We start from the raw sequence: 113456 nt of genomic DNA, 5'->3' as shown, positions 1-113456 counted from the left end.
TTCGGAGCCGGCGACGCCGGCGTTCGACTCCGCCCGCGATGCGAGGGCTCCGATGCTGACCGACGCTTCGTCGAGGACGGCGTCGGTGAGACCGGCGACGCTGAGCTGGTCGAAGAGATCGGTGAGTTCGAGGGTGGCGGGGTTGACGCTTCCGTCGATCGCCCCCGCATCAATCGCACCACCGGAGGTGATCGCGCCGGAGGACGCGATCGACTGGGTCTGCGTGGGTGAGGAGCTGAAGCTCTGCGCGCCCCCCAGATCGCCCAGCTGCAGCAGACCGGGCGACGTGCCGTCGGTCAGCAGCGGCACGTTGAGCGTGCCCACGTCGATGCTGAGCGCCTCGAGCACGTCGAGGTCGAGACCGCCGAGCTCAGGGCCGACCGCGGCCGGGTTGCTCGTCAGCGTGTGCCCGAGTGCGGCGACGTCCAATCCGCCGAGCAGGTCGGCCGGCAACTGGATGATCTGTCCCTGCGCGACCGACGGATCGTTCGGATTCGCGTCATCGAGCGCATTCGCCGCCGTCGGTACCAGTGCACCCGCAAGGATCATCGCGCCGACGGTCACGCCGGCGATGCCTCCCCCGATGGCTCTGCGTCGCCGCAGAGTCTTCCCCTCCAAGAATTCCATTCGCCTCTCCCGTGATGCAGATGTTCCGCGTCACAAGGCCCTCCCCAGGCGTCGACAGGTGCCGACCGAGCGCATGTCCAGACAGTATTGCCGGATCGGGAATGTTAAGTCCAGCGATTGTCCAGTGATCTTTCAGGAAACGTCATCAGGTGAGACATTTCGTCATCGGTCATTGAGACCTGCCCACAGGTCTGTTGGCGAGGACGCTTTTGCCAGGACGAATAGGAGGGGTCCAGCGCACTCCGCGCAGGCGCGACACGCACTCCGGCCACACGACGAAACCGCCCTGCAGACCGAGGTCTGCGGGGCGGTTCAGGGCGTGAAGCGAGGGCTACAGAGCGAGCCCGTCGCCGAATCGGAAGAGCGGATCAGCGGTGTCGAACGGCACATCGGGTCGCGAGGCGACGACCGCGGCCATCGACCTCGGCAGGTCGAACGGGAGCCTGCCCTGCGCGCTCGCGACGCCGCTCAGCACATCGAGCAGCGCCGCCCCTGAGACCCCCCAGTTGACGGTGACGGCCGCCGCACCGGCCACGATCGGTTCGAGAATAGGCGGTCGATCGGCGAGCACATCGACCACGGTCGGCACGGCTCCGGCGATGGCGCCGACATGCGCGAGCACCTCGTCGGAGAACTCGAGCGACCCCGCATGGAAGAAGTTCTCGAAGGTCGTGTCGCGCTGCTCGAACGGCGCCTGGAGACGGAGGATCGCCAGGTCGGCCTCGTCGACGGTCGCCACGACGTCGCCGTACGCGGCTGCGACGGATGGTTCGATCCCCTCGACGTAGAGCTTGATCCCGGGGGCGAAGGGCAGCGAGCCATCGTTCGTCAGCACGGTCACGGAGGCGCGCTGGGCCGCCTCTCCCGCGGCGCGGAACTCCGCGCTGCCGACGATCTCGTCCGCCGCGTCCTCGTCGACGAACGGGTTCTCGAAGAGCCCGAGCTCGAACTTCTCCCGCAGGATCCGTCGCGCGGAGAGGTCGAGCCTCTCCTCCGAGACCGAGCCCTCGGCGACCAGCCCGAGCAGCAGTTCGGGGCAGTCCTCGCCACCGAACTGATCGACACCCGCATCGAGCACCTTGAGCATCCGCTCTCGCGGCGTCAGATCCTCCACGCCCCAGGCGCGGGCAGGGAACGGCTGGCCGAAGATCTCCGCATCGTTGATCAGACCCCAATCGGTGCACACCAGGCCGTCGAACCCGAATCGCTCGCGCAGCAGCCCGGTGATCACCGACCTGTTGAAGCCGAACCCGACCTCCTCGTACTCGGTGCCGACGGGCATGCCGTAGTACGGCATCATCTGACGCGTGCCGGCGGCCAGTGCATCCTCGAAGGGCTTGAGGTGCAGGTCGAACGCATCCCCGGGATACACCTGCTCCCGCCCGTACGGGAAGTGCGGGTCCTCGCCGTCGAGCTGCGGCCCGCCGCCGGGGAAGTGCTTGGTCATGGTCGAGACCGATCCGGGACCGAACGAGTCGCCCTGGAACCCGCGGATATATGCCGCTCCCAGAATGCCCGTCAATTCGGGGTCTTCGCCGAACGTCGCCGTCTGCCGCGCCCACCTCGGTTCTGTGGCGAGGTCGACCTGCGGGTGAAGGGCGACCCGCAGGCCGACAGCCGTATATTCCTGACGAGCGATATCTGCGAACCGTTCGACCAGCTCGGGGTCACGGGTGGCTGCGAGACCCAGGGTCTCCGGCCACTGCGAGAACGGTCCGGCGAGGATCGACGCCCCGGGATTCTCGCTGAACGAATGCCGCGGGTCGGTCGACAGCGTGACCGGGATGCCGAGCCGGGTCGAGGCCGCCAGCCGCTGCAGCTCGTTCTGCCAGGCGGCTATCTCTCGCCCGGTGGGCGCCGCCCCGAGCAGGTTGAAGTGCGTCATGTTCTTGAGGTCGATGAACTCGCGAGCGCTCGGTGTGCCGAAGATCGGGTTCGCCTCATCGAGGTCTCCGATCGCGATCATCGTGTGGAAGAACAGTCCGGCCTTCTCCTCGACGGTCATCTCGTCGAGGAGGAGCTGCACTCTCTCATCGACGGGCAGGGCCGCGTCGAGCCACGGTCGGGCAGTGGTCACGTCGGTGTCGGTCATGGTCACTTGACTCCGTTGATGCGGTAGACGAGAACGGCGCCGGCGAGTGCGACGAGCGCTCCGAAGAGGTACCAGGTCGTGTAGCCGCCCAGCGGCGTCGCGGCGCCGAGAGCGATGATGCTCGGCGCGATGGCCGGGGCGATCGACTGGGGAAGGGCGTTGGCGATGTTGAGCACGCCGAGGTCCTTCGCCACGTCGTCGGGGTTGGGCAGCACTTCGGTCGCCAGCGCGAGATCGACCGACAGGAACGACCCCGCACCGAGTCCGATGATGGCCTGAGCGACGATGACGACGGCGATCGACGGAGCGATCGCGAGGATGACGAGGCCCACGACCATGATGACGCCGGCGATCGCGACGAACGGCCGGCGCTTGCCGATCTTGTCGGAGAGGAATCCGCCGAGCGGCGCGGAGATAGCCATCGCGGCCATGGAGGCGAGGTTGGCGATCAGGATCGTGCCGACTGCGCCCTGCTCGTCGAGCTGGAACTTGGTCACCAGGTAGAGCGGCAGGAAGGTGGCGATGCCCGCGTAGCCGAACATCACGAAGAACTTCGTGAGCCAGGTCCATCCGAAGTCGGGGTGCTTGCGGGGGTTGAACACGAACGAGCCGAAGAACGTGCCGACCGTGAAGCGCGTGGCGGGCTTCTCGGTGAGACGACGGTCCTTGAGGGTGAGCACGAACACGATGACGAGGATCAGCGCGATGGCACCGGGGACGAAGAAGCGCTCGAAGTCGCCGGGGAGGAAGTTGACGATGAAGCTGCCGGCGAGGATGCCGATGGGGGTCGTGATGCCGATGATGCCCGACACCTTGCCACGGCTCGAGACCGGCACCTGATCGGGCAGGGTCGCGTTGGCCGCCGCGAGCACGGCGTTCATGGATGCCTGCACGAGGCACCACGCGAGGAGAACGACGAGCACCGAGGTCGCGGCGCCGATGATCGCGAAGCCGCCGAGGCCGACGATCGCACCGCCGAGGATCCAGGGGCGACGCATGCCCCACCGCGAGGTCGTGCGGTCGGAGAGGCGACCGACGAGGGGATTCGCGACGAGCGCGAAGGCCGCACCGACACCCATCACCAGTCCGAGGCTCGCCTCGGTGTTGGTGGGGTCGAGCCGCTGGATCTTGAAGGCCATCGACACCATCACCGGGGTGAGTAGGGCGAGGTAGACGCCGAAGTTCACGGCGGCGAGTCCGGGGGTGTAGCCACGGGGCGTCTTCAGCGGGGTGGTGCCGGGAACTTTGAAACCGGTCGTTCCTACGGCGGCCGCGGTGGCGGCCGATGACAGCTCTGTCACGGGTGGATCCTTTCGGGCAAGGTGCGCCGGTCATCTGCGACACGACGTGAGGATGACATTACCGGAATGTCGACCGATTGGTAAGTGAATGTCTACCGATTGGTAATGAGAGAGAATGAGAGGGAAGGGTGGACGGGATGACGACAGCAGCCACGACGGGCTCGCGCCAGGCGCGCGCCGCGGCCACGCGTCAGCGGATCGTGGACGCGGCCCGAGAGCTCTTCGTCTCGAACGGATACCGTTCGACGTCCCTGCGCGACATCGCCGCCGCGGCATCCGTGAGCCATCCGGGGCTGCTCGGACACTTCGCGTCGAAGGACGACCTGCTCGCCGAGGTCGTCGCCGGTTTCGAGGACGACAACGAACGGGCATTCGACCTGCTCGCTGCGGCATCCGATTCCGGTGAACTGATCTTCGCGGACGTGGCTCGACGCAACGCGCGCACCCCCGGCTACCTCGAGCTCTTCGCCGCACTCACCGGGGAAGCATCCGCCTCCGGACACCCGGCGCACGAGCGGATGCGCCAGCGGTATGCACGCCTGCACCGCCTCAGCACGGATGTCCTCGAAGATGCGGCGCTGCATGGGACGATCGGCGCCGACCGCGACGTCGCGGACGAGTCCGTGCGTCACAGCGCGGGCTGGGACGGGCTGCAGCTGATCTCTCAGTATCTGCCTGACCGGGTCGACGTCGTGCAGATGCTCGAGGAGCGCGAATCCCTGTGGGCACTGCCCTACGGGTGGCGGGATGCCGACAGCCCCGACCCTTCTCCGACCGCTGCCGGCCCCTTGCCGCCTGTGTTCGGAGAGCCCGCCGTCGACGACTCCCCGGGATACGAGGTGGGACGGCGCCGCCGCGCGCAGATCCTCGCCGACGCCTCACGCCTGTTCTCCCAGGACGGCTACGGGGACACCAGTCTTCGGGACATCGCTCAGGCTGTCGGCGTCTCGAAGTCCACTCTGCTCCACCACTACCCGTCGAAGGAACTGCTGCTCAGCGCGGTGCTCTCCGAGCGCGACAGCGCGATCCGTGTGCGCAGCGAGTCCACCCATGCCGAGCGAGCCGCCGACGCGCTGCGCGCGATCCCACTCGGAGCACGGGTGAGCGCACTCGACGAGCCCGGCCTCATCGAGGTCTACGCGGTGCTCTCCTGCGAAGCGGTGCCGGCCATGCACCCTGCGCACGACTACTTCGCCACGCGGTTCTCCCAGGCGATCGACTACTTCACCGAGCTGTTCCGTCTCGCCCGCATCGACGGCGATCTGCCCGAGCACCGCGACCCCGAGCACGAGGCGATCTGGCTGATCGCCCTGTGGGACGGCCTGCAGTACCAGTGGCTCTACGACCGCGGGGCCGTCGACGTCGGCGCCCACCTGCGCGCGCATCTCGAAGACGTGCTGCCGAGCTGAACGGCGCCCTGCGTCAGCCGGCCGCGATGACGGCGAGCACGCCCTCTCCGTAGGCATCCCGCTTCTTGGCGCCGATCCCCGTGATCCCGTCGAGGTCGGCCAGCGAAGCCGGACGATGCTCGGCGAGCGCACGCAGCGTCGCATCGCCGAAGACGATGTACGCCGGAACGCCCTGCTCGCGCGCCGTCTCGGCGCGCCACGCCCGCAGCGCCTCGAAGAGCGGGCGGTCGGACTGATCGAGCGCGTCCGCCGCACTCGCCTTGCGTGCCCGCGGCGACGAAGCGGGGCGTCCGATCGTGTCCTTGCGCAACGGCACCGGGGTCTCGCCCTTCAGCACGCCGGCCGACTGCTCGCCCGGAGCGAGCGTGCCGTAGTCGCCCTGCGCCACGATGATCCCCCGTGCGAGCAGCTGGCGGACGACGCTGCGCCAGTCCTGGTCGGAGAGGTCGGCGCCGATTCCATAGGTCGCGAGCTTCTCGTGCCCCTGCTGACGGATGCGCTCGGTCGAGGCTCCGCGGAGGATGTCGATCAGATGCCCGGCTCCGAAGGCCTGATTGCGCTCGCGCTTGAGCCGCACGATCGTCGAGAGCAGCTTCTGTGCCGGGATCAGGCCGTCGAAGGTCTCGGTCTCGTCGAGGCACGTGTCGCAGTTGCCGCACGGCTGCGAGTCCTGCCCGAAGTAGCCGAGAAGGTTCTGGCGGCGGCACTCGACCGTCTCGCACAGCGCGAGCATCGCGTCGAGGTGCTGCCCCAGGCGCATCTTGAACGTGCGATCGCCCGGGCTCTGGTCGATCATGCGGCGCTGCTGCACCACGTCGCCCAGGCCGTACGCCATCCAGGCGATCGACGGCTCGCCGTCACGGCCCGCGCGACCGGTCTCCTGGTAGTAGCCCTCGACGGACTTCGGCAGGTCGATGTGAGCGACGAAGCGCACATCGGGCTTGTCGATTCCCATGCCGAAGGCGATCGTCGCGACCATCACGACGCCGTCCTCGCGCAGGAACCGGGACTGGTTCTTCGCCCGCACCTCGGCCGGAAGACCGGCGTGATACGGCAGGGCGTCGAAGCCCTGAGCGGCGAGATAGGTCGCGGTCTGCTCGACGGACTTCCGGCTCAGCGCGTAGACGATGCCGACCGAGCCCTCCGGCTGCGCACGGATGAACGAGACGAGCTGCTTGCGCGGATCGACCTTGGGCACGATCCGATACTGGATGTTGGGCCGGTCGAAGCTGGCCACGTAGTGCTGCGCGGCGTCGAGACGCAGTCGCTCGGTGAGCTCCTTGTGCGTCGCCCGGGTGGCGGTGGCCGTGAGCGCCATGCGCGGAACACCGGGGAACCGCTCGCCCAGATCGCCGAGTGCGAGGTAGTCGGGGCGGAAGTCATGACCCCACTGCGACACGCAGTGCGCCTCGTCGATCGCGATGACGCTGAGCGTGCCGCGCTGCAGCAGGGCGGTCGTCTGCGGCGAGGACAGCCGCTCGGGGGCGACGTAGATGAGGTCGAGCTCGCCGGCGACGTACGCCCGTTCGACCTCGCGCCGCTCTTCGATCGCCTGGGTCGAGTTGAGATAGGCGGCGTTGACGCCGTTGGCCCGGAGCGCGTCGACCTGGTCGTGCATGAGAGCGATGAGCGGGCTGATCACGAGGCCGGTGCCCTCGCGCACGAGTGCGGGCACCTGATAGGTGACGCTCTTGCCGCCGCCGGTGGGCATGAGCACGACAGCGTCACCGCCCGAGATGACCTGATCGACGATCGCGGCCTGATCGCCGCGGAACTCGTCGTAGCCGAAGACCGTGTGCAGCGCCTCGGCCGCGGTCGCGTATCGGCTGGGGGCGGCCTGTCGCGCGGCCGTCGCCGTCACCCCGGGAGCAGACGAGCGTGCGGATGAGCGCGCGGACGCCGATCCGACCGGCGTCACGGGACCCTGGCCCCAGTCGAGCGGCGGCTCGTACCCGGCGCCCTGCGGCTCCCAGTCCATCGGCTCGGGCGGCTCGGAGGGCTCCCACCCTGCGCCGTCCCACGGCTCGTCGGCGTAGGGCAGATCCTCGTACGGGTCACGGGGAGTCTGCGGCATCCCTCCAGCGTAACGACCCCCGCCGACGTCGGCCGCGCCTGTGGACGCTCAGCGGGCGTAGGTTTGTGGCAGACGCCCGAAGGAGCCCCGATGACCGACATCACCGTCACCCGCAACGACGACGCCTCCCGTTACGAGATCCACTCGGATGAGACGCTCGCCGGCTTCGCCGAGTTCGAGCTGCGTCCGAGCGCGATCCGCTTCATCCACACCGAGATCGACCCCGCGTTCCAGGGTCAGGGACTCGCGGGGATCCTCGCTGAGCGCGCCCTGACGGATGCCGCGGCATCCGGCGACGCGATCGTGCCGCTCTGCCCGTACATCGCGAAGTACCTGACGACGCATGAGATCCCGGGCGCCGAGATCCGCTGGCCCAAGCGGCCCGGCGCTGCTCCGACGGAGGCGTGATGATCGGCGAACGACGCATCGTCCTCGAGCCACGCGAGGTGCCGCTCGGCGGGGTGCGCGGGATGAACGTGCTGCGCGTGCTGCCGCATCGCAACCTCCCGACCATCGGGGCGTGGTGCTTCCTCGACCGGTTCGGCCCCGCCGACACCAGGATGCGGGTCGAACCGCATCCGCACATCGGTCTGCAGACCGTGACCTGGCCGCTGGTCGGAGAGATCCGTCACCGGGATTCGGTCGGCAGCGACGCCGACCTCCGCAGGGGCCAGCTGAACCTCATGACCGCCGGCAACGGCATCTCGCATTCGGAGTACTCGATCGGCGATGATCCGATCCCCCTCGACGCCCTGCAGTTCTGGGTGGTGCTGCCCGAGAGCGCACGGCACGGCGCTGCCGGTTTCGAACGGCACACCGAGCTGCCACAGCTGCCGCTCCCTGCCGACGAGGGTCAGGACGCCACCGCCACCGTCGTCCTCGGCGAGTTCGCCGGCACCTCATCGCCCGCCACCGTGCACACCCCGATCGTCGGCGCGGAGATCCGGATCCCCGCGGGCGCTCGTCTGCACCTGCCCTTGCGTTCAGGATGGGAGCACGGCCTCATGCTCGTCGAGGGCGATGCCGTCGTCGCCACGCACGGGATGTCGTCGAACGACATGCTGTACCTCGGCGACTCGAGGGACTCGGTCGAGGTGTCCAGCGCACAGGGAGCGCTGCTGTTCCTCATCGGCGGCGAGCCCTTCGAGGACGAGATCGTGATGTGGTGGAACTTCGCCGGACGCACGCACGAGGAGATCGTCGAGGCTCGCACCGAGTGGGAGGCGGCCTCCGCGCGGTTCGGTGTCGTCGAAGGGCACGACGTCCGCATCCCCGCTCCGCCTCTTCCCGACGTGCGGCTGATGCCGCGCGGCCGCAAGATCTGACGGCTCTGACTGCGACACCGCGCCCTGCGCGCGACGCGACGCGGCCTCGACGCGGCCTCGACGATGCGGCGACCGCACGCGACGGCGCCCCGCGCTCCGAAGAGCACGGGGCGCCGGCGCTGATCGCTACTGCGCGTCGACCGTCACGATCGTGCGCACGGCGGACTCGCCGTACTGCACGAGGCCGAGGTACCGGGTGCCGGCGGTGAGGCCGGTCCAGCTCAGTTCGTAGCTCGTCGCCTGGCCGCGGACGGCCTCGATCGGGTTCGGGGTCGCGGTGAACGCCCCTTCGCCCTCGGGCTGCACGTTGGCGTAGGTCATGTCCCACGTCATCGGGGCCGAGGTCGAGTAGACGTTCGCGACCACCAGGTAGGTGCCCGCCGTCGGAGCCGGGAGTGTGACCTGCTCATCCGCCGAACCGGTCGCCGACTGCCAGCGCTCGTAGTAGCGCAGGTCGTCGGCGCTCACGACCCGGTAGACGGTCAGGTCGAGGTCGCTGCCCGCGTCATCCAACGAGTCGAGGTCGAAGCGCGAGAGCGTCGTGCCCTCCGGCACGTCGACGATCCACGACACGTCCTTGTTCTCATCGCCCGACGCCTCATCGCCCGAGTGTCCGACGACACGGCCGTCGGGGTCCTCCAGCAGGCTGAACGGCGTGAGTCCCGAGAGCCCGAGCGCCAGAGCGCCGTCGACGCCGGGGGTGATCTCGACCGTGGTCGCCCCCTCGACTCCGGTGCCCTCGACCTCGGCCGGCGCGTCGGCCGTCACGGGGAAGACCGCGATCGGCGAGCGCACCGAGTTGCTCTTGCTCGTCCAGGTGAGCGACCCGGTCGCCCACTGCTCGACGGGAGCGCTCTGGTTGTCGAACGTGACCGTGTAGGTCGCGGTCTGGCCGGGCTTGGTGAACTTCAGCGTCGAGGGCTCGACGGTCACGTCGACGCCGGGCAGATCGACGGATGCCGTGAACGTGCCCTTCTCGGTCGCCGTCACCGTGCGGGTGACGCTCTGCGCGCTCGCGAGCGATCCGATCGAGAACGATGCGATGTTCAGGTCGCTGCCGTCGATCGGCTCGACGCCGTCGAACTCCGCCAGACCCTTGCCCTCGAGGAACGCGGCCCAGTCGGGCACGTCGTTCAGGTAGAGCAGGCCCGGGTTGAAGTAGCGCTTCGGGTCGACCTGGCCCGCGCCCTGCTGGAACGGGTCCTTGTTGGCCGAGCCGTCGGGGTTCACCGTGTCGTAGGCGGTCGTCATCATGGCCGACTTGACCTCAGCCGGCTTCGCGTTGGGACGCTCGCCGAGATACAGCGCCGCGAGACCGGCGATGTGCGGTGACGCCATCGACGTGCCCGACAGGATGCCGAAGGTCGGCGCCTCTCCGGGCCCGTTCTGCGTGGCCGCGAGGATCGCGACGCCGGGGGCTGCGATGTCGGGCTTCATGATGTCGCTGCCGTCGGCGAGCATCGGGCCACGGCTCGAGAAGCCGGCGATCTGGGGCACCGGGGTCACGACACCGGTCGTGTTCTCACCGACGAGCGTGATCGGGCGATCGGCGCCGCCCTGCACATAGGTGAGCACGGCTGCGCGATGCACGGACGAGAGGTGCACGGTGGGCACCGCGTGGAAGTCGTTGTCGAGCGAGTCCGCACCACCGGGCACGTTCACGAGCACGACGCCCATGCCGCCGGCATCCTTCACGACCTGCGACTTCTCGGCGCGGGCGTTGCCCCCGCGGTCGCAGACCACGATGTGACCCGTGACCTTCGCCGCATCCAGCGTGCCCGGAAGGCACAGCGCGGCATCGGCGGCAGCCTGTCCGGCAGCCGGCGCGTCACCCGCGTAGATCGACGGCCCGGTGACGGTCGTGCCGAACGGCACGCTCACCGATGCGCCGGCCTGGGCGAAGCCGTCGAACTGCACGGTGCCCTCCCACGTCGGGATCGTCGATGCCGCGACCGTGGTGTACCAGGGGGAGGCGTGGTCGGCGGTGACGGAGTCGGGACCGTCGTTGCCGGCGCTCGTGGCGACGAAGACGCCGGCTGCCGCCGCGTTGAAGAACGCGATGTCCTCGGGGGCGAGCACGGTGGATGCCGCTCCGCCGCCGATCGAGTAGTTGATCACGTCGACGCCGTCGGCGACCGCCTGGTCGATGGCGGCGATCAGGTCGCTGCCCGCGCAGATGTCGTCGGTGGTGACGGCCTCATCGGGCCCGACGTAGCAGGCCTTGTAGGCGGCGACCTTGGCTCCGGGGGCGACCCCCGAGATCTTGCCGAAGTCGACGTCCTCGATCGAGGCCTTCACGCCGAAGTTGCCGGCCGCCGTGCTCGCGGTGTGCGAACCGTGGCCGTCGCCGTCGCGCGGCGAGAGGTAGTCGTACTGGAAGTCGAATCCGGCCGCCTCGGCGCCGGTGTAGAAGTACTGGGCTCCGATGAGCTTCGACGAGTAGTCGCCCTTGTCCCACTCCTGAGCCTCGACCATCGTGCTCTGGAACTGGCCGCCGTCGGACTTGTCGAAGTAGACGAAGGTGCCGTCGGTGTACGGCTGACCGCCCTTGTGGCGCTTGTCGTTCTTCGGCTGCTTCTTGAGCTTCTTGCCCTCGAAGGAGGGGTGCTCGGGAGCGATGCCCGTGTCGATGACACCCACGACTACGCCCTCGCCGGCCTTGTCGACGCCGCCGGTCTGCTGCCAGACGCCGCCACGCCCCTTCTTGTCATCGCCGAGGCCGAGGAAGTCCGTCGACGTCTGCGCGTCGGGGTGACGGATGAAGTCGGGGTAGACGTCGTACACGTCCTTCGACGCCCGCAGCTTGTCGACCTGCGCGCCCGTGAGCTCGGCACTGAAGCCGTTGAGCACGACCTGGTAGCTGATCTCGGGAGTGACTCCCGCCTCCTGCGCGACCGTCTGCTGCTCGGCCTCGAGGTGCTGCACGTAGCGCTGCGAATCCTGCGACTGCGTCTCGAGCTGCTCGCCTTCGGCGGGCTTGGTGGCCTTGAGCCCGTTGACGTCGCCGGTGTAGCTCGCGAGCGGATCGGACTTCAGCACGACGATGTAGTGACCGGGCGTGCCGTCGACCGGAGTGGGGTTTGTCACCTCCTCCGTGCCTGCGTAGCCTGCGGTTGCCGTCGATGCGATGAACAGCGTTGCCAGGGTGGTGGCCGCTGCCATCCGGAGGGGTGTTCGACCCATGTGCTTCTCCCGATGATCACGGTGCGACTGCGGTGCCGCACCGCCGTTCAAGCTACGCCCGGCTTCCGTCCACACACCAGGGTCGGGGATTATTCCTGGACGAACGGCCAGCCGTGTCGACAATGGTCGACAGTAGGCTGGAGGGGTGGCCCCCTCCCCCGTTCTGACGACCCGCGTGCTGCTGGTCTGCGCCGCGATCGGCGTCGCCACGGGCATCCTCGGGGGGATCGCCGGGCTCATCACGCCGATCGTCATCGTGGGCGCTCCGTATCTCTACGGACTCGTGCTCGGCTCGCACGTGCTGCCGGGGATCATCGCTCAGGAGGTGCTGCGCCGCCCCTTCGTGGCCCTCGTCACGCACGTGTTCGCCGCCCTCATCTCGAGCGCGTTCAATCCCGCCTGGACGCTGCGCTTCATCGGCACCGCGCTGCTGTTCGGGGCGATCCAGGAGGGCATCGCCGCGCTCACCCGCTACCGCTCCTGGGGCCCTTGGCGCTTCTTCATCTCCGCAGCGATCATCGGGGTCATCGTGGCCGTCGTGGTGTTCTTCGCCGTCGACCTCGCGACCTTCCCGCTGTGGGCGGAGATCTCCTACCTCGTGATCGCGGTGCTCGGTCCGATCGCGTGGACCGCAGCAGGACTCGCGATCGGATCGTCTCTCAGCCGCGCAGGCGTCGCTCGGCGCTGATCACGGCGTCCGACCCTTCCGAGCCGTCCGGCCTGTGCAGATCAGGTAAGGCTCAGCTAAGTTAGTACGGTACCGATCCGCTGAAACCGGGGTTATGCCGTGCGCTCATCTGCGCCTCTCCTCCGCGTGCGTGACCTCTCGATCACCCACGCCGATGCTGTGCACCCCTCGCCGCGGGACGTCACCTTCGACATCGATGCCGGCGAGGTGGTGCTGCTGCTCGGCCCTTCGGGTTCGGGCAAGTCGACGCTCACGCTCGCGCTCAACGGGCTGATCCCGCACGCCGTGCCCGCGACCATGACGGGATCGGTCGAGGCCGGCGGAGTCAGCACGGCGGATGCCGACACCGCATCGCTGAGCACCCACGTCGCGATGGTCTTCCAGGACCCGGACGCCCAGATCGTCACCGGCACGGTCTACGACGAGGTCGCCTTCGGCCCCGAGAACCTGCTGCTGTCGCTCGACGAGGTGCGCACGAGGACCGAAGACGCACTGCGCCGTGTCGGCCTGTGGGAGCGGCGCGATGAGAACCCCGATCGCCTGTCCGGCGGCGGGCGTCAGCGTCTCGCGATCGCGTGCGCGCTGGCGATGGGGTCGCCCCTGATCGTGCTCGACGAACCGACCGCGAACCTCGATCCGCAGGGCATCGACGACGTCTACGCCGCACTGACCGACGTCATCGCAGCGGGCGACCGCGGCATCCTGCTCGTCGAGCACAATCTCGACGCCGCGATGGGGTTCCTGACCCGCACGATCGTGCTCGACCGCGCAGGGCGGGTCGTCTTCGACGGCCCGCCGGCCCGGATCATCCGGGAGCACGCGGCGGAGCTCGTCGAGATGGGTGTCTGGCTGCCTGCGGCGACACTCGCGGCGCTGCGGATGCGGGATGCCGGAACACTGCATCTCGACGACCTTCCATTGACACCCGAGGAGCTCGCCGCGGCACTGGCGGCGGCATCCGCCACTCCTGACCCGTCCGGTGTGCAGGACCACGGCACGGATGCAGGACCGGATACCGCTGTCTCCTCCGGCATCCGTGCGTCGGTCCTGCAGACGCACGAGGGAATGACGGATGCGGCAGACCGTGCAGCCACTCCGATCGTTCGCGCCCGCGGGCTGACGGTTCGTCGTCACCGCACGGAGATCCTGCACGGCATCGACCTCGACATCGAGGCGGGAACCCTGACGGCGATCGTCGGGACCAACGGCGCCGGAAAGACCACCCTTCTGCAGGCGCTCGCCGGTGTCGTCCCGCCGCCCCGGCGGCAGGTCACGGTCGACGGCATGGACCCCGGGTCGGCCTCGCCGCGCGAGCTCTCGAGCCGCATCGGGTTCGTGTTCCAGAACCCGGAGCACCAGTTCATCGCGCACACCGTGTTCGACGAGCTCGCGCACGGACTTCGGCTGCGGCACACCCCGGATGCCGAGACGCGCGAGCGCGTCGACGCCATGCTGATGCGCTTCGGCCTCGAGGCGAAGGCCGATGTGCATCCGTTCCTGCTCTCGGGCGGCGAGAAGCGCCGCCTCTCGGTCGGCACGGCCCTGATCACCCGCCCGCGGGTGCTCGCCCTCGACGAACCGACCTTCGGCCAGGATCGTGCACGGGCGTCCGAGCTCCTCACTCTGCTGCACGACCTGCGTGACGAGGGGACGACGATCGTCATAGTGACCCATGACCTGCAGCTCGTCGCCGAGCACACGTCGCACACGGTGATCTTGAAAGACGGTCGCGTGCACGCCGCCGATCGCACCGACGCGCTCTTCGCCGACGAGACGCCGTTCGTCGAGGCAGGGCTCCGCCTTCCGGCGCTGCAGCGCGTGCTCGCCGCAGCGGGACGGGCGATCGCATGACCGCCCACGCCTTCGACCCGTATGCCGCGATGTCGGCATCGTCTCGGCGCCAGTTCCTGTATGCGCTCAATCCGCTGGCGAAGGTCGCGGGAGTCGCCCCGGCCATGGTGCTGCTGATCTTCGTGCGCGACCTCGCCACGCCCGCCGCCTTCCTGGCGCTGTCCCTCGCGGTGATCGTCATCGGATCGCGGGTGACCTGGCGCATCGCCGCGGTGCTGTTCCTCGCACTCCCGATCGGCATGATCGCCATCGGGCTCGGGTTCTCGCTGTGGGTCGACGCCGAGATCGTGCGCGACACCGCTGCCGTGGTGCAGCTCGGCGACTGGACGCTGCGCCAGGGCGCCCTCGCGATCGGCTTCGCCACGGCTCTGCGGCTCGGCGCGATCGTCTCCCTCGCACTCATCGGCGGCCTGACCACCACCGGCCCCGACCTCGTGCGCGCCAGCGTGCAGCAGCTGCGGGTGCCCTACCGCATCGGCTACACGGCCCTGGCCGCGTTCCGCTTCGTGCCGCGCTTCGGGCACGAGCTCGCGGTGATCAGAGCCGCGCATCGCGTGCGAGGGCACCATGGGGGCAGCAGTCCCTTCGCGCGCATCGCTCGCGGCTGGGGATACATCGTTCCGCTGCTCGCGGGTGCGATCCGCCACGCCGAGCGCGTGGCCCTGGCCATGGACTCGCGGGCCTTCGGCGCGCACTCGACGCGCACCGAGAGGCACCTCGTGCCGTTCCGCATCCGAGACACCGTCTTCATCGTCGCCTCGATCGCCGCATCCGCCGCGATCTTCATGCTCTTCTTCCCCTGGCAGCTGCCCTGAAAGGCGCCCGCATGGCATACAGCAGACTGGTCAAGCCCGAGACCGCCGAACTCCTCCATCTCAGCGTGCTGCGCACCGAGCGCCTCTCCGAGCACTGGATGAGGGTCACGCTCGGAGGCGGTGAGATCGAGAAGTTCCGCCCGATGGGCTTCGACCAGTGGTTCCGCCTGTTCCTGCCGATCGGCGGCGATGCGGGGCTCGACCGCGTTCCCGCGAAGGCGAACAAGATGTTCGGATACCTCAGGTTCCTGCGGATCCCCGACGGCGAGCGCCCGGTCATGCGCAACTACAGCGTGCGCGCGTACCGGGCGGCCACCGCCGAGTCGGGCGCCGAGATCGACGTCGACTTCGTGCTGCACGGGTCTGCGGCCGACGGCACGGCCGGCCCCGCGTCACGCTGGGCGGAGACCTGCGAACCCGGCGAGCACGTGCTCATCATCGACGAGGGCCTCACGTTCAACCCGCAGCGCGGAACGGATCGCGTGGTGCTGGTCGGCGATGAGACGGCGCTCCCCGCGATCGCCTCGATCTGCGCGTCACTGCCTGCGGACGCGACGGGAACGGCGATCATCGAGGTGCCGTCCGAGGCCGACGCTCTGGAGTTCCCGCACCCCACCGGCGTCGAGATCATCTGGCTCGCGCGGCCGCACGAGTTCGACCCCGGGTCGTTCGCCCTCGCCCGGCTGCGCGAGCTGACACTGCCGGCAGCGCCGTTCCACGCGTACGCCGCGGGCGAGCAGTCGCTGGCCTCGGGTGCACGCAAGCATCTCGTCGGCGAGCGCGGTGTCGACAAGAACGACGTGAGCTTCTGCGGCTACTGGAAGATCGGCGCGGCCTCGCCCACCTCGAAGGCGGCCCGCGAGGCTGCGGCGGAGCCCCTCGCATGAACGGCGCGGACGCATCGGGCTCGAACCCCTACGCGGAAGCGTCGGCCGCTGCGGGGTCGGAAACGCACCGCGAATCGGGCTCCGAGGTGCAGAATCGACCCCGCACCGGCGGCGGACGCTCGCGATTCCGCATCCCGACGGCGATCCTGCTGACGTGCGCGGCACTCGGAGTCGCCGGTGGCGCGCTCCTCGCCCCGGCGAACTGGATCTCGACGATCCTCTTCCCCGGCCTGCCCTTCGTGAGCGTGGCGCTGGCCGGCCTCTGGCTGCTCCCCTCGGTGATCGCCCTCCGCCTGCTGCGGCGCCCACTCGTCGGCCTGCTGGTGGGCCTGCTGGCCGGTCTCGTGATCGTGCCGTTCTCGGGCTACGGCTTCAGCAGCGTGGCCACCAACCTCTGGTGGGCGGCGTTCACCGAGCTGCCGTTCCTGTTCGTCCTCTGGCGCTACTGGGGAACCTGGCTGCACTACCTCGGGGCACTGATCGTCGGCATCGTCTACCCGATCCTCGCCTGGGCCTCGTTCGATCTCGGTAGCTTCGGGCTTCCCCTTCAGATCACCTTCTTCGCCGTGACCCTCGGCAGCTGCCTCGGCGCCACCGCACTCGGCATCCTCATCGCCGATCGGCTGCGCAAGGCCGGCGTCGGTGGCCGACTGCCCCGCTGACCCGCGCTGGCTCGTGTCCGCCTGCGCGCCTGCAGGCCCGTTTCCTGCGGTCAGCCGTGCCATCGACAGGAGAAGGGCCCCGGATGCCGGCATCCGGGGCCCTTCTCTGAGAGGTTCGTCAGCGCTTGCCGACGATCTGGCGGCCGACGAGGTCGCGCATGATCTCGTTCGTGCCGCCGTAGATGCGGTGCACGCGGGCGTCGGTGAAGGCGCGGGCGATCGGGTACTCCATGATGTAGCCGTAGCCGCCGTGCAGCTGCACACCCGTGTCGAGCACCTCCCACTCGCGCTCGGTCGCCCAGAACTTGACCTTCGCAGCGTCCTCGGCGGTGAGGGTGCTGTTCTTGTAGGCGAGCAGCGCACGGTCGATGTACGCCCACATCGCGTCGGTGGTCGCCGCCATGTCGGCGAGCCGGAAGCGGGTGTTCTGGAAGTCGGCGATGCGCTCGCCGAACGCCTCACGATCCTTCGTGTAGGCGACGGTCCAGTCGAGGGCGGCCTGGGCGGCAGCGGCCGCGGCCACGCCGATCGACAGCCGCTCGAGCGGCAGGTTCAGCATCAGCTGGATGAAGCCCTGCCCCTCCTTGCCGCTGATGAGGTTCTCGTCGGGGATGAACACGTCGGTGAAGCTGAGCTCGGCCGTGTCCCAGCCGTGGAAGCCCATCTTGCTGAGCTTCTTGCCTTGATCGAAGCCCTCCATGCCCTTCTCGACGAGCAGCAGGCTGAACGCGTCGGGACGGTTGCCCTCACCGGTCTTGACGAAGGTCACCACGACGTCGGCCGTCGAGCCCGACGAGATGAACGTCTTGGCGCCGTTGAGGATGTAGCCCCCGTCGACCTTCTTCGCGTTGGTCTTGATGCCGCGCAGGTCAGAGCCCGCGCCGGGGTCGGTCATGGCGAGCGCACCGAGCACCTCGCCCGTGGCCATGCGGGGCAGCCACTTCTCCTTCTGCTCCTGCGTGCCCATGTGCACGAGGTAGGGCACGGCGAGGTCGTCCTGGATGCCGAAGGCACCCGCGAGCGACCCTGCTCCGGAAGCGATGACCTCCTCCATGACGATGGTGCGGAAGCGGTAGTCCTGCAGCATGCCGGCACCGCCGAACTCCTCGGGGACGGACAGTCCGATCAGACCGGCCTCGCCCGCGGCCAGCATCGTCGCCCGGTCGATCTCACCCGCGGCATCCCACCGCTCGATGGCCTCGTTGTTCACGTGGCGCTTGACGAAGTCCTTGACGAGGTCGCGGAAGGCCTCGTGATCCTCTTCGTAGATGTCGCGTTCCATTGCGTCCTCCCGAACGTTCGTGCGTCATTGCTCCGGCGATTCTATGCCGGGTCGCCGACACCGCGACAGCTCGTTGTGAGAATGCATCCCACAATCCGTGAGACTCGGTACCGCGATTGTCGGATGCCGCAATGCGGTCGCACACGCGCCGCTGTCACTGCGCTCAGTGGGCGTAATCAGGGGCCGCGGGGAGCCCGAAGAACTCCTCCAGCGTGTGATACCCGCCGTGGTGATACGCCGCCGCGAGCTCGCGGCCGAGATATCGCAGGTGCCAGGGCTCGGGCTTGTATCCGGTGATGCCGGAGCCGACCTGCTCGTAGCGCACGATGAAGCCGTACTCCCAGGCGTTCGCCGCGATCCACTGCCCCTGCACCGTCGCGCCGAACGACTCGATGGCTCCGCACGACGAATCGCACGCCACGAGATCGAGCGCCAGACCCGTCTGATGCTCGCTGTGACCGGCACGCGCCGACGAGGCGTCCGCTCCCGCCTGCCCGCTGTTGCGCACATGCGAGGCGTGGGTCACGACCTGCAGCTCATACGATCGGTAGCCGTTGTTCGCTCCGATGCGCCCCGCACCCTCGGCGGCCGCCGCATCCGCCATCTCTCCGACCGCCGCGGCGACGTCCGTCCGCGCCTGACCGGAGCGGGTGGTCATCTGCAGCGGAAGGTCGGCGAGCGACGACGGCGCGAAGGAGACCGGAGCGAGCGGACGCGCCTTGTTGACGACGACCCAGACGTGAGCCGGGTCGTCGAGCGCGATGCAGGGTGCGTTGCCCGCCACGACAGCGGAACGGAAGCTCTCGCCACCCCCGAAGCCGGCGATGATCGCCGCATCGTCGGCGACGGCTATCGCCTCGAGCACGCTCGGCTCCGAACACGGATCGGCAGCGGTGGTCGCACCGACCTCGACCGCCGGCACCTCCTGCACGACGGACGGCTGCGGCATCGCCAGCTCGTCGGTCGTCTCGGCCACCGGCGCACCGGCCAGCGACAGCAGGACGCCGATCGCCGTCGCCGCGAGACCGATGGGCAGTGCGGGTCCGCGGATCGGGGAGCGCGGCGCCGCATGCTGAGGCTGCGGCGGGAAGAACATGCTTCCATTGTCCCTCATGTCCATTCGAACAGAATTCACACGCTCGGTTGACGGAGTATCGTCTTTATGTTCGAATGGATGACATGCGGTGGCAAGGACAGAAACTCGGTGACGTCGACGCCGCTGCGCTGCCCGGCCTCGAAGATCGCTCCAGCGTGCTCCGCACGGTGACCACGCCGGAGTTCGCAGGCATGACGTTCCATGAGGTGCTGTCGAAGTCGGCCCTCAACCATGTGCCCGGTGCATCGCGCATGCCGTTCGCCTGGACCATCAATCCATACCGCGGGTGCAGCCATGCCTGCGTCTACTGCTTCGCGCGGGGAACGCACGAGTATCTCGATCTCGACGGCGGATCGGACTTCGATTCGCAGATCGTCGTGAAGGTCAACGTCGTCGAGGTGCTGCAGAAGGAGCTGCGTCGCGGCAGCTGGGAGCACGAGACGGTCGCTCTGGGCACGAACACCGATCCGTATCAGCGCGCCGAGGGTCGGTACAAGCTGATGCCGGGGATCATCGATGCCCTCGCGACGTCGGGCACACCGATGTCGATCCTCACCAAAGGCACCCTGATCAGGCGCGACATCCCGCTGCTGGTGCGGGCGGCGCAGCGCGTTCCCGTCGACATCCAGATGTCCATCGCGATGTACGACGACGATCTGCAGAAGGCGATCGAACCCGGGACTCCGACGACCCAGGCACGGCTCGACACGGTACGCGCACTGCGGGATGCCGGCTTCCGCGTCACCGTCTTCCTGATGCCGATCATGCCCCACATGACCGACTCGGTCGAGGCGATCGACACCGCCCTGCGGCGCATCAAGGAGGCCGGAGCGAGCCGCGTGATCTACGGCGCCCTGCACCTGCGCGCCGGAGTGAAGCCCTGGTTCATGCAGTGGCTCGAGGGTTTCCGCCCCGACCTCGTGTCGTCGTATCGCGGGTTGTACCCCGGAGTCTCCGCCGAGGCGCCGAAGGGCTACCGCCAATGGCTCGCGAAGCGCGCACGGCCGCTGATCAGACTGCACGGACTCGATGGGCAGCACGAGGACGACTACCCCGTGCGCGGCATCCGGGCTTCTGCACCGCACGGGAGGCCGGCGCCCGCATTCACGCCAGCGCCCGCCCCCGCACAGCCGATGCTGTTCTGAACGCCGGTCCGGTGGAGCGTCGGAGGTCAGGAAGCCACCCCCGGGGCGCGTAGGCTCGAGCGTTATGGCTACCGGCTCCACGATGCACACGTTCGACGTCCAGTTGGCCGACATGGATCGCGGTGTCTACGACGACTACTCGCTGCGCGTGGCGCGGCATCCGTCCGAGACCGACGCCTACATGCTGACCCGCGTGCTCGCCTATGGACTCGAGTTCACCGAGGGCATCGCATTCGGCGGCGGCATCTCGCAGACCGATGAGCCCGCCGTGCTGGTGCGCGACCTCACCGGGAAGACGACGGCGTGGATCGAAGTCGGCGCCCCCGATGCAGAGCGCCTCCACTACGGCAGCCGCCTCGCCGAGCGCACCGTCGTCTATACGCACCGCGACCCCGCGAAGGTCATGGCGCCGTGGGCTGACAAGCGCATCCACCGCTCCGAGGACCTCCGGGTCTACAGCTTCGACCCCGGCTTCATCGACTCCGCGGCACCGCTCATCGCACGCCGCAACACGATGACGCTCACCGTGACCGAGCAGGTGCTCTACCTCGACCTCAACGGCACGACACTGACCACGGCCATCCACGAGCACCAGCTCGGCTGAGCCGCCGCTCGGAAGGAGATCACGCGCTCCGTAGGAGCGATCCGACGCGTCAGCCCTTCGGAGTGAGAGATCTCCTTCGCTGGACGCGCACCCGACCGCACCGCATCCCTGTGCCGCAGATCGGCCGAGCAAACGACGAAGGCCCCGCCGCCGCGAATGCGGGAGCGGGGCCTTCGAACGTGACGGATCAGGCCGTGAGGTCGGCGGCGGTCGGCACGCGACCGGCGATCTCCTCGATCAGGTCGTCGTCGATGCGCGCGTTCTCGAACGGCGCGTCGATCTCCGCACGCTCCAGCAGCTCGGTCATGCGACGCTGGCGCTGACGCGTGATGAGCGTGACGACGCGTCCCGAGCGACCGGCGCGGCCGGTGCGGCCTGAACGGTGCAGGTACGTCTTGTACTCGTCAGGAGCGTCGGCCTGCACGACCAGGTCGATGTCGTCGACGTGGATTCCGCGGGCGGCGACGTCGGTGGCGACGAGCACGTTCACGCGACCCGACGTCAGGCGCTCCAGGTTGCGCGTGCGCTTGGCCTGGTTGAGGTCACCGTGCAGCGAGACCGCGGGGATGCCGGCGTCGTCGAACTGCTCGGCGAGCATGTCGGCGTAGGCGCGGGTGCGGGCGAACACCAGGGTCTTGCCGTCGCGGTCGACGAGCGAGGTGAGGATCTCGGCCTTGTCGCGGTGCTCGATCACGAGCACACGGTGCTCGATGGTGCTCGAGTCCTGATCTTCACCGGCGACCTCGTAGACGGCCGGGTCGACGAGGAACTCGTCGACGAGTGCCGCGACCTCACGGTCGAGCGTGGCCGAGAAGAGGAGCTTCTGGCTGCCGTCGGCCGTGTGACGCAGGATGCGCTGCACGGGCTCGACGAATCCGAGCTCGCACATGTGGTCAGCCTCGTCAAGCACCGCGATGCGGCAGTCGGAGAGGTCGAGCTTGCCCTGGTTGATGAGGTCCTCGACACGACCGGGGGTGCCGATGACGATGTCGACGCCCTTCTTCAGCGCACCCACCTGACGGCCCTGCGGGACGCCACCGTAGATCTGCGTGGTGAACAGGCCGACGCTGCGGGCGATCGGCTGGATGGTCCGGTCGATCTGCAGTGCGAGCTCGCGCGTGGGAGCGAGGATGATCGCGCGCGGCGAGCGGCCGAACTCACGGCGCTTGCCCGCCTGCGACTGCAGCACGCGCTCGACGAGCGGTGCGCCGAAGGCGATGGTCTTGCCTGAGCCGGTGCGGCCACGGGCGAGGACGTCGCGCCCCTCGAGCACGGCCGGGATGCTGGCCGCCTGGATGGGGAACGGAGTCGCCGCACCCATGCCGACGAGGGTCTCGACGATGTTGGATCCGAGACCCAGGTCGCCGAAGGTCACACCGTCGACCTCGACCGCCGCGACGGACTTGGCCTCGAGGCGCTCGTGCACGACGTCGTCCGTCGGCTCGAACTTCTTGGCGGGTGCCGCGCTCGATGTGGCGTTCCAGTCGTTACGGCTGGGTCGCTCATTGCGCGACGGCCGCCCGCGGGTGTCCGACGTCAGCGGGCGGGGACGATCGGTGCGGTACGCGCCACCGGTCGAGGGACGCGAACGCTCGTCACGCCCACCCTCGATCGACCGCTGCGTGCGGTCGCGGTCGAAGGCACGGCGTGCGCGGTCGGCGTCGTAGGAACGCTCGGCGCCGCGGTCATCGCGACGCGGGCCCGCGCCATGGTCGTCACGACGCGGGCGGTCGTCACGGTCGAAGCGGGGACGCTCGGATGCCGCGCGGTCGAAGCGCGGACGCTCGGTGCGGTCGCCCGAACGCGGCGAGCGGTCGTCGCGGTTGAAGCGCGGACGCTCGGATGCGCCGCGGTCGTCGCGCTGCGGGCGCTCGTCACGGGAGAAGCGCTGACCACCGCGGTCGTCGCGGAAGCCGCCGGAGCGCTGGTCACGGCCCGGACGTCCGCCATCGCGGTGATCGTTGTCGCGGAAGCCCTGGCGCTGCGTGCCCGCGCCGCGGTCGTCACGGCGCGGACGCTCGTCGCGCTGGCCGCCGCGGTCATCGCGACGCGGACGGTCGAAGCCCGAGGAGGAACGGTCGTTGTAGCGGGGGCGCTCGGCACGATCGTCGAAGCGCGGACGCTCGGAACCGCCGCGGTGCGGTGCCTCGCGGCGACCCGACTCCGCACGGTTGCGGATGCCACGGGCCTCATCGCGACCCGCGCGCTCCTGCGAGGACCAGCGCTGCTTGGGTGCGCCCTCTTCTGCGGGACGGTAGCCGCGGTGGCTGGCGCTGCGGCTGCCGGGACGACGGTCGACGCCGGCCGCCGGGGTGCGCCGCTCGCCGGCATCCGCTCGTCCGCCCCGCACGTCGCGGGAATCGCGGGTGTCGCGAGCGCTGTCGCGCCCACCGGCGTGGCGGTCGTGGAACGAGGTCTTGTTCGCGCCGTAGCGCGGCTCGAAGTTGGCGGAGGGGCGTCCGCCGCGGGGCTTCTTGTTCTTGGGCATGGGTGTGTCCTTCTGAGTTCTCGCACGAGAACAGCGCCGCGCACACGCGCGAGCACCCAGCGCCGGATCGGATGCGATCGGACGGGGTTCCGGACTGTCAGCGGCCGGGGCCATTCATGTGATGGTTGATTAGCGTCGAGCGACGCTCACCATCGGCCCCTGGACTCACACTTCTTACACAAAAACGTCCGCGCCATGCGCGGGTGTCCGAAGCCGACCCATCAAGTGTAGCGGTCGCACCTGAAAAACCGCCCAGCCCCATCGCGGATGCTGCTCGCCATACGATTGCGGAGTGAACTCCGCATCCCCCACCGGCACACAGGTGCACCTCCAGCTCGGCGACGTCAGCGCTCAGATCGCGCAGGTCGGCGCATCCCTCCGCTCGCTCCGCATCGGATCCGTCGATCTGATCGCCCCGTATCCACTCGACTCGCCGACCCCTTCCTGCTCGGGCGTCGTGCTCACGCCCTGGCCGAATCGCGTCAGGGATGGAGTCTGGAACGACGAGGGCACCGAGCGGCAGCTCGCGATCACCGAGCCGAAGTTCATGAACGCCAGCCACGGGCTGCTGCGATTCACGGCCTACGCGATCGAGGAGACGGCGTCGGCGACGACGCTGAGCGCCACGATCGTGCCGCAGACGGGCTACCCCTATCTCGTCGAGACCAGTGTCACCTACGTGCTGCGTGCCGACGGGATCGACGTCACGCACGCGCTGACCAACCGTTCCGCCACTGCGGCACCGGTGGCACTCGGCACGCATCCGTTCGTGACGATCGGCGACGTCGACCCGCACGAGCTCGTGCTGCGGGTGCCGGCGCAGACCGCGTTCGACACCGACGAGCGCATGCTCCCCACGGGCACGCACCCGGCGGATGCCGCGCTGCGCGACGGAGTGCGCATCGGCGATGTGAGCCTCGACACCGGATTCACCGACCTCCACCGTGATGCCGACGGGCAGGTCCGGCACTCGCTGACCGCCCCCGACGGTCGGCGACTCACCCTCTGGCAGGGCGCCGGGTTCGACTTCGTGCAGGTCTACACGACCGACAAGTACCCGGGCCAGCCCCTCGCGGTGGCGATCGAGCCCATGACCGCGCCCGCCGATGCACTGAACAGCGGTGTCGGCCTGCGCCGCCTCGCCCCCGGTGAGACCTGGACCCTCGACTGGGGCATCACGCTCGACTGAGCTCGGCGGCGCCCGCTCCACACTCCGCCGGAAACGGCTGACGCCCGCCCGGAATGAAGTTCCGGGCGGGCGTCAGACTCCGTCGTGCGGAGGACGGGACGGCGAGGGCGACTACTCGCCGCGCTCGCGCAGCTCCCGGCGCGTCAGCTGATTCGCGTGCGGCAGCGACGAACCCGATTCCGCCGAGCCCGATTCCGACATGCCCGCGCCGGCCAGCGCCAGATCGCCCGAAGGACGAGGGCCGTCCGAGGGGTCCGAGTCGCCGTTCGGTGCAGAGCCGTCGTCGCCCGACCCCGCCTTGCGGGCGCGTCGACGCTCCTTCGCACCCTCGACCAGGTTGTAGAGCGTCGGCAGAACGATCAGCGTCAGAACGGTCGATGAGATGAGTCCACCGATCACGACGATGGCGAGCGGCTGCGAGATGAACCCGCCGTGCCCGGTGATGCCGAGTGCCATCGGGGTGAGCGCGAAGATCGTCGCCAGCGCCGTCATGAGGATCGGACGCAGACGCTTCTCGCCACCGGCCTTCACCGCATCGATCGTCGACAGCCCCTTCTCGCGATACTGGTTGACGAGGTCGATGAGCACGATCGCGTTCGTCACCACGATGCCGATGAGCATCAGCACACCGATCAGCGAGGCGACGCCGAGCGGCACACCCGTGACGATCTGCAGCAGGATCGCGCCCGTGGCCGCGAACGGCACAGAGACGAGCAGCAGCAGCGGCTGACGCAGCGACTTGAACGTCGCGACCATCACGACGTAGACGATCAGGATCGCGGCGAGCATGGCGAGCCCGAGCTGCGAGAACGAGTCGGCCTGCTGCGAGGCGACACCGCCCACCTCGGCCGACGCGCCGTCAGGCAGCTCGACCGCGGCCAGCGCCTCGGTGACCGACTGGGTCGCCACGGCGAGGTTGTCGGATGCCGGGGGCACCGTGATCGTGGCGGTGCGGCGTCCCTGCTCGGTGGTGATGGAGGTCGGGCCGTTGCGCTCCTCGACGGTCGCGATGTCCTGCAGCTGCACCACACCGGTGGCACTCGGGATGGTGAGCTCACGAAGCGCCTGCGCGGTGGCGGGCGGCTCGGATGCGGCGAGGTAGATCGTCAGCGCGGTGTCGTCGATCTCGACCGTGCCCACCTGCTGGGGGCGCATCGTGTTCGAGACGATGGATCCGACGGCGACCTCCGACAGTCCACGCTGCGCGGCGGCGTCGCGGTCGACGACCACGGCCAGGTACGGCAGAGCCGCGGCGAGGTTGTCGGTGACCTGTCCGATGCCGTCCCGACCGTCGAGCTCGTCCACCACGGCGGTGGTGGCGGTCTGCAGGTCTTCGGAGTCGGATGCCGAGACGGTGATCTCGATGTCGCTCGAGCCGAGTCCGGCGGAGGCGGCGACCGACACCTCGCCGACATCGGTCAGCCCCTCGATCGCGTCCTGGACGTCGGCTCGGAGCTTCTCCTGGTCGGCATCCGCGTCGGTGAGCACCGAGTAGGTCACGCCCGCTCCGCCCGAGAACGCGTCACGCAGGGCGGATCCGCTCGAGCCGATCGAGGCCTGCACGTGGGTGATGCCGTCGATGTCGAGCAGTGCGTCCTCGACGGCGATCGCCGCCTCCGACTTGGTCTCCAGGCTCGCGGTCGGGCCGAGGTCCTGCGTCACCGTCATGGTGTTCTGACCGGAGTCGCTGAGGAAGTTGATCTTCATGAGCGGTGCGGCGGCGAGCGTCGCACCGAGCACCACGACGGCGAGCACGACGGTCAGGCCGGAGTGCTTCAGCGTCCAGCCGAGGATCGGACGGTAGCCCTTCTGCAATCGCGTCGGCGGAGCGTCCGGGTCCTCCGGGTCGATCTGCACGCCGTTCTCATCGAGCAGCGGCTTGCCCGGGCGGAGGAACCAGTACGCGAGCACCGGCACGATGGTCAGCGAGACCAGCAGCGACGCGACCATCGCGATCGACACGGTCATGGCGAACGGCCGGAACAGCTCGCCGACCATGTCGCCGACGAACACGATGGGCAGGAAGACGGCGACCGTCGTGATGGTCGAGGATGTGACCGCCATCGCCACCTCGCGCACCGCCAGACGGATGGCGTCTCCCTTGTCGGCGTCCCCCACATAGTGCCGTTTGATGTTCTCGATCACGACGATCGAGTCGTCGACCACACGGCCGATCGCGATCGTGAGCGCGCCGAGGGTGAGGATGTTCAGCGAGTAGCCGAACGCCTGCAGCCCGATGAAGGTGATGAGCACGCTGGTGGGGATCGAGATCGCCGTGACGAGCGTCGAGCGGATCGACAGCAGGAACACGAGGATGACGATCACGGCGAAGACGAGTCCGAGCAGGCCCTCGGTGGCGAGCGTCTCGATGGACTGCTGGATGAACGGAGCCTGGTCGAAGATGATCGTGAACTCGGCGTCGGGGAAGGCCTCGCCGATCGTGTCGAGGGCGGCGATGACACCCTGCGACACCTCGACGGTGTTCGCGGCCGGCAGCTTGGTGATCGAGATCGAGAGGGCGTCCTTGCCGTCGACGCGCGAGATCGACGAGATGGGGTCGCTCTCCTGCACCACCGTGGCGACGTCGCCGATGCTCTCGGTGGTGCCGACGAGCGGCAGCGCCGCGAGTTCATCGACCGAGGTGATCTTCGCGCCGGTCTGGACGGTGAGCGTCTGGCCGTTCTCGGTGATGTCGCCGCCGGGGAACAGCGTGCCGTTCTGCTGCAGCGCCGTGGTGATGGCCTGCGTGCTCTGACCGATCGCCGCCAGCTTCGCGACGTCGGGTGTGATCGTGATGCGCTGGCCGACGCCGCCGATGATCTCCGCGGCATTGACCCCGTCGACGTCTTCGAGTTCGGGGATCGCGACGCTCTGCAGCTCGGCCTGCGCGTTCTCGGCGTCCTCGAAGCCGGTCACGGCGACCTGGATCACCGGGAAGTCATCGATCGACACCGTCAGCACCTGCGGACTCACGTCTTCCGGCAGCTGCCCCGAGATGCGGTTGATCGCCTGCTGGATCTTCTGCTCGGCGGTCGCGAGGTTGGTGCCGTAGGCGAAGGTGGCCTGCACGATCGAGGCGTTCGTCGTGCTCGTGGCGGTCGTGCCCTCGAGGCCGGGGACACCCTGGATCGCCGACTCGATGGGGGTCGAGACGTCATTCTCGACGACCTCGGGCGAGGCGCCGGGGTAGGTCGTCATGACCATCAGGTTGGGCAGCTCGAGGGACGGGATGAGCTCCTGCTTGAGGTTCGTCAGAGCGAGCCCGCCGAACACGGCGGCGACGATCGTGATCAACGCGATCAGTGCGCGGTTCTTCAGACTCAGGACGGCGAGGTTCGACAAGGCGGATTCTCTCTCTGCGGGTCAGGCGGATGCTGCGGCGGTGGTGCGGAGGTGGACGCCTGAGGAGTGAGGATCCCGGCGAGGGCGTCGCGGATGAGCTCTTCGTCGAGCGGCTCGTCGTGGATCTGAGAGTGCCAGAGTACGCCGTCGATGAAGACGGCTGCGGCCCTCGCTCTGTCGACCCCGTGAACGGGCGCGATGAAGCCGACGATCTCGTCGGACCACAGTCGCGCGAACTGCCGGACGCGCGGGTCATGCACCGCGGCGGTCACGACGGCGCGGTCGGCCTGGACGGCGCGTGCGTCCTCGAGCCCGCGGCGCACGAGGCGCGCGAGCCCTTCTGGCGTCACTCCCTCGATCACGACGGCCTGTCGTGTCGCGTCGATGCGCGCCTCGATCTCGGCGGCCAGCGCTCCGATCGCCGCTTCACGCAGATCGTCGAGCGTGGCGAAGTACTGCGTCGTCGATCCCAGCGGCACTCCGGCCCGGGCTGCGACCTTGCGGTGGGTGAGTGCGTCGACGCCGATTTCGACGATCAGCTCGGCTGCCGCGGTGATGATCTCGCGACGGCGCGCTTCAGGATCGCGGCGGCGGCGCGTGCCATCGCTCATCCTGACCCCCAGCGCGATCACCCCTGTACGGGCGTACATGTACGTTTGTACATTCTGCATCGCGAAGCTGTGGGTTCGCCCGGATCCCGGCGTCGACGGTCAGAGCGTCGACCCGAGCGCCAGCCCGAGACCAGCGGCGATCAGCCCGAGCAGAAGCATCCCGATGGCGTTGACAGCGGATGCTCTGCGCTGACCGTCTCGCCACAGCACGACGGTGTCGAGCATGGCGGTGCTGAACGTCGTGTATCCACCGAGAAGACCGGCCCCGACCACGAACGACTCGGACGGCAGTGCCGTGGTCAGCAGGCCCAACGCGAACGATCCGGTGAGATTGACGACGAGGATGCCCCAAGGGAGGCGGCGTCCGAGGGCCTTCGAGACACCGAGGTCGATGACGTACCGGAGGAGGGCTCCCACCCCTCCGGCGAGCGCGGCCGCGACGAACAGCAGCGGAGTCATGCCCTCCCTCCCGCAGGGAGCGTCGGTCGACGCGGCCGTCCGAGTCGCAGGCCCGCCGCGGCGGCGGCGAGTCCCAGGACCAGACTGGCGGCCGCATACGCGAATGCGAGCACCGGGGCGTCGCCCCAGAGCGCGACCGTTCCGGTCATGAACGCGCTGTAGGTCGTGAAGCCGCCGAGCACGCCCGTGCCGAGCAGCAGTCTGAGCTCCGTGGCGCCGGGCAGGCGCGCGGCGAGAAGGCCGATCAGCAGCGATCCGAGCACGTTCACGACGATCGTCGCGAGAGGCACGCCCCCGACATCCGGTATCAGCAGACCGATCGCGAGCCGAGCGGCGGTGCCGATGCTGCCGCCGACGAAGACGAGGAGCAGGCGGCGAAAGGTCACCCGGCAACTCTATCCGCGCCGTTGCAACGCATCCCTCGAATGTCAACCCGTTGGGCGAAGGTGGTCGGCAGGCGAAGACTGAGGCCATGAAGCCACTGTGGAAGCTCGACCGGACCCCGCCCATCGGCACACCGTTCGACCCCGGCGCACGACACGACGTGATCATCGTGGGAGCGGGCCTCACCGGCCTCAGCACGGCGGTCATGCTCACGCGCGCCGGTCTCGACGTCGCGGTGATCGAGGCGGGATCCGTCGCCGAGCTCGCGACCGGCGGCAACACCGGCAAGCTCACCCTGCTGCAGGGGAAGCGTCTCGCCGAGATCCGCAAGCACCACTCCGCGGCGCTCGTGCAGGCCTACGTCGAGGGAAATCGCGAGGGCATGGACTGGCTGGTCGGCTTCGCCGATCACGCGGGAGTCAGCTACGAGCGGCGGATAGACCACTCGTACGCGCAGGACGCCGGCGGCATCGACTCGGTGCGCGAAGTGCACGAGGCGGCGCGGGAGGCGGGCCTCGAGACCAGGATGCTCACGCGAGGAGAGCTGGCCGGTGCGGCCTTCCCTGCGGCGGGAGCCGTGGCGCTCGACGACCAGGTGACCATCGATCCGGCACTCGTCACCCACGCGCTCGCGGACGAGCTTCTCTCCGCCGGAGGAACCCTGCACACCGGCGTCCGGGTCACGGCGACGCATGCGCTGCCCGACCCGCGAGTCGAGACGCTGCTGGGCCCGATGTTCGCCGATCACATCGTGATCGCGACCGGGTACCCGATCCTCGACCGGGGACTCTACTTCGCGAAGATGCGCGCCTTCCGCTCGTACTGCGTCTCGTTCCGCCTCCCCGGCGGCGTGCCGGACAGCACGTTCATCTCGGTCGACAGCCCCACGCGCTCGATCCGCCCGGTGTCGGATGCGGACGGCCCCGGCGGTCCTGCGCGACTGGTGGTCGGCGGAAACGGCCACTCCGTCGGCCGCTCGGACGGCGAGACCGCCGCGATCGACGATCTGGTCGAGTGGACGAGGCGGTACTTCCCGGATGCCGAGGAGACCCACCGCTGGTCTGCCCAGGACTATCAGTCGAACAACCAGATCCCGTTCGTCGGCGCCATGCCCCGGGGTCTCGGCCGCATCCGCTTCGCGACCGGGTACGCCAAGTGGGGCCTGTCGAACGCCCCCGCCGCCGCCCTGCGTCTCACCGCGGAGATCCTCGGTGCGAATTGGCACGACCGACCGTCGTGGATGGTCAAGATCGGCACGAGGCTCACCGTGCCGGCCGATCTGGCCCGCGGGGCCATCGAGGGCGCCAAGGTCGCCGCCGCAGCGACGACGGGGTGGGTCGACGCCGAGCGTCGGCCCGTGCCGGTCCCGCAGCCGGCAGAGGGCGAGGGCGTGGTCGCGAACCGCAGCGGCCGACCCGTGGGCATCTCGACGGTCGACGGCGTCACTCGGGCCGTCTCGGCCGTGTGCCCGCACCTCGGAGGCGTGCTCGACTGGAACGACGCCGAGTGCACGTGGGACTGCCCGCTGCACGCCTCGCGCTTCACGGCGGACGGCACGCGCATCGAGGGGCCGGCGCTGCAGGACCTCAAGCCCCTGCCCCGCAAGGTCGGCGGCTGAGGCTCAGCCCGCCGTCGGCGCTCCGGCGCCCGGCGGCGGCGCGTCCCATCCCTGCTGCGGCTGGTCGCAGTTCTCGCGGAACACGTACTGCGAGGCGAGCTTGCGCTGATGGCTCGACCAGTCGATGGCCGGGCGGCGCTGCTCGGGCGGCAGATAGCCGAGGCGGTACACCGCCATGAGCTCGAGGTCGTCCGGCACGCGCAGCAGCTTCACGATCTCGTCCCACTGCCCAGGGACCTCCATCGGGAACGAGATGAACTGGATGCCCATGCCGAGCTCGACCGTGGTGAGCCAGACGTTCTCCATCGCCGCGCCCATGCTGAACACCGAGTAGAACGACGACAGCTGGCCCGGTCGGTACTCGCTGCGATCGAGCATCACGCCCAGCAGCAGCGGCGATCCCGCGACGAGCTTGTGATTCTCCTCCCCGAGGGTCTTCGGCACCCCGAACGTGTTCATCAGCTTCTGCCCGCGCTTGGTGAACACCTGACTCGTGAACGGGCGGAGGGCCGCGGGGAGCTTGTCGAACAGCATCCCGCTGCGCTTCTCCTCCATCTCGGCCTGGCTGAAGCGGAAGTACGGCTTGTAGCGTTCGAAGAATGTGCCGTTCGACATCGCCTCGGTCATGCTGTCGCCCGAGATGCGGGCGATCTTGTCGATCGTGTCGCGGTTCTCGACGACCACGAACCGCCACGGCTGGCTGTTCAGCTGCGACGGCGCCCGACCTGCCGCCTCCAGCAGGATGCGCTGATGCTCCTCCGATACCGGGTCGGGCAGGAAGGGCCCGTTCGTGGTCTTGCGGCGGCGGATGGCGTCGAGCAGTTCCATGCGTTCACTTCCGGTCGGTGGCGAGGCGCGAGCAGACGAGGCCCGCGACGATGAAAGGGGCTGCGGCGAGCGCGACGAGCGGATGCCGTCGGCTGTGCGTGCCGAGATACGGGATGGCGGCGAGCGGTGCGGCGGCGGGCGCGAGCGCCAGGGCCGCGCGACGGCTCGCGTGCTTCGGCCGGCCCCAGAGGATCGCCGAGAACGCGGCGGCCGAAGTGGCGCACGTCGCGATGTAGATCGCATGGTGCAGCCAGCGGAAGCTGCTCGTGTCGATGAGTCTCGCGGCGACGGCCGAACCGAGGGCGACGTTCGCGGTGTAGGCGACGGCCGCCGCCGCGAACAGCGGCGCGGCATCCGTGCGTCTGCGTCGGTGACCCATGCCTTGACCCTACGCCCACCTCCGGCATCCGCTCCCGGCCTTGATCCGGTGTCCGCACCTGTGCAATGCCGTGACTCCCGTGCGGGGTCGAGAACGCATCGGAATCGGGTGATTCGGATGCGCTCTCGACCCCGCGGCGACCGGCGAAGGCGGTGCAGCGGGTCACAGGTTGCCGTCCGCGTAGATGCGGAGCGCGTCGCGGACGAACTCGGCGCCCTGCGTTCCGCCGGCGGACGTGGCGTAGTTCGCGCCGAAGCGCGGGTCGGCGATGTACATCTCACCGAGGCCGATGACGTACGCCTTGACGTCGCCGCCGGGCACGGCCGCGGGAGTGCCCGGGATACCGGTCAGCCACTCGACGTGACGGCGGGCGATGTCCTGAGCCTCGGCGGATGCCGGATCGATGCCGCTCTCGGCGGCAGCTGTCCAGTCCCGGCCGAGGTCGGAGACGCGCTGCTGCCAGTCGGCGCGGTCGGCGTCGGTCATCCCGCGCCACCAGCGGTCGCTGTCGGCGTAGGTCTTCCGACCCCAGCGCTGCTCGACCTCCTCCTTGTAGCGGGTGTGGTCGAAACCGTCGAACATGTTCTCTGCCATGAGTTCTTCACCTCCTCTCAATGCGTTGATGGTGTTCTCGACCGACGCGATCTGCCGCGCCAGTCGGTTCTGTTCCTCGCGCAGCAGCTCGAGGTGCGTCTCCAGCGCGGATTCCTCGCTCTGCCGTGCGTTCACCGGGTCGAGCACCTCGGCGATCTGCGGCAGACCGAGTCCGAGCTCGCGCAGCAGCAGAATGCGCTGCAGGCGCACGAGCGCCGCCTCGTCGTAGTGCCGGTAGCCGTTGTGCGCGATGCGCGAGGGCGGCAGCAGGCCCACGTCGTCGTAGTGACGCAGGGTTCTGCTCGTGGTGCCCGCGAGACGGGCGATGTCCTGGATCGACCATTCGCGACCGGCCATCTCGTCCTCCTTCCCTGGAACCGATGATGACTCCACGGTAGAAGTTGACGCTGCGTCAATGTCAAGTGAATCCACGCATGTCAGCATTCTGCACTCGAATGACTAGCTTTCGTGACGCAGCGATGACAGCCTCCGTGTGTAACGACAAAACGGAGGTGGACAGATGTCCCTAATGGCGGCAATGGAGCCGACGCTGATGAAGCGCCGCGCACAGGACGCACTGGATGAGGCGATCATGCGTCTCGATGCCTGGTGGCTGGTGGTGATCGCGGCGATTCTCGTGTTCGGCGTCGCGTTCCTGGCAGCGCTGGCGCTGTGGTGCTTCTTCAAGGCGGGTGGCAGGCGCTTCACCGGCAACTGGCAGTGGGGCAAGAGCGGCGTCTCAGTGTGGATCGAATGCGTCTAACCCCTCGTCGCTTCCGGACATCGACCCCGATGTCCGGAAGCGGCGGCTTCGCACCGGACCCGCGCGTCCTCCTCGACGTCTCATCGGTCTCGTTCGCCTACTCGAAGCGCGCTCCGGCGCTCCGTGATGTGTCGTTCGCGATCGAGCGCGGCGAGAAAGTGGGTCTCGTCGGACCCAACGGATCGGGCAAGTCGACGCTCATCCGCCTCACCGCCGATCTGCTGCAGCTCGGCCAGGGGAGCATCCGCATCACCGGGCGCCCTCATCAGGACCGCGCATCGCGCGAGCAGCTGGCTTTCATCGCGAGCAACGACTACCTGCCGCAGTTCCTGACGGGGCGCGAGTACCTCGATCTGATGCTCCGCCTCTATCGCCACCGTGCCGACCCGACCAGGGCCGACGAACTCCTCAGCCGCTATCAGATGGAGGCGCGTCAGTTCGACCTCATCGAGGACTACTCGCACGGCATGCGCAAGAAGATCCAGCTCATCTCGACGCTTCTGCTCGAGCGCCCGCTCACGATCATCGACGAGACGCTCAACGGCGTCGACGTCGATGCGCTCTTCGAATTCGAGACGGATGCATCCCGGATCGGAGGGGCGAAGGGGCTGCTGCTGTGCAGCCATGACTTCCGTCTTCTCGAGGCCGTGTGCGACCGCATCATCGTGCTGCGTCGCGGAGAGATCGCCTTCGACCTCCCGCTCCCCCGCATCCTGCGCGAATTCGGCTCGGTCGACTCCCTCGTCAAGACCGCGATCGCGCAGCCGTCGAGGGCGGTGGAATGACCCCCGCCCTGCAGCTCGCCGGCTTCCTCTCGGTGTTCCTCGTCAGGCGCATCGCTCGTCGGGGCGTGCTGCGCCTGCCGTCGGTGCGCTGGACGATCGCTCTCGCCGGTCTTGCCGCTTTCGTCGGCTTCTGCGCGTTCGGGGTGGTGATCCTCCGCCAACTGATCAGCGAGCCCGAGCAGCTCTCCCCGCTTCTGCGCGTCGTCGGCGTGTCGACCCCGCTGTGGGTCCTGACGGTCTTCACGGTCGTGCGCGTGCTCTTCATGAAGGCGAGCGATCTGGTCGAGCTCACGTTCTCTTTCCCCCTGACCAATCGGGCGCGAACGCTGGGATTCATGCTCTTCGAGTCGCTGGTCGTGGGCCTCGGCGTGGTGCTCATGCTCGGCGCGTTGGTCACCGGCACGATCTCGATCGGCGGATTCGGGATCCTCGATCAGGTCATCACCTGCCTGGTCATGCCCTCGACCGTCGCCTATCTCGTCGCGAGCGTCTACTACCTGGGCCTCGAGCGACTGCTGCTGCGTCTGCGGCTGGCGAGGCTCCGGGCGTTCCTCGTGCCGGTGGTGCTGGCGGCGACCCTCGTCGCCCTCTACCTCGGCGTGTCGACGCAGTCGGATTCCGTGCTCTTCGCGGCGGTCGGCCAGGGCGACGACTACTTCGCGGTGCAGCTGCTCTTCGCCGACATCGCCGCGAGTCACGGGACCATGGCGGCCACGGGCATCTGGCTGGCCATGCTGGCGCTGCTGGTCTGCGCCGTCTTCGCGATCGCGCCGCGACAGTTCGATCCGACCCGTCGCTTCGCGATCGTGCCCCGCCTGTTCGGCCCCACGGAGTTCGGCGCGTACTTCGCCGCCCACATCAGGGGAATCGAGACGGTGACGGTCTGCGGCATCTCCCTCGCAGGCTCCTATGCGCTCTTCCTCGCCGACATCCGACTCCCGCCGATCCTGCTGCTGGCCGTCACCGTGCAGTCCGTGTACGCCTACGTCTCGACGGAGCCCCTGCGGGCGTGCGGTCCGCGCCGTCATGGTCCAGGCACGCGGTACGTGCTCGTGATCGGACCCCAGCTGGCGACCCTCGCGATCATCGCACCGCCGATCAGCATCCTGTCCGCTCTCACCGGGGCGAGGCTCGACGAGATCCTCTCCGTCGTCGGCTTCGCGGTGTCGAACGTCATCGTACTCACCCTCGCCGGCATCGCCTTCCCGCCCGAGAAGGGCAACCCCTTCTCGGTCATCGCGGGAGCCGCCGTCGCCGGCCTCGTGACGGGCACGATCATGCTCGGCACCAACCTCCTGGGTCTTCCCCCACTGTTCACGGTCGGAGTGATGCTCGCGCTCACCCTGATCGCCGCCGCACTCTCCATCGCAGGGATGGACAGGATAGAAAGGACCTCTCGTCATGAAGTGGTTGTTTAGGGCCGCCATCAGCGTCGTCGGAGCGCTCGTCGTCATCGCAGGATCCGCCGTCACGGCCGCGATCTGGCTGATGTTCACCGGAGGATCCACCGAGGGCCGACGCCTGGGATTCTTCGACTCGGTCTTCGTCGACGTCCGGCAGAGCGCCGAGGGCGCGGTCCAGCTCGGCACCGGCGTCAACGATCCCCTTCCGCTGATCCTCGGCGTGATCGTGGTCGCCGTGTTCATCCTCGCCGTGTTCGTCGTGCACGACGGCCTTCTCGAACGGAAGAGGCAGCTCCTCGCCGAGGCCGACTGACATGTGGTCGGTCAGTGCGTCGCGCATCGATGGGGTTCTGGTCTGCCGATGGCTGCTGCTCGCCGCCTGGCCGATGAACACCGTGTTCGCGGTTCTGCTGACCGCGACCGTCGCTCTGGGCGCGATCACCGGGCAGCCCGCGATCGTCGAGGCCGCACTGATGATCGCAGTCCACTACGCCGCCGGCCTCGGCGGGTCGTTCGCGCTGCATGAACTCGGGCACCTCGCCGTGCTGTCCCGGGCGACCGGCGTCACGGCGATCACGCTCGAGCGCTCGCTGTGGAGGACGTCGATCAGTCCGCACGGCCGAGTCGGCGACCGGGACGCCGTGCTCGCCGCCCTCGCGGGTCCTGGCGCGTGCGTCGTCGTCGGAGCCGCCCTGTGGCTGCTCGCGCCGGGACTCCAGCTGCACGGGTGGTACCTGGCGCATGCCGTGTTCCTCATTCCGGTCTTCAACGACGGCCGGATCCTGTGGTCCGTCAGTCGGGCTCGCCGCACCGCCACCTCGCGGGCGGTCGAGTGACGCCAACCGATATTCTTCATCCGCTCGTCACACGTTGTGGCCCCACCATCGCTACGGTCGACACGTGCCCGAATCACACTCCGCCATGCATCCGCTCGCCCTCGCTCCGGTGATCGCTCCCCCGAGCACCGTCGACGAGTTCGTGAAGCGATTTCTGCACAACCTCAATCTCGAGCGCGGCGTCGCACTGTCGGCATCGAGCGCGAACGACCGCTATCTCGCGCTCGCGCACACGGTGCGCGACTACCTGATGGCTCGCTGGCTCGAGGATCTGCGTCACCAGAAGGAGACGCAGGCGAAGGGCGTCTGCTATCTCTCGGCGGAGTACCTGCTCGGTCGCCAGCTCGACAACAATCTGCTCGCGGCCGGCCTCACCGACATCGCCGACGAGGCCCTCGCCGCGTGCGGCGTCTCGCTCGACGACCTGCGCGCGCACGAGGTCGAGCCCGGTCTCGGCAACGGTGGGCTCGGGCGCCTCGCGGCCTGCTTCGTCGACTCGCTTGCCACGATGGGCGTGCCCAGCATCGGATACGGCATCCGCTACGAGTACGGGATCTTCCGACAGACGTTCGTCGACGGCCAGCAGGTCGAACAGCCCGACTCCTGGCTCACGCTCGGTTCGCCGTGGGAGTTCGCCCGTCCCGAAGACGCACAGACCATCGCGTTCGGCGGCCACACTGAGAAGTACGACGACGACGGCATCACGCGCAGCCGCTGGGTGCCGGCGTGGAACGTGCAGGCGGTGCCGTACAACTACATGGTCCCTGGGTTCCTCAACGGGCGGGTCAACACCCTGCGCCTGTGGAGCGCCGTCGCCACCAGCGCGTTCGACCTGCGCATCTTCAACTCCGGCGACTACGAAGAGGCGGTGCGCGCGCAGACCTACGCCGAGACCATCTCGAAGGTGCTCTACCCCGAGGACTCCACGCCGCAGGGCAAGGAACTGCGTCTGCAGCAGCAGTACTTCTTCGTCGCCGCGTCGATCCACGACTTCCTCGACAACATGCTCGCCGACGGCTTCGAGCTCGCGAACCTCCCCGACCGCGTGATCTTCCAGCTCAACGACACGCACCCGGTGATCGCTGTGCCCGAGTTCATGCGGGTGCTCGTCGACGAGAGGCATCTCGAGTGGGATGCCGCGTGGGCCATCACGCAGCAGTGCTTCGCCTACACGTGCCACACACTGCTTCCGGAGGCGCTGGAGGTGTGGCCGGTCGAGCTGCTCGGACGCCTGCTGCCTCGCCACCTCGAGATCATCTATCGCATCAACGACGAGTTCCTCGTCGCGGTGCGCGAGCGGTTCGGCGATGACGAGATGCTCGTGCGCAACATGTCGATCATCGCGGAGCACCCGGTCCGCTCGGTGCGCATGGCATACCTCGCGACCGTCGCGGGCGCCAAGGTCAACGGCGTCGCCGAACTGCACTCGCAGCTGCTGCGCGACAAGGTGCTGAGCGACTTCGATGCGTTCTTCCCCGACAAGTTCACGAACGTGACCAACGGCGTGACGCCGCGGCGCTTCCTCCGCCTCGCCAATCCCGAGCTCTCGTCGCTCATCACCGCGGCGATCGGCGAGGGCTGGACCACCGATCTGGAACGCCTGCGCGAACTCGAGCCCTTCGCCGATGATGCCGAGTTCCGCGCCGCGTTCGCCTCGGTGAAGGCCGCCAACAAGCGCCGCCTGAGCGACGCGCTGCGCGAACGCGACGGTGTCGAGATCAGCGACGGCCACATGTTGGATGTGATGGTCAAGCGCCTGCACGAGTACAAGCGTCAGCTGCTCAAGGTGCTGCACATCGTCACCACCTACGAGGGGGTGATCTCCGGACGCCTCGCAGTGTCGGATGTCGTGCCGCGCACCGCGATCTTCGGGGCGAAGGCGGCTCCCGGCTACGCGATGGCGAAGCGCATCATCCACCTCATCAACGCGGTCGGCGAGGTCGTGAACACCGACCCTCGGCTGGAAGGCCGCCTCACGGTCGTCTTCCCTCCGAACTACAACGTGACGCTGGCCGAGCGGGTCATCCCCGCCGCCGACCTGTCGGAGCAGATCTCGCTCGCCGGCAAGGAGGCGTCGGGCACCGGCAACATGAAGTTCGCGCTGAACGGCGCGCTCACGATCGGGACGGACGACGGGGCGAACGTCGAGATCCGCGAGCTCGTCGGCGACGACCATTTCTATCTGTTCGGCATGAGCGAGCCCGAGGTCGAGGCGCTCAGCATCCGCGGTTACCGGCCGCAGGAGTTCTACCAGCACGACGAGGGACTCCGCCGGGCGATCGACCTGATCGCATCCGGGGCCTTCTCCCGCGGCGACCGCTCGGTGTTCGAGCCCATCGTCTCGAATCTCCTCTACGAAGACCGCTTCATGGTGCTCGCCGACTATGCGTCGTACATCGAGGCACAGAGCAGAGTGGATGCCGCGTACGCCGACCAGGACGCGTGGAACCGCTCAGCGATCCTCAACGTCGCCCGCACCGGTTTCTTCTCGTCCGACCGTTCGATCCGCGATTACATCGACCGGATCTGGCACACCCCGCCTCTCGTCTGAGGCGTCCTCCTGGGCTGTTTCCTGTGTTTCAGGCCCGGTCGTCCAGACCGTGTGGAGGCCGGATCGTCGAGACCGTGTGCAGGCCGGATCGTCCAGACCGTGTGCAGGACCGAAGCACGTCTGCAGGAACCTCCCAGGCGGATTCTCCTGCAGACGTGCCGCGATCCTGCAGACGGGATGCTCCGGCCACACCCCCCCCCCCCTTGACAGAGTCGAGATATATCGTGTTACTCTGTGCAGACACGATATATCGTGATCCCTCGAACCAGGAGAAGCAGACATGACCGAGAAGTGGCTCATCGCCCCCGGCGAAGAACGCGTCATCGACATCGAGAACGTCACCCGACTGAAGATCGGCCTGGTCGGCGGTCAGGTCGATGTCATCGCACACGACGAACCCGGCATCCGCATCGAGGTGCACGGCGTCACGACCAAGGACCTCCGCATCGAGGCGAACAACGGCGAGGTCGAGATCGACCACCCGCAGCTCGGCTGGGACAACTTCCTCGAGGTGTTCCGCAACTTCGGATCGGGCGGCCCCAAGGCCGAGGTGAGCGTCGCCGTCCCCCGCTCGATCGCCCTCAACCTCGGCGTCGTGAGCGCCGGAGCGCTCGTCTCGGGCATCCGCAACGACGCCCGCCTCAACACCGTCTCGGGCGACCTCATCGTCGACACCCTCATCGGCGACCTGACCGTCAACTCGGTCTCCGGCGACGTGCAGGTGCGCGGACTCACGGGATCGATCAGCGCGAACAGCGTCTCGGGCGATGTCGCAGTCACGGGCACCATCCGTCGCGCGACCGTCGACATCGTCTCGGGCTCGACACTGGTCGACGCCGCAGGCGATGTGAACACGATCAACGTCAACTCGGTCTCGGGCGGCACCACGGTGCGCCTCGACGAGTCGCTCGCTGCGAACTACGTCATCCGCTCGCTGAGCGGGCGACTGCTGATCGACGGCGTCGAACGCGGCTCCTCCGGCATCAACAACTACACCGGCTCGACGGGCGAGCTCGCAGGACGCTTCGTCGATCTGCGCGCCAACTCGGTCTCCGGCGGCGTGACCGTGCTGCGGCGCACGCCCGAGTCGATCACCGACGATGCGGAGTGGGAAGCATGAGCCCCGCAGTCTTCTCGCACGGCGACCTCAGGCTCTACCTGCTCTCGCTGCTCGCCGAGGCGCCGCAGCACGGCTACGGGATCATCCAGGCACTGACCGATCGCACGGGCGGCACCTACACGCCGAGCGCCGGCACCATCTACCCTCGGCTGGCCAAGCTCGAGGAAGAGGGGCTGGTCACCAAGACGGTCGACGGTCGCACCACGATCTACGCGATCACGGATGCGGGACGCGCCGAGCTGACATCTCGCGAGGGCGACCTCGCCGGAATCGAGGCCGGCCTGACCGACTCGGTGCGACTGATCGCCAACGAGGTGCGGCAGAGCGTCAAGGAGGCCATGAAGAGCCTCCGGGCCGACCTCGCCACGGCGGAGAAGGACGACCGCGCCGCATCCAAGTCCCGTCCGCGGACGGCAGGCGACGACGAGCGCATCGTCACCCGTGAGGAGCTGCACCGAGCGGATGCCGTCATCAACGCCTTCCGCGCACGCGTGCGCACCGACCTCCGCACGCATGTTGCGAAGGGCGGCACGCTGCCGGCATCCGTCGTCTCGCAGCTGGAGGACGGCCTGGACGCCGCGGCGCGAGGCATCACCACCGCGCTGGCGTCACTCGGCCGCTGAGCTCAGCGGCCGACGCCTGCCGAGACGCTCGAAGCCCCTCCCGTCACACGACGAGAGGGGCTTCGGCCGTTCGCATCCCCAGGAACTCAGCGAGGGATGCCGAGACCTACTCGGTCCAGATCTCGGGCTGCTCGTCGGGCACGGGCTCCTGCAGCGGCACGACGAGCACCGACCGGTGCTGGCGGTGCGCGAGGCGGGCAGCGACGGACCCCGTGAAGAACTCGCGGATCGACTCTCCGATGCCGCGCTTGCGTGTGCCGACCACGATCAGCTGGGCGTCGAGCTTGTTCGCCAGCTGTTTGATGGCGAGCGCCGGATCGCCCACGAGCTGCCGGGCCGTCCATGTCAGGCCCGTTCCGTCGAGGGCCGCAGCCGCCTCGGCCTGCACGGCCTCGAACTCGGCCGTGCCGGCATCGAAGTTGATGTCGATGGGCGCCGAGTGCACGTAGCCGTCGGGGTCCTCATAGGTGACGAAGCGCGTGACGTCGACGTGTGCGACCACCAGCGGCACGCGGAGGAGCCGTGCGAATCGCGCCGCCTCTTCGATCACCCGTTTCGGCTGACCCGGCTGCATCCCGACGATCACGGCCTTCTGCAGTGTCGCGTTCTGCGCGGCCTCGTCGGAGGGCGTCGAGGTGTTGTCGGTCATGAGGATCGCTCCCTTCACCAGCTGCCAACGGGCCAGTGCGGTCTGGCCGCGTGCTATTCTGAATGCTACTCTTACCGGCCCTCAGCCGGTGTCGTGAATGACTCGGGCCAGTCGTTGCCCGCAGCTTAACTCGTGAGGGGGTCTCAGGCATGGGCCGTGGCCGTCAAAAGGCGAAACACACCAAGATCGCCCGCGAACTGAAGTCGTTCAGTCCGTCGGTGAACTACTCGGCGCTCGAACGCGAACTCGCGCACCCGAGCGACGCTGAAGACGCATACGTCGACAAGTGGGCCGACGAGTATGCAGACGAAGACGAGGACGAACTCGAAAAGGCCTGACCGCCTCTTCGCTCGTCATCGATTCCCCCGTGCACCGCACGGGGGTTTCGTCGTGTCCGAAATCCCGGAACTCTCGGCATCCACGCCGGGCTCGTGACGGACGGACACCGCGTGCCCTGAGAGGATCGACCCATGGCCCGCGTCGTCTCCCTCTTCCGTCATCCGATCAAGGGCTTCACGCCCGAGTCGGTCGAGTCCCTCACCGTGCAGCCTGATGGGCGCATCGCCGGCGATCGGGTGCTGGCGTTCCGCTTCGCCGACGCGATCGCGCCGGAGTCTCGTGACGGACTCGACCACTGGCCGAAGGCGAAGGGACTCTCCCTGCAGGACTTCCCGGGCCTCGCGGCGTTGCGCACCGACTATGACGACGATCGGCAGCGCGTGCGGATAGAGCACGAGGGTTCCGTGCTCGTCGAGGCGGGACTCGATGACTCCGGTCGTGGCGAGCTCGCGGACGCGGTGACCGAGTTCGTGCTCGCGAGCCCGGAGGGCCGGCGGATCCGGCGCCCCGGACGACTGCCGCTCGTACTCGTCGGCGACGGTGTGACGCCGAGGTTCCAGGATCGTGAGCGCGGCTACGTCTCCGTGCACAGTCGTGGCAGTGTCGACGCACTGAGCGACTCTCTCGGCTTCGGCATCGATGACCGCCGGTTCCGCTCCAACGTCGTCATCGACGACGTCGCCCCCTGGTCGGAGCTCGACTGGGCCGGCGAGCTGAGCATCGGCGAGGTGACGTTCCGCACCGCGGGGCCGATCGTGCGCTGCCTCGCGACACACGCCAACCCCGACACGGGCGTTCGCGACGCGAAGGTGCTCACGACCCTCACGAGCGACCACGGTCAGGACGAGCCGACTCTCGGCCGACTCCTTCTGCCGCCGCAGGACCCGGCCGATGCGTCAGCGCCGTGGGTCGGCGGCACGATCAGCGTCGGCGACCAGGTGCGAGCGCACTGACGGACCTCGGGCCCACGCCGATCCACCGGCGCCCCTTCACCGCCGCGAGTCACCAGCGACCGTGGCGACGCTCCCAGTCCTCTTCGATGGTGCGACGTCGACCGGCGATCCATCCGGCGGGGATCACCGCGATCAGAACCCCCACGAGCACCCACAGGGGAATCTCCCAGCTGTCGGTCATGTCGTGCAGCAGGCCGATCAGCAGCGGGAACACCGCGGCGACCGCGTAGCCGATGCTCTGCACGAAACCGCTGAGGGCCACCGCGCTCTCGGGCGTGCGGGCCCGGATGCTGAGCAGCACGAGGGCGAGCGGGAAGAGCCCGGGTGCGAGGCCGTAGAAGACCACCCACAGCGGCAGCGCCACCGTGGGCAGGAACAGGAATCCGAACAGCCCGATGAGCCCGCACGCGATCGAGATGAAGAACACAGGACGGGTCGCCTGGAACCGGACGATGAGAATGGGCACGAGCAGAGAGCACGGCAGGCCCATCAGACCGAACAGCGAGAGCAGCAGCCCCGCATTCGCCGGTGAGACCCCGCCCACGTCGATCATGATCGACGGCAGCCATGCGAAGGAGACGTAGGCCAGCGTCGACGACGACGCGAACACCAACGCGATCGACCAGGCCATCGGCAGCCGCCACAGCCGACCGAAGACCCGCGGGTTGGCGGGCGTCGTCGCGATCGGTCCGGTCGCCACGGATGCTGCGTCGTAGCCGTCGCGCTCGATCTCGGTCGCGGCGGACTCCGTACGCGCGGGGGCCGAGGCGACGGCATCCGCCCGGCTCGTGACGAGCATCGCCACCCAGGGCACGAGCGCGATCACGGCGAACACGCCCCACAGCCCCAGCGACACCCGCCACCCGGCCGAGTCGGCGAGCGGCACTGCGACCAGCGGCGGCACGAACGTCGACACCGCCATGGTGGTCGAGTAGACCGTCATCATCAGGCCGAGGCGATCGGGGAAGTACTTCTTCACCAGCGGCGGCAGCAGCACGTTCCCCGAGCCGACGCCCGCGAACACCACTGCCGTCGCGGCGAGCAGCGATGTCGAGTCGACGGCGAGGCTGCGCAGCAGCAGCCCGGCGGCGATCAGGGCGATCGCCACGACGGCCACGCGCTCGAGTCCGAATCTCCGCTCGAACAGCGGCGTCAACAGCCCGAACACCGCGAAGCACACCGGCGGCGCGGCTCCGATCAGGCCGACGACGACCGACGAGACCGGGAAGTCGTCGGCGACGTGGTCGAGCACGGGCGACAGCGACGCCACGGCCGAGCGCAACGAGAACGCGACCAGCACGATGCCGACCAGCGCGAGCGCACGGCCACGCCAGAGCGGCTGCGCACCCGAGGTCACGAGGTCTGCGACCCCTCCACCCAGGCCAGGTACTCGTCGGAGACCGTGCCGGTGACGTACCGGCCGTCGAAGCAGCTCATGTCGAGGTCGCTCAGCACGGATCCCTCGGTGATCGCAGCCTTGAGGTCCTCGACCTCCTGATAGACCAGGTGATCACAGCCCAGCTCGGCGGCGATCTCGGGGATCGTCCGGCCGTGGGCGATGAGCTCGTGACGCGACGGCATGTTGATGCCGTAGACATGCGGGTGACGCACCGGCGGAGCCGCGGAGGCGAACGTCACAGAGGTGGCACCGGCATCCCGGGCCATCTGGATGATCTCCTTCGACGTGGTCCCGCGCACGATCGAGTCGTCGATCAGCAGCACGTTCTTGCCCTGGAACTCGGTCGACATCGCGTTCAGCTTCTGACGCACGCTCTTCTTGCGCACGGCCTGCCCGGGCATGATGAAGGTGCGGCCGACGTAGCGGTTCTTGTAGAAGCCCTCGCGGTACTCGATGCCCAGCTTGCGGGCGACCTCCATGGCGGCGGGCCGGGAAGAGTCGGGGATCGGCATGACGACGTCGATCTTGTCCATCGGCACGTGCTTCGCGATCGTGTCGGCGAGACGGTCGCCCATGCGCAGGCGCGACTCGTAGACCGAGACGCCGTTCATGACCGAGTCGGGTCGGGCGAGGTAGACGTACTCGAACGCGCAGGGCGCGAGAGTGGTCTCCTTCGCACACTGCCGGCTGTGCAGCTCGCCCTCGTTGGTGATGAAGATCGCCTCACCGGGCTCGACCTCGCGCACGACCTCGTAGTCGGCGTTCTCGAGCACCAGCGACTCGCTCGCCACCACCCATTCGTCGCGGCCCTCTGCGCCGGGGACGGTCGAAGGACGACGGCCGAGGATCAGGGGACGGATGCCGAACGGGTCGCGGAACGCGAGCAGACCGTAGCCCGCGATCACCGCGATCACGGCGTACGCGCCCTCGATGCGCTCGTGCGTGCGCTCGACGGCCTCGAAGACGCGCTCGGCGTCGAGGTCGACCGTCGACGTCGTGTTCTGCAGCTCGCCGGCGAGGACGTTGAGCAGCAGCTCGGTGTCGCTCGACGAGTTGAGGTGACGGCGGTCGCGCTTGGCCATGTCGGCCGTGAGCTCGCGCGTGTTCGTCAGGTTGCCGTTGTGGATGAGGATGATGCCGTAGGGCGCGTTCACGTAGAACGGCTGCATCTCCTCTTCGTTCGACGCGGTGCCCTTGGTCGCGTAGCGCACATGACCGAGGCCGACGTTGCCGAGGAGTCCGCGCATGTCACGAGTGCGGAACGCCTCGCGGACCATGCCCTGCGCCTTGGCGTTGTGCATCACGCCGTTCGCCTCGGCGGTCGCGATTCCCGTTGCATCCTGACCGCGGTGCTGCAACAGCAGGAGTGCGTCGTAGATGTCCTGATTGACCGGGGCAGAGCCCACCATTCCGACGATGCCGCACATGGACTCTTACTTCGCTCCGTCCGCGTAGGCGCCGATCAGGCGCACCGCTCCACCGTCGACGCCCTTGGCGCCCTGTTCGAACTCTCCTGCCGGCCGCGCGCCGAAGCCCACGGTTCCGACCTGCCACGCGGGCATGCCGTCGGCCGCGAGCGCTGCGATCGCGGCATCCTTCTTGTCGGCTGCGACGATCGCGAGGAACCCGATTCCGAGGTTCCAGGTGCCCTCGGCGGACTCCAGCGTGGACCCGGCGATGTCACTGAGCACGCGGAAGACCGGGCTCGGCGACCAGGTGCTGCGGTCGACCTCGACCCAGCTGCCCTGCGGGAGCACGCGCGCGAGGTTCGCCGCGATGCCGCCGCCGGTGACGTGGCTGAGCGAGTGGACCCCGCCGGAGCCTGTGCCGCCGCCGAGCTGCTCGATGAGGCGCAGCAGCGGGAGCGTGTAGAGACGAGTCGGCTCGAGCAGCGCCTCGCCCCACGTCTTGCCGAAGTCGGCGGCGTTGTCGCCGTAGCCGATGCCCGCGTTCGTGACGATGTGGCGCACGAGGGAATAGCCGTTGGAGTGCAGTCCGCTGGACTCGACGGCGATGACGACGTCGCCGTCCTGCACGCGGTCGGCCCCGAGGATGCCGTCGGCCTCGACGACTCCGGTCGCGGCTCCTGCGACGTCGTAGTCGCGCGGGCCGAGAAGACCGGGGTGCTCGGCGGTCTCGCCGCCGATCAGCGCGGTGCCCGTCGCGGTGCACGCCTCGGCGATGCCGCGCACGATGTCGGCGATGCGCTGCGGGAAGACCTTGCCGCACGCGATGTAGTCGGTCATGAAGAGCGGCTTGGCGCCCACCACGACGATGTCGTCGACGACCATGCCGACCAGGTCCTGGCCGATCGTGTCGTGCTTGTCGATGGCCTGCGCGATGGCGACCTTCGTGCCGACGCCGTCTGTGCTGGTGGCGAGCAGCGGACGACGGAAGTCGCGCAGCGCACTCGCGTCGAACAGTCCGGCGAATCCGCCGACACCGCCGAGCACTTCAGGGCCGTGCGTCGCGCGCACGGAAGACTTCATCAGCTCGACGGCGAGATCGCCTGCAGCGGTATCGACGCCGGCTTCGGAATAGGGATTGGTGGGGGAGGCAGCCACACCTCCAGCCTACCGCCCGCGGAGACCTCCTCTCCCCTCCCTCCATCTCCTACGATGGGGCCATGGCCGACAAGCCGCAGTGGTTGATCCGCGAGGACGCGAGCGTTCCGGTGCTCGTCGCGCTCGCGCTGCGGCAATCGCTCGGCATCCGCGCCCCGGAAGATCTTCCGAGCCTGCGCGATCTGCCCGTCCGGGCACCGGATGCCGCCGAGGTGACGCCCGAGCTCGAGAAGCAGTGGCGCGCCTACTGGGACATGACCGTCGAGCCCCGAGCGCATCCGTCCGGCGTGCCGCTCGAGCTCGTCGACGGGTTCGACACGCTGGTGGCGCTGCCGGCGACCGGTGCCGAACAGCTCGCCGAGGCGATCGCGCCGCATGCCGCATCGGCGATGCACTACGCCCGCGTCGCGCACGATCGCTACGTGTCGTCGATCCACAGCTCGATCGCCAACCGGTCGGGCGGCGGGACGATCGGGGGCGAGTCGTATCGCGCCTATGCCAGCGCGATCGCCGAGTTCGAGCGCGAGATCGGTCGCCGTGCGCACTCGTTCGAGCTCAACGTGCAGGTGCTGCCGTTCTCGCAGCGGGGGATCTGGTGGATCGGCGCGCTCACTGTCGCGGTGACCGACGGCCTGCGCCGCGACGTGGTCTCGTTCGACGCGGCGATCCGGCCCATCATCGCCGAACTGGCGTGACGCCCCGGGCGTGATCAGTCGTTCGTGATGATCGTCTCGTGCTCGACCCTGACGACGTGGTCGTGGCGACGCGCGACGCGTTCCAGGATCAGCGCGACGACGCTCGCGAGGGCGAAGCCGATCGGCACCGTCCACAGCAGCAGGAATCCGAACACCTGCCCTGGCGGGTAGACGACGTTGACCGCTTCGGACGGCTCGTAGCTGCCCATCATCGTCAGGATGCCGGCGGCGATGATGCCGAGCACGACGCCGATGCCCATGAACACGCCGAAGCGCGGCACGCGACGGACGGTCGCCTCGACCGTCTGGGAGGAATCGTGGGAGGACATGCATCCATTGTCCCACCGTTGGCTGTGGGTCGCTCCCCCACGTGCGCAGAGAGCATCGCCCTCCCCGCGTGCGCTGCGGGGACGGCGATGCGGCTCTGCGGAGGATCAGACCTCGGTCGGGACCTCGGAGTCGGTCGGCTTCGCCACAGTGCGGCGCCCGATCAGCACGCCTCCGCCGACGGCGAGCACGACGATCACCAGGCCTCCGACGATCCACGGCCACACCGGGGCGCTGTCGGTGTCCGTGGCAGCCGTGACGGATGCGGCGGCTGCCGTGCCCTGGGACTCGGCGGGCTCGTCCTCTTCCGGAGCCACGACACCGCACTCGGCCGCGACAGGGATCCGCGCGGTCACCGGGTCGAGCTCCTCGCCGGCGGCATAGGTGCCGAAGGCGGCGGCCCCTGCCTCGGTGAGGGAGGTGGGAACCCCGTCGAGCGACAGCATTCCGTCGACGACGGTCGTGTCTCCGAGCGCGAACTCGGCGAGACGGACATCCTTCTGGTCGACGCTCTGTCCGTCCTGCGTGGTGCCGAGCACGTCGAACACGAGATAGCCGGTATCGCCGGCGAGCTCGAGGCGGGCGTTGGCCAGAGTCGTGTTCAGCGCGCCATCATGACCCGTGAAGTTGATGCTGCCACCGAACCCGACGAGCCCCACGAGGGTCTCGTCGTCGAACGAACCCGCGCCGCTCGACCACACGAAATCGGGGTACTCGTAGACCACATCGGTCAACGTCCAGCCCCCGGCCGCGATGCCCTCGATGTAGGTGCGGAACGATTCCTTGTATCCCCATTCGAGAGTGGCGCCGTCGACCGTGCACGCCCCGATCACCGCAGCCTCCCGCGTCAGGGTGAACTCGAGACCGCGAACCACCGACCCCTGCAGGGTCAGCGTGTGCGGACCATCCTCGAGACTGGCCGGCAGCGAGCCTGACCAGGTCGCGATGCCCGACGCATCCGCCGAGATCGTATCGAGCAGCACCGGGGTCGAGTACACGACGACCTTGATGCCGGTCTCGTTCGGCTGGAATCCCGATGCCGAGAACGTCGCCGACTTTCCTGACTGCAACGCCGCGAGCTCCTCGTCGGTGATCTCGATGCCCGTCGTCGCCGGCGGTGTGCTGGGGAGCGTGGCCTTCGGCTGCACCACGGCAGCCGCAACCGTTCCGGTGGAGCCGGTCGGAGCCGCCGCAACCGAGCCGATCGTGAACGACACGGGATCCAGATTGGTCGAGAAGCCCGCAAGCACGCGGTCACGCCCCTCGGCCGTCAGCGACGCGGGCACGCCCGAGTAACTCACCGCGCCGTTCGCCGTCGTGATGGCGGCTCGGGACAGGTCGAGCGTCGCAAAGGGCACCTGGGCGCCGCCATGCGTCACGGACAGCGTCGCCGCGCCTGCGGAGGTGACGGTGACCTGCGGGTTCGACACCGTGACATCGAGGACGCCGCTGTGACCGGTGAAGCGCACCGAGCCGCGATAGATCACACTGCCGAGACCGGTCGCCGCGTTGTAGTCACCGCCGACCGTCTGGCCGAACTGGAACACGCCGTTCGAACGGGTCGCCCCGCCGGATACGTCGATCGCCCCCTTGGCGATACCGCCGACGACATACTCCGTGAAGGACGTCGAGATGCCCCACCGCAGCGAGCCGCCAGGCACCGAGACCGCCGGCGAGGTCGGAGTCGTCGGGTTCGGAGGCGTCGGCGGGGTCTCGGGCTTCTCGCCGAACAGGCCCTTCCACTGTGCATCCGTGATCTTGACGGTCGAGCGTGCGTGGATCGTCTCCGCGGTCGGGAGGGTGTGCTGCCGCCACGCGACGACCTCATAGGTCTTCGTGCGGTCAAGGCTCTCGGCCGAAGCGTTGAGGTCGACGGAGAACGCGCCCCACTCGATGCCCTGCACGAACTTCATCGCGAGGAAGCCACCTTCGGCGGTGACCTGCGCCTCCGTGCCCTTCTCGATCAGCGCGACGTACGCACCCGTCGCGTCGCCGAGTCTCGAACCGGTGGCAGTGACGGTGAGACCGTCAGCCGCGCTCGCGGACTTCACCGCGGTGGTGAGAGCCGGAGCATCCGGAGCACCCAACAGCGCGTTCCACTGTGCATCCGTGATCTTGACGGTCGAGCGTGCATGGATCGTGTCCGCGGTCGGGAGGGTGTGCTGCTGCCACGCGATGACCTCATAGGTCTTCGAACGGTCGAGGGTCTGCGCGGCCGCAGTCAGATCGACGGCGAACGCGCCACCCGTGATGTTCCGCACGTACTCCATTGCGAGGAAGCCACCACCAGCCGTGACGTCGGCTTCGGTGCCCTTCTCGATCAGAGCCACATACGCACCCGTCGCGTCGCCGAGTCTCGAACCGGTGGCAGTGACGGTGAGACCGTCAGCCGCGCTCGCGGACTTCACCGCGGTCGTGAGAGCCGGAGCATCCGGAGCACCCAACAGCGCGTTCCACTGCGCATCGGTGATCTTCACCGTCGAGCGGGCGTAGATCGTGTCCGAGGTGGGGAGGGAGCGCTGCTGCCACGCGATGACCTCATAGGTCTTCGAACGATCGAGGGTCTCAGCAGCTGCAGTCAGATCGACGCTGAACGCGCCACCCGTGATGCCGCGAACGTACTGCATCCCCAGGAAGCCACCCCCGGCGGTGACATCCGCCTCCGTGCCCTTCTCGATCAAAGCCACGTACGCACCGGTGACATCACCCAGCTGCGAACCGGATGCCGTGACAGTGAGACCGTCCGCTGCCGTCGCGGACTTCACGGTCGATGTGAGCGAGGCCGAGGCGGTGTCGTAGTTGAGGGCGACGCTCTTCTCCTGCGTCGCATTGGTGACGCCGCCGGCGCCATAGGTGTACACGCCATAAGAGCCCGGCGTCGCCGGAGCATCCTTCAGCGTCAGGGTCGCCTGGAAGGTGCCGTCGGCGGCGATGTCGACCCACTGTGCGCGGATCGCGGCCTGGAACTGCGCGGGAACCTGATTCAACACGCTCTCTGCGAGCGCCCACGCCTGCGAGCCGACCGAACGCGTCGAGCCGGCCGCGCCCGTCGAGGGCTGCCAGGTCGAGGCGAAGTTGCCGAACACGACGTACGTGCCCTGCGGGAGATTCGCGGGGATCGGCATGCCGCGACCACCGACGTTCGCAGTCGGGTCATACCCCGAGCCCTTCACGACGACCTTGTCACCTGCCTTCAGCGCGTTGGCACCGGCCGGAGTCGTGCCGTCAGCGAGGAACACCTGGATCGCAGGCTCGGCCGGAGTCGTCGGCTCGATGGCATCCCAGTCCGCGTCGCTGACCGTGACCGCCGCGCGAGCGAGGATCGTCTGGGCGTTCGGCAGCGTGTGCTGCGTCCAGACGATCACCTCGTAGCTCTTGGTGCGATCGAGATCTGCCGCCTTCGCCGTGAGATCGACCGAGAACGCACCACCCGTGATGCCGCGAACGTAGTGCATGGCGGCGAACCCGCCGCCTGCAGTCACGTTCGCCTCGGTGCCCTTCTCGATGACCGCCGCATAGACGCCCGTCGCCGAGCCGAACGAGGAGCCGGTCACGGTCGTGGTGATGCCGGGGTCACCCGTCGCGACCGCCGAAGCGACAGTGATCTTGGGTGCGCCCGAGTAGTTGAGGGCGACGCTCTTCTCCTGAGCGGCGTTGGTGACGCCACCGGCGCCGTAGGTGTAGATGCCGTAGGCGCCGGGGGCGGCCGCGGCGTCCTTCAGCGTCACCGTCGCCTCGAACGTGCCGTCGGCTGTGATGTTCACCCACTGGGCGCGGATCGCGCCCTGGAACTGCGCCGGAACCTGATTCAGAACCGCCTCGGCCAGCGCCCACGCCTGAGCCCCGACGGAGCGCGTTGCTCCCGCGGCGCCCGCGGAGGGCTGCCAGGTCGAAGCGAAGTTGCCGAACACGACATACGTGCCCTGCGGGAGGTTCGCCGGAATCGGCACGCCGCGGCCCCCGACGTTCGCGGTCGGGTCGTAACCCGAACCCTTCACGACGACCTTGTCGCCCGCCTTCAGTGCGGTCGTGCCGGCCGGCGTCGTGCCGTCAGCCAGGAACACTTCGATCGCTGGTGCAGCGGGGTTCGTTCCGGGGTCGGTTCCGGGGTCCGTGCCCGGATCGGTTCCGGGGTCCGTGCCCGGATCGGTTCCGGGGTCCGTGCCCGGATCGGTTCCGGGGTCCGTGCCCGGATCGGTACCCGGGTCAGTACCCGGGTCCGTACCCGGATCGGTCGTCTCCACACCGAAGACCGCATCCCACTGCGCACCCGAGATGGCGACGTCGCCCCGGGCATAGATGGTCTGAGCGTTCGGCACCGAGTGCTGCTGCCAGATGAGCACCTCGTACATCTGAGTGCGGTCGAGCCCAGCTGCGGCGGCGGTCAGAGTGAAGGCACTCGCGCCGGCGGTCACCGTGGGGAACGGCTGCGCGAACGCCGCGTACCCGCCGCCGGGGCCTGAGAGCCCGGCTTCGGTGCCCTTCACGATGAGCGCTGCATAGATGCGCGTGACGTCGGGCAAGCCCGAGGCGTCGACCTGCACCGTGATGCCAGCCGTGTCGACAGAGGTCACGGACGTCGCGACAGTCCCGCTCGCTGCGTGCGCGGGGGGAACGATCACCGCACCGGCCGCTATCAGAAGGAGGGAGACGAAGGCGGCGACCAGCACGCGTATGCGGCTGCTCCCCGTGGATGCTGTGGCTGTGGCGTTCACGATTCTCCAGGCTCCGAGGCGCGCGAAATCGGTGCGCGCCGGCGGTGCCGCTGTGCGGTCGGGCGAGAGGGTGATTGTTGGTTAGGCTTAGCTAAGTAAGCTCCATTCCTGAGAATAGAGGCGGCCGTGAGGTCGAGTCAAGTTTTAGGATAGCCTTGCCTAATGCGACGCGCCTCAGCCCTTCTCCTCGCTGCCGCTCTAGCCGTCGGTCTGGCCGCGTGCGCAGACCCGGGAGCCTCCGCCGCACCGCAGCAGAGCGAGACCGCGTACGCGTGCCCCCAGGCATCCGCTCCCCTCGCCGAGCTGGATCTCGTCGACGACGTGCGCGGCGCGACCGGTGGATCCACGGCCTGTCTCTCGAACCATGCGATCGAGCCGGTCGCCGACGACACCGCCCCGGAACTCCCCGTGACCGTCACCGACAGCGAAGGTCGCGAGGTCGAGATCACGGACGTCGACCGCATCCTGCCGATCGACATCTCGGGCACGATCGCCTCGACCGTCTTCGCCCTGGGCCTCGGCGATCAGGTCGTCGGCCGCGACTCGTCGACGATGTTCGCCGGCACCGAAGAACTCCCCGTGGTCACCAAGACCGGCCACACGCTCAATGCCGAGGCGATCCTCGAACTCGCTCCGACGGTCATCCTCACCGACACCACGATCGGCCCGAAGGAGATCCGCCAGCAGCTGCGCGACGCCGGCATTGCGGTCGTGGTGATCTCGAGCGACCGGCGACTCGACACGACCGACGAGCTGGTCACCGAGATCGCCGCGGCGCTCGGCGTGCCTTCGCGCGGGGCCGCGCTGATCGAGCGCCTCGACGCCGACCTCGACGATGCGCTGGCCGAGATCGCCGAGGTCGCGCCGTCCGACGTCGACGACCGGGCGCGGATGCTGTTCCTCTACGTGCGCGGCAACGCGAACATCTACTACATCTTCGGCGAGGACTCTGGTGCCGATTCTCTGATCGACGCCGTCGGCGGGGTCGATGTCGCGGCCGAGATCGGATGGACCGGCATGAAGCCGATGACCGCCGAAGCGCTCGTCGCCGCGAAGCCCGACGTGCTCGTGATGATGACCGACGGACTCGAATCGGTCGACGGCATCGACGGCCTGATCGAGCGCATCCCGGCGATCGCCGAGACTCCCGCAGGAGCGAACCGGCGCGTGATCGACATGGCCGACAGTGAGATCCTCAGCTTTGGCCCTCGATCGGCCGACGTGATCGGCGCACTCGCTCGAGCACTCTACGCACCCGAGTCCGCGACCGCCGAGTCCGCGAAGTGACCGGCGAGGTCGTCACCCGCACGCCGTCGCGTCATCTCGGGCTGCGCTTCACGCTCGTCATCATCGGCCTAGCCGCCGCCCTCCTCGTGACCTGCATCGCGTCGATCACGAGCGGCCAGTACTCGCTCTCCCCCACCGACCTCATCGGGGTGCTGCTGCGCGGCATCGGCATCGACACCGCCTGGGCACCCACCCAGGCGGCCGACTACGGCGTGATCTACAACCTGCGTCTCCCCCGCCTTGCGCTCGGCCTGCTCGTCGGTGCCGCCCTCGCGGTGTCAGGCGTGCTCATGCAGGCGATCTTCGGAAACCCGCTGGCGGATGCCGGGGTCGTCGGCGTCTCGTCCGGTGCTGCCCTCGGCGCGGCGGCGAGCATCACGCTGGGGCTCGCGTCGTTCGGCATGTGGACCACCCCCGCGTTCGCCTTCCTCGGCGGGCTCGCGGCCGTGCTCGCCGTCTACTTCATCAGCCGGTCCGGCGGCCGCACCGAGGTCGTGACGCTGCTGCTGACGGGCATCGCGATCAATGCGATCGCGGGCGCCGGCATGGCCTTCCTCACCTTTCTCGGCACGACGTCGACGCGTGAGCAGATCGTGTTCTGGCAGCTCGGATCGCTCAACGGCGCACTCTGGTCGAACGTCGCCCTGGTCGCGCCGCTCGTCGCCATCGGTGTCGTCGTCGCACTGATCGTGTCACCCCAGCTCGACCTCTTCGCCCTCGGCGAGCGTACCGCCCGGCACCTCGGCGTCAACGTCGAGCTGCTGCGGATGGTCGTGATCGTCACGGTCGCGATCCTCGTATGCGCGGCGGTCGCGTTCGCCGGCATCATCGGATTCGCCGGCCTCGTGGTGCCCCACCTGATGCGCATGATCATCGGCCCCGCGCACCTTCCGCTCATGATCGCCTCGGCGTTCGGCGGAGCGCTGCTCATCGCGGTCGCCGACCTCGTCGCCCGCACGGCCGTGCCGCTCGCCGACCTGCCGATCGGCATGATCACCTCGCTCGTCGGCGGACCGTTCTTCCTGTGGCTGCTCGTGCGCACGCGCCGCCGGTCGGGAGGCTGGGCATGAACGCCGTCGATACGACGACCCGTCTGGAGGCGACCGGCGTCACCGTGCTCGTCGGCGGCGAGCGCGCGATCCTCGACGACGCGTCGATCGAGGTCAGAGCGGGCGAGATCCACGCGCTGGTCGGGCCCAACGGCGCGGGCAAGTCGACTCTCTTCGGAGTTCTCGCCGGCGATGTGACCCCGAGCGCGGGCGCGGTTCTGCTCGACGGCTCGCCGATCACCGGCATCCGCGCGCAGGACATGGCACGAGCGCGAGCGGTGCTGCTGCAGGAGAACGCGGTGTCGTTCCCGTTCAGCGCCGAGCAGGTCGTGCGCATGGGCCGGGCGCCGTGGGCACGCACCGGTGCGGCCGAAGAGGACGACGAGATCGTCGCCGCGGCTATGGCTTCGACCGAGGTGCTGTCGCTGTCCACGCGTGCGGTGACCTCACTCTCGGGAGGTGAGCGCGCCCGCGTGGCGCTGGCCCGCGTGATCGCGCAGAGCACCGGCATCCTGCTGCTCGACGAGCCGACCGCCGCACTCGACCTGAAGCATCACGAAGACGTGATGCGCCTGATCCGCTCTCAGGCGGATGCCGGCATCGCCGTCGCGATCGTGCTGCACGACCTCAACGCCGCTCTCGCTCACGCGGATCGCGTGACGCTGCTCTCGGAGGGTCGGGTCGCCGCAACGGGTGCGGCCGCCGACGTGCTCACGGCCGAGAGGATCGAAGCGGTCTACGGTCAGCCGGTCGACGTGTTCCCGCATCCCGTCACCGGTGTGCCGCTGGTGGTCGCGCGCCGCGGCCTCTGACGCCGCCGCAGCCGCCACAGTTGCCGCAGGTCAGGGACGAAGCGGCAGCACGTCCGAGAGATCGGCGCGGGTGCCCGATGCGCTGACACGACCGGATGCCGCGGCATCCGACCAGTGCTCCGTGCCCGTGGCGACGGCGATCCACGTCGCTGCATCCATCTCGACGACGTTCGGCGGGGTCCCCCGCGTGTGCCGGGGCCCCTGGATGACCTGCACCGCACCGAACGGAGGCACTCGCACCTCGACGCTGTTGCCGGGCGCCTTCTCGTCGAGCAGCTGCAGCAGGTACCGCACGGCCGTAGCGAGATCGGTGCGCTGCGGCTTCTCGCCCGCGGCATCCGCTCGCCGCACCGCATCGAGCGCCGCGCGCCCGTCGATGATGTCGATCTTCCTGGAGGGCATGGTGACCAGGCTACGCCGGGCTCGTTCACCGTGGACGCCCACGCGCTCCCCGTGCGCGTGAGAAGGAGATCTGCGCTTGGGAAGGACGGATTCCCCGAATTCGGCCTTCCGAGGCGCGAATCTCCCTCGCTGGCGCACACGCCACTCGCCCTGCCCCGCCGCACACAGGCATAGGCTCGAGGCGATGAGCCAGAATCCCGATACCTTGCACGGCGCACGGGCCGAGCTGCTCGCTGCGACGCAACGGCGCGAGAGCTGGTCGAGGCCGTTTCCGCCGATCGTCGGCGACGCCCATCCGGCATCCGTGCTCGTGCTCTTCGGTCGGCTCGACACCATCCCGGCGCAGACCGACGAGGTGACCGTCGCAGCCGACCTCGACGTGCTGCTGCAGCGTCGGGCCGCGACGCTGTCATCGCATCCCGGGCAGGTCTCGTTCCCCGGCGGCCGGCGCGAGGAACAGGATGCGGATGCCGTCGCCACCGCCCTGCGCGAGGCGGAGGAGGAGACAGGGCTCGACCCGGCCGGTGTCGAGATCCTCGCCACACTGCCCGAACTGCCCCTCGCCGCGAGCAACCATGTCGTCACCCCCGTGCTCGCCTGGTGGCGCTCGCCGTCGCGCGTCGCCGCCGTCGACCACGCCGAGACGGTCGACGTCTTCCGGGTGCCGGTCGCACAGCTGCTCGACCCGGCCACCCGGTTCACCTCGACCATCCACCGCCTGGGTCGCACCTGGCGGGGACCCGCCTTCGACGTCGACGGCACCATCGTCTGGGGTTTCACCGCGATGGTGCTCGATGCGCTGTTCGACGCCGCCGGCTGGACGCGGGACTGGGACCCGTCGATCGAGCGCCCCGTCGAACTCTGAACTGTCTCGCCGGTCGCGCGTTCACGATTCAGCACGGATGTGGCCCGGGGCCCCTACAGCGCCCGATACCGGCACCGGGCGCGGTTCTGTGCTGAGACGCGCACACCGCTGAAACCCGCGCGCCCGCCTCGGTAGTCTGGACAGGTGAAGATTCTCGTCCTCGGTTCCGGTGCCCGTGAGCACGCGATCATCCTCGCTCTGCGAGCAGAGAAGGCGGAGCACGAGATCTTCGTCGCCCCCGGCAACGCCGGCATCGCGCAGGACGCGACCCCCGTCTCGGTCGACATGCTCGACGGCGCCGCGGTGACCTCGTTCGCGAACGAGCGCGCCATCGATCTCGTGATCGTCGGTCCCGAGGCTCCGCTGGTCGCCGGCGTCGCCGATGTGCTGCGCGCGCACGGAATCCCCGTGTTCGGCCCCGGCAAGGCGGCGGCGCAGCTCGAGGGCTCCAAATCGTTCGCGAAGCGGATCATGGACGCCGCGGGCGTGCCCACCGGTCGCGCGGTGCGCGCCATCACCACCGCCGAGGTCGAGGCCGCGTTCGACGAGCTGGGTGCCCCGTACGTCGTGAAGGCCGACGGCCTGGCAGCGGGCAAGGGCGTCATCGTCACGGCCGACCGCGCTGACGCGCTCGCCCACGCCGAGCACTACCTGCCGTCCGGCCCCGTGCTGATCGAAGAATTCCTCTCAGGGCCCGAGGTCTCGCTTTTCTTCCTGAGCGACGGCGACACGGTTCGCGCGCTCAGCCCGGCGCAGGACTTCAAGCGTGCACTCGACGGCGACGAGGGACCCAACACCGGCGGCATGGGCGCGTACTCGCCGCTGCCGTGGCTCGCCGACCAGTTCGGCAGCGAGCAGGCCTTCGTCGAGGAGGTCACGCGGGACGTCGCTCTCCCCGTCATCCGCCAGCTCGACAGCGAGGGCACCCCGTTCATCGGCCTGCTCTACGCCGGGCTCATCCTCACGCCCGCCGGCGTGCGCGTCATCGAGTTCAACGCCCGCTTCGGCGACCCCGAGACGCAGATCGTGCTGCCGCGCCTCGTGACGCCGCTGTCGGAGCTGCTGCTCGCCGCGGCATCCGGCACCCTCGAAGACCAGCCGGAGCCCGTCTTCAGCGACGACGTCGCGATCACCGTGGTCCTCGCCAGCGAGGGATACCCCGAGGCGCCGCAGACCGGTCGCCCGATCGAGGGCCTCGCCGACGCAGCGGCCGTCGAGGGCGTCCGCCTCGTGCACGCCGCGACCGCCAGCCCGGACGCCCCGGGAGGCTCGCTCGTCGCGACCGGTGGACGCGTGCTGAACGTCGTCGCGGTCGCGTCGGATTTCCGCACCGCCCGCGACCGCGCGTACGAGGCCATCGGCCGCATCCGCCTCGAGGGTTCGCACTTCCGCACCGACATCGCCGCCCGCGTCGCGGAGTAGTCCGACGCGCGCCCGTTGCGGCGCCGACGTCCGACGCTTCTCTGCCGAGTTGCGACCGGAACCCGCCATCCTCTGCACGCCTCTTGACACCGCTCACTTTCTTCAAGAAAGTGAGCGGATGCCGCTCCGCTCCGACTGGTCGACCGCCACGTGTCCGATCGCACGCTCCGCCGATGTGCTCGCCGACCCGTGGGTGCTGCTGATCCTGCGCGAGATGTTCTCGGGGCGCACGCGCTTCGATCAGCTTCGCGATGCCACCGGAGCCGCCGACTCGGTGCTTGCTCGGCGCCTCGCGTCGATGGCCGACGCCGGCCTCGTCGCGCAGGACGACCCCGGCTACCGACTCACCGACGCCGGGCGCGAGACCCTGCCGATCCTGCACGCGTACGCACGGTTCTCGCGCATGACCGATCCGGACGGGCCCTGGGGACTGACGGTCAGCTGCGCGCGCTGCGGCGAGGTCGCGGCCTCGTCCGACTGGTGCGCGCGCTGCTCCGCGCCGCTGGAAGCCGACAGCACTCGCTGGGCGCGGCGCAGCATGGGCGGCGAGCCGTTCGCTCTGACCACGGGCACCGCGGCATGACCGCCGAATCGGTCGATGAGCCCACCGAGACGCCCGCACCCGCGACCACTCCGCAGCAGCGGCAGCGCCGCATCCACCCGGCCTGGATCGTCGCGCTCGTCGCCCTGATCGCGCTGATCGGCGCCGCCGGATTCCGTGCCGCCCCCGGCGTGCTGATGCTGCCCCTGCAAGAGGAGTTCGGCTGGACCACCGCCGAGCTCTCCCTCGCCGTCACCGTCAACCTGCTGCTGTTCGGTCTGACGGCACCGTTCGCGGCGGCCCTGATGCAGCGCTTCGGCATCCGCGCCGTCACCGTCACCGCGCTGTTCGTGATCGGGGCGGGCGCCGCCCTGAGCGTCTTCGTCGCCACTCCCGCGCAGCTGATCCTGACGTGGGGCGTGCTGATCGGTCTCGGCACGGGCTCCATGGCACTGGTGTTCGCGGCGACCATCACCGACACCTGGTTCGCTACCAGGCGAGGTCTGGTCTCCGGCGTGCTCACGGCCGGAAGCGCCACCGGGCAGCTCATCTTCCTGCCGGTGATCGCGGTCGCCGCCGAGGATGTCGGCTGGAGAGGAGCGTCGCTCATCATCGCCGGAGGCGCGCTCGCGGTCGTGCCCCTGGTCTGGATCTTCCTGCGCAACCGCCCGAGCGACCTCGGCGTCACGCGGTACGGCGACACGGGTCCGTTCGTGGCGACACCGCGTCCGAAGGGCAGCGCCTGGGGAGCAGCGCGTCTCGCGATCACGACCCTGCGCGACGCCGCGCGCACCAAGACCTTCTGGGCACTGGCGATCGGCTTCGCGATCTGCGGCGCGACGACGAACGGACTGATCGGCACGCATTTCATCCCCAGCGCGCACGACCACGGGATGCCGACCACCACTGCCGCAGGCCTGCTCGCCGTCGTGGGGATCTTCGACATCGCCGGCACCGTGTTCTCCGGCTGGCTGACCGACCGGGTGAATCCCCGCATCCTGCTCGCCGCGTACTACGCGCTGCGCGGCGTGAGCCTGCTGTTCCTGCCGAGCCTGCTGTCGGCCGAGGTGCAGCCGAGCATCGTCGTCTTCATCGTGATCTACGGCCTCGACTGGGTCGCCACCGTGCCACCCACCATCGCGCTCTGCCGCGAGGTCTTCGGCGACCGCGGACCGCTCGTGTTCGGCTGGGTGTTCGCGTCGCACCAGATCGGCGCGGGAATCGCCTCGGTGCTCGCCGGGCTGGTGCGCGACCACACCGGCCAGTACACGGTGGCGTGGTTCGCCGCCGCCGGCCTCTGCGCGGTCGCGGCTCTCGTCAGCGCGACGATCCGTCGGCATCCGGCTCCGGTGCAGTCCCCGGTCACCTCCGACTGACTCTCGCCCCTCCCCACCCCATCCCCGTCATCCACCTGCCCCGCGGGCATAGCTTCGGATGCCTCGCACGGCGGGCCGAAGCATCCGCCCTCGATCCCGGCATGCCAGACCCCGCCTCCGAAGTCGTGCCCGGGTCTCCGAAGTTGTGCCCGGGTGTCTGACGAGCGCCGGGCTGCTGCACACGACGAGGGCCCCCACCCGACACCGGGAGGGGGCCTTCGCGAAGGAGATCCGCTCAGAGGACCTTCGAGAGGAAGTCCTTCAGCCGCTCGTTCTTCGGCGCGCCGAACAGCTCGGCGGGCGGCGCCTCCTCGACGACGACTCCGGCGTCCATGAACACCGTGCGGCCCGAGACCTCGCGGGCGAAGCCCATCTCGTGCGTCACGAGCACCATCGTCATGCCGCCGGACGCCAGGTCGCGGATGACCTGCAGCACCTCGCCCACCATCTCGGGGTCGAGGGCGCTGGTCGCCTCGTCGAACAGCATGATCTCGGGGTCCATCGCGAGCGCGCGGGCGATCGCCACGCGCTGCTTCTGACCGCCCGACAGGGATGCCGGCTTGGCATCGGCCTTCTCGGCCAGGCCCACTCGGTCGAGCAGAGCCAGAGCGCGCTCCTTCGCCTGGGCCTTCGAGAGCTTGCCGAGCTCGACGGGAGCGAGAGTGATGTTCTCGAGCACTGTCATGTGCGGGAACAGGTTGAAGTGCTGGAACACCATGCCGATGCGCTGGCGCACCTCGTCGAGCTTGACGCTCTTGTCGGTCAGGTCGACGCCGTCGACGATGACATGGCCCGACGTCGGCTCCTCGAGCTTGTTGAGGCAGCGCAGCAGGGTCGACTTCCCCGACCCCGACGGGCCGATGACCGCGACGACTTCGCCGTCCTCGACCGTGAGGTCGATGCCCTTGAGCACGTGGTTGTCGCCGAAGGACTTGTGCAGGTCTCTGACCTCGATCTTGCTCATGCGGTGAACTTCCTCTCCAGGCGGTTCGCGAGCAGCGTCAGAAGCGTGATCACGACGAAGTAGATGATGGCGACGATCGTCAGCACCTGCGCCGACAAGTACGTCGAGGCGATGATCTGACGCGACACGAAGGTCAGCTCTGCGAGGCCGATGACGCTGATGAGCGACGTGTCCTTGAGGGTGATGATGCCCTGGTTGACGAACGAGGGGACCATGATGCGGAACGCCTGAGGCAGCACGACCTTCTGCATCGTCTTCCAGTGTCCGAGACCGAGCGAACGCGACGCTTCGGCCTGGCCCGGATCGACGGCCTGGATGCCACCGCGGATGATCTCCGTCATGTACGCGCCCGTGTTGAGCGAGAGCGTGATGGCTCCGGCGACGAAGGGGTTGAACGTGAGCCCGGGGAAGAGCTGCGGGATGGCGAAGAACACGAAGAACGCCTGCACGAGGATCGGCGTGCCGCGGAAGACGTAGACGTAGGCCGTGGCCACCCAGCGGAACGGCGCGAAGGCCGAGACGCGGCCGAAGCCGAAGATGAGGCCGAGGATGAATGCGGCCACGATCGCGACGAGCGTCGCGAGGATCGTGAGCCAGAGGCCCTCCATGAGAGCGGGCCAGTACTTCACGGCGACGGAGAAGATGTCGGTCGCCTGCGTGGTCTCCTCGCCGCCGGCGAGGTAGCTGTCGACGATCTCGTCGTACTCTCCGGAGGCCTGGAGATTCGCGAGACCCTCGTTGAACATCTCGATCAGCTCGGGGTTCTGCCCCTTGTTGACGGCGAACCCGTACTCGCCGCCGAGCTCCGGCTCACCGATCAGGCGGAAGCCCGACCCCTGCTGGATCCCGTAGGCGAGCACCGGGAAGTCCTCGAAGTAGCCGACGGCCTGGCCTGCCTTGACAGCGTCGACCATGTCGGTCGTGTCCTGGTAGGGCGTGATGCGGAAGCCGTACTCGTCCTGGTTCTCCTCCGCGAAGGTCTGGCCCTGCGTGCCGGTCTTGACCGCCACGGCCTCGCCGTCGAGGTCGTCGAGCGACTGGATGTCGCTCGACTCGAGCACTCCGAGCTGGATGCCGCTGGTGAAGTACGGCTCGCTGAAGTCGAACGTCTCCTGGCGCTCCTCGGTGATCGACATCCCGGCCATGACCGCGTCGACCTGGTTCGCCTGCAAGGCCTGCACGGCGGCGTCGAATCCGAGCTGACGGATCTCGACCTCGAAGCCCTGGTCCTTCGCGATCGCACGCAGCAGGTCCATGTCGATGCCGACGAGCTCACCGTCGGGAGAGGTGAACTCGAACGGCGCGAACGTGGTGTCCGTGCCGATGACGTAGGTCTCGGAGTCATCGGCCGCAGTCGCGGCGGAGGCTCCGCCGAGCAGGGCTCCGACGGCGACGAACGCCGTGAGCGCCATCGCCCCGGCGGTGCGTCCGAGCGCGCGCAGGCGCGCGGAAGCAGAGGTGGGATTTCGGATCACGACGGATGCTCCTCAGAGGGGACGGGCGGCAGGATGCTGCCACCGGGATGGTCGTCGACCATCAACCCTAACCGGCGACGACCGGCACCCCTGTCCCGGAGGCGCTTCGCGGATCGGCGTCAGAGCGTGATCCAGTAGCGCCGGAGCATGGCGTGTCCACGCTCCGACTGGTCGCTGACGTCCTGCAGCACGCCACCGGAGCCCTCGATCGTTCGGTAGGAGCCGACGTTGTCGTCGTCGCACGTGACCAGCACGCGCTCGAGTCCGATCTCGCGGGCACGCTCGAGTCCGAGCCGCAGCGCGGCCGATGCGTAGCCCTGGCGACGACGGGAGGCGCGCACCGAGTAGCCGATGTGACCGCCCGCCTCACGCAGCCATTCGTTGAGCTCGTGCCGGAATGACAGGAACCCGACGACCTCGCCGTCATCCACGATCCAATACAGATCGTTGTGCACGGCATCCTCGGGGAGCTGCGCGGAGGTGTCGGAGAGAACCGCCGACTTCTCGATCAGCGCGTCCAGCGTCGCCGGATCCGGGGTGACCGGCGCCTGCAGACCCGACCCGTCGACGTGCCCGTCACCGAACTCGGCGACCGCAGCCGCCCAGGAGTCGAACAGGTCGGTGGTGGGCCTCGTGAGCTCGATCGTCATCGCCCGATGAGATCACATCCGTCGTCACGGCCGCAAACCGGGAGAGCCGGGCCCGCTGCACGATCGCGCAGTCGACCCGGCTCGCCGACGGACCGGTCAGGCTGCGGGGGCGGGCGCCTCTGCGGGGGCGGATGCCGCGGGATCCGCCTTGTCGTAGCGGCCGAGGAAGAGCGACGCCACGAGAGCGATGACCATCACGCACGCCGGCAGCAGGATCGCCTGCGACATGCCGGCGGCGAATCCCTCGGCGACCTGCGGAGGAAGCGATCCTCCGCCTTCGATCCCCGCGGGTGCGTCAGCGAGACCCGGCAGGTTCGCTTCGAGACGCGACTGCATGAACGCGGCGATGGATGCCGAGCCGATGACCGATCCGATGGTGCGGGTCGTGTTGTAGATGCCCGCGCCGGCACCGGCCTGGCGGGGAGGCAGCTTGCGCGTCGCGGTGGTGGCGAGCGGTCCCCACATTCCGGCGTTGCCGACGCCCATGAGCGCCGAGGGCAGCAGGAACATCCAGATCGCGGTGTCCATGTTGATCAGGGCCGAGTACCAGACGAGCGCCACGACCACGCAGAGCAGACCGGGGATGAGGATGATCCGCGGGTCGATGCGGTCGAGCAGCTTGCCGGCGAACGGGGCGAGCACGCCCGACAGCACGGCCATCGGGATCAGCAGCAGCGCGGCCTGCGTCGGGGTGAGCCCTCGCGCCGTCTGCAGGAAGAACATCATCGGCAGCGACATGCTCGTCACGGTGAAGCCGACCGCGGCGATCGCGACGTTCGCCCCCGAGAAGTTGCGGTCGCGGAACAGTGCGAGAGGCACCAGGGCCTCGCTGCGCGTGCGCGCCTGCTGCACGATGAAGAGCGCGAGCACGACGAGGCCGGTGATGATGATGCTCCACACCGAGATCGGTCCCCAGATCACGCCCCAATCGAACTTCTCGCCCTCCTGCAGTCCGAAGACGATGAGGAACAGCGCCACCGCGCTGAGGATGACGCCCAGGATGTCGAACCGGTGCGCACTGGTCTGCAGCTTCGGGACGAGCCTCCACGCGAGCACGAAGGCGACGATCCCGACGGGGATGTTCACGAAGAAGATCCACTCCCAGCCGAAGCCATCGACGAGCAGTCCCCCGACGAGCGGTCCTACGAGGGTCGCGACGCCGGCCGTCGCACCCCACAGCCCCATGGCGGCGCCGCGGCGCTCGGGCGGGAACGTGCGGGTGATCACGGCCATGGTCTGCGGCGTCATGAAGGCGGCGCCGAGCCCCTGCACGGCGCGAGCGGCGATCAGCATCTCGAGCGAGTTCGACAGCCCGCACCAGAGCGAGGCGAGCGTGAAGATCGCGAGGCCGATGAGGTAGATGTTCTTCGGGCCGAACCGATCGCCGAGACGGCCCGTGATCAGCAGCGGCACCGCGTAGGCGAGCAGGTAGGCGCTGGTGACCCACACGACGTTGTCGAGGTTGTTGGTGGTCGGGTCGAGCGCCGCCTTGATCGCGGGGTTCGCGACCGAGACGATCGTCGTGTCGACGAGGATCATGAAGAAGCCGATGACGAGTGCCCAGAGCGCGGGCCAGGGGCTCGCGGGTCGATGCCCGGCGGCGAAGGTGCCGGTCGAGGGACCGGATGACCCGGATGCCGTGGGCCGGCCTCCGGTCGAGGGGGAATCGGTCATTGCTGTGCAGCCTTTCGCTGAGCGATGTAGCGGTCGGTGTTCTCGAAAGCCGTGGGCCCCCAGGGGAATTCCTCGGCCTCGAGACGATCGAGGAGCGAGTCGAGCCAGCGCAGCTCGGCGTCGAGCAGCACCTCCTGGCGCTCGAACTCGACGAGCACCTGCTCGGGGGCGCCCCTTCTGCGAGCGCCGACCAGCCCGTCACGGTGCAGCGCGTGGCCTTCGGCGAGCGCGGAGCGGCGCTCGCGGAGGCGGTCGATGACGTCGGGACGCTCGAGATTGTGAGCCTCGGCGAGTGCGATGCGGAACTCGGCCGGGCGCTCGATGATCGACAGCTCGCGACGCAGCCAGGCGATCAGCGCGTCCCGTCCGGCATCCGTGAGCGTGTAGGTGGTGCGCTCGGGGCGGTTGCCCTCTCGGTCGATGCCCACCTCGTCGATGAGACCGGCCCGCTGGAGTCGGCCGACCGTGTGATAGAGCGTCCCGTTCGTGACGGCGAGCAGCCGTTCGTCGCGGCGCACGCGCATCAGGCGCACCATCTCGTAGGGGTGCATGTCGCCTTCGCGCAGCAGCGCCAGCACCATGACGCCCATCGGGGTCAATCGCTGCATCGGCCCCTCCCCAGATGGTTCCGCTTGAAATAGTCCATGTGGACTATACGCCTGGCACGCGTCCGCGACAAGACGGCGCCCGCGAGCATCAGCTGCTCAGCTTGCGCAGAGCCGATCCCTTGTGCGCCGCGGTGTCGCCGCTCTTCTCCGACTTCACGATGTAGGCGGGATCATCGTCGGAGGCGGTGAAGCTCTGCCCGGCGAACCGGAAGTCCTTCGTCCGCTTCTCCTCGACGGTGCCGTGCGTGCGCCCCTGCGACGTGTTCCAGCTCACCCGGTCCCCCGTGGAGAGATCCTTCGTCATGACTCCTCCGTTCGTCTTCCGTCGAGCCTCGCCGATGCATCGGAGGTCCCACCAGGGCTTGACACGACACCGGTGACGTCGACCCGGGATAATGGGCGGGTGAGCACACCTTCGGACAGCAACGCGCAGACCATCCCCGGCTGGCGCCACATCTACTCGGGCAAGGTCCGTGACCTGTACGCCTCGGACGACGCCGCCGACACCCGCATCCTCGTGGTCGCGTCCGATCGCGTGAGCGCGTTCGACTTCGTGCTCTCGCCCGGCATCCCCGAGAAGGGCGCGCTGCTCACGCGTCTCAGCCGCTGGTGGTTCAGCGAGCTCGACGATGTGCCCAACCACCTCGCCGAGGGTGAGATCCCCGCGAGCGTCGCCGACCGCGCCATGCTCGCGCAGTCGCTGGAGATGCTTCCGGTCGAATGCGTCGTGCGCGGCTACATCACCGGATCCGGATGGGCCGAGTACACCGAGAGCGGCACCGTGTGCGGCATCCCGCTGCCCGCCGGCCTGCAGAACGGCGACCGCCTGCCCGAACCGCTGTTCACCCCGGCCTACAAGGCGCCGATGGGCGAGCACGACGAGAACATCACCTTCGAGCAGACCGTCGAGCTCGTCGGGGCCGATCGCGCGGCCGAGCTGCGCGACGTCTCGATCTCGCTCTACACACGCGCCGCCGCGATCGCCGAGGAGAAGGGCCTGATCCTCGCCGACACCAAGTTCGAGTTCGGGACGGATGCCGACGGCGTCCTGCACCTGGCCGACGAGGTGCTCACGAGCGACTCGTCCCGGTACTGGGATGCCGAGGCCTGGCGCACCGGAACCACGCCGAGCGAGCGCATGGCGAGCTTCGACAAGCAGATCGTGCGCGACTGGCTGGCCGCGAACTGGGACAAGCAGGGTGAACCGCCCGTGCTGCCCGACGACATCGTCGAGCGCACCGCCGCCCGGTATCGCGAGCTCATCGAGCGCCTCGGGGCCTGAGGCCCGGTACCGCCCCCGTCCCTCACTCCATTTCCCACTCGCTGCGAAGGAGCTCTCACCCAGCGAAGGGGCGATCTGCGGATGCGGCCCTTCATTGCGCGAGTTCTCCTTCGTAGCGCGCGGCGACCCCGCCGCTCCTCCGTCCCCCGCGCACCCAGCCAACACTCAGGAATCGGTAGTGTTGCTCCAGCACTCCCACTCCCCCCGATCCTGAGGAGCCCGCATGCCCCTGTGGAAGACCCACGGAAACGGACGCACCGTCGAACCCGGTGCCGTCGTCAAGCCCGAAGAGCGCCTGAACTGGCCGGCCACGATCGCGATCGGTGCCCAGCACGTCGTCGCCATGTTCGGAGCCACGTTCCTGGTGCCGACGCTGACCGGCTTCCCGGTCTCGACGACGCTGCTGTTCAGCGGCCTCGGCACCCTGATCTTCCTGCTGATCACGAAGAACCAGCTGCCCAGCTACCTCGGCTCGTCGTTCGCGTTCATCGCGCCGATCACCGCCGCGGTCGCAGCCGGCGGCACCGGATCCGCCCTCGCGGGCGTGGTCGCGGTCGGCATCCTGCTCACGGTCGTCGGCCTGGTCGTGCAGTTCGCCGGCCTCCGCTGGGTCGACGCTCTGATGCCCCCGGTGGTCGCCGGCGCGATCGTCGCCCTGATCGGCTTCAACCTCGCCCCCACCGCGTGGAACAACTTCCAGATCGACCCCGTGACCGCGACCATCACGCTCGTCGCGATCATCCTGTTCGCGGTGCTGTTCCGCGGATTCCTCGGACGCATCTCGATCTTCCTCGGCGTCGCCGTCGGCTTCATCTACGCCGCCTTCACGGGCTCGTTCGAGGTCCCCAACGCGCTGCGCGGAGGCAAGACGCCGGCGGAGCTCATCGCCGACGCCCCCTGGGTCGGTCTGCCCGAGTTCCAGCTTCCCGACTTCGTCGCTCCCGGCACCTGGTCGACCATCGCGATGTTCCTGCCGGTCGTCCTGGTGCTCGTCGCTGAGAACGTCGGGCACGTGCGCGGCGTCGCGACGATGACCGAAGACCCCGCGATCAACAAGCACACCGGTCGCGCGCTGATCGCCGACGGGGTCGCCACGACCATCGCCGGTGGTTTCGGCGGCTCGGGCACGACGACGTACGGCGAGAACATCGGCGTCATGGCCGCGACCCGCGTCTACTCGACCGCCGTCTACTGGGTCGCCGGTCTCTTCGCCATCCTGCTGGCGTTCTCCCCGAAGGTCGGCGAGGTCTTCAACTCGATCCCCGCCGGTGTGCTCGGCGGTGCGACCACCGCGCTCTACGGTCTCATCGGCATCATCGGCATCAAGATCTGGGTCGACAGCAAGGTCGACTTCTCACGACCGGTCAACCAGTACACCGCGGCCGTCTCGCTCGTGATCGGCGTCGCCGGCTTCTCGATGCAGCTCGGCGACTTCGCCTTCGGCGGCATCGTGCTCGGCACGGTCGCGGCTCTGCTGATCTACCACGTGGGCAACCTCATCGCCCGCGCCCGCAAGACCGGCGCCGACGACCCTCGCCCCCTCGAGGCCGTGGGGCCGCTGGGCGGAGACCCCGCGTAATCACACTCGACTCGCGAACGCGAAGATCCCGGATGCCGCTGCGGCGGCATCCGGGATCTCTGTGTCAGGGCGCGGTAGCTCTCAGGCGATGACGGCGAGCACCGCGTCGGGCGCGACCGAGGCCGAGAGCTCCACGCGGTGCGACAGCGTGCCGGCACGATGGGCGGTGACCGTGGTCTCCATCTTCATGGCGTCGAGCACCGCGATCGGGTCGCCCTCGGCGACGCTCGCCCCGTCGTCTGCGAGCCACCGCACGAGCGTTCCCGGTGCCGGAGCACGCAGCTCGGTCGGATCGGATGCGGGCGGCGCACCTCCGGCATTCCTCAGTCCGCCGAGCCCCGCGAGCAGCGCCATCGGGAGCCCGAGCACGACACGGCGCCCGTCGATCTCGACGGGGAAGCGCTGGAGAGCGACATCGGGTGCGGGGGCGGGCCGCAGTTGCGGCTCGAGGCGCGGCAGCAGGGTGCTCTCGATCCACTGGGTGTGCACCGCGAAGGTCTCGGTGGCGAACGCCTCGTCGTCGAGCGCGAGCAGATCGAACGGGATGACCGTGGCCGGCCCCTCGACGACAAGCTCGCGCAGCGCCCGACGCGCCCGCACCAGGGCCGCGTCGCGGTCGTCGGCATGCACGACGAGCTTCGCGATCATCGAGTCGAAGGCGGGCTGAACGACGTCGCCCGCCTCGATGCCGCTGTCCCAGCGCACACCGGGTCCGCCGGGGATCCGCAGGGACTCGACACGACCGGGGCTGGGCAGGAATCCGCGACCCGGGTCTTCGGCGTTGATCCGGAACTCGAAGGCGTGCCCGGTCGGCATGGGCGTCTCGGTGAACGAGATCCCCTCGCCGAAGGCGATGCGGAACTGCTCGCGCACGAGATCCGTGCCGGTGACCTCCTCGGTGACGGGGTGCTCCACCTGGAGTCGGGTGTTCACCTCGAGGAAGGAGATCGTGCCGTCGGCCGCGAGGAGGAACTCGACGGTCCCTGCGCCGCGGTAATGCACCTCGGCGCAGATCGCCCTGGCCGCGTCGTGGAACCGCGTGCGCTGATCCCTCGACAGGCCCGGCGCGGGTGCCTCTTCGATGAGCTTCTGGTTGCGTCGCTGCATCGAGCAGTCTCGATCGCCGACGACCACGACGCCGCCGAGTCCGTCACCGAGCACCTGGACCTCGATGTGGCGCGGGCTCTCGAGGAAGCGCTCGACGAAGCACTCCCCTCGCCCGAAGGCGGCGATGGCCTCGCGCGTCGCGGCCTCGAAGGCATCCGCGACCTCCGACAGCTCATGCACCACCTTCAGCCCCCGGCCGCCTCCGCCGAACGCCGCCTTGATCGCGATCGGAAGCCCGTGCTCCTCGGCGAAGGCCACGGCCTCCTCGGGGCCGGCGAGCGGCTGATCGGTGCCGGCGGCCAGGGGGGCCCCGACGCGCTGCGCGATCCGGCGCGCGGTCATCTTGTCGCCGAGCGCATCGATGCTGTCGGGCGACGGGCCGATCCAGATGAGGCCCGCACCCTCGACGGCCCGCGCGAACTCCGCGCTCTCCGAGAGGAATCCGTAACCCGGGTGCACAGCATCCGCTCCGCTCGTGCGGGCCGCGTCCAGCAGCGCATCGATCGAGAGATAGGTCGTCGCAGCGGTGTCTCCCCCCAGTCCGACGGCCTCATCGGCGAGCCGCACGTGCAGAGCATCGGCATCCTGGTCGGCGTAGACCGCGATCGACGTGTACCCGGCTTCGGCGCAGGCGCGGATGACGCGCACGGCGATCTCTCCGCGATTCGCGATCAGCACCTTGGTCATGAGGTCTCCTTGACGATGAAACGGATGCGCACGCCGGGCGGCAGCTGCGCGGCGAGGTCGAGACTGCGATCGGTGAGGGCGCCGATGATCGGATACCCGCCGGTGAGCGGGTGATCCGGGAGGAACAGCACGGGCTGACCGTCAGGCGGCACCTGGATCGCCCCGGTGACCGCCCCTTCGCTGGGCAGCTCGCCCCCGACGGAGCGCGCGAGGGGCCTGTCGCCCTCGAGCCGGATGCCGACGCGGTCCGACCGCGGGGTCACGGTCCACTCCTGGCCGGCGAGCGTCGAGAGCGCTGCGGGGGTGAACCAGTCGTCCCGAGGGCCGAGGGTGATCTCGAGGTCGACGACGTCACCGGATGCCGGCAGTGTGCGCGGGGTGACCTCCGGCTCGACCGGATGCCGTGCGGAATCGCCGATGCGCAGCACGTCTCCTGCAGCCAGCGGATCGGGCCCGAGCCCGGCGAGGGTGTCGCTCGCGCGGCTGTCGAGCGCCGTGTCGACGGCCACTCCGCCACGGACCGCGATGACGTAGCGCAGCCCGCTGGTCGGATGCCCCAGCGTGAGCTCGTCGCCCTCGACGGTGGCGAAGGGCGCGCCGTGGGCGATCCGACGCGCCACACCGTCCGCGTCGATCAGGTCGAGCACCCCGACAGCGCCCGTGACAGCGGCAACCCCGGCGCCCCGGAAGCGCAGCACGGCACCGCCGACGCTCTCGAGCACCGCCGCGCCGCTCGCATTGCCCACTGCGCGGTTCGCCTCGCGCATGGCGCGACGATCGGCGACACCGGACGCCGAGACGCCGAGCGCCGCGAATCCCGGACGACCGGCATCCTGCACCAGCAGCTGCATCGACGGACGCACGACCTCGACGGCCGGGGACGCCGGAGAACCCGGGTCCGTCGCGCTCGCGGCGGCGTCTCGCTCGGTGACGCGCCGCGCGTCGGCACGATCGTCTGCGTTGTCCGACATCACGGCCTGCGCCCGCACCTGCTCGAACCGCACCGTCGTGCCGGGCGACAGCAGCGCAGGAGGGTCGCGATCGATGTCCCACATCAGGGCATCCGTGCGTCCGATGAGCTGCCATCCGCCGGGGCTCTCGCGCGGGTACACGCCGGTGAACTGGCCGGCCAGGGCCACGGATCCGGCCGGCACACGGGTGCGGGGCGACGAGCGGCGGGGCACATCGAACAGCGGATCACTGCTCACCACATACCCGAAGCCGGGGGCGAAGCCCGAGAAGGCGACCGTCCACTCGGCGGCGAGGTGGCGGTTCACGAGCTCGGATGCCGAGACACCCAGCAGGGATGCCGCCTCGTCGAGGTCTTCCCCGTCGTACCGCACCGGAACAGTGACCTCGCCGGTGGCCGGCAGATGAGCGGTGTCGATCTCGGTCGCGGCGAGCTCGCGGGCGAGATCGGCGGCCGACACCGCCAGCGGATCGAAACGCACGAGCACCGTGCGAGCGCCGGGGATGCGCTCGACCACGCCGTGCACGCCGCCCCACGCGAGGTTCAGACGCATCGCCTCGTCGAGGTCGGCCGCCTCGACGAGAAGCGCGTGGTCGGATGCCGTGAGGATGCGCATCAGACCAGGTACTCCGCATCGGGGACGTCGGTGATGAACATGTAGCCGGGCGCGTGGGTGATGGCGAACGGCGGCTTCGAGGCCACGATGGCGGCCTGCGGGGTGACGCCGCACGCCCAGAACACCGCCACCTCGCCCTCGCGCACCTCAGGGGCATCGCCGAAGTCGGGGCGGGCGAGGTCTGCGATGCCGAGCGATACGGGGTCGCCGATGTGCACCGGGGCTCCGTGCACGGCGGGGGTGCGGCCGGAGATCTGCACGGCATCGGCCACGCGGTGCGCGGGGATCGGTCGCATCGACACGACCATCTCGCCGCTCAGCCTGCCCGCGGGGGTGCAGGGCACTGCGGTGCGGTACATCGGCACGTTGCGTCCGAGTTCCTGATGGCGGATCGGGATGCCCGCCTGCACGAGCCCGGACTCGAACGTGAAGCTGCATCCGATCAGGAACGAGACGAGGTCGGGTTGCTCCTCCCACGCCTCGGTCGCATCGGAGACCTCGTCGACCAGTTCGCCGTCGCGCCAGACGCGGTACCGGCCGATGTCCGTGCGGATGTCGCTGCCCGGGGCGAGCCGCGATTCCACCTCGCCCTGTTCGATGACCTCGAGCACGGGGCACGGCTTCGGGTTGCGCTGCGCGAAGAGCAGCGTCTCGAAGGCCCAGTCCGCGGGCACCGAGATGAGGTTCGCCTGCGTCAGTCCGACGGCGACGCCGCTGGTCGGCGCGGCGTGCCCCGCCCGGATGGCGGCTCGCGCTGCCCGCGCGGCGGCGAGCTGGTCGGGGGTGGCGAGAACGGTCATCTCAGACTCCCGCGAACGGTGCGATCGTGATGCCGGCGTCCTGCAGCATCCGCTTGGTCTCGGCGGCCATGGCCACCGAGCCGGGGCTGTCGCCGTGCACGCAGATCGACTGCGCGCTGACGGGCACGTCGGTGCCGTCGATCGCGCGGATCACTCCTTCGCCGGCGAGGCGCACCATGCGCTCGGCGACCGCGACGGGGTCGTGCAGCACCGAGCCCGCCTCGGTTCGTGAGACGAGCTGGCCGTCGGGCTGATACGCCCGATCGGCGAAGGCCTCGGCCGCGATCTGCAGGCCCGCACGCTCGGCGACGTCGAGCACGACGCCTCCGGCCAGACCCAGCAGCACGAGGTTCGGGTCGATCGCGCGGATCGCCGCCACCACGTCCTTCGACTGCCGCTCGTCGCGGGCGATCGTGTTGTAGAGCGCTCCGTGCGGCTTGACGTAGGCGACCGTGCCACCGACGGCTGCGGCAAGACCGATCAGGGCACCGAGCTGGTATTCGACGTGCGCCTGCAGGGTGGCCGAGTCGATCTCGACCTTCGTGCGGCCGAAGTTCTCGTAGTCGCGGTAGCCGGGGTGCGCGCCGATCACGACGCCTCCGGCCACGGCGCTCTCGAGAGTCGATCGGATGCCCTCGGGGCTGCCCGCGTGGAACCCGCACGCCACGTTCGCGCTCGTCACGAGGCGCAGCATGCTTCCATCGTCGCTGACCACCCGGTCGGGGACGTTCTCGCCGAGGTCGGAGTTCAGGTCGATCGATGTCATGGGGTCACGCTCCGATTCCGAGGAAGGCGAAGATGGGGCCGACCGAGACGATGCCCATGTACCAGGTCAGCAGCGTCACGAGCGTGCCGGCGATGAGCAGCCACAGCGGGTACTTCTTCGAGCCGAGCAGGTCACGGCGGAACCAGCCGATGTACATGAACACCGTGAGGCCGATGGGGAGGATGAGCCCGTTGAAGCCGCCGACGAAGACGAGGATCGCGGCCGGCGCCGTGCCGATCGAGAGGTAGACGATCAGCGACACGACGATGAAGGCGACGGTGGCCAGCTGCAGCGGCCACCCGCCCCGGAGCTTCTTCGTGAAGGTGGAGAGGAAGGTCGCTGACGTGTATGCCGCGCCGATCACCGAGCTGATCGCGGCGGCCCAGAAGATCGCGCCGAAGATGCGGAGTCCCGCGTCGCCGAGCACGGCGCCGAAGGCCTGTCCCGCGGGGTTCGCGGCCTGGCTCGACAGGTCGAGCGAGACGCCCGAGGCGACCACGCCGAGGATCGCGAGGAACAGCACGTAGCGCATGATGCCGGTGACGAGGATGCCGTTCGCCGCGGCGCGCATCACAGGACCCGCCTGCTCGGGACCGGTGTGACCCGAGTCGAGGTAGCGGTGGGCACCCGAGTAGGTGATGTATCCGCCGACCGTTCCGCCGACGATCGTGGTGATCGTGGCGAAGTTGAGCTCGTCCGGCGCGAACGTCTGGCGCAGCGCCTCGCCGATGGGCGGCTGGGCGATCACCGCGACGATCACGGTCATCACGATCATGCCGATGCCGAGCACGACGAGCACGATGTCCATCACCGGACCGGCCTTCTTGATGAGGAAGATGATGATCGCGAGAGCGGCGGTCAGCGCTCCGCCGAGCTTGGGATCGATGCCGAGCAGCGCGTTCATGCCCAGGCCGCCACCCGCGATGTTGCCGATGTTGAACGCGAGGCCGCCGATGACGACGAGCACGGCGATCACGTGCCCGGAGAACGGGATGGCCCTGTTGGCGAGTTCCCCGGCGCGCATGCCGGAGGAGGTGATCATGCGCCACACGTTCAGCTGCACGGCGATGTCGACGAGGATCGAGACGAGGATCGCGAACGCGAAGGCCGCCCCCATCGTCGCGGTGAAGGTGGCCGTCTGGGTGATGAACCCGGGACCGATGGCGCTGGTGGCCATCAGGAAGATGGCGCCGATCACGGCGCTGCGGCCGGCGCGTCTCTTGGCGGCGGAGAGCCGGACTTCGTCTTCGGCGGACAGCGGGGCTGCGGTGTTCTCTGACATTGCGGGGGGATTCCCATCGTCGTTGGTGGGTGTCGAGTGACACCCAGTGTAGAACGGATCGAGCAATATTGTTCAACAACTTTGTTTCCGCTGTGCTACGGCGGAGTTGCATTCGCGTGATGGCGGAGATGCTTCCTCGAACGATCCGCTCAGGCCGCCGCCTACGATGAAGGCATGAACCAGCAGGGCATGCTCGCCGATGCGCTCCGACAGCAGATCATCGACGGCGCGTTCGCACCCGGTTCCCGACTGTCGGAATCGGCCATCGCGGAGCACTTCGGCGTGGCACGCAACACGCTGCGCGAGGCGTTCCGCGCCCTCTCCGAGCAGGGTCTGCTCGAGCACGTGCCGCACCGGGGCGTCTCCGTCGCCTCGCCGTCGATCGCCGACGTGATCGACATCTATCGCGCACGTCGCATCATCGAGTGCACCGCGCTCCTGCACTCCGAGCCGGAGCATCCGGCGGTCCAGCAGATGCAGGAGGCCGTGCTCGCCGCCGAGGCCGCGGCGCACGACGCACTCCTCGACGACGCCGAGACGTGGCGCGCGGTGGGCAGCGCCAACATGGCGTTCCATGTCGCCCTGGTGTCGCTCGCGGACAGCCCCCGTCTGGCCCGCACCTACCGTGACCTCGCGGCAGAGCTGAGACTCGCGTTCCTGAAGATCGACGATCCTCGCTCGCTGCACGAGCCGTTCGTGCGCAAGAACCGCGCGGTGCTCGACACCTTCCTCGCCCGCGGTGCGGCGGCCGGTGCGGCCGAGCTCGAGCGCTACCTCGTGCAGTCCGAGCGCGTGGTGCTCGGGGCCTTCGCCCGGATGCAGCTGGGCTGACGCCGTCCGCGATGGAGGGTCGGCCGCAGCTCGGTCACTCCTCGTCGCGCAGAGCCCCCGCCGCCCTGGTCCTCGCGTCCGGATCCCGGGGCGCGAGTTGCAGCGGAAGCGGCGCCTCGGGCTCGGGCAGGCCGTAGAGACGCCGCACCCAGCGTCGGGCGTCTTCGAGCGGGTAGGTGTCGCCGTAGACGGCGTACTTCATGAAGACGCCCTCGAGGGTGGTGCGCAGCATGATCTCCTCGAGCGGAGGATCGGCGGCACCCCTCTCGCGGAAGATCTCGCGGACGGCGTTCTCCGATGCGATCGCCTGCTCGGCGAACCGGGTCTCGGCCTCGGCGAACATGCGGTGGGTGCTGGGTTGCTGCTGCATCGCGAACACCGCTCGCTGCACCGGGAGGGCGAAACCGGTGGCGGCGAGAGCACCGTCGATGATCCCGGCGAGCCGGACGTCGGCGGGCCCCTCGACCTGCGGGATCGCGAAGAGCGCCTCGTACCAGCGGTCGATCACGGCGGCCACGAGCTGGTCCTTGCCGCCGAAGTGGTAGCTCACGAGTCCCTGCGCGACCCCGGCGCGGCGGGTGATCTCGGCGATGCTCGCGCCGGAGACCCCACGTTCGGCGAACAGGATGATGGCCGATTCGAGAATGGCTTCGCGGGCGCGCTCCCGCGCGGCCCGGTTGTGTTCGTCTGAACGTGCCATCGGTGTCCCGCTCCCCAGCATCGGACGACTTCGGATTTCCCCCCGGAGGCTATATATTAGCGACTGAATAGCTGTTCAAGCTATGAGCGGCCCCAGGCCCCACCCTCAGGAGTGTGATGAGCCCGACATCTTGGTTCACGCGTCCCCAGAGGCTCGCGCCATCCGAGCGGTTCTCCACCACCGACACCGAGGCGAACGAGATCGCGCTGGGCCTGCTGCAGATCAGCTCCCTCCCGTCCGGGCCCTGGAACGACCCGACGGCCCCCTCTCTGGGACCTGACGACAGGGCGCTCGTCGCCGAGACGTGGGGCATCCGCTCCCGTGACGACTGGCTCGGCATGATCGACCATCTCAGCACCGTGCGACGTCGACGTCAGGCCTGGATGCTCCGTCTGGCTGTCCGCAACGACCTGGACACCGCCCTCGGGCGTGTGCCGACCACGCGGGAGTGGCTCGCGGGGATCGTCGCCGAAGGCGGAGATGCGCGCGACGCGTTGCCGTTCGTGGCCGGCATCGAGCGCATCGAGCGCGAGGTGCGCAGACGAGTCGGAAAAGATGTCGTGACGCCCGATGTGTATGTGCGCACACTCGACGCGTATGCGCTCGGTCAGGCCGTGGCGATGACGACGTGGGGTGTCGCGCTCGGATACGCCGACGTCGCAGAGGCCCGCCGCATCATCCACCGGATCAACGTCGACACCCGCCCGTCGTTCGTGTCATGGGTCGATTTCGGCCTGAGCTACATCGCCGGACGGGTCATGCACTGGAGCGACGGGAACCTCGACGCGGAGTCGTTCGAGAAGTACGGCGAGGTGTGGACGGATTTCGCGACGGCAGTGATGCCCAAGCGCAACGGCCCGTGGGCGACGCTGTCGTGGCCCGCGACGATCGATCAGCGGTCACGGGACCGGATCGGCTGATCGCCCGAAGACCCACGGATGCGGACCGACCTGGAGGGGCGTATGGTCCGCATCCGTGTTCTTCGGTCGCACCCGTTCGATCCCGGCCCGCGCGAGGTCACGACGAGGCGCGCACCACCAGTTCCGTCGGCAGGATCGTCGTGTGCGCCGGGTCGCGTCCGGCCAGGCGCGAGAGCAGCACTCCGGCCATGGCCTCGCCCTGCGCGTACATGGGCTGCCGCATGGTGGTCAGCGGCGGGTCAGTGCTCAGCGCGACCGACGAGTCGTCGAACCCGACGAGCGCCACGTCTTCGGGAACACGGATGCCGGCCGAGCGCAGCGCCGTGAGCGCGCCACGGGCCATGAGGTCGCTGGCGACGAAGATCGCATCCGGACGCCCCGCCGCGAGGATGCGGCGCGCGGCATCCGCTCCGCTGGCTTCGCTGTAGTCACCGGCCTCCTCGGCGAACGGCGAGAGCCCTGCATCGGCCAGTGCCCCGCGGAAGCCCTGCACACGGTCGACGGAGGAGACCATCGTGATGGGCCCCGAGATCGTGGCGATCCGCGTGCGACCGGTCTCGATCAGGTGCTGGGTGGCGGTGCGGGCGCCGGCGACGTTGTCGACGTCGACCACGTAGTCGCCCTCGCGGATGCGCACCGGCCTGCCGCCCCAGACCACGGGCACGGCATCGGCGACCCGGTCGATGAACGCGTCGCTCGTGTGGTGCGAGACGATGAGCGCGCCGTCCACACCGCCGTTGCGCACGAAGCTCGTCATCTTGTCGCCGGGGTCGTCGCTCGCGATCAGCAGGTTGAGCAGGTAGTCCGAGCCCCGGAGCGCCCCCGTGATGCCCGCGACGATCGCCGCGAAAAAGGGATCTCCGAAGAACCGCGTGGTGTCCTCGGGGACGATCAGGGCGATCGCGTGGGTCTGTCGGGACGCGAGTGAGCGAGCCGCGCGGTTGGGCACGTAGCTGAGCTCCTCGATGGCCCGCTTCACCGACTCGAGGGCTTCAGGACTCACCGCCGTCGACCCGTTGACGACGCGTGACACCGTCGACCGTGAGACTCCGGCGGCCGATGCCACCTCTTCGATGGTCGCTCGTGACGACACGACTCTCCCTCCGTCCGGCGGCGAGGCCGGATGCTCCCTGGTGACGCCGCCCGGCGTCAGAGAGCGCGAGCGGCGATGATGCGAGCGTACTCCCGACCGGAGTCCTTCAGACTCCGCTCCTGGGTGTCGTAGTCGACGCGCACGATGCCGAACCGCTTGTCGTAGCCCCAGGCCCACTCGAAGTTGTCGAACATCGACCAGTAGAAGTAGCCGCGCACGTCGACGCCGGCATCCGCCGCATCGAGCACGGCGGCCAGGTGCAGGCGCAGGAACTCGGTGCGGTCCTCGTCGTGCACGCGGGTCTCACCGTCTTCGACGACCGCGACGTCGTCATAGGCGGCACCGTTCTCTGTCATGTACAGCACGGTTCCGGCGGGCTCGGCGTACTCGGTCCACACGCGCTGCAGCAGACGGGTGAGCCCCTCGGGCTGCACCTCCCAGTTCTGCGCCGTGCGGGGCAGTCCGCGTTCGACGGGGTGGATGCCCTCGCTCGACGGATACGGGCTCCGACCGACCCGGTCGGTCGCGGGTCCGCCGCTGAGCGGGGTCCGCTCAGGGGCGGGAGCCGTGCCCGAGACGAAGTCGCCGTGGTAATAGTTGACACCCTGCGTGTCGATGCGCTGAGAGATGACATCGAGGTCGCCGTCGTGCACGGCATCCGTGAAGCGGGCGACGGCATCGGCATCCACCGACCGGATGTCCCGGATGATGTCGTCCGGGTACACGCCCCGGTAGATCGGGTCGAGGAACCAGCGGTTGAACTGGCCGTCGACGCGACGCGCGGCGTCGATGTCTGCGGGGTTGGTCGGATCGGCGGGGTCTGCGACCGTGTGGTTCAGCGTGATGCCGAGATTCAGGCTCTCATCCCGGCCACGCAACTCACGGACCGTCTCGCCGTGGGCGAGCAGCAGGTGGTGCGCCGAGAGCAGACCCTCGGCGACGCTCGTGTGACCCGGAGCGTGCTCGCCGCCGGTATAAGAGAGGAACGACGAGCACCACGGCTCGTTCAGGGTCGTCCACACGTTCACCCGATCGCCCAGGGCGTCGTGCATCGTGCCGGCGTACTCGAGGAAGCGTCCGACGGTGTCACGGTTGGTCCACCCGCCGGTCTCCTGCAGCGCCTGCGGCATGTCCCAGTGATAGAGCGTCAGCCAGGGCAGGATGTCGTTCGCGAGCAGCTCGTCGACCAGGCGCTCGTAGAAGTCGACGCCCTTCGCGTTGACCGCGCCGCCGTCGGGCCGGACGCGCGACCACGAGGTCGAGAAGCGGTAGGTCTGCAGCCCGAGCTCCTTCATGAGAGCGACGTCCTGCGGATAGCGGTGGTAGTGGTCGCACGCCACATCGCCGTTGTCGCCGCCGATCACGGCGCCGGGCTCCCTGCTGAAGGCATCCCAGATCGACGCGGTGCGCCCGTCTTCGAAAGCCGCCCCTTCGATCTGGTACGCCGCTGTCGCGGCGCCGAACAGGAAGTTCTCGGGAAAGGCACGGGTCATAGGGGTCATCCTTTCACCGCGCCCGCCATGATGCCACTGACCAGCTGCCGGCCCGCCACGACGAACAGGACGAGCAGCGGAAGGGTCGCGAGCACCGCACCGGCGAGCACGATGGAGTAGTCGATGTAATAGCCGGACTGCAGCTGGCTGAGGGCCGTCTGCAGTGTCGGGTTCTGCGGGGAGAGCACGATCAGCGGCCAGAGGTAGTCGGTCCACGCCGTCATGAAGGTGAAGAGGCCGAGGATCGCCATGGCAGGACGAGCGGCGGGGATGCCGACGGTGAGGAACGTGCGGAACTGGTTCGCGCCGTCCATCCGCGCCGCCTCGATCAGCTCGTCGGGGATCACGTCGACCAGGTACTGCCGCATGAAGAAGACGCCGAAGGCGGTGACCAGGGTCGGCACGATGACCGCGCCGATCGATCCGGTCCAGCCGAGCTCGCGCATCAGCATGAACAGCGGGATGATGCCGAGCTGCGTCGGGATCGCCATGGTCGCGATCACGAAGATCATCAGTCCGTCGCGGCCCTGGAAGCGCAGCTTGGCGAAGGCATAGCCGGCCAGCGTCGAGAACGTGACGACCGACACCGTGATGATCGCCGAGATGAGGAACGAGTTGCCCAGAGCGAGCCAGAACGGGATCGCGTCGAACACCTTGGCGGCGTTGGTGAAGAAGTTGCCGCCGGGGATCAGCGGCAGGGTCTCGCCACGCGTGGCGTTCGTGCCGCTCGCCACGACGACCGACCACCACAGCGGGTAGACGCTGCCGATGATGAACGCGGCGAGCAGGCCGTAGGTGAGGAAGCCGGGGCGGCTGCCGATCCCGGCGTTGCCGCCCACGGCGCCTCGACGGCGACGGATCTTCTCGGGGACGCTCAGCGCCTGGGTGGCGGTCATCGCGCATTCTCCTCGGTCGTGGTGGCGATCGTCGTGCCGGCGGCGGCCGTCGCGGCTGCGGCGGCAGCGGCGGTGCGGGCTCGTCGGCGCGCGGCGCGGCTCTTCGGAGCATCCCCGGTCGAGATGCGTCGGGAGATCAGGAAGTTGATGACGCCGATGCCGACGATGAGCAGGAACAGCAGGATGGCGACGGCGGATGCTTCGCCGAGGTCCCGGCGGAAGAAGGCGAGCTCCCACAGGAACAGCACGGTCGTCTGGAACTGCCGGTCGCTGCCGCCGATGCCGCCCGCGGTCGAGACGTCGAACAGCCGGGGCTCGGCGAAGATCTGCAGACCGCCGATCGTCGCCGTGATGATCACGAAGATCAGCGTCGGGCGGATCGTGGGGATCGTGATCGAGAAGAACCGGCGAGCAGCGCCGGCTCCGTCGAGGGCTGCCGACTCGTAGAGATCGCGCGGCACCGCCTGCATGGCGGCGAGGAGGATGAGGGCGTTGTAGCCGGTCCAGCGGAAGTTCACCATCACGGCGATCGCGAGGTGCGACAGGGCCGTGTTGTGCTTCCACTCCTGGTCGGCGATGCCGATCAGATTGAGCAGGTTGTTGGCGAGGCCGTCGGCCTCGTTGAAGATGCTCGAGAAGATGATGGCGACGGCGACGGGGGTGACGACGAACGGGATGAGAACGCTCATGCGCCAGAACGTCGGGGCACGCAGGCCGCGGTCGAGGAGGTAGGCGATCACCAGGGCGACCGCGAGCTGCGGGATCGCCGACAGAAGGAAGATGCTCAGGGTGTTGAAGATCGAGTTCCAGAACATCGGGTCGCCGAGGATCTCGACGAAGTTCCCGGCGCCGATGAACTCGCCCTGTCCCTTGAGCAGGTCCCACTCGTGCACGGCCACCCACACCGTGTAGAGCAGCGGGAAGAGTCCGACCAGCCCGAAGAGCAGGAAGAACGGCGAGATGTAGAAGTACGGGGAGGCGTTCTGGTCGAACCGCGAGATGCGGTGCCGCCAGGGACGCCGAGCCGCGGCATCCGTCTTCGGGCTCTTCGCGTCGTTCGACGACGCGGATGCCGTCTCCGAGCGCTCATGCGTGAGGGTCATGACTCTTCCTTGGTCCTGTTCCGGGCTTCCGTGGTGCTCCGGTCACAGCCCGTGCCGCCCCGGTGAAGGCGGCGCGGCACGAACTGCGACCGGAACGGATGCGGTGGCTGGGTCAGTCGACCAGCTCGTTCAGGAGCTCGACCGCGGCATCCCAGGCGCCCTGGGTGTCGGTCTCGCCACGGTCGAGGCCGCTGAGGGCCGGACCGAAGACGTTCTCCTGGATCACCGAGTCATCGGCGCCCTTGAACTGGGCGACGACGCCCTTGGCACGCTCGGCGAGGATGGCACCGGTGGGTGCGTCGTTGAAGAACGCGTTCGGAGTCGCCTCGGACGAGAGGGTCTCCTGCGCCTTGATCGTCGACGGGAAGTTGCCCGCGGCGGCGGACTGCTTGACCTGCTGCTCGGGCTGCGTCAGCCAGTTTGCGAGGTCGGCCGCGGCCTCCTTGTGCTGCGAGCTCTCGGGGATCGACAGGAACGCGCCGCCCCAGTTGGCTGCGCCGCCGGGGAAGACGTCGGCGAAGTCCCAGCCGGTGGAGGCGTCGCCGCCGCCGGCCTCGACCTGGCCCTGCACGACGCCGAGCATCCAGCCCGGGCAGACGAACGTGGCGAAGGTGCCGTCGACGAACGACTTGCCGCCGTTCCAGTCCCACGCGGTCTGCGCAGCGGACTGACCGCCTTCGGTCGCGGCTCCGAGCAGCTCGAAGCGCTCCTTCAGCTCGGCGTTGTCCTCGACGTTCAGCTCGCCGTCAGAGGTGTAGTACCCCTCGTCGAGCTGGTTGACCATGGCGTTCCAGACGAAACCGGAGTGGTCGTACCAGGCCTTGCCGGTCTTGGCCGTGTACTCGGCGCCGACCGCGAAGTAGTTCTCCCAGTCGCCGTTCAGCAGCTCGGCGACGGACTCGCGGTCGCTGGGCAGGCCGGCTGCCTCGAAGGCGGCGCCGTTGTAGCAGATGCCGCTCGGGCCGATGTCGGTGCCGTAGCCGATCACGCGGCCCTCGGCGTCGGTCGCCTGTCCGTACTTCCAGTCGACCCAGTCGGACTTGCGGTCTTCGATGCCGTAGTCGCGCAGGTCGACGAAGGTGTCGGAGACGTCCATGATCGCGCCGAGCCACCCCTCCTCGATCGCGACGACGTCGCTGAGACCCGAGCCGGCTGCGATCTTCGTGAACGCGTCGGTGCGGGCGTTGCCGCCGGTGTCGATGTTGGTCGCCTCGATCGTGACGTTCGGGTTCGCCTTCTCGTACTCGTCGTAGAGGTCGTCGTATCCGAAGGTGCCGAAGGTGGTGACGGTCAGTGTGACCTTCTCGTCACCGGAAGCGCTGTCGCCGGCATCGGCGGAGGCGCAGCCGGCGAGGGCCAGGGCGGAGACGGATGCGACGGCTGCTGTCGTCAGGATCCGCTTGCGGGCACGTGTGTTCACAGTTCACTCCTTTGTGGTGGGTCGTGCAGTGGTGGTGCGGGTGGTGCTCGGGGTCGTGCGTGGGCTTTCCGTGATGGCTTCCCGTGAGGATTCCTGTGGGAGCGCTCCCACGCACTGTCCAGTGACTCTATGGGAGCGCTCCCACGGTGTCAAGCCCGAGCCTTTCGCGTAGCCTTGACCGGTGCCCGACACCGATCTCTCCCCCGCCCTCGTCCGCGCCGAATCCCTGATCCGCAGCATCCCCGACTATCCCGAGGCGGGGATCATCTTCCGCGACATCACCCCGCTGCTCGCCGACGCCGAGGCCCTGCAGGCGACCACCGACGCGATCATCGCGCCGTTCGCCGGACAGTTCGACGTCGTGGCGGGCATCGAGGCACGCGGCTTCATCCTCGCCGGAGCGGCCGCGATCGCCGCAGGCGTCGGCCTCATCCCGATCCGCAAGGCCGGCAAGCTGCCCCGCCCCGCGGCATCCGTCGACTACGCCCTCGAATACGGCACCGCGACGATCGAGATGCACGACGATCTGCCCGCCGGATCCCGCGTGCTGCTCATCGACGACGTGCTCGCCACAGGGGGCACGCTCGCCGCCGGACGCGAACTGGTCGAGCGCCTGGGCAGCCACGTCGTCGGCATCTCCGTGCTGTTCGAGATCGACGGTCTCGGCGGCCGCGAGGCGATCGGCGACCTGCACACCGTCTTCCACGCCTGAGCCCCGTCACCCGGAAATCGGGCGAGTCCCGAGCCGGTAGACTGGACACGCCCGTCCGCCCGCGACTTCCGGAGCCGTTCATGCCCACCATCGTCGTCGACGTCATGCCCAAGCCCGAACTGCTCGACCCGCAGGGGAAGGCCGTGTCCGGCGCATTCTCCCGTCTGGGCGTCGAGGGCTTCTCCGATGTCCGCATCGGCAAGCGCTTCGAGCTCACCGTCGAAGGCGAGGTCACCGACGAGATCCTCGCCGAGGCCCGCCGCATCGCCGATGAGGTGCTCTCCAACTCCGTGATCGAGGACGTCGTCGGCATCGAGGTCGCCGAGTGACCACGCGCATCGGCGTCATCACCTTCCCGGGCTCGCTCGACGACCGCGACGCCCAGCGCGCCGTGCGCATCGCCGGCGCCGAGCCGGTCGCCCTCTGGCACGGTTCGCACGATCTCGAGGGCGTCGACGCCCTCGTGCTGCCCGGCGGCTTCAGCTACGGCGACTACCTGCGCGCCGGTGCGATCGCCGCGCTCTCGCCGATCATGGCGGAGGTCAAGGACGCCGCGGCCAAGGGCATGCCGATCCTCGGCATCTGCAACGGCTTCCAGATGCTGGTCGAGGCGCACCTGCTGCCCGGCGGCCTGATCCGCAACGATCACCAGCACTTCGTGCGGCGCGATCAGAAGCTGATCGTCGAGAACTCCGACACCGCGTGGACCAACCGCTTCCGCACGGGCCAGGAGATCACGATCCCGCTGAAGAACGCCGACGGCGGGTACATCGCCGACGAGGAGACGCTCGACCGTCTCGAGGGCGAGAACCTCGTGGCATTCCGCTATGCGGGCGTGAACCCGAACGGCTCGCTGCGCGACATCGCCGGACTCACCAACGAGGCGGGCAACGTCGTGGGGCTCATGCCGCACCCCGAGCACGCGACCGAGGCCGGCTTCGGTCCCGACACCTCGGCCGCCATGCGCTCGGGCATCGACGGCGTCGACTTCTTCACCAGCGCGATCGCCGCCGTCGCCCGCGTCGCCGCGTAAGAGGTAGGCGCGCACAGCCGGGGCCTGTTCCGCACCCGCGCCCGCAGCCGGGCCAGTTCCGCACCGCGCGCACAGCCGGGCCAGTTCCGCACCCGCGCCCGCAGCCGGGGCCAGTTCCGCACCGCGCCCGCAGCCGGGGCCAGTTCTGCACCCGAATCGCCGGTTTCGGATGCGTTATTGGCCCCGCATCAGCGGAGGATGCGCTTTTGGCCCCGCACCGGCGCGATGACGCCGGCCCCAGCACCGAGGGTGTCGGTTCCGCACCCGCTCGCGCAGCCGGGGCCAGTTCCGCACCCGCTCGCGCAGCCGGGGCCAGTTCCGATCCCGCTCGCGCAGCCGGGGCCAGTTCCGCACCGCGCCCGCAGCCGGGGCCAGTTCCGCATCCGAATCACCCGAATCCGGTGCAATAGTGACCACGCACCGCGCCGGAGGTGCACTAGTGACCCCGCACCGCGCCGGAGGTGCACTAGTGACCCCGCACCGCGCCCGACGTGGCGACACACCGCGCGCGACGGGTCAGTCGACGGGCAGCGCGAAGGGATTGTCGCCTGCGGCGGCGAGCAGGTACCAGGCCGTCGCACCGGTGTGCAGGCTGGCGTAGTAGAGGTCGCCGAAGCCCGAGTCGAGGCCGTCGGTCGACGTCGCCACGATCCCCTTGCCGTCGCCGTTGGGCGCATCGCGCTGACCGAGGCGGATGCTGCTCAGCAGCGACTCCACGCGCTCGGCGTCACCGGGCGCATCGCGCAGCGTGAGAGCGAGCGCCAGGTGGCCGGATCCCTCGAACCACACCTTCGACACGTCGGCGTCGCTGATCGACGCGCCCTGATACTGCCCGTCCGTCGCGATGAGGTGGGTCAGCGTCCAGTCCAGCGAGGTGTCGTAGCGGGGGTCGCGCGTGGCGAGCGAGCTCCAGGTCTGCGCGTCGAGGGGAATGGGGCGGGTGTTGACCGTCGACCCGTCCAGCAGGGTGCCCGTGTCGACATGGCCGTCGGCGCTCTGCATCGCGGCCACGAAGGCCGACGCGACGCCGGCCCGATCGGCCCAGACGGAGTCGCCGGTGAGCTGTGCGAGCTGCGTGAAGAAGCCGGCGATATCGCTGTTGTGCTCGGTGGACTTCCACTCCAGCGACGAGCCGTTCTCGAGCTGGCCGCCGGTGTATCCGAAGGGCGCGCGCACCATGTCGGCGGTGTTGTTCTGGATCCATTCGGCGATCTGCACCGCCCCGGCGAGGTACTTCGAGTCGCCGGTCGCGTGGAAGAGACGCGCGAGCGCCATACCGGTCCAGGCCTGGTTGCCGGTGAACGTGCCGGGGCCGGTGATCTCGACCCTCCCCTGACGGATGCCGTGCGGCTCGTACGAGGTGCGCACTCGGCCGTCGCCGATCGGGTCGTTCGCCTGCACGAAGAGCAGGGTGTCGCCGATGGTCCGCGCCCGACGGATGTCGTCGGGGAGCCCGCGTGCCGTATAGGCGATCACGACGAGGGCGTCGTCGTAGACGAACGACGGGGTGAAGTCCCAGGTCGGCAGGTCGGTGAAGAAGCCTCCCTGGTAGCTGCGGGGAAGGCAGTGCCCCGCGCCGTCGCAGAACTCGTCGACGCGCGCATCGAGGAACTCGTAGGCGAGGGCGACCGACAGGGTCGGATCCGGTGCGGCGGTCGGGTCGTCGGCGGGGGCATCACCGGAGGCCGCGGTGGTCACGCCCGCGACCATCGCGGCGGCGATGAGTGCGGCGGCGAGCATCCATGGCGCTGAACGGCGCGATGAAACCGACATGAAGACCCCCTCGGTCTGAACCGCAGTCGGCGACCGCAGGCGACCAGGAGGTCACGTGCAAAATGCTGGCATACCAGGAAGTCTCGGCGGAAGTGGCGAAGGTCTAGTCTTTCGAGGCGCCCGGCGTGTCGCGCCCCGCGAGTAGCATGCGAGCCATGCCCATCACACTGGAGAACGTCGGCATCGCCGTGCGCGACCTCGAGGCGACGATCGCCTTCTTCACCGATCTCGGCCTCACCGTGCTCGGTCGGGACGAGGTCAGCGGCGAATGGGCCGACACCGCCGTCGGCCTCGACGGCAACCACGCGAAGATCGCCGTGCTGCAGACACCCGACGGCCACGGTCAGCTCGAGCTGTTCGAATACATCCATCCCGACGCGATCGAGACCGAGCCGACCCTGCCGAACGAGATCGGGATGCACCGGGTGGCGTTCTCCGTCGACGACATCGACGAGTCCCTGGCCATCGCTGCCCGGCACGGATATCACCCGCTGCGCGGAGTCGCGAACTACCAGGACGTCTACCGGCTCACCTATCTGCGCGGCCCGAGCGGGATCCTCGTCATGTTCGCGCAGGACCTCACGAAGGATGCCGCGGCGAGCTAGCCGAGAGCCGGCGGCCAGACGCCGATGATCACGGCCATGACCACGATCGTGACGATCTCGTGTGCGATGTTCATGGTGGTCAACGCCGTCGGGCGACCCTCGAAGGCGTCGTGCGTGATGAACCGCGCGGCCGTGAACCCGGCCCACAGCAGCACGCCGGTGACGACGGCGGCCCAGAAGAACGATCCGTCGTAGAAGTGCCAGGCGATCGCGGATGCTCCGGCGAGCACCCACGCCGTCGCGAAGCTCACGATCACGGTGGTGATGATCGCCATCGTCGCGCTCGCCCCCGGACGGTCCATGTCGACGTTCGCGAGCTTCGACCAGCGGGTGCCGAACACCTTCGGCGCGTACCAGATCGAGCCGACGATCATGCTCGAGGCGGTCGCGAGCAGAACGGCCCAGTAGTTGATCTCGGGAACCATGACAGCCTCCTGTGGTCGGATGCCCGAAGCATACTCCCGGGCCTGCAAGCGGCTGCGGACCGGCGCAGAATATCGGCTCCCCGAATCGATTCGATGCTCGCTCTGGCAATCATGTAAGCGTTTGCACTAATCTGTTGCCATGGCACAGCTTGAGCAGATCGCAGCCCCCGGTTCCGAGTGGTGGCGCAGCGCGGTCATCTACCAGATCTACCCCCGTTCGTTCGCCGACGCCTCGGGCGACGGCATCGGCGACCTGCCCGGCATCACCAGCCGGCTCGACTCGCTGAAGGAGCTCGGCGTCGACGCGATCTGGCTGAGCCCGTTCATGACGAGCCCGCAGCGGGACGCCGGCTACGACGTCGCCGACTACCGCGACGTCGACCCGCTGTTCGGCACCCTCGACGACTTCGACACGATGCTGAACGAGGCGCACGCCCGCGGCATCCGCGTCGTCGTCGACCTGGTCCCCAACCACTCGTCGGCGCAGCACGCCTGGTTCCAGGAGGCCCTCAAGGCTGCTCCCGGCAGCCCCGAGCGCGCGCGGTACATCTTCCGCGACGGCAAGGGCAAGAACGGCGAGCTGCCCCCGAACAACTGGGAGTCCGTCTTCGGCGGCGGCATGTGGGAGCGCGTGACCGAGGCCGACGGCACGCCGGGCCAGTGGTACCTGCACATCTTCGACCCGACGCAGCCCGACTTCGACTGGAACAACGAAGAGGTGCGCGAGGAGTTCCGCTCGATCCTGCGCTTCTGGCTCGACCGCGGCGTCGACGGCTTCCGGGTCGACGTGGCCCACGGCATGATCAAGGCCGACGGCCTGCCTGACTACACGCCCCCGGCAGACGCCGACTCGATGGGCGGCGGCGAGGCGAACGTGCCGTACTGGGGCCAGGACGGCGTGCACGACATCTACCGCGACTGGCACAAGGTGCTGGCCGAGTACGACGGCGACCGCGCGCTGTGCGGTGAGGCCTGGATGCCGACACTCAAGCAGACCGCCCTGTGGGTGCGCCCCGACGAGATGCACCAGACCTTCAACTTCCCCTACCTCATGACCGAGTGGGACGCGAAGGCTCTGGGGTCCGTCATCCGCGAGTCCCTCGACGCGTTCGGCGAGGTCGGCGCACCCAGCACGTGGGTGCTGTCGAACCACGACGTCGTGCGCCACGCGTCGCGACTCGCGCTCACGGCCGAGAACCCGCAGGGCGAGGGCATCGGCCCGAACACCCCGCACAAGCCCGACACCGCCATCGGACTCGCCCGCGCTCGCGCGGCGACGACCGTGATGCTCGCGCTTCCGGGTTCGGCATACCTCTACCAGGGCGAGGAGCTGGGCCTGCCCGAGGCGATGGAGATCCCCGACGCCTTCCGTCAGGACCCGACGTGGTTCCGCACCAACGGCGAGCGCTACGGTCGCGACGGATGCCGTGTGCCGCTGCCGTGGGAGGCGGATGCTCCGGCGTTCGGCTTCAACGAGACCGGTGCGTCGTGGCTGCCGCAGCCCGCCGACTGGGCGTCGTACTCGCGCGAGGTCGAGGAGAAGGACGAGACCTCGACCCTGTCGCTGTACAAGCAGCTGCTCGCCGGTCGCCGCGAGCACGGCTTCGGAAGCGGCTCCCTCGTGTGGGAGGACGCCGGAAAGCACGCGGTCGCGTTCCGTCGCGGTGCGGTGCACGTGGTCGCGAACCTCGGCAAGAAGCCTCTCGCGCTCCCGGCCGACGCGACGATCGTCGTCAGCAGCCAGCCGTTCGAGGGCACCCACCTGCCCGTCGACACGGCGGTCTGGTACACCACGGCGTAAGCCGCACGACGTTCCGGTCGCAGTTCGCGCCGCCCCCGGCTCCGCCCGACGGCACGAACTGCGACCGGAACGGCTCAGAGAGGATCCCCCATGGCGAGCATCGATGAGGTCGCCCGGCTCGCCGGCGTCTCGACCGCGACGGTCTCGCGCGCGCTGAGCGGCCGAGGCCATGTGTCGGAGTCGGCCCGCCTGCGCGTGCAGGAGGCGGCATCGGCGCTCGGCTACGTCGTGTCCTCCCGCGCGTCGAGCCTGGCATCGGGCCGCACCCGCAACATCGGGGTCGTGGTGCCCTTCCTCGACCGATGGTTCTTCAGCACCGTGCTGTCGGGGGTGTCGTCGGCGCTGATGCGCGAAGGCTACGACATCACCCTCTACAACATCACCGCCGACAAGGACGTGCGCCGCCACGTGTTCGACACCTTCCTGCGACGGCAGCGAGTGGATGCCGTCATCGCGGTGTCGATCGAGCTCGACGACGACGAGACGCAGTACCTGCTCGACCTCGGCCTGCCGGTGATCGCGATCGGCGGGCCGAACCCCAAACTCGACACCCTCACCGTCGACGACGTCGCCGTGGCCCAGCTGGCGACCGAGCACCTGATCGGTCTCGGACACCGCGACATCGCCCACATCGGCGCGAACCCCGAGTTCGACATCGACTTCCACATCCCGACGAATCGTCGCCTGGGCTTCGAGAAGGCGCTGGCGAAGGCCGGCATCCCTCTGAATCCTGCCTTCCTCGAACCCGCCGACTTCACGGTCGAGGGCGGATACCGCGCGGCGAAGCAGCTGCTCGGACGCCCCGGCCCGCGACCCACCGCCGTGTTCGCGGCATCCGACGAGATGGCGATCGGGGCGATCCTCGCCGCCCGCGACCTCGGATTCGCCGTGCCGGACGACCTCTCGATCGTCGGCATCGACGGTCACGAGCTCGGCGAGTTCTTCCGACTCAGCACCGTCGACCAGTTCCCCCTCGGGCAGGGCGAGCGTGCGGCGGATGCCGTGCTCGCGAAGCTCGCCGACGGCGAAGCCGAGGGAATACCGGCCGAGCTCCCCTACGAGCTGAACGTCCGAGGCACCACCGCGCGCTTGGTCTAGGAGCGGAATATCACCACGGGCGCCAGCATGCCGCCATACTGATGCGATGGACGCGCTCAACGATTTCGTGCTCTCTGCCGGCGATGGGCTCTGGACGTGGGTGGTGCTGCCGATCCTCGTGGTCCTCGGCCTGTACTTCACCGCGCGATCGGGCGTGGTGCAGTTCCGGCTGATACCGGAGATGTTCCGCACCCTCACCGACCGGACACCCCGGAAGGAGAACGGCGAGCCGCAATCGGTCTCGGCGTTCCAGGCGTTCACGATCTCAGCGGCCTCCCGCGTCGGCGTCGGGAACATCGCGGGCGTCGGCACAGCGATCGCCATCGGCGGCCCCGGCGCGATCTTCTGGATGTGGACGATGGCGTTCATCGGCGGTGCGTCGAGCTTCATCGAGTCGACCCTCGGTCAGGCGTTCAAGGTCCGCGACAAGGACGGCTTCCGCGGCGGTCCCGCGTACTACATGCAGCACGGACTCAAGGCGCGCTGGATGGGCATTCTGTTCGCCGTCATCCTGATCGTCTGCTTCCCCTTCGCCTTCAGCTCCCTGCAGGCGAACACGATCAGCGCCACCGTCTCCTCGAGCTTCGGCGGCGAAGTGGGCTGGATCCCCTGGGTCGTCGGCATCATCCTGGCCGTCCTGACCGCCCTCGTCGTCTTCGGTGGCATCCGTCGCATCGCCAGCGTCACGCAGGCGGTCGTCCCGGCGATGGCGCTGGGATACCTGCTGCTCGGCCTCGTGATCGTCGGTATGAACTTCGAGCGCCTCCCCGAGGTGTTCGCCTCGATCTACACCCAGGCGTTCGGGTTCAACGAGGTCGTCGGGGCCGCACTCGGAACCATCATCATGACCGGCGTCAAGCGCGGCATGTTCTCGAACGAGGCCGGTCTCGGCTCGGCGCCGAACGCGGGCGCCACCGCCGCCGTGACCCACCCGGTGAAGCAGGGACTCGTCCAGACCCTCGGGGTCTACTTCGACACGTTCCTCGTCTGCTCGATCACGGCGTTCATCATCCTGGTGTCCACGCCCGACCTCGCGAACGCGACCCGGGGCATCGGGCTCACGCAGAATGCGATCGTGAGCAACCTCGGCGAATGGTCGAACATCCTCCTGAGCATCATCATCTTCCTGCTGGCGTTCAGCTCGATCCTCGGCAACTACTACTACGGCGAATCCAACATCGAGTTCATCAGCAGCCGACCCGCCGTCCTCACCGCCTACCGCGTGCTCGTCGTCGCGATCATCTTCCTCGGATCGATCGCCTCGGCGGACATCATCTGGAACACGGCCGACGGCATCATGGGGCTCATGGCGATCGTGAACCTCGTGGCGATCGCGCTCCTGTCGGGCATCGCGTTCAAGCTGCTGCGCGACTACTCCGATCAGCGGCGTGCGGGGCTCGACCCTGTCTTCACCCGTGCGCGGATGCCCGAGGTCACGGGCATCCAGTGCTGGGAGGACGAGCTGAGCGTCACCGGTCCGATCCCCGTCCAGGGCGAGCAGCGCACCCGCCGGGGCTAGCGCGCGGCCGGTCGGCTAACCCGGCGCGGGCGACCGTAGCCGCTCCCGCTCCGGCGCGGACGCTACGCTGACGCGGGTGACGAACATTCGCGACATGGTGCTGATCCCCGGCGGAACCTTCCGGATGGGGTCCGAGGACTTCTACCCCGACGAGCGCCCGGTGCACGAGCGCGAGGTCGCCTCGTTCGAGATCGACCGCTACGAGGTGACCAACGCGCAGTACGCGGAATTCGTCGATGCCACGGGATATATCACCGTGGCCGAGCGGCCTCTCGACCCGGCTGCCTTCCCGGATGCGGATCCGAGGGACCTCGTGCCCGGTTCCATGGTCTTCACGCCGACCGCCGGCCCGACCGACCTGCGCAACTGGCGCAACTGGTGGCGCTGGCAGGCGGGCGCCTCCTGGCGGCATCCGTTCGGCCCCGACTCGTCGATCGACGATCGGCTGCAGCATCCGGTCGTGCACATCGCGTTCGAGGACGCGGTCGCCTACGCCGACTGGGTCGGGATGCGCCTGCCCACCGAGGCCGAGCACGAGTACGCCGCCCGCGGCGGGGTCGACGGTGCGCCGTTCGCCTGGGGCGACGAGATCTACCCCGGCGGCGAGGCGCAGGCGAACTCCTGGCTGGGTCGCTTCCCGTATGACAACCAGGGCGTCGGCGGCACGGCCCCGGTCGGGTCGTACGCCCCCAACGGCTACGGACTCTACGACATGATCGCGAACGTCTGGGAGTGGACGAGCGACTTCTACACGCCGCGGCATCTGAAGCTGTCGGACAAGCCGGTGGATCCCGGCAAGCGCGCGAACCTGTTGGCGGCGGCGAGCGCGCAGGAGGGCTTCCCGAGCATCCCGCGCCGGGTGCTGAAGGGCGGATCACACCTGTGCTCCCCCGACTACTGCCTGCGCTTCCGCCCGGCCGCCCGCTCGCCCCAGGCGGAGGACACCGGCATGTCGCACATCGGATTCCGCCTCACCCGCTCCGTGTGAGGCACCCCTGGGCATTGACCCGAGCCCCTGGTTGGCTGAGCGGCACGGGCGCCTGCCCGGCCTCACCGCCGACCGAGGAGCGACAATGTCCGACAAGCCCAACATCCTCATCATCTGGGGCGATGACATCGGCATCGCCAATCTGAGCACCTATACCGACGGCCTGATGGGCTATCGGACTCCGAACATCGACCGGATCGCCGATGAGGGTGTAAAGTTCACCGATTACTACGGCGAGCAGAGCTGCACCGCCGGGCGTGCGGCGTTCATCACCGGACAGAACCCCTATCGCACGGGTCTCACGAAGGTGGGGATGCCGGGGGCGAAGCTGGGGCTCCAGCCGGAGGATCCGACGATCGCGGATGCGCTCAAGCACCACGGCTACGCCACCGGCCAGTTCGGCAAGAACCATCTCGGCGACCGCGACGAGCACCTGCCGACGGCGCACGGCTTCGACGAGTTCTTCGGCAACCTCTATCACCTGAACGCCGAGGAGGAGCCGGAGCACCCGGACTACCCGACCGACGAGGAGTACCCCGGGTTCAGCGAGCGGTTCCGCCCGCGCGGCGTGATCCACTCGTGGGCGAACGACGACGGCACGCAGCGCATCGAAGACACCGGTCCGCTGACGAAGAAGCGCATGGAGACCGTCGACGAGGAGTTCCGCGATGCTGCGGCGGACTTCATCCGCGCTCAGGCCGACGACGACACCCCGTTCTTCGTGTGGTTCAACTCGACGCACATGCACTTCCGCACCCACACCAAGGAGGAGAGCAAGGGGCGGGCCGGACGCTGGCAGTCGGAGTATCACGACACGATGCTCGATCATGACGACGTGGTGGGCAGTCTGCTCGATCTGCTCGACGAGCTCGGCCTCGCCGAGAACACGATCGTCATGTACTCCACCGACAACGGCCCGCACATGAACAGCTGGCCGGATGCCGGCATGACGCCGTTCCGCAACGAGAAGAACTCGAACTGGGAGGGCGCCTACAGGGTCCCGGCGATGGTGCGCTGGCCCGGGCACGTCCCCGCGGGCAGGACGCTCAACGGCATCGTGAGCCACAACGACTGGTTCGTGACGCTGCTCGCGGCGGCCGGCGACGCCGACATCGCCGAGCGTCTGAAGGCGGGCACGGATCTGCACGGCACCGACTTCAGGGTCCATCTCGACGGCAACAACCAGCTCGACTACATCACGGGAGTCGCCGAGCACAGTCCGCGACGACACTTCTTCTACGTCTCGGACGACGGCGACCTCACGGCGCTGCGCTTCGAGAACTGGAAGTTCGTCTTCCTGGAGCAGCGCGCGGTCGGAACCCTGCAGGTGTGGCAGGAGCCCTACATCGAGCTGCGGTTCCCGAAGCTCTTCAATCTGCGCACCGATCCGTTCGAGCGCGCCGACATCACCTCGAACACCTACTGGGACTGGGTGCTCGACCACATCTTCCTGTTCATCCCGGCCCAGGCGTATGTGGCGAACATGCTGCACACCCTTGCCGAGTTCCCCGCTCGCCAGGAATCGGCATCGTTCACGATCACCCAGGTGATGGCGAAGCTGCAGTCGACGGTCGGCAGCTCCTGACCATCGCCCTCAGGCGTCGAGCGGCGATCGGCGGGCGAGAGCGTTGCGCCTCGCGAGCATCAGCCCGCCGATCACCGCGGCGATCAGGGAGCCGAGGAGCACGCCGATCTTGACGTGCTCGTCGGCGACCGAACTCGACCCGTAGGCGAGCTCGCCGACGAGCAGGGAGACGGTGAATCCGATTCCGGCGAGGAACGCCATGCCGGTGAGGTCGGGCCAGCGCAGCGATTCGTCGAGACGCAGAGCGGGCACCCGGCTGAGCAGGAACGTGGTCGCGAGGATCCCGATCGGCTTGCCCAGGACGAGGCCGACGATGATGCCGATCGCGATCGGATCGGTCAGCGCCGACGCGAGCCCCGCGAGTCCGCCGATCGTGACGCCCGCCGCGAAGAAGGCGAACACGGGCACGGCGAACAGCGTCGCCACGACACCCCACCGGTCGGCGAAGTGCGGGGCGAGGCCGTCGTAGAGAGGCTCGCCGTCGGCATCCGTCCCTCGCGGCACCCGAGCGTGCTCGGTCGGGATGACAGGAACGACGAAACCGAGGAGGACTCCGGCGACGGTCGCGTGGATGCCGGCGGCATGGATGCAGACCCACACGGCGATCGCGAGAGGCATCAGGATCCACCACGCCCGCACGCCCTTCTGCACGAGCAGCGCGAATCCTGCGAGGGGCAGCAGCGCGAGAGTCAGCCAGGGGAAGCTGATCGAATCGGTGTAGAAGGTCGCGATGATCGTGATGGCGATCAGGTCGTCGATGATCGCGAGTGTGAGCAGGAAGACACGGAGCGCCGGTGGGAGGAACTTCCCGACCACGGCGATCACGGCGACCGCGAACGCGATGTCCGTGGCGGTCGGGATGGCCCAGCCGCGCAGGGCGTCGCCGTCGCCCGCGTTGATCAGGGCGAAGATGATCGCCGGCACGATCACCCCGCCGACGGCTGCGGCGATCGGCAGCGCCGCCTGACGCGGATCGCGCAGTCGGCCGGTGACGAACTCCTCCTTCAGCTCGAGACCCACGACGAAGAAGAAGATCGCGAGCAGGCCGTCCGCGGCCCAGGCCCCGATGCTCAGATCGAGATGCAGCTCGGGGATGCCGAACGTGAAGTCGCGCACCGACTCGTACCACGACACGGCGGGGGTGTTGGCGAGGATCAGCGCGGCGACGGTGGCGGCGAGCAACAGTGAACCCCCGAGCACCTCGCTGCGGGCGTTGGAGCGGATGCCTCGCCACAGCTCATGGGGAGCCAGGCGGAGACGGGGACGGGTGCGGACAGGAGAAGCGGACATGACGAGACCTCACGCGAGAGAAGGGGTGAACGACGCGGAAGACCGCACCCCACAGAGGCGCGGTCTAGTCGCGTGGCGGCGGGCAGCCCGCGATCTCGCCGTGCGAGAGAGTGCCCCAGACGCTGGTCCACCCGTTCGTGCCCGGGTGGAGCACGACGCGCATCCATTCCTTCATCGGAGTCGCCGAGCGCAGCTCATGCGGAGCGCGCGCCGAACCGGCGATCGAGAGGAGGGCCATGGAATCAGCCTATCGGGATGACCGCACGCCGACCTGAGGAGCGCAGCAGGATCAGACGGCTCGCAGCGCGTCGCCGGCGGCGTCGAGAGCGCCCTCGGCGAGGGAGAAGTACGCCCACTTGCCGCGCTGCTCACGCGTGACGAGTCCGGCGTCCGCCAGCAGCTTCATGTGATGCGAGACCGTGCCCTGCGACAGACCGACCGGATCGGTGAGGTCGCAGATGCAGGCTTCGCCACCCGCGGCCGACGAGATCAGCGAGAGCAGACGGATGCGCGTCGGGTCGCCGAGCGCCTTGAACAGGCGGGCGATCCGTTCAGCCTCGGCGAGCGGAAGAGCGGATGCCGCGCGCGGCGTGCAGCAGCCCGTCTGCTCGATCGTCACCGGAAGCGTCATGCGCTCATCCTCTCACGTATTGACAATCTTCGATACGTGGGCGACGCTTCTCGTATTGAAGTCTTTCGATCTGAGGAGATGTCGTGTCCGAGCTTCCCATCGTCGTCATCGGCGCGGGGCCGCAGGGTCTCGCCGCGGCGGCGCATCTCGTCGAACGCCGCGAAGACGTCGTCGTCCTCGAACGCGGGCGCGGCCCTGCCGCCGCGGTCTCCGAATGGGGCCACGTGCGCCTGTTCTCGGCGTGGCCCGAGCTGACGGATGCCGCCGCGCGTCGCCTGCTCGAGCCGACCGGGTGGACCGCACCGACCGCAGGCTGCCCGACCGGGGCGGAATGGGTGAGCGACTACCTGGCGCCTCTCGCGGGCGCACTCGGTGAGCGGATCCGGTACGGCACCGCCGTCACGGGCGTCGCTCGCCAGGGTCGCGACAAGGTCGTCGAGTCCGGACGCAGGAACCAGCCGTTCGTCGTGCACACCCGCGACACGGACGGCACCGAGTCGCGGATCCGCGCCCGGGCGGTCATCGACGCGAGCGGCACCTGGGACCTCCCCCACCCTGCGGGCGCAGACGGCTTCCCCGCCGTGGGCGAGGCCGCGGCATCCGATCTGATCTCCTATCGCATCCCCGACGACGTGTCCGAGCTCGCGGGTTCGCATGTGGTCGTCGTCGGAGCGGGACACTCCGCCACGCACGCCGTGCTGCGCCTGAGCGAACTGGCCCGCCGGTCGCCGGGGACCCGCGTCACCTGGCTGCTCCGCCGAGGGAGCGCCGCGAACGTTCTCGGGGGCGGCGCCGGAGACGAGCTGCCCGAACGCGCAGCGCTCGGCTCTCGGGTGTCGAAGGTGATCCATGACGGTGTCGTCGAGGTGGTGACAGGATTCCGCGTCGCCGAGTTCCGACGGGACGGGAGCGGCCTGGTGATCGTCGCCGAGGACGGACGCGAGATGGCGGAGATCGGGCACGTGTTCGCGCTCACCGGATTCCGGCCGGACACCGGCATCCTGCGCGAACTCCGAATCGACCTCGACCCCGCTCTCGATGCGGTCGCCGGCATCGCCTCCGAGATCGACCCCAACATCCACTCCTGCGGTTCGGTGGGCGCGACCGGTGCCCGACAGCTCACGCAGCCGGAGGAGGGCCTCTTCATCGTCGGCGCGAAGTCCTACGGTCGAGCTCCGACCTTCCTCGCCCTCACCGGTTACGAGCAGGTGCGCAGCGTCGCCGCCCACCTCGTCGGTGATCGGGAGGGCGCGGCCCGCAACGAACTCATCCTGCCCGCGACCGGGGTATGCGGGGGATCAGGAGACTTCGACGACGGGGCGGGCGGCTGCTGCGCGGCTCCGGCGGTGCTGCAGATCGGCAGGACGCCGTTGACGACCCTCGACCCCGCACGCTCGCCTACCCTGGAGACATCATGACCACCACCAAACCCTCCGTCCTTTTCGTGTGCGTGCACAACGCCGGACGCTCGCAGATGGCCGCAGGCTTTCTGCGCGAGGTCGCCGGCGACCGCATCGAGGTGCGCTCCGCCGGGTCCATGCCCGCCGACCAGATCAACCCGATCGCGGTCGAGGCGATGAGCGAACTCGGCATCGACATCACCGCCGAGCAGCCCAAGGTGCTCACGACCGAGGCCGTGCAGGCTTCTGATGTCGTGATCACGATGGGATGCGGCGACGCCTGCCCCTTCTTCCCCGGCAAGCGCTACGAGGACTGGGAGCTCGACGACCCGGCCGGGCAGGGCATCGACTCCGTGCGCCCGATCCGCGACGACATCCGCCGTCGCATCGAGGCGCTCGCGGGCGAACTGCTCGCCTGACTCTCACTCGATCGGGAGGAGATCTGCGGACGGGAGGGCGGATGCCGCGGCATCCTCCTCCGGATCGCGGATCTCCTCCCGATGCGGCGCGTTGGCCGCAACGCGGCGCGCTGGCTGCAATGCGGCGCAGATCTCCTCCCGACGCGCTGGCGCCGGGAGGAGATCCGTGAGATTCAGCGGGCGACGATGAGGCCCGCGGTTTTCTCCTGCACAGCCTGGAACCGGCGCTGCACGTCGGACCAGTTGACGAGCTCCCAGAACGCCTTGACGTAGTCGGCGCGCACGTTGAGGTAGTCGAGGTAGTAGGCGTGCTCCCAGACGTCGAGCTGCAGCAGCGGCGTGACGCCGAGCGGGGCATTGCCCTGCTGGTCGAACAGCTGGAAGATGACCGGACGCGCACCGACGCTGTCCCACGCGAGCACAGCCCAGCCCGAACCCTGCACACCGAGAGCGGTGGCGGTGAAGTGCGCGCGGAAGGCGTCGATCGAGCCGAACGCGTCGGTCAGCGCGGCCTCCAGCTCGCCCTCGGGGTTGCCGCCGCCATCGGGCGACAGGTTCTCCCAGAACACCGAGTGGTTGATGTGACCGCCGAGGTTGAACGCGAGGTCCTTCTCGAGCTTGTTCACGGCGGCGAAGTCGCCGGACTCGCGGGCCGCGCCGAGCTGCTCGAGCGCCGTGTTGGCACCGGTGACGTAGGCCTGGTGGTGCTTCGAGTGGTGCAGCTCCATGATCTTGCCGGAGATGTGCGGGGCGAGCGCCGAGTAGTCGTACGGCAGCTCGGGAAGGGTGTACGGAGTGGGCATGCTGTTCCTTTCAGTCGTTCTGATCGGTGGGGAGTGAGTGGAATCGGCGGTCGAGGTAGACGAGCGGTCGGCCCGCCCGCCCGAGCAGCACCTCGTCGATCTCGGCGACCACGACGGTCGATGAGCCGACCGCGACCGTCGACATCGTGTGACCGCGCATCGCGGCTCGCGCCTCGGCGAGGTACGGCTCACCGGTCGGAAGGGTGCCCCACCCCTGCTCGGGGGTGAAGCGGTCGGCGCCGCTCACCGCGAAGCTCTGCGCCAGGGCCGAGTGCTCGTCGTCGATCAGGTGCACGACGAACGACTCGGCGTTGAGGATCGAGCCCGCGCTGCCGGTGGCCCTGGTGACCGAGAACACGATCGCCGCGGGGTCGACCGCGACGGATGCGACGCTCGACGCCGTGAGACCGACGGGACCGGCAGGGGTCATCGCCGTGATGATCGCGACCCCCGCCGGATGCGCGCGGAACGCGGCCTTGAGCCCTTCACCGACCTCGGACGGAACCGGCGCGGCGGGGTGCTGCTGACTGCTCATTCGGGTGCCTCCTGGGGCGGAAGTGCGGCGATGATCGGGTGGTCGCGCTCGATGATGCCGAGCTTCGCGGCGCCACCGGGCGACCCGAGCTCATCGAAGAACTCCACGTTGGCCTTGTAGTAGTCCTGCCACTCGTCGGGCAGGTCGTCTTCGTAGTAGATCGCCTCGACGGGGCAGACGGGTTCGCACGCGCCGCAGTCGACGCATTCGTCGGGGTGGATGTACAGCGAGCGTTCGCCCTCATAGATGCAGTCAACAGGGCATTCGTCGATGCACGCACGGTCCTTGACATCGACGCAGGGCAGGGCGATCACGTAGGTCATCGGGTGGCGGTCTCCGTTCGGGTCACGGTTGCCACCGTATGACCTCAAGTACACTTGAGGTCAAATCGAGGAGGCCGCGATGAGCACCGATCCGGACCGGATTGCGCACGGACCCGACGAGCCGCTGACGATCGGCGAGATGAGCAGGCGCACCGGCGTCGCCCCGTCCGCCCTGCATTTCTACGAGAGCCTCGGTCTCATCGCGTCGACGCGCACCGCCGGCAATCAGCGCCGCTACGCCCGACACATGCTGCGCCGGGTCTCGCTCATCACCGTGGCGAAGCGCCTCGGCATCCCCCTGTCGGATGTGCAGGACGCGTTCGCCGACGTCCCGCTCACGCAGACCCCGAGTCACGCCGACTGGCAGCGGGCGTCACGCCGCTGGAAGCGCGAACTCGAGAAGCGCCGCGAGGGCATCGAGCGACTCGAACGAGAGCTGACGGGATGCATCGGCTGCGGATGCCTGTCGATGAAGGCGTGCGGTCTGCTCAACCCCGACGATGCCCTGGGAAGTCAGGGCGCGGGGCCGCAGCGCCTCCGCGACGAGGACGCCTGAGCGCCCTCGTCGCAGACTCATGCCACGGTGAACGCAGCACTCCGCAGGGCTTCTTCGCGCGAGCTCGGACCGACCAGCAGTTCGAACGCGCCGGATTCGACGCGACGGTTGCCGGCCGCATCCACGATCGAGCACTCGGCGACCGGCACCTCGAGCCGCACGCGCGCCGACTCTCCGGGCGCGACGTCGACCTGGCGGTAGGTCTTGAGCTCCTTGTCAGCCCAGCTCACGCTCGTGACGGAGTCGCGGACGTAGACCTGAACCGTCTCGCGCACCGGGCGCGAACCGGTGTTCGTCACCGTCACCTCGGCGACGATCGTGTCGGCGAGACCGAGCCGGTCGGTGTCGAGCGAGAGCTCGCCGTACGAGACCGTCGAGTACGACAGCCCCTCGCCGAACGCCCACGCGGGAGACTGCGTGAGGTCCGCGTAGCGGTCGCCGTGCTGGCCGCGGATCTGGTTGTAGTACGTCGGCTGCTGGCCGACGTGGCGCGCGAAGGAGATCGGCAGGCGCCCCGAAGGCTCGACCGCACCCGAGATGATCTCGGCGAGCGCGCGGCCGCCCTGCATGCCGGGGTTCGCCGCCCAGATCACGGCGGCGGCCTTCGATACGGATGCCGGCAGCACGAGCGGCTTCGAGGCCAGGAGCACCACGACGACTGGCTTCCCCGTCGCGATGAGCGCGTCGAGCAGCGCGTTCTGTCCGCCGATCAGCTCGAGCGTCGCCGTCGAGCGGCCCTCGCCCACGAGCTCGATACGGTCGCCGACGACGGCGACCACGACATCGGACGCCTCGGCCGCAGCGACGGCCTCGGCGATCATGGTGTCGTCGGGTGCGCTCGGGACGACGACCGAGGGGCGGGGCTGTCCGTCGGGGAACTTCGTGCCCCGCGGATCGTCTTCGAGCGTGAGGATCTCGGCGCCGCGCGCGTGCGTCACCGACCATCCGTCGATACCGGCGAGACCGTCGAGCACGGTGGTGATCATCTCGCGCGGCTGTCCGTCGAGCCATCCGGCCTGACCCGATCCGCCCGCCCAGTCGCCGAGCTGCGTCTGGGCGTCGTCGGCGAGGGGCCCGACGACCGCGACCGTCAGCGGCGCGTCGAGCGGCAGCACGCCGTCGTTCTCGAGCAGCACGATCGAACGGCGGGCCGTCTCGAGGTTGAGCTCGGCGTGGGCGGCGCTGCCGACCACGGCATCCAGATCCGCCTGCGGAAGTCGCGGGTCTTCGAACAGCCCCAGCTCGAACTTGAGCGTGAGGATGCGCGCCACGGCGTCATCGAAGGCGTCCTCCTCGAGCAGGCCGTTCGACACCGCCTCGAGAGCTCCGGCGAAGAAGCCCGGAGTGTTCATCACCATGTCGTTGCCCGCGCTCACCGCCGCAGCCGAGGCGTGCGCGTAGTCGGGCTGCACATGCTGCTCCCAGACCATGCGTCCGACGTTGTCCCAGTCGGTGATCAGCGTGCCGGTGTAGCCCCACTCGCCGCGCAGCACATCACTGAGCAGCCAGTCGTTCACCGTGATCGGCACCCCATCGGTGGTCTGGTAGCCGAGCATGAACGTGCGGCATCCTTCACGGGCCACCCGCTCGAACGGCGGCAGGAACCACGACCGCAGCTTGCGTCGCGAGATGTCGGCCTCGCTGGCGTCGCGCCCGCCCTGCGTCTCGGAGTAGCCGGCGAAGTGCTTCGCCGTCGCGAGGATCGCGGTGGGGTCGTCGAGGCCCTCGCCCTGGTAGCCGCGCACCATGGCGGAGGCGAGCTCGCCGATGAGGAACGGGTCTTCGCCGAACGTCTCGTCGATGCGGCCCCAGCGCAGGTCGCGCGCGATGCAGAGCACCGGCGAGAAGGTCCAGTGGATGCCGGTCGCCGCGACCTCGACCGCGGTGGCCCTCGCCACCTTCTCGACCAGCTCGGCGTCCCACGTGGCCGCCATGCCGAGCTGCGTCGGATAGATCGTCGCTCCCGGCCAGAAGGAGTGGCCGTGGATGCAGTCCTCGGCGACGAGCAGCGGGATGCGCAGTCGCGTCTGGGCGGTCAGCTCGTTCGCCCGGATGATGCGCTCGGGCGAGGTGTGCAGGATCGAGCCGACGTGCTTGCCCAGCACGTGATCGTCGAGGTCGTCGCGAGCGTCGAGCTGCAGCATCTGCCCGATCTTCTCCTCGACCGTCATGCGGTCGAGGAGGTCGGCGACGCGCGCGGCGATCGGCAGTTCTGGGTCGAGGTAGGGCAGGGATTCGGTCAGGGTCTGAGAGGTCATCACTCGGCGTTCTGTGTCTTCTTGTCGGTCTTCGTATGGGTCGTCGTCGCTGTCGCCGCGCTCTGCACGGTACCCGAGTCGGTCGTCGGCGCGCTGCGCACCGCCGTCACCGGATCGTTCACGTCGAGCCCCTTCTTCTTCATCGCGCGGGCACGCTCACCGGCCGACCGCAGCCTCGGGTTGACGTATTCGTCGATGCCGAAGTTGATGAGCGACAGGGCGACGCCGATGATCGCGATGCAGAGTCCTGCGGGCACGTACCACCACCACAGCCTCGGGAAGGCGCCGTTCTGCTGCGCCCAGAACAGGATGGTGCCCCAGTTGAGGTTGCTCACCGGGATCACCCCGATGAAGGCGAGGGTCGTCAGACCGAGGATGGCGGCGGTGACGGTGCCGACGAAGCTCGACGCGATCAGCGCCATGAGGTTCGGCAGCATCTCGACGGTGATGATGCGGTGCAGCGGTTCGCCGTTGGCGCGCGCCGCCTGGATGAAGTCGCGGTTGCGCAGTGACATGGTCTGCGCGCGCAGCACGCGCGCGCCCCATGCCCAGCCAGTGAGGCCCAGCACTGCGGCGATCACGATCAGCGGCGGGTTCTCGAACTGCGACGCCACGATGATGATCAGCGGGATGCCCGGGATCACCAGGAACACGTTCGTGAGCGCCGACAGCGACTCGCTCTTCCACCCGCGCACATATCCGGCGATGACGCCGATCGTGATCGCGATGACGGTGGCGATGATCGCCGACAGGAATCCGACCACGACGACGCCGCGCGTGCCGAAGATGAGCTGGCTGAGCACGTCTTCGCCCATGTGGGTGGTGCCGAGCCAGTGGTCGAACGAGGGCGGCTGCCGCAGCGCGGTGCGGTCCTTCTGCGTGGCTCCGTAGGGGGCGAGCAGCGGCGCGAAGATCGCGATCAGCACGAACACCCCGAGGATGATCAGGCCGGCGATCGACTTGGGGTTGCGGAACATCGCGAACGATTGGGCGAGCTGCGACCAGAACGTCTTGCGGGTCGGCTGGTCGCCGTGGGCCGTGCGGAACGTGGCAGTCTCCGGCATCCCGGTGGGGATCGCGCTGCCGTCGGGCGCGGTCGTGTCGGTCGAGGTGGGAACGCTCATGTCAGGCCTCCGTCTGGCGCGTGCGCGGGTCGAGGTATGCGTAGACGATGTCCGCCAGGATGTTGGCGACCAGCACCGACAGCGTGATCACGAGGAACACGCCCTGCATGAGGGCGAAGTCCTTCGCGTTCGTGGCGTCGAGCAGCAGCTTGCCGACGCCCGGGTAGCTGAAGACCATCTCCATGACGATCGTGCCGCCGACGATGAACCCGATCGAGAGGGCGAAGCTCTGAATCTGCGGCAGCACCGCGTTGCGAGCGGCATACGCCCACAGCACCCGCCTGTTCGGCATGCCCTTGGCCTGGGCGACGGTGATGTAGTCCTCGTCGAGCACCGTGAGCATCATGTTGCGCATGCCCAGCATCCATCCGCCGAGCGAGGCGATGATGATCGTGACCGCCGGCAGGGTGCCGTGCACGATGACCTGGCCGATGAAGTCGAGGCTCCATTCGGGTGACTGCCCCTTGTCATAGGCGTGCGACGACGGGAACCACTTGAGGGTCGACGAGAAGATCGCGATCGCGATGAGACCGAGCCAGAAGTACGGGATCGTGTTGAAGAACGTCGTGATCGGGATGAGGGCGTCGAGCCTGCTGCCGCGCTTCCAGCCGACGATCGCGCCGCCGACCGTGCCGAGCGCGAACGAGATGATCGTGGCGAGACCGACGAGACCGAGCGTCCACGGGAGAGCGGATGCCAGCACCTCGCTCACCGGACGCAGGCCGTGCAGTGTCGAGATGCCGAGGTCGCCGCGGAACAGCATCGCCCAGTACTCGATGTACTGCTGCCACATCGACTTGTCGGTGTCGATGCCGAGCAGCGCCCGCAGCGAGTCCGCCGCCTCGGGACTGATGTTGCGGTTGCGCGCGAGGTACGAGCTGACCGCGTCGCCCTTCATGAACCGCGGGAGGAAGAAGTTGATCGTGATGGCCGCCCACAGCGTGAACAGGTAGAAGCCGGCCCGCCCGGCGAAGAACCGCCAGGGCACGACGGCTCGCCCCTTCTGCGCGACGGTCGCGGTGGTGCCGACCTCGAGCGCGTCGCGGTCCTCCTGGTCGATCTGACCCAGATCGGGGGATGCGGTGGTCACAGTGCACCTCCGTGCGAGCCGGTCGTCGCGAAGTGCTTGTCGGGGTCGGGCGACGCCGCCCGCAGCTCGCGCGTGTAGGGGTCCTGCGGAGTGAGGATCACGTCGTCGGCGTCGCCGTACTCGACGACCCGACCCTGGTTCAGGACCATGATCTTGTCGCTGAAGTGGCGGGCGGTGGCGAGATCGTGGGTGATGTAGAGCACGCCGAGGCCCTCCTCGCGCTGCAGATCGGCGAGCAGGTTCAGCACTCCGAGACGGATCGACACGTCGAGCATCGACACCGGCTCATCGGCGACGAGCAGCGACGGCCGCGAGGCGAGCGCACGGGCGATGGCGACGCGCTGACGCTGGCCGCCCGACAGCTCATGAGGGCGGCGGTCGATCACGGCATCCGCGTCGAGGCGCACGCGCTCGAGCAGTCGGCGCACCTCGGCCTCGGTGTCCTTCTTGGGGACGACGTCGTCGAGACGGATCGGGCGCTCGAGGTGATAGCGGATCGAGTGGTACGGATTGAGCGAGGCGAACGGGTCCTGGAACACCATCCGCAGCTGCTGGCGGTACTTCCGCAGTCCCCTGCCGCGCCGCGGGATGGGTGCGCCGTCGAGCCGCACCTCGCCGGACGTGGGCGTCTCGAGCTGGGTGAGGATCTTCGCGATGGTCGACTTGCCGCTGCCCGACTGGCCGACGAGACCGATGGTCTGGCCGGAGTTCAGGGTGAAGCTGACGTCGTCGAGCGCCTTGAGCTGGCCGGCTCCGCGGACGTTGTAGATCTTGCTGACGTGGGCGAACTCGAGAGTGGTCATCGGGTCAGCACTCCTCTCGCACCGGTGAGTCGGGGGAACGACGACAGCAGGGTCTTCGTGTAGTCGTTCTGCGGGTCGGTCCAGATCTGCTCGGCGGAGGCCAGCTCGACGATCTCGCCCTCGCGCATGATGGCGATGCGGTCGCTGATCTCGAGCAGCAGCGGAAGGTCGTGGGTGATGAAGATCACCGAGAAGCCGAACTCGTGCCGCAGCTGCGAGATCTGCTTGAGGATCTCCCGCTGCACGAGCACGTCGAGCGCCGTGGTCGGCTCGTCCATGACCATCAGCTGCGGGCGCAGCGCCAGGGCCATCGCGATCATGACACGCTGGCGCATGCCGCCGGAGAGCTCGTGCGGGAACGACCGGGTGCGCTGACGCCCGACCTTGACGATCTCGAGCAGCTCCTCGGCCTCGGCCCTGCGCTGCCGTCGCGTCATGTCGGGACGATGGATCTCGAACACGTCCTCGAGCTGCGAGCCGATCGTCGCCACCGGATTCAGTGCGTTCATCGCGCCCTGGAACACCATCGAGACCTTGTCCCAGCGGAACTTCTGCATCGCCTCGACGTCGAGCGCGTTGATGTCGACGTCGACACCGGATGCATCGTGGAAGGTCACGCTGCCGCCCGCGATCACCGCAGGGGCCCGGAGCAGTCGCTGCACGCCGTAGGCGAGCGTGGTCTTGCCGCATCCGCTCTCCCCGGCGAGACCGAGGATCTCGCCTCTCTGCAGTTCGAGCGTGACGTTCTTCACCGCCTCGACGGGAGGGTCGACGTCGTACACGACCGAGAAGTCGCGCACGCTGAGCAGTGGTTCTGACATGAGGGGTCCTTCGTCGGTCGGGAGGTCGGTGGGAGGGGCGGATGCCGCTGCATCCGCCCCTCCGGGACTGCTTACTCGGCCGGCTTCAGCTTCGTGAGGATCTGCACGATGTTCTGCTGCGTCGGGTCGCCCGAGGCGTACGGGTCGTCCTCCGAGGGCCACCCGACGTAGTTGCGGGTGTTGTACTCGCCGAGCAGCGGGTGCGCGCCCAGCGGGATCGCCGGGACCTGCTCGACGAAGATCTGCTCGAGCGTGGTGATCGCCGCAGTGCGCTCCTCATCGGACGACGCGTTCGCGTAGGTGTTGAGTGCCTCGGTGGCCGCGGGGTCTTCGAAGCGTCCGAAGTTGAACCCGGCGATGCCCTCGGGCGAGATCCAGCGCGGGTCCATCGTCGACGTGTACAGGCCGTAGGCCGTGCCGCTGTCTTCCAGCCAGTGGATGATGGCCGAGAACGAGCCGTCGTCGCGGGGGCCCGCCCAGCCGCCCCAGTCGGGCATGTCGATCTTGACCTCGGCGCCGATGGCCTCGGTGACGTCTTCGGCGATGAGCTCCTGCGCGGTGTTCCAGTCGCTCCAGCCCGAGGGCACCGAGAGCGTGAACGAGACGGGCGTGCCGTCGGGGTCGATCAGCGCGTCGTCCTTCCACGTGTATCCGGCGCTCTCGAGCAGGTCGCGCGCCTTCTCGGCGTCGACCGAGTACTCCTCGCCCTGGAACTCGGGCTGGATCTCGTCCTCGAGGATCGACGACAGACCGGTCACCGACCAGACCGGCTCGCTCGCGCCCTCACGGGCGATGTCGACGTAGGCGTCGCGGTCGATGACCCAGGCGAGCGCCTGGCGGAACGCCACATCGTCGAACGGCTTCTGCTGCAGGTTCATGAACAGCGTCGCCGAACCCGTGGTCGGCGCGACGAAGAACTTGTTGTGCTCGGGGTCGGCGTCGAGGAACTGCTCCTGGATCTGCGGGATGAACGCCTGCGCCCAGTCGGCCTCGCCCTGCGCGAGAGCCGTCGTCAGAGCGGTGTTGTCGCCGTACGAGACGTAGTGCAGCTCGGGAACGGCGAGATCGCCGCCCCAGTAGTCGTCGCGGGCCTCGAGCGTGACCGACTCGGTCGACCAGTTGGACAGGGCGTAGGGGCCGGTGCCGACCAGGTCGTCGCCCTTGACGGGGTCGGTGGCCGGCTCGTCGAGGTTCTCCCAGATGTGCTTCGGCACGATCGGCACGTGCAGGACGCGCGCCTGGTTCACGTACTTCGATTCGCCGAAGTTCAGGGTGACGGCGTCGCCCTCGACGGTCGCCCCCTCGAACTTGAGGCCGGCGGTGTCGAGCTCGGGGGTCGACACGAGCTCGTAGGTGAAGACGATGTCGTCGGCGGTGAACGGCTCGCCGTCGCTCCAGGTGACGTCCTTGCGGGGCACGACGGTGAGGGCCGTGTAGTCGTCGTTCCACTCGATGCTCTCGGCGAGCCAGGGGGTGACCTCGCGGTCGCCGGTCTGGTTGACGAGACCGAGGGTCTCGAAGATGACCTTGCCGTAGCCGTACTTCGACGCCGACGAGTCGCCGACGTAGGGGTTGTTCGACTCGGTGGTGATCGCGCCGTCGGGCTTGGCGATCGTCAGTGCTGCGCCGCCGGATCCGGCGTCACCGTCGTTCGATCCGCCGGCTGCGCAGCCGGCGAGGGCCGAGACGCCGAGGGCGGAGATCGCCGCGACGGCGATCATGGACTTTCTGAGCTTCATTGCTTCTCCTTGGGCACGGGTCGTTGTGCTGTGTGGCTGTCGGTGCCCGGGCATCCGACTGCATTCGCTTACTGGCGAGAAAGTAAGCTGGTGCGAGGTTACTCGTTGGTAAGTAGAGTTGGCAAGTACGATCCAGTGCAGGATTCCGTGCAGAAGAGGATGGACCATGTCGAAGGATGCTGTCGCCCACACGTCCGTCCGGCCTGCCACCCGCGAGAAGCGCGAGCAGATCCTCAAAGCCGCCGTCGAGATCTTCGGCAACAAGGGATCGACCAACGGCACCCTCGCGGATGTCGCCGAGCAGGTGGGCATCACCCACGCCGGCGTGCTGCACCATTTCGGGTCGAAGCAGAAGCTGCTGCTCGAGGTGCTCGCCTACCGCGACCAGGCCGACGTCGCCGAGCTCGCCGAGAAGCACATCCCCGGCGGACCCGAGCTCTTCCTGCACCTCGTGCGCACCGCCATCGCCAACGAGCGGCGCCCTGGGATCGTGCAGGCGTACACCGTGCTCTCATCGGAGTCCGTGACCGACAACCACCCCGGCCGCGAGTACTTCGAAGAGCGCTACACGACGCTGCGACGCGAGGTGACGGAGGCCTTCCACGCCCTGTGCGCGCAGGAGGGAGTGACCGAGCCCTCGACGATCACGACGGCCGCCGCCAGCATCCTCGCCGTGATGGACGGCCTGCAGCTGCAATGGCTGCTGCATCGCGACGTGTTCGACCTCGGCGAGGCGAGCGAGTTCGCGATCCGGTCGATCGTCAACGGCGTACTGCATCCAGGACCGGCACTGGAGTCGTACCGCCGCGACTAGGCTCGGGCCATGACGATCGACCTCGAAGCGCTCTACACCGACCTGCACCAGCATCCCGAGCTCTCGTTCCAGGAGACGCGCACCGCCGGCATCGCCGCGGGCCACCTGCGGGATCTCGGCCTCGAGGTGCACGAGGGCATCGGCGTCACCGGCGTGGTCGGCATCCTGCGCAACGGCGACGGCCCGGTCGTGTGGGCGCGCGCCGACATGGACGCGCTGCCCGTCGGCGAGGAGACCGGGCTGGCGTACGCGAGCACCGCGACCGGCATCGATCCGGCCGGCAACACCGTGCCCGTCATGCACGCCTGCGGCCACGACATGCACGTCACGGCGATGATCGGCGCCGTCGAGAAGCTCGTCGCCGAGAAGGCCGACTGGTCGGGAACCGTGGTCGTGCTCATCCAGCCCGCCGAGGAGTACGGCGCCGGATCCCGTGCCATGCTCGACGCCGGACTGCGCGATCTCGTACCGCACCCCGACGTCGTGCTCGGCCAGCACGTCACTCCCCTGCCCGCCGGAACCATCGGCGTACGCCCCGGCACACAGATGGCGGCATCCGACGGACTCACCGTCGTGCTGCACGGACGCGGCGGACACGGCTCACGCCCGCACTCCACGATCGACCCGGTCGTCATGGCCGCGGCGACCGTCATGCGGCTGCAGACCATCGCATCGCGCGAGGTCGACCCGCGCGATGTCGCGGTGGTGACGGTCGGCTCGATTCATGCGGGTCTGAAGAACAACATCATCCCGGCCGAGGCCAAGCTCGAGCTCAGCCTGCGCTATCCGAACGACGAGATGCGCGACAAGGTGCTCGCGAGCGTCGAGCGCATCGTGCGGGCTGAGGCGGCGGCATCCGGAGCCGAGCGCGAACCCGAGATCCGCACCGACCACACCCTGCCGCCGACGATCAACGACGCCGATGCCACCGCGCGCGTCACCTCCGCCCTGCAGCGCGCGCTCGGCGAGGCGTCGGTCGTCGACCCCGGGATGTTCACCGGCAGCGAGGACGTGTCGTGGTTCGCCCGCGACACCGGCGCGCCGCTGGTCTTCTGGTTCTGGGGCGGCATCGATGCGGCGAAGTTCGCGGCATCCGCCGCCGCGGGGACGCTCGACAAGGACATCCCGACCAACCACTCGCCGTTCTTCGCGCCCGAGATCCACCCGACGATCGAAGTCGGCGTCACCGCACTGTCGGCCGCCGCGCGGGAGTTCCTCGACTGACGCGCGTTCTCGCCGTTCACAATTCAGCATGAACAGCCGGAACTGCGCCTAATACGCACTCTGGACGCGCGGAACGCACGTTCTCTGCTGAATTGTGAACGCGAAGCGGGGCTGACTCAGCCGCCGATGGCGTTCATGCCTCGGGCGGGCTGCAGGAATGACGGGTCGTTGATCGCGTGCCCCGGCAGCTTGCCGTGCACGCAGGAGCGCAGCATGTCGGCGATCCCGCCAGCACGCCGGGCGGAGTCGGATGCTCCGTCGCCGCGCAGCACGCCGATCAGGTCGTACTCCGCGTTCGAGAAGAGGCAGTTGCGCAGCTGCCCGTCGGCGGTCAGTCGCAGTCGGTCGCACGCGCCGCAGAAGGGGGCGGTGACCGAGGCGATGACGCCGACCTCGTGCGGTCCGCCGTCGATGCGCCACTTCTCCGCCGGCGCACCGCCGCGGCCGGGAACCGGCTCCAGATCCCACCGCGCGCTGAGCTTCTCGAGGATCTCCTCGCGCGTCACCATCGAATCGCGATCCCAGGTGTGCCCGGCGTCGAGCGGCATCTGCTCGATGAAGCGCAGCTGCGCACCGACCTCCATCGCGAACGCGACCAGGTCGGGCAGTTCGTCGTCGTTCACGCCGCGCATCGCGACCGTGTTGAGTTTGAGCGGGCGGAGGTCGGATGCCGCCGCTGCCGCGATGCCCTCGAACACGTCGTCGATGCGGTCTCGACGCGTGAGGTCGGCGAAGCGCTGACGATCGACCGTGTCGATGCTGATGTTGAGTCGCGTGAGGCCGGCGTCGATCAGGTCGGGCAGGTGCTTCGCGAGCGTGATGCCGTTCGTCGTCATGGCGACTTCGACAGGGCCTTCGTCCCCCTCGATCGCCGAGACACGGCGCACGACGTCGACGATGTCGGCACGCAGCAGCGGCTCACCGCCGGTGAGCCGGAAGGTGCGGATGCCGAGCGATGCGGCGACCTGCGCCACTTCGACGATCTCGTCGGTCGACAGGATGCTGGTGCGCGCGAGCCATTCGTTTCCCTGCTCGGGCATGCAGTAGGTGCAGCGCAGCGAGCAGCGGTCGGTCAGCGAGATGCGCAGGTCGCGGTGCACGCGACCGTGGGTGTCGACGAGTCCCTGCGACGCGGGCGCGGGGTCTGTGGCGACCACGGGATGCGGCGAGCGCACACCGATCACGACCGGCACGGCCGTCATCGCAGTTTCCCTCTCCCCGACATGTTCCGAGACTACCCGCGCCCCGCGTCGCGCGGCCCATGCGGGCGCGACGACCGGCATATTGCCAGGTCCTCTCGGGACGCGCGGCGCTCGCCCAGGCCACCTGGCGGGAGATTCAGCCGGGAGTTCACCAGTCATCGGGCGAGCTCAGCGCACGGCTGCAGCTCACGGAACTGCGACGAACCGCACCAGCGCCGGGTCCACCCGCAACCGAACCCGGTCGCCGACCGCCAACCCTCCGGCAGCATCCAGCGACAGGTCGATCGCGCCTGCATCGGTGTGCACGCGCACGCCACCCAGCGTGGGCTCGATGCGCGCCACCACAGCGGTCCACGACCCCGGGCCTGCCTCGGCGACCCGAACGTCGCCCGGGCGGAAGACCGCGGCGAGCGCAACGCCGTCGGTCGCCGCGAGAGCACGCGACGCAGGCTGGGCGCTGGTCAACCGTGCGTCGCCGCAGCTCCACGATCCCCCGCGTGCGACGCCGACCAGGCGATTGACCCCGGCGATCGACGCGACGAAACCGGATGCCGGGGCCGCGAGCACCTCGCGCACCGGGCCCTCCTGCGTCACGCGACCAGCCTCGACGACGATCAGCCGGTCGGCGAGCGCGACGGCGTCCGCCGCATCGTGCGTGACCGCGACGGTCGTGGTCGAGATGAGCTGGTCGCGCAGCATCCGCCGGATGTCGCCTGCCGTCTCGGGGTCGAGGGCGACGAGCGGTTCATCGAGCAGCACGACGCGAGGGGATGCCGCGAGCGCGCGAGCGACCGCGACCCGTTGCTGCTCGCCTCCGGACAGCTCGTGCGGCATCCGCTCTCCGGAGCCGGGGAGACCGACCCGTGCGAGCCAATCGTCGGCCCCCGCCCGCGCCGCGCGCGCGTCAGTGCCCGCCGCCCGTGGCCCGAACGCCACGTTCTCGCGCGCCGAGAGATGAGGGAACAGCCGCGGTTTCTGCCCGAGCAGCACGACCCCGCGGCGCATCGGCTCGGTCCTCATCCGAGGCTTCGCTACCCGGTCGACGACCCGGCCCTCGACGGCGATCTCGCCCCCGCCCAGCGGCTCGAGTCCGGCGAGCGCCTGCACCAGCGTCGACTTGCCCGCTCCGCTGGGTCCCATCACGGCGACCGTCTCGCCGGTCTCCACCTGCAGCGAGACATCGACGGTGAAGTGCTCTCGCGGCACGACCACGCGAGCGCGCAGCCCGGCGACAGCAGGCGCGCTCATCGCGCCGCCCCCGGCCGCCAGCCGCGCACGAGCAGCAGCACGAGGATCGCCGTGGCGAGCAGCAGCAGCGCGAGGGCGACCGCGGCCCCCTGGGTGACGCCTGCGCCGTTGAAGGCCGTGTAGATCGCCAGGGGCATGGTCTGCGTGACGCCGGGTCGGTTGCCCGCGAAGAGTGCCGTCGCGCCGAACTCGCCGATGGCCCGGGCGAAGCACAGCACCACGCCCGCGACGATCCCGGGCGCCGCGAGCGGCAGCGTGATGCGGCGCAGGATCGTCCAGCGGCCGGCTCCGAGCGCGGCGGCGGTCCGCTCG

General features: G+C 68.9%; 104 protein-coding genes (2 of these 104 cut by a window edge). 48 read left to right on the top strand and 56 right to left on the bottom strand.

The features are described 5' to 3' along the window. The 3 genes from ACIPV5_RS04885 to ACIPV5_RS04875 all read right to left on the bottom strand — a co-directional run. Window positions 1–627: the 5' portion of a choice-of-anchor G family protein gene (locus ACIPV5_RS04885; RefSeq protein ID WP_400340125.1), read on the bottom strand. It extends 5073 nt beyond the left edge of the window; the window shows 627 of its 5700 coding nt (coding positions 1–627); the start codon lies at window positions 625–627; its stop codon lies off the left edge, out of view. Window positions 628–958: 331 nt separating this feature from the next. After that, a complete protein-coding gene (locus ACIPV5_RS04880) occupies window positions 959–2719 on the bottom strand; it encodes a glycoside hydrolase family 3 protein (protein WP_400340122.1) in 1761 nt (586 codons plus the stop codon). Between the two features lie 2 nt (window positions 2720–2721). After that, window positions 2722–4020 (bottom strand): MFS transporter, encoded by a 1299-nt coding sequence (locus tag ACIPV5_RS04875; protein ID WP_400340119.1) that lies wholly within the window; start codon window positions 4018–4020, stop codon window positions 2722–2724. Window positions 4021–4157: 137 nt separating this feature from the next. On the opposite strand from ACIPV5_RS04875, the gene ACIPV5_RS04870 reads away from it, so the two are divergent. Next, on the top strand, window positions 4158–5429 hold the full coding sequence (locus tag ACIPV5_RS04870) for a TetR/AcrR family transcriptional regulator (protein ID WP_187248899.1): 1272 nt from the start codon (window positions 4158–4160) through the stop codon (window positions 5427–5429). A 13-nt stretch (window positions 5430–5442) separates the two neighbouring features. On the opposite strand, the gene recQ is transcribed toward ACIPV5_RS04870, so the two are convergent. Then, window positions 5443–7503, bottom strand: coding sequence for a DNA helicase RecQ (gene recQ, locus ACIPV5_RS04865; RefSeq protein ID WP_394194830.1), 2061 nt, complete (start codon window positions 7501–7503; stop codon window positions 5443–5445). A 90-nt stretch (window positions 7504–7593) separates the two neighbouring features. Between recQ and ACIPV5_RS04860 the strand changes: the two genes are divergently transcribed. Both ACIPV5_RS04860 and ACIPV5_RS04855 read left to right on the top strand, forming a co-directional pair. Further along, window positions 7594–7911 carry a GNAT family N-acetyltransferase gene (locus ACIPV5_RS04860; RefSeq protein ID WP_056276588.1) on the top strand — a complete coding sequence of 106 codons (318 nt, stop codon included), beginning with the start codon at window positions 7594–7596 and terminating at the stop codon, window positions 7909–7911. Continuing rightward, window positions 7911–8828, top strand: a complete 918-nt coding sequence (locus ACIPV5_RS04855; protein WP_053098645.1) for a pirin family protein — start codon at window positions 7911–7913, stop codon at window positions 8826–8828. Before ACIPV5_RS04860 ends, ACIPV5_RS04855 begins: the two co-directional genes overlap by 1 nt. A 126-nt stretch (window positions 8829–8954) precedes the next feature. Here ACIPV5_RS04855 and ACIPV5_RS04850 read toward each other — a convergent pair whose 3' ends face one another. Then, window positions 8955–12011, bottom strand: coding sequence for a S8 family peptidase (locus tag ACIPV5_RS04850; RefSeq protein WP_400340114.1), 3057 nt, complete (start codon window positions 12009–12011; stop codon window positions 8955–8957). 145 nt (window positions 12012–12156) lie between these two features. Here ACIPV5_RS04850 and ACIPV5_RS04845 point away from each other — a divergent pair, with 145 nt between their 5' ends. From ACIPV5_RS04845 to ACIPV5_RS04825, 5 genes are all read left to right on the top strand, one after another. Further along, entirely contained in the window at window positions 12157–12699 is a 543-nt protein-coding gene (locus tag ACIPV5_RS04845; RefSeq protein WP_053098643.1) for an ECF transporter S component, read from the top strand. Between the two features lie 99 nt (window positions 12700–12798). Next, the gene (locus ACIPV5_RS04840) at window positions 12799–14550 is read left to right on the top strand and encodes an ABC transporter ATP-binding protein (protein ID WP_056276576.1); all 1752 of its coding nucleotides are present in this window, start codon (window positions 12799–12801) and stop codon (window positions 14548–14550) included. Then, the gene (locus ACIPV5_RS04835; protein ID WP_400340109.1) at window positions 14547–15365 is read left to right on the top strand and encodes an energy-coupling factor transporter transmembrane component T; all 819 of its coding nucleotides are present in this window, start codon (window positions 14547–14549) and stop codon (window positions 15363–15365) included. Before ACIPV5_RS04840 ends, ACIPV5_RS04835 begins: the two co-directional genes overlap by 4 nt. 11 nt (window positions 15366–15376) lie before the next feature. Beyond that, window positions 15377–16252, top strand: a complete 876-nt coding sequence (locus ACIPV5_RS04830; RefSeq protein WP_400340106.1) for a siderophore-interacting protein — start codon at window positions 15377–15379, stop codon at window positions 16250–16252. Then, a complete protein-coding gene (locus ACIPV5_RS04825; protein ID WP_400340103.1) occupies window positions 16249–16914 on the top strand; it encodes an ECF transporter S component in 666 nt (221 codons plus the stop codon). Before ACIPV5_RS04830 ends, ACIPV5_RS04825 begins: the two co-directional genes overlap by 4 nt. Window positions 16915–17032: 118 nt before the next feature. Here the strand turns inward: ACIPV5_RS04825 and ACIPV5_RS04820 are convergent, their stop codons facing one another. Both ACIPV5_RS04820 and ACIPV5_RS04815 read right to left on the bottom strand, forming a co-directional pair. After that, entirely contained in the window at window positions 17033–18196 is a 1164-nt protein-coding gene (locus tag ACIPV5_RS04820) for an acyl-CoA dehydrogenase family protein (protein WP_053098639.1), read from the bottom strand. Between the two features lie 163 nt (window positions 18197–18359). Further along, the gene (locus ACIPV5_RS04815; RefSeq protein ID WP_053098638.1) at window positions 18360–19292 is read right to left on the bottom strand and encodes a M15 family metallopeptidase; all 933 of its coding nucleotides are present in this window, start codon (window positions 19290–19292) and stop codon (window positions 18360–18362) included. An 83-nt stretch (window positions 19293–19375) separates the two neighbouring features. Between ACIPV5_RS04815 and ACIPV5_RS04810 the strand changes: the two genes are divergently transcribed. Further along, entirely contained in the window at window positions 19376–20437 is a 1062-nt protein-coding gene (locus tag ACIPV5_RS04810; RefSeq protein ID WP_072592194.1) for an Rv2578c family radical SAM protein, read from the top strand. Between the two features lie 64 nt (window positions 20438–20501). Continuing rightward, window positions 20502–21041, top strand: coding sequence for a YaeQ family protein (locus ACIPV5_RS04805; RefSeq protein ID WP_053098637.1), 540 nt, complete (start codon window positions 20502–20504; stop codon window positions 21039–21041). Window positions 21042–21228: 187 nt separating this feature from the next. Here the strand turns inward: ACIPV5_RS04805 and ACIPV5_RS04800 are convergent, their stop codons facing one another. Beyond that, window positions 21229–23529 carry a DEAD/DEAH box helicase gene (locus tag ACIPV5_RS04800; RefSeq protein ID WP_400340099.1) on the bottom strand — a complete coding sequence of 767 codons (2301 nt, stop codon included), beginning with the start codon at window positions 23527–23529 and terminating at the stop codon, window positions 21229–21231. Between the two features lie 292 nt (window positions 23530–23821). Here ACIPV5_RS04800 and ACIPV5_RS04795 point away from each other — a divergent pair, with 292 nt between their 5' ends. Continuing rightward, window positions 23822–24718: an aldose 1-epimerase family protein gene (locus ACIPV5_RS04795; RefSeq protein WP_400340096.1), complete on the top strand. Its 897-nt coding sequence runs from the start codon at window positions 23822–23824 to the stop codon at window positions 24716–24718. Window positions 24719–24829: 111 nt separating this feature from the next. Here the strand turns inward: ACIPV5_RS04795 and ACIPV5_RS04790 are convergent, their stop codons facing one another. From ACIPV5_RS04790 to ACIPV5_RS04775, 4 genes are all read right to left on the bottom strand, one after another. Beyond that, window positions 24830–28060: an efflux RND transporter permease subunit gene (locus ACIPV5_RS04790; RefSeq protein ID WP_400340094.1), complete on the bottom strand. Its 3231-nt coding sequence runs from the start codon at window positions 28058–28060 to the stop codon at window positions 24830–24832. Next, window positions 28039–28671, bottom strand: coding sequence for a TetR/AcrR family transcriptional regulator (locus ACIPV5_RS04785; protein ID WP_400340092.1), 633 nt, complete (start codon window positions 28669–28671; stop codon window positions 28039–28041). Before ACIPV5_RS04785 ends, ACIPV5_RS04790 begins: the two co-directional genes overlap by 22 nt. A 99-nt stretch (window positions 28672–28770) precedes the next feature. Beyond that, a complete protein-coding gene (locus ACIPV5_RS04780; protein ID WP_400340090.1) occupies window positions 28771–29130 on the bottom strand; it encodes a fluoride efflux transporter FluC in 360 nt (119 codons plus the stop codon). Then, window positions 29127–29516 (bottom strand): fluoride efflux transporter FluC, encoded by a 390-nt coding sequence (locus ACIPV5_RS04775; RefSeq protein ID WP_400340087.1) that lies wholly within the window; start codon window positions 29514–29516, stop codon window positions 29127–29129. Before ACIPV5_RS04775 ends, ACIPV5_RS04780 begins: the two co-directional genes overlap by 4 nt. A gap of 86 nt (window positions 29517–29602) precedes the next feature. On the opposite strand from ACIPV5_RS04775, the gene ACIPV5_RS04770 reads away from it, so the two are divergent. Next, complete coding sequence (locus ACIPV5_RS04770; protein WP_400340086.1) at window positions 29603–31132, top strand: FAD-dependent oxidoreductase; 1530 nt, start codon at window positions 29603–29605, stop codon at window positions 31130–31132. A gap of 3 nt (window positions 31133–31135) precedes the next feature. Here ACIPV5_RS04770 and ACIPV5_RS04765 read toward each other — a convergent pair whose 3' ends face one another. The 3 genes from ACIPV5_RS04765 to ACIPV5_RS04755 all read right to left on the bottom strand — a co-directional run bounded on the left by ACIPV5_RS04765 (window position 31136) and on the right by ACIPV5_RS04755 (window position 33290). Further along, complete coding sequence (locus tag ACIPV5_RS04765) at window positions 31136–31960, bottom strand: nitroreductase family protein (protein ID WP_053098629.1); 825 nt, start codon at window positions 31958–31960, stop codon at window positions 31136–31138. Window positions 31961–31964: 4 nt separating this feature from the next. Continuing rightward, window positions 31965–32339 (bottom strand): hypothetical protein, encoded by a 375-nt coding sequence (locus ACIPV5_RS04760; protein ID WP_056276548.1) that lies wholly within the window; start codon window positions 32337–32339, stop codon window positions 31965–31967. Between the two features lie 162 nt (window positions 32340–32501). Next, window positions 32502–33290 (bottom strand): MerR family transcriptional regulator, encoded by a 789-nt coding sequence (locus ACIPV5_RS04755; protein ID WP_400340082.1) that lies wholly within the window; start codon window positions 33288–33290, stop codon window positions 32502–32504. Between the two features lie 196 nt (window positions 33291–33486). Here ACIPV5_RS04755 and ACIPV5_RS04750 point away from each other — a divergent pair, with 196 nt between their 5' ends. The 8 genes from ACIPV5_RS04750 to ACIPV5_RS04715 all read left to right on the top strand — a co-directional run bounded on the left by ACIPV5_RS04750 (window position 33487) and on the right by ACIPV5_RS04715 (window position 41014). Beyond that, the gene (locus ACIPV5_RS04750) at window positions 33487–33696 is read left to right on the top strand and encodes a hypothetical protein (RefSeq protein ID WP_201778466.1); all 210 of its coding nucleotides are present in this window, start codon (window positions 33487–33489) and stop codon (window positions 33694–33696) included. Beyond that, window positions 33687–34481: an ABC transporter ATP-binding protein gene (locus tag ACIPV5_RS04745; protein WP_363519391.1), complete on the top strand. Its 795-nt coding sequence runs from the start codon at window positions 33687–33689 to the stop codon at window positions 34479–34481. Before ACIPV5_RS04750 ends, ACIPV5_RS04745 begins: the two co-directional genes overlap by 10 nt. Continuing rightward, complete coding sequence (locus ACIPV5_RS04740; protein WP_400340079.1) at window positions 34478–35899, top strand: hypothetical protein; 1422 nt, start codon at window positions 34478–34480, stop codon at window positions 35897–35899. The genes ACIPV5_RS04745 and ACIPV5_RS04740 overlap by 4 nt, the downstream gene beginning before the upstream one ends. Further along, entirely contained in the window at window positions 35883–36197 is a 315-nt protein-coding gene (locus tag ACIPV5_RS04735) for a hypothetical protein (protein WP_400340076.1), read from the top strand. Before ACIPV5_RS04740 ends, ACIPV5_RS04735 begins: the two co-directional genes overlap by 17 nt. 1 nt (window position 36198) lies before the next feature. Then, entirely contained in the window at window positions 36199–36720 is a 522-nt protein-coding gene (locus ACIPV5_RS04730; RefSeq protein ID WP_400340075.1) for a hypothetical protein, read from the top strand. Window positions 36721–36805: 85 nt separating this feature from the next. Continuing rightward, window positions 36806–39271, top strand: a complete 2466-nt coding sequence (locus ACIPV5_RS04725; protein WP_400341241.1) for a glycogen/starch/alpha-glucan phosphorylase — start codon at window positions 36806–36808, stop codon at window positions 39269–39271. Window positions 39272–39551: 280 nt separating this feature from the next. Next, the gene (locus tag ACIPV5_RS04720) at window positions 39552–40391 is read left to right on the top strand and encodes a DUF4097 family beta strand repeat-containing protein (protein WP_053098620.1); all 840 of its coding nucleotides are present in this window, start codon (window positions 39552–39554) and stop codon (window positions 40389–40391) included. Then, complete coding sequence (locus ACIPV5_RS04715; protein WP_400340072.1) at window positions 40388–41014, top strand: PadR family transcriptional regulator; 627 nt, start codon at window positions 40388–40390, stop codon at window positions 41012–41014. Before ACIPV5_RS04720 ends, ACIPV5_RS04715 begins: the two co-directional genes overlap by 4 nt. Window positions 41015–41120: 106 nt before the next feature. Here the strand turns inward: ACIPV5_RS04715 and ACIPV5_RS04710 are convergent, their stop codons facing one another. Further along, window positions 41121–41663 (bottom strand): universal stress protein, encoded by a 543-nt coding sequence (locus ACIPV5_RS04710; RefSeq protein ID WP_053098618.1) that lies wholly within the window; start codon window positions 41661–41663, stop codon window positions 41121–41123. A 149-nt stretch (window positions 41664–41812) separates the two neighbouring features. Between ACIPV5_RS04710 and ACIPV5_RS04705 the strand changes: the two genes are divergently transcribed. After that, window positions 41813–42001, top strand: a complete 189-nt coding sequence (locus tag ACIPV5_RS04705; RefSeq protein WP_042537993.1) for a DUF3073 domain-containing protein — start codon at window positions 41813–41815, stop codon at window positions 41999–42001. Between the two features lie 132 nt (window positions 42002–42133). Beyond that, window positions 42134–42955 (top strand): MOSC domain-containing protein, encoded by an 822-nt coding sequence (locus ACIPV5_RS04700; RefSeq protein WP_400340069.1) that lies wholly within the window; start codon window positions 42134–42136, stop codon window positions 42953–42955. A 49-nt stretch (window positions 42956–43004) separates the two neighbouring features. Here ACIPV5_RS04700 and ACIPV5_RS04695 read toward each other — a convergent pair whose 3' ends face one another. Genes ACIPV5_RS04695 through purM form a run of 3 tightly spaced genes read right to left on the bottom strand, consistent with a single transcriptional unit; the run spans window position 43005 to window position 46918 of the window. Then, a complete protein-coding gene (locus ACIPV5_RS04695) occupies window positions 43005–44312 on the bottom strand; it encodes an MFS transporter (protein WP_400340066.1) in 1308 nt (435 codons plus the stop codon). Beyond that, a complete protein-coding gene (gene purF / locus ACIPV5_RS04690; protein ID WP_053098615.1) occupies window positions 44309–45781 on the bottom strand; it encodes an amidophosphoribosyltransferase in 1473 nt (490 codons plus the stop codon). Before purF ends, ACIPV5_RS04695 begins: the two co-directional genes overlap by 4 nt. Before the next feature lie 6 nt (window positions 45782–45787). Beyond that, window positions 45788–46918 (bottom strand): phosphoribosylformylglycinamidine cyclo-ligase, encoded by a 1131-nt coding sequence (purM, locus tag ACIPV5_RS04685; protein WP_400340063.1) that lies wholly within the window; start codon window positions 46916–46918, stop codon window positions 45788–45790. Between the two features lie 62 nt (window positions 46919–46980). On the opposite strand from purM, the gene ACIPV5_RS04680 reads away from it, so the two are divergent. After that, window positions 46981–47613 carry a zinc-binding alcohol dehydrogenase gene (locus ACIPV5_RS04680; protein WP_400340060.1) on the top strand — a complete coding sequence of 211 codons (633 nt, stop codon included), beginning with the start codon at window positions 46981–46983 and terminating at the stop codon, window positions 47611–47613. A gap of 14 nt (window positions 47614–47627) precedes the next feature. Here the strand turns inward: ACIPV5_RS04680 and ACIPV5_RS04675 are convergent, their stop codons facing one another. Further along, on the bottom strand, window positions 47628–47942 hold the full coding sequence (locus ACIPV5_RS04675; RefSeq protein WP_400340059.1) for a potassium transporter Trk: 315 nt from the start codon (window positions 47940–47942) through the stop codon (window positions 47628–47630). 105 nt (window positions 47943–48047) lie between these two features. Then, window positions 48048–52655: an HtaA domain-containing protein gene (locus ACIPV5_RS04670; RefSeq protein WP_400340056.1), complete on the bottom strand. Its 4608-nt coding sequence runs from the start codon at window positions 52653–52655 to the stop codon at window positions 48048–48050. A 162-nt stretch (window positions 52656–52817) separates the two neighbouring features. On the opposite strand from ACIPV5_RS04670, the gene ACIPV5_RS04665 reads away from it, so the two are divergent. Genes ACIPV5_RS04665 through ACIPV5_RS04655 form a run of 3 tightly spaced genes read left to right on the top strand, consistent with a single transcriptional unit; the run spans window position 52818 to window position 55803 of the window. Continuing rightward, window positions 52818–53942, top strand: a complete 1125-nt coding sequence (locus ACIPV5_RS04665) for a hemin ABC transporter substrate-binding protein (RefSeq protein WP_400340055.1) — start codon at window positions 52818–52820, stop codon at window positions 53940–53942. Beyond that, window positions 53939–55012: a FecCD family ABC transporter permease gene (locus tag ACIPV5_RS04660; protein WP_400340053.1), complete on the top strand. Its 1074-nt coding sequence runs from the start codon at window positions 53939–53941 to the stop codon at window positions 55010–55012. Before ACIPV5_RS04665 ends, ACIPV5_RS04660 begins: the two co-directional genes overlap by 4 nt. Beyond that, on the top strand, window positions 55009–55803 hold the full coding sequence (locus ACIPV5_RS04655; RefSeq protein ID WP_400340051.1) for a heme ABC transporter ATP-binding protein: 795 nt from the start codon (window positions 55009–55011) through the stop codon (window positions 55801–55803). The genes ACIPV5_RS04660 and ACIPV5_RS04655 overlap by 4 nt, the downstream gene beginning before the upstream one ends. 30 nt (window positions 55804–55833) lie before the next feature. Here ACIPV5_RS04655 and ACIPV5_RS04650 read toward each other — a convergent pair whose 3' ends face one another. Further along, the gene (locus tag ACIPV5_RS04650; protein ID WP_400340048.1) at window positions 55834–56205 is read right to left on the bottom strand and encodes a sterol carrier family protein; all 372 of its coding nucleotides are present in this window, start codon (window positions 56203–56205) and stop codon (window positions 55834–55836) included. 184 nt (window positions 56206–56389) lie between these two features. On the opposite strand from ACIPV5_RS04650, the gene ACIPV5_RS04645 reads away from it, so the two are divergent. The 4 genes from ACIPV5_RS04645 to ACIPV5_RS04630 all read left to right on the top strand — a co-directional run bounded on the left by ACIPV5_RS04645 (window position 56390) and on the right by ACIPV5_RS04630 (window position 60409). Continuing rightward, window positions 56390–57070, top strand: a complete 681-nt coding sequence (locus ACIPV5_RS04645) for an NUDIX hydrolase (protein WP_400340045.1) — start codon at window positions 56390–56392, stop codon at window positions 57068–57070. 144 nt (window positions 57071–57214) lie between these two features. Then, window positions 57215–58492: a phosphoribosylamine--glycine ligase gene (gene purD / locus ACIPV5_RS04640; protein WP_400340042.1), complete on the top strand. Its 1278-nt coding sequence runs from the start codon at window positions 57215–57217 to the stop codon at window positions 58490–58492. Window positions 58493–58610: 118 nt separating this feature from the next. Continuing rightward, window positions 58611–59075, top strand: a complete 465-nt coding sequence (locus ACIPV5_RS04635; protein ID WP_400340039.1) for a winged helix-turn-helix transcriptional regulator — start codon at window positions 58611–58613, stop codon at window positions 59073–59075. Next, complete coding sequence (locus tag ACIPV5_RS04630) at window positions 59072–60409, top strand: MFS transporter (protein ID WP_400340036.1); 1338 nt, start codon at window positions 59072–59074, stop codon at window positions 60407–60409. Before ACIPV5_RS04635 ends, ACIPV5_RS04630 begins: the two co-directional genes overlap by 4 nt. 235 nt (window positions 60410–60644) lie before the next feature. On the opposite strand, the gene ACIPV5_RS04625 is transcribed toward ACIPV5_RS04630, so the two are convergent. From ACIPV5_RS04625 to ACIPV5_RS04600, 6 genes are all read right to left on the bottom strand, one after another. Then, complete coding sequence (locus ACIPV5_RS04625) at window positions 60645–61373, bottom strand: amino acid ABC transporter ATP-binding protein (protein ID WP_056276496.1); 729 nt, start codon at window positions 61371–61373, stop codon at window positions 60645–60647. Then, a complete protein-coding gene (locus tag ACIPV5_RS04620) occupies window positions 61370–62848 on the bottom strand; it encodes an amino acid ABC transporter substrate-binding protein/permease (RefSeq protein WP_072590633.1) in 1479 nt (492 codons plus the stop codon). The genes ACIPV5_RS04625 and ACIPV5_RS04620 overlap by 4 nt, the downstream gene beginning before the upstream one ends. A 119-nt stretch (window positions 62849–62967) precedes the next feature. Further along, on the bottom strand, window positions 62968–63498 hold the full coding sequence (locus ACIPV5_RS04615) for a GNAT family N-acetyltransferase (RefSeq protein WP_400340032.1): 531 nt from the start codon (window positions 63496–63498) through the stop codon (window positions 62968–62970). Window positions 63499–63594: 96 nt separating this feature from the next. Continuing rightward, window positions 63595–65172: a DHA2 family efflux MFS transporter permease subunit gene (locus tag ACIPV5_RS04610; protein ID WP_400340030.1), complete on the bottom strand. Its 1578-nt coding sequence runs from the start codon at window positions 65170–65172 to the stop codon at window positions 63595–63597. Further along, complete coding sequence (locus tag ACIPV5_RS04605) at window positions 65169–65780, bottom strand: PadR family transcriptional regulator (protein ID WP_400340027.1); 612 nt, start codon at window positions 65778–65780, stop codon at window positions 65169–65171. The genes ACIPV5_RS04610 and ACIPV5_RS04605 overlap by 4 nt, the downstream gene beginning before the upstream one ends. Window positions 65781–65868: 88 nt before the next feature. Continuing rightward, window positions 65869–66084, bottom strand: a complete 216-nt coding sequence (locus ACIPV5_RS04600) for a DUF2945 domain-containing protein (RefSeq protein WP_072590630.1) — start codon at window positions 66082–66084, stop codon at window positions 65869–65871. A gap of 99 nt (window positions 66085–66183) precedes the next feature. On the opposite strand from ACIPV5_RS04600, the gene ACIPV5_RS04595 reads away from it, so the two are divergent. Together ACIPV5_RS04595 and ACIPV5_RS04590 are read left to right on the top strand one after the other, a co-directional pair. Then, a complete protein-coding gene (locus tag ACIPV5_RS04595) occupies window positions 66184–67062 on the top strand; it encodes a phosphoribosylaminoimidazolesuccinocarboxamide synthase (RefSeq protein WP_295103404.1) in 879 nt (292 codons plus the stop codon). 223 nt (window positions 67063–67285) lie between these two features. Further along, a complete protein-coding gene (locus ACIPV5_RS04590) occupies window positions 67286–68641 on the top strand; it encodes a uracil-xanthine permease family protein (RefSeq protein ID WP_295103407.1) in 1356 nt (451 codons plus the stop codon). A gap of 81 nt (window positions 68642–68722) precedes the next feature. On the opposite strand, the gene ACIPV5_RS04585 is transcribed toward ACIPV5_RS04590, so the two are convergent. From ACIPV5_RS04585 to ACIPV5_RS04565, 5 genes are read right to left on the bottom strand one after another with little or no spacing between them, the layout of a single operon-like run. Beyond that, window positions 68723–70435, bottom strand: coding sequence for an acetyl/propionyl/methylcrotonyl-CoA carboxylase subunit alpha (locus ACIPV5_RS04585; protein WP_400340024.1), 1713 nt, complete (start codon window positions 70433–70435; stop codon window positions 68723–68725). Next, complete coding sequence (locus ACIPV5_RS04580; protein WP_400340022.1) at window positions 70432–72021, bottom strand: carboxyltransferase domain-containing protein; 1590 nt, start codon at window positions 72019–72021, stop codon at window positions 70432–70434. The genes ACIPV5_RS04585 and ACIPV5_RS04580 overlap by 4 nt, the downstream gene beginning before the upstream one ends. Then, entirely contained in the window at window positions 72021–72821 is an 801-nt protein-coding gene (locus ACIPV5_RS04575) for a putative hydro-lyase (RefSeq protein ID WP_400340020.1), read from the bottom strand. Before ACIPV5_RS04575 ends, ACIPV5_RS04580 begins: the two co-directional genes overlap by 1 nt. Before the next feature lies 1 nt (window position 72822). Then, window positions 72823–73587: a LamB/YcsF family protein gene (locus ACIPV5_RS04570; protein ID WP_400340017.1), complete on the bottom strand. Its 765-nt coding sequence runs from the start codon at window positions 73585–73587 to the stop codon at window positions 72823–72825. Between the two features lie 4 nt (window positions 73588–73591). After that, entirely contained in the window at window positions 73592–74869 is a 1278-nt protein-coding gene (locus ACIPV5_RS04565) for an NRAMP family divalent metal transporter (RefSeq protein WP_053098595.1), read from the bottom strand. Window positions 74870–75043: 174 nt separating this feature from the next. On the opposite strand from ACIPV5_RS04565, the gene ACIPV5_RS04560 reads away from it, so the two are divergent. Continuing rightward, window positions 75044–75700: a GntR family transcriptional regulator gene (locus ACIPV5_RS04560; protein WP_053098594.1), complete on the top strand. Its 657-nt coding sequence runs from the start codon at window positions 75044–75046 to the stop codon at window positions 75698–75700. A 34-nt stretch (window positions 75701–75734) separates the two neighbouring features. On the opposite strand, the gene ACIPV5_RS04555 is transcribed toward ACIPV5_RS04560, so the two are convergent. After that, entirely contained in the window at window positions 75735–76400 is a 666-nt protein-coding gene (locus ACIPV5_RS04555) for a TetR/AcrR family transcriptional regulator (protein WP_082297963.1), read from the bottom strand. Between the two features lie 116 nt (window positions 76401–76516). Here ACIPV5_RS04555 and ACIPV5_RS04550 point away from each other — a divergent pair, with 116 nt between their 5' ends. Further along, complete coding sequence (locus ACIPV5_RS04550; protein ID WP_072590624.1) at window positions 76517–77320, top strand: DUF1266 domain-containing protein; 804 nt, start codon at window positions 76517–76519, stop codon at window positions 77318–77320. Between the two features lie 97 nt (window positions 77321–77417). Here ACIPV5_RS04550 and ACIPV5_RS04545 read toward each other — a convergent pair whose 3' ends face one another. The 5 genes from ACIPV5_RS04545 to ACIPV5_RS04525 form a co-directional block, all read right to left on the bottom strand. Further along, a complete protein-coding gene (locus ACIPV5_RS04545) occupies window positions 77418–78413 on the bottom strand; it encodes a LacI family DNA-binding transcriptional regulator (RefSeq protein ID WP_056276469.1) in 996 nt (331 codons plus the stop codon). Window positions 78414–78469: 56 nt separating this feature from the next. After that, a complete protein-coding gene (locus ACIPV5_RS04540; protein ID WP_400340012.1) occupies window positions 78470–79906 on the bottom strand; it encodes a GH1 family beta-glucosidase in 1437 nt (478 codons plus the stop codon). A gap of 5 nt (window positions 79907–79911) precedes the next feature. Next, window positions 79912–80802, bottom strand: a complete 891-nt coding sequence (locus ACIPV5_RS04535) for a carbohydrate ABC transporter permease (protein WP_363519339.1) — start codon at window positions 80800–80802, stop codon at window positions 79912–79914. Beyond that, a complete protein-coding gene (locus tag ACIPV5_RS04530; RefSeq protein WP_053098589.1) occupies window positions 80799–81905 on the bottom strand; it encodes a carbohydrate ABC transporter permease in 1107 nt (368 codons plus the stop codon). The genes ACIPV5_RS04535 and ACIPV5_RS04530 overlap by 4 nt, the downstream gene beginning before the upstream one ends. Before the next feature lie 112 nt (window positions 81906–82017). Continuing rightward, a complete protein-coding gene (locus ACIPV5_RS04525; protein WP_053098588.1) occupies window positions 82018–83325 on the bottom strand; it encodes an ABC transporter substrate-binding protein in 1308 nt (435 codons plus the stop codon). Window positions 83326–83506: 181 nt separating this feature from the next. Here ACIPV5_RS04525 and ACIPV5_RS04520 point away from each other — a divergent pair, with 181 nt between their 5' ends. The 3 genes from ACIPV5_RS04520 to purQ all read left to right on the top strand — a co-directional run bounded on the left by ACIPV5_RS04520 (window position 83507) and on the right by purQ (window position 85070). After that, complete coding sequence (locus ACIPV5_RS04520) at window positions 83507–84037, top strand: adenine phosphoribosyltransferase (RefSeq protein ID WP_053098587.1); 531 nt, start codon at window positions 83507–83509, stop codon at window positions 84035–84037. An 80-nt stretch (window positions 84038–84117) separates the two neighbouring features. Next, entirely contained in the window at window positions 84118–84366 is a 249-nt protein-coding gene (gene purS / locus ACIPV5_RS04515; protein WP_053098586.1) for a phosphoribosylformylglycinamidine synthase subunit PurS, read from the top strand. After that, window positions 84363–85070 (top strand): phosphoribosylformylglycinamidine synthase subunit PurQ, encoded by a 708-nt coding sequence (gene purQ / locus ACIPV5_RS04510; RefSeq protein ID WP_053098585.1) that lies wholly within the window; start codon window positions 84363–84365, stop codon window positions 85068–85070. The genes purS and purQ overlap by 4 nt, the downstream gene beginning before the upstream one ends. Window positions 85071–85586: 516 nt before the next feature. Here the strand turns inward: purQ and ACIPV5_RS04505 are convergent. Then, window positions 85587–86843 (bottom strand): hypothetical protein, encoded by a 1257-nt coding sequence (locus ACIPV5_RS04505; RefSeq protein WP_400340005.1) that lies wholly within the window; start codon window positions 86841–86843, stop codon window positions 85587–85589. 155 nt (window positions 86844–86998) lie between these two features. Between ACIPV5_RS04505 and ACIPV5_RS04500 the strand changes: the two genes are divergently transcribed. After that, the gene (locus tag ACIPV5_RS04500; protein ID WP_400340002.1) at window positions 86999–87448 is read left to right on the top strand and encodes a VOC family protein; all 450 of its coding nucleotides are present in this window, start codon (window positions 86999–87001) and stop codon (window positions 87446–87448) included. Here the strand turns inward: ACIPV5_RS04500 and ACIPV5_RS04495 are convergent. Next, a complete protein-coding gene (locus ACIPV5_RS04495; protein ID WP_053098583.1) occupies window positions 87445–87873 on the bottom strand; it encodes a DUF1761 domain-containing protein in 429 nt (142 codons plus the stop codon). The genes ACIPV5_RS04500 and ACIPV5_RS04495 overlap by 4 nt on opposite strands. A 139-nt stretch (window positions 87874–88012) precedes the next feature. Here ACIPV5_RS04495 and ACIPV5_RS04490 point away from each other — a divergent pair, with 139 nt between their 5' ends. The 5 genes from ACIPV5_RS04490 to ACIPV5_RS04470 all read left to right on the top strand — a co-directional run bounded on the left by ACIPV5_RS04490 (window position 88013) and on the right by ACIPV5_RS04470 (window position 94864). Then, window positions 88013–89674, top strand: a complete 1662-nt coding sequence (locus ACIPV5_RS04490) for a glycoside hydrolase family 13 protein (protein WP_400339998.1) — start codon at window positions 88013–88015, stop codon at window positions 89672–89674. 90 nt (window positions 89675–89764) lie between these two features. Further along, a complete protein-coding gene (locus ACIPV5_RS04485; protein WP_400339995.1) occupies window positions 89765–90772 on the top strand; it encodes a LacI family DNA-binding transcriptional regulator in 1008 nt (335 codons plus the stop codon). Between the two features lie 46 nt (window positions 90773–90818). After that, complete coding sequence (locus ACIPV5_RS04480) at window positions 90819–92291, top strand: sodium:alanine symporter family protein (protein ID WP_187248937.1); 1473 nt, start codon at window positions 90819–90821, stop codon at window positions 92289–92291. Between the two features lie 94 nt (window positions 92292–92385). After that, window positions 92386–93279: a formylglycine-generating enzyme family protein gene (locus ACIPV5_RS04475; RefSeq protein WP_400341239.1), complete on the top strand. Its 894-nt coding sequence runs from the start codon at window positions 92386–92388 to the stop codon at window positions 93277–93279. Window positions 93280–93364: 85 nt separating this feature from the next. Beyond that, window positions 93365–94864, top strand: coding sequence for an arylsulfatase (locus ACIPV5_RS04470; RefSeq protein ID WP_400339992.1), 1500 nt, complete (start codon window positions 93365–93367; stop codon window positions 94862–94864). Window positions 94865–94873: 9 nt separating this feature from the next. On the opposite strand, the gene nhaA is transcribed toward ACIPV5_RS04470, so the two are convergent. The 3 genes from nhaA to ACIPV5_RS04455 all read right to left on the bottom strand — a co-directional run bounded on the left by nhaA (window position 94874) and on the right by ACIPV5_RS04455 (window position 96785). Next, window positions 94874–96154 (bottom strand): Na+/H+ antiporter NhaA, encoded by a 1281-nt coding sequence (gene nhaA, locus ACIPV5_RS04465; RefSeq protein WP_400339989.1) that lies wholly within the window; start codon window positions 96152–96154, stop codon window positions 94874–94876. A gap of 64 nt (window positions 96155–96218) precedes the next feature. Next, window positions 96219–96392, bottom strand: a complete 174-nt coding sequence (locus ACIPV5_RS04460) for a hypothetical protein (protein ID WP_171821976.1) — start codon at window positions 96390–96392, stop codon at window positions 96219–96221. A gap of 51 nt (window positions 96393–96443) precedes the next feature. After that, window positions 96444–96785 carry a helix-turn-helix transcriptional regulator gene (locus ACIPV5_RS04455; protein ID WP_053098578.1) on the bottom strand — a complete coding sequence of 114 codons (342 nt, stop codon included), beginning with the start codon at window positions 96783–96785 and terminating at the stop codon, window positions 96444–96446. A gap of 83 nt (window positions 96786–96868) precedes the next feature. Here ACIPV5_RS04455 and ACIPV5_RS04450 point away from each other — a divergent pair, with 83 nt between their 5' ends. Next, window positions 96869–98203 (top strand): NAD(P)-binding domain-containing protein, encoded by a 1335-nt coding sequence (locus tag ACIPV5_RS04450; protein WP_400339985.1) that lies wholly within the window; start codon window positions 96869–96871, stop codon window positions 98201–98203. Further along, window positions 98200–98604 (top strand): arsenate reductase ArsC, encoded by a 405-nt coding sequence (locus ACIPV5_RS04445; RefSeq protein WP_053098576.1) that lies wholly within the window; start codon window positions 98200–98202, stop codon window positions 98602–98604. Before ACIPV5_RS04450 ends, ACIPV5_RS04445 begins: the two co-directional genes overlap by 4 nt. Before the next feature lie 173 nt (window positions 98605–98777). Here ACIPV5_RS04445 and ACIPV5_RS04440 read toward each other — a convergent pair whose 3' ends face one another. The 3 genes from ACIPV5_RS04440 to fdxA are packed head-to-tail and all read right to left on the bottom strand — an operon-like array spanning window position 98778 to window position 100265. Next, window positions 98778–99407, bottom strand: a complete 630-nt coding sequence (locus tag ACIPV5_RS04440; RefSeq protein WP_053098575.1) for a superoxide dismutase — start codon at window positions 99405–99407, stop codon at window positions 98778–98780. Between the two features lie 10 nt (window positions 99408–99417). Next, window positions 99418–99942, bottom strand: a complete 525-nt coding sequence (locus tag ACIPV5_RS04435; protein ID WP_053098574.1) for a flavin reductase family protein — start codon at window positions 99940–99942, stop codon at window positions 99418–99420. Continuing rightward, the gene (fdxA, locus tag ACIPV5_RS04430) at window positions 99939–100265 is read right to left on the bottom strand and encodes a ferredoxin (RefSeq protein ID WP_053098573.1); all 327 of its coding nucleotides are present in this window, start codon (window positions 100263–100265) and stop codon (window positions 99939–99941) included. The genes ACIPV5_RS04435 and fdxA overlap by 4 nt, the downstream gene beginning before the upstream one ends. A 79-nt stretch (window positions 100266–100344) precedes the next feature. On the opposite strand from fdxA, the gene soxR reads away from it, so the two are divergent. Beyond that, the gene (gene soxR, locus ACIPV5_RS04425) at window positions 100345–100821 is read left to right on the top strand and encodes a redox-sensitive transcriptional activator SoxR (protein ID WP_053098572.1); all 477 of its coding nucleotides are present in this window, start codon (window positions 100345–100347) and stop codon (window positions 100819–100821) included. Window positions 100822–100838: 17 nt separating this feature from the next. On the opposite strand, the gene ACIPV5_RS04420 is transcribed toward soxR, so the two are convergent. From ACIPV5_RS04420 to ACIPV5_RS04395, 6 genes are all read right to left on the bottom strand, one after another. Continuing rightward, window positions 100839–103079, bottom strand: a complete 2241-nt coding sequence (locus ACIPV5_RS04420) for a glycoside hydrolase family 3 N-terminal domain-containing protein (RefSeq protein ID WP_400339980.1) — start codon at window positions 103077–103079, stop codon at window positions 100839–100841. After that, on the bottom strand, window positions 103079–104203 hold the full coding sequence (locus ACIPV5_RS04415) for an ABC transporter permease (RefSeq protein WP_400339978.1): 1125 nt from the start codon (window positions 104201–104203) through the stop codon (window positions 103079–103081). Before ACIPV5_RS04415 ends, ACIPV5_RS04420 begins: the two co-directional genes overlap by 1 nt. A gap of 1 nt (window position 104204) precedes the next feature. Next, window positions 104205–105293: an ABC transporter permease gene (locus ACIPV5_RS04410; protein ID WP_295101801.1), complete on the bottom strand. Its 1089-nt coding sequence runs from the start codon at window positions 105291–105293 to the stop codon at window positions 104205–104207. Beyond that, complete coding sequence (locus tag ACIPV5_RS04405) at window positions 105290–106096, bottom strand: ABC transporter ATP-binding protein (protein WP_053098569.1); 807 nt, start codon at window positions 106094–106096, stop codon at window positions 105290–105292. The genes ACIPV5_RS04410 and ACIPV5_RS04405 overlap by 4 nt, the downstream gene beginning before the upstream one ends. Continuing rightward, window positions 106093–106917 carry an ABC transporter ATP-binding protein gene (locus tag ACIPV5_RS04400; protein WP_053098568.1) on the bottom strand — a complete coding sequence of 275 codons (825 nt, stop codon included), beginning with the start codon at window positions 106915–106917 and terminating at the stop codon, window positions 106093–106095. Before ACIPV5_RS04400 ends, ACIPV5_RS04405 begins: the two co-directional genes overlap by 4 nt. Window positions 106918–106988: 71 nt before the next feature. Then, window positions 106989–108656, bottom strand: coding sequence for an ABC transporter substrate-binding protein (locus ACIPV5_RS04395; protein WP_072590603.1), 1668 nt, complete (start codon window positions 108654–108656; stop codon window positions 106989–106991). A 166-nt stretch (window positions 108657–108822) separates the two neighbouring features. On the opposite strand from ACIPV5_RS04395, the gene ACIPV5_RS04390 reads away from it, so the two are divergent. Both ACIPV5_RS04390 and ACIPV5_RS04385 read left to right on the top strand, forming a co-directional pair. Beyond that, window positions 108823–109470 (top strand): TetR/AcrR family transcriptional regulator, encoded by a 648-nt coding sequence (locus tag ACIPV5_RS04390; RefSeq protein WP_056276425.1) that lies wholly within the window; start codon window positions 108823–108825, stop codon window positions 109468–109470. A gap of 9 nt (window positions 109471–109479) precedes the next feature. Further along, a complete protein-coding gene (locus ACIPV5_RS04385; RefSeq protein WP_053098565.1) occupies window positions 109480–110694 on the top strand; it encodes an amidohydrolase in 1215 nt (404 codons plus the stop codon). 116 nt (window positions 110695–110810) lie between these two features. On the opposite strand, the gene moaA is transcribed toward ACIPV5_RS04385, so the two are convergent. The 3 genes from moaA to modB all read right to left on the bottom strand — a co-directional run. Continuing rightward, window positions 110811–111896 carry a GTP 3',8-cyclase MoaA gene (gene moaA, locus ACIPV5_RS04380; protein ID WP_400339976.1) on the bottom strand — a complete coding sequence of 362 codons (1086 nt, stop codon included), beginning with the start codon at window positions 111894–111896 and terminating at the stop codon, window positions 110811–110813. Window positions 111897–112082: 186 nt separating this feature from the next. Next, window positions 112083–113144: a sulfate/molybdate ABC transporter ATP-binding protein gene (locus ACIPV5_RS04375; protein WP_400339975.1), complete on the bottom strand. Its 1062-nt coding sequence runs from the start codon at window positions 113142–113144 to the stop codon at window positions 112083–112085. Further along, a protein-coding gene (modB, locus tag ACIPV5_RS04370; RefSeq protein WP_072590601.1) for a molybdate ABC transporter permease subunit crosses the window boundary here: on the bottom strand, window positions 113141–113456 show its 3' end. It continues 473 nt past the right edge of the window; 316 of the gene's 789 nt are visible here — the last part of the coding sequence; its start codon lies beyond the right edge, outside the window — the gene reads right to left on this strand; its stop codon occupies window positions 113141–113143. Before modB ends, ACIPV5_RS04375 begins: the two co-directional genes overlap by 4 nt.

Origin of the sequence: Microbacterium sp. NPDC090014 (assembly GCF_044748285.1) — a bacterium.
Taxonomy (GTDB): Bacteria; Actinomycetota; Actinomycetes; order Actinomycetales; family Microbacteriaceae; genus Microbacterium.
Note: the sequence above shows the minus strand (reverse complement) of the source record. Positions and strands in the feature narration are given on the sequence as shown.

Coding starts and splice junctions, on each gene's coding strand:
- ACIPV5_RS04485 (WP_400339995.1), top strand. CDS start 89,765: ATGGCGAGCATCGATGAGGTCGCCCGGCTCGCCGGCGTCTCGACCGCG.
- ACIPV5_RS04565 (WP_053098595.1), bottom strand. CDS start 74,869: ATGTCAGAGAACACCGCAGCCCCGCTGTCCGCCGAAGACGAAGTCCGG.
- nhaA (WP_400339989.1), bottom strand. CDS start 96,154: ATGTCCGCTTCTCCTGTCCGCACCCGTCCCCGTCTCCGCCTGGCTCCC.
- ACIPV5_RS04530 (WP_053098589.1), bottom strand. CDS start 81,905: ATGACCCTCACGCATGAGCGCTCGGAGACGGCATCCGCGTCGTCGAAC.
- ACIPV5_RS04675 (WP_400340059.1), bottom strand. CDS start 47,942: ATGTCCTCCCACGATTCCTCCCAGACGGTCGAGGCGACCGTCCGTCGC.
- ACIPV5_RS04385 (WP_053098565.1), top strand. CDS start 109,480: ATGACGATCGACCTCGAAGCGCTCTACACCGACCTGCACCAGCATCCC.
- ACIPV5_RS04415 (WP_400339978.1), bottom strand. CDS start 104,203: ATGAGCGTTCCCACCTCGACCGACACGACCGCGCCCGACGGCAGCGCG.
- ACIPV5_RS04535 (WP_363519339.1), bottom strand. CDS start 80,802: ATGACCGCCACCCAGGCGCTGAGCGTCCCCGAGAAGATCCGTCGCCGT.
- ACIPV5_RS04870 (WP_187248899.1), top strand. CDS start 4,158: ATGACGACAGCAGCCACGACGGGCTCGCGCCAGGCGCGCGCCGCGGCC.
- ACIPV5_RS04490 (WP_400339998.1), top strand. CDS start 88,013: ATGGCACAGCTTGAGCAGATCGCAGCCCCCGGTTCCGAGTGGTGGCGC.
- ACIPV5_RS04400 (WP_053098568.1), bottom strand. CDS start 106,917: ATGTCAGAACCACTGCTCAGCGTGCGCGACTTCTCGGTCGTGTACGAC.
- ACIPV5_RS04630 (WP_400340036.1), top strand. CDS start 59,072: ATGACCGCCGAATCGGTCGATGAGCCCACCGAGACGCCCGCACCCGCG.
- ACIPV5_RS04480 (WP_187248937.1), top strand. CDS start 90,819: ATGGACGCGCTCAACGATTTCGTGCTCTCTGCCGGCGATGGGCTCTGG.
- ACIPV5_RS04420 (WP_400339980.1), bottom strand. CDS start 103,079: ATGACCTCTCAGACCCTGACCGAATCCCTGCCCTACCTCGACCCAGAA.
- ACIPV5_RS04375 (WP_400339975.1), bottom strand. CDS start 113,144: ATGAGCGCGCCTGCTGTCGCCGGGCTGCGCGCTCGCGTGGTCGTGCCG.
- ACIPV5_RS04740 (WP_400340079.1), top strand. CDS start 34,478: ATGACCCCCGCCCTGCAGCTCGCCGGCTTCCTCTCGGTGTTCCTCGTC.
- ACIPV5_RS04860 (WP_056276588.1), top strand. CDS start 7,594: ATGACCGACATCACCGTCACCCGCAACGACGACGCCTCCCGTTACGAG.
- ACIPV5_RS04750 (WP_201778466.1), top strand. CDS start 33,487: ATGAAGCGCCGCGCACAGGACGCACTGGATGAGGCGATCATGCGTCTC.
- ACIPV5_RS04600 (WP_072590630.1), bottom strand. CDS start 66,084: ATGACGAAGGATCTCTCCACGGGGGACCGGGTGAGCTGGAACACGTCG.
- ACIPV5_RS04500 (WP_400340002.1), top strand. CDS start 86,999: ATGCCCATCACACTGGAGAACGTCGGCATCGCCGTGCGCGACCTCGAG.
- ACIPV5_RS04785 (WP_400340092.1), bottom strand. CDS start 28,671: ATGAGCGATGGCACGCGCCGCCGCCGCGATCCTGAAGCGCGCCGTCGC.
- ACIPV5_RS04715 (WP_400340072.1), top strand. CDS start 40,388: ATGAGCCCCGCAGTCTTCTCGCACGGCGACCTCAGGCTCTACCTGCTC.
- recQ (WP_394194830.1), bottom strand. CDS start 7,503: ATGCCGCAGACTCCCCGTGACCCGTACGAGGATCTGCCCTACGCCGAC.
- fdxA (WP_053098573.1), bottom strand. CDS start 100,265: ATGACCTACGTGATCGCCCTGCCCTGCGTCGATGTCAAGGACCGTGCG.
- ACIPV5_RS04645 (WP_400340045.1), top strand. CDS start 56,390: ATGAGCCAGAATCCCGATACCTTGCACGGCGCACGGGCCGAGCTGCTC.
- ACIPV5_RS04635 (WP_400340039.1), top strand. CDS start 58,611: ATGCCGCTCCGCTCCGACTGGTCGACCGCCACGTGTCCGATCGCACGC.
- ACIPV5_RS04700 (WP_400340069.1), top strand. CDS start 42,134: ATGGCCCGCGTCGTCTCCCTCTTCCGTCATCCGATCAAGGGCTTCACG.
- ACIPV5_RS04610 (WP_400340030.1), bottom strand. CDS start 65,172: ATGACCGATTCCCCCTCGACCGGAGGCCGGCCCACGGCATCCGGGTCA.
- ACIPV5_RS04460 (WP_171821976.1), bottom strand. CDS start 96,392: ATGGCCCTCCTCTCGATCGCCGGTTCGGCGCGCGCTCCGCATGAGCTG.
- ACIPV5_RS04655 (WP_400340051.1), top strand. CDS start 55,009: ATGAACGCCGTCGATACGACGACCCGTCTGGAGGCGACCGGCGTCACC.
- ACIPV5_RS04540 (WP_400340012.1), bottom strand. CDS start 79,906: ATGACCCGTGCCTTTCCCGAGAACTTCCTGTTCGGCGCCGCGACAGCG.
- soxR (WP_053098572.1), top strand. CDS start 100,345: ATGAGCACCGATCCGGACCGGATTGCGCACGGACCCGACGAGCCGCTG.
- ACIPV5_RS04705 (WP_042537993.1), top strand. CDS start 41,813: ATGGGCCGTGGCCGTCAAAAGGCGAAACACACCAAGATCGCCCGCGAA.
- ACIPV5_RS04850 (WP_400340114.1), bottom strand. CDS start 12,011: ATGGGTCGAACACCCCTCCGGATGGCAGCGGCCACCACCCTGGCAACG.
- ACIPV5_RS04625 (WP_056276496.1), bottom strand. CDS start 61,373: ATGAGCAAGATCGAGGTCAGAGACCTGCACAAGTCCTTCGGCGACAAC.
- ACIPV5_RS04760 (WP_056276548.1), bottom strand. CDS start 32,339: ATGGGTCACCGACGCAGACGCACGGATGCCGCGCCGCTGTTCGCGGCG.
- ACIPV5_RS04830 (WP_400340106.1), top strand. CDS start 15,377: ATGGCATACAGCAGACTGGTCAAGCCCGAGACCGCCGAACTCCTCCAT.
- ACIPV5_RS04570 (WP_400340017.1), bottom strand. CDS start 73,587: ATGACATCGATCGACCTGAACTCCGACCTCGGCGAGAACGTCCCCGAC.
- moaA (WP_400339976.1), bottom strand. CDS start 111,896: ATGACGGCCGTGCCGGTCGTGATCGGTGTGCGCTCGCCGCATCCCGTG.
- ACIPV5_RS04615 (WP_400340032.1), bottom strand. CDS start 63,498: ATGACGATCGAGCTCACGAGGCCCACCACCGACCTGTTCGACTCCTGG.
- ACIPV5_RS04445 (WP_053098576.1), top strand. CDS start 98,200: ATGACCACCACCAAACCCTCCGTCCTTTTCGTGTGCGTGCACAACGCC.
- ACIPV5_RS04735 (WP_400340076.1), top strand. CDS start 35,883: ATGAAGTGGTTGTTTAGGGCCGCCATCAGCGTCGTCGGAGCGCTCGTC.
- ACIPV5_RS04720 (WP_053098620.1), top strand. CDS start 39,552: ATGACCGAGAAGTGGCTCATCGCCCCCGGCGAAGAACGCGTCATCGAC.
- ACIPV5_RS04765 (WP_053098629.1), bottom strand. CDS start 31,960: ATGGAACTGCTCGACGCCATCCGCCGCCGCAAGACCACGAACGGGCCC.
- ACIPV5_RS04745 (WP_363519391.1), top strand. CDS start 33,687: ATGCGTCTAACCCCTCGTCGCTTCCGGACATCGACCCCGATGTCCGGA.
- ACIPV5_RS04495 (WP_053098583.1), bottom strand. CDS start 87,873: ATGGTTCCCGAGATCAACTACTGGGCCGTTCTGCTCGCGACCGCCTCG.
- ACIPV5_RS04835 (WP_400340109.1), top strand. CDS start 14,547: ATGACCGCCCACGCCTTCGACCCGTATGCCGCGATGTCGGCATCGTCT.
- ACIPV5_RS04580 (WP_400340022.1), bottom strand. CDS start 72,021: ATGCGCATCCTCACGGCATCCGACCACGCGCTTCTCGTCGAGGCGGCC.
- purF (WP_053098615.1), bottom strand. CDS start 45,781: ATGTGCGGCATCGTCGGAATGGTGGGCTCTGCCCCGGTCAATCAGGAC.
- ACIPV5_RS04770 (WP_400340086.1), top strand. CDS start 29,603: ATGAAGCCACTGTGGAAGCTCGACCGGACCCCGCCCATCGGCACACCG.
- ACIPV5_RS04680 (WP_400340060.1), top strand. CDS start 46,981: ATGGCCGACAAGCCGCAGTGGTTGATCCGCGAGGACGCGAGCGTTCCG.
- ACIPV5_RS04815 (WP_053098638.1), bottom strand. CDS start 19,292: ATGTTCTTCCCGCCGCAGCCTCAGCATGCGGCGCCGCGCTCCCCGATC.
- ACIPV5_RS04855 (WP_053098645.1), top strand. CDS start 7,911: ATGATCGGCGAACGACGCATCGTCCTCGAGCCACGCGAGGTGCCGCTC.
- ACIPV5_RS04395 (WP_072590603.1), bottom strand. CDS start 108,656: ATGAAGCTCAGAAAGTCCATGATCGCCGTCGCGGCGATCTCCGCCCTC.
- ACIPV5_RS04800 (WP_400340099.1), bottom strand. CDS start 23,529: ATGCCCAAGAACAAGAAGCCCCGCGGCGGACGCCCCTCCGCCAACTTC.
- ACIPV5_RS04560 (WP_053098594.1), top strand. CDS start 75,044: ATGAACCAGCAGGGCATGCTCGCCGATGCGCTCCGACAGCAGATCATC.
- ACIPV5_RS04505 (WP_400340005.1), bottom strand. CDS start 86,843: ATGTCGGTTTCATCGCGCCGTTCAGCGCCATGGATGCTCGCCGCCGCA.
- ACIPV5_RS04440 (WP_053098575.1), bottom strand. CDS start 99,407: ATGCCCACTCCGTACACCCTTCCCGAGCTGCCGTACGACTACTCGGCG.
- ACIPV5_RS04780 (WP_400340090.1), bottom strand. CDS start 29,130: ATGACTCCGCTGCTGTTCGTCGCGGCCGCGCTCGCCGGAGGGGTGGGA.
- ACIPV5_RS04405 (WP_053098569.1), bottom strand. CDS start 106,096: ATGACCACTCTCGAGTTCGCCCACGTCAGCAAGATCTACAACGTCCGC.
- ACIPV5_RS04730 (WP_400340075.1), top strand. CDS start 36,199: ATGTGGTCGGTCAGTGCGTCGCGCATCGATGGGGTTCTGGTCTGCCGA.
- ACIPV5_RS04820 (WP_053098639.1), bottom strand. CDS start 18,196: ATGGAACGCGACATCTACGAAGAGGATCACGAGGCCTTCCGCGACCTC.
- ACIPV5_RS04585 (WP_400340024.1), bottom strand. CDS start 70,435: ATGACCAAGGTGCTGATCGCGAATCGCGGAGAGATCGCCGTGCGCGTC.
- ACIPV5_RS04590 (WP_295103407.1), top strand. CDS start 67,286: ATGCCCCTGTGGAAGACCCACGGAAACGGACGCACCGTCGAACCCGGT.
- ACIPV5_RS04550 (WP_072590624.1), top strand. CDS start 76,517: ATGAGCCCGACATCTTGGTTCACGCGTCCCCAGAGGCTCGCGCCATCC.
- ACIPV5_RS04665 (WP_400340055.1), top strand. CDS start 52,818: ATGCGACGCGCCTCAGCCCTTCTCCTCGCTGCCGCTCTAGCCGTCGGT.
- ACIPV5_RS04725 (WP_400341241.1), top strand. CDS start 36,806: ATGCATCCGCTCGCCCTCGCTCCGGTGATCGCTCCCCCGAGCACCGTC.
- ACIPV5_RS04390 (WP_056276425.1), top strand. CDS start 108,823: ATGTCGAAGGATGCTGTCGCCCACACGTCCGTCCGGCCTGCCACCCGC.
- ACIPV5_RS04470 (WP_400339992.1), top strand. CDS start 93,365: ATGTCCGACAAGCCCAACATCCTCATCATCTGGGGCGATGACATCGGC.
- ACIPV5_RS04435 (WP_053098574.1), bottom strand. CDS start 99,942: ATGAGCAGTCAGCAGCACCCCGCCGCGCCGGTTCCGTCCGAGGTCGGT.
- ACIPV5_RS04605 (WP_400340027.1), bottom strand. CDS start 65,780: ATGCAGCGATTGACCCCGATGGGCGTCATGGTGCTGGCGCTGCTGCGC.
- ACIPV5_RS04575 (WP_400340020.1), bottom strand. CDS start 72,821: ATGACCGTTCTCGCCACCCCCGACCAGCTCGCCGCCGCGCGGGCAGCG.
- ACIPV5_RS04810 (WP_072592194.1), top strand. CDS start 19,376: ATGCGGTGGCAAGGACAGAAACTCGGTGACGTCGACGCCGCTGCGCTG.
- ACIPV5_RS04555 (WP_082297963.1), bottom strand. CDS start 76,400: ATGGCACGTTCAGACGAACACAACCGGGCCGCGCGGGAGCGCGCCCGC.
- ACIPV5_RS04755 (WP_400340082.1), bottom strand. CDS start 33,290: ATGGCCGGTCGCGAATGGTCGATCCAGGACATCGCCCGTCTCGCGGGC.
- ACIPV5_RS04650 (WP_400340048.1), bottom strand. CDS start 56,205: ATGCCCTCCAGGAAGATCGACATCATCGACGGGCGCGCGGCGCTCGAT.
- ACIPV5_RS04805 (WP_053098637.1), top strand. CDS start 20,502: ATGGCTACCGGCTCCACGATGCACACGTTCGACGTCCAGTTGGCCGAC.
- ACIPV5_RS04880 (WP_400340122.1), bottom strand. CDS start 2,719: ATGACCGACACCGACGTGACCACTGCCCGACCGTGGCTCGACGCGGCC.
- ACIPV5_RS04475 (WP_400341239.1), top strand. CDS start 92,386: ATGGTGCTGATCCCCGGCGGAACCTTCCGGATGGGGTCCGAGGACTTC.
- ACIPV5_RS04825 (WP_400340103.1), top strand. CDS start 16,249: ATGAACGGCGCGGACGCATCGGGCTCGAACCCCTACGCGGAAGCGTCG.
- ACIPV5_RS04455 (WP_053098578.1), bottom strand. CDS start 96,785: ATGACGCTTCCGGTGACGATCGAGCAGACGGGCTGCTGCACGCCGCGC.
- purS (WP_053098586.1), top strand. CDS start 84,118: ATGCCCACCATCGTCGTCGACGTCATGCCCAAGCCCGAACTGCTCGAC.
- ACIPV5_RS04710 (WP_053098618.1), bottom strand. CDS start 41,663: ATGACCGACAACACCTCGACGCCCTCCGACGAGGCCGCGCAGAACGCG.